General features: G+C 38.5%; 101 protein-coding genes, 1 other RNA gene and 2 pseudogenes (1 of these 104 running past the window's edge). 43 read left to right on the forward strand and 61 right to left on the reverse strand.

Annotation, left to right across the window (positions count from 1 at the left end; translation table 11 throughout):
- The first annotated feature begins 71 nt into the window (after positions 1-71).
- Positions 72-1,162 (forward strand): IS4 family transposase gene (locus MKL35_RS18370; protein WP_208728222.1). Its coding sequence is split into 2 segments (ribosomal slippage): positions 72-612 and positions 612-1,162, totalling 1,092 coding nucleotides; the frame shifts between segments, so codons are not numbered across the junction.
- Between the two features lie 19 nt (positions 1,163-1,181).
- On the opposite strand, the pseudogene MKL35_RS18375 reads toward MKL35_RS18370, so the two are convergent.
- From MKL35_RS18375 to MKL35_RS18400, 6 genes and pseudogenes are all read right to left on the reverse strand, one after another.
- Positions 1,182-1,838, reverse strand: a pseudogene (locus MKL35_RS18375) (oxidoreductase); the annotation flags it as partial.
- A gap of 185 nt (positions 1,839-2,023) precedes the next feature.
- The gene (locus MKL35_RS18380; protein WP_032011441.1) at positions 2,024-3,613 is read right to left on the reverse strand and encodes an ABC transporter ATP-binding protein; all 1,590 of its coding nucleotides are present in this window, start codon (positions 3,611-3,613) and stop codon (positions 2,024-2,026) included.
- Positions 3,591-4,601 carry an ABC transporter permease gene (locus MKL35_RS18385; RefSeq protein ID WP_032011440.1) on the reverse strand — a complete coding sequence of 337 codons (1,011 nt, stop codon included), beginning with the start codon at positions 4,599-4,601 and terminating at the stop codon, positions 3,591-3,593. The genes MKL35_RS18380 and MKL35_RS18385 overlap by 23 nt, the downstream gene beginning before the upstream one ends.
- Positions 4,601-5,653: an ABC transporter permease subunit gene (locus MKL35_RS18390; RefSeq protein WP_032011439.1), complete on the reverse strand. Its 1,053-nt coding sequence runs from the start codon at positions 5,651-5,653 to the stop codon at positions 4,601-4,603. Before MKL35_RS18390 ends, MKL35_RS18385 begins: the two co-directional genes overlap by 1 nt.
- Positions 5,654-5,682: 29 nt before the next feature.
- Positions 5,683-7,518, reverse strand: a complete 1,836-nt coding sequence (locus MKL35_RS18395) for an extracellular solute-binding protein (RefSeq protein WP_032011437.1) — start codon at positions 7,516-7,518, stop codon at positions 5,683-5,685.
- A gap of 15 nt (positions 7,519-7,533) precedes the next feature.
- Positions 7,534-10,758 (reverse strand): lytic transglycosylase, encoded by a 3,225-nt coding sequence (locus MKL35_RS18400; RefSeq protein WP_032011436.1) that lies wholly within the window; start codon positions 10,756-10,758, stop codon positions 7,534-7,536.
- A gap of 232 nt (positions 10,759-10,990) precedes the next feature.
- On the opposite strand from MKL35_RS18400, the gene dnaQ reads away from it, so the two are divergent.
- From dnaQ to nudC, 3 genes are all read left to right on the forward strand, one after another.
- Positions 10,991-12,370 (forward strand): DNA polymerase III subunit epsilon, encoded by a 1,380-nt coding sequence (gene dnaQ / locus MKL35_RS18405; RefSeq protein ID WP_032011434.1) that lies wholly within the window; start codon positions 10,991-10,993, stop codon positions 12,368-12,370.
- A gap of 132 nt (positions 12,371-12,502) precedes the next feature.
- Positions 12,503-14,146 carry a hypothetical protein gene (locus tag MKL35_RS18410; RefSeq protein ID WP_032011433.1) on the forward strand — a complete coding sequence of 548 codons (1,644 nt, stop codon included), beginning with the start codon at positions 12,503-12,505 and terminating at the stop codon, positions 14,144-14,146.
- Positions 14,146-14,889 carry an NAD(+) diphosphatase gene (gene nudC / locus MKL35_RS18415; RefSeq protein WP_017392671.1) on the forward strand — a complete coding sequence of 248 codons (744 nt, stop codon included), beginning with the start codon at positions 14,146-14,148 and terminating at the stop codon, positions 14,887-14,889. The genes MKL35_RS18410 and nudC overlap by 1 nt, the downstream gene beginning before the upstream one ends.
- Positions 14,890-14,913: 24 nt before the next feature.
- Here nudC and MKL35_RS18420 read toward each other — a convergent pair whose 3' ends face one another.
- The 3 genes from MKL35_RS18420 to MKL35_RS18430 form a co-directional block, all read right to left on the reverse strand.
- Positions 14,914-15,777: an alpha/beta hydrolase gene (locus MKL35_RS18420; protein ID WP_032011431.1), complete on the reverse strand. Its 864-nt coding sequence runs from the start codon at positions 15,775-15,777 to the stop codon at positions 14,914-14,916.
- A 3-nt stretch (positions 15,778-15,780) separates the two neighbouring features.
- Complete coding sequence (locus MKL35_RS18425) at positions 15,781-16,491, reverse strand: BON domain-containing protein (protein ID WP_106479734.1); 711 nt, start codon at positions 16,489-16,491, stop codon at positions 15,781-15,783.
- Between the two features lie 78 nt (positions 16,492-16,569).
- The gene (locus MKL35_RS18430) at positions 16,570-16,971 is read right to left on the reverse strand and encodes a YraN family protein (protein ID WP_000959396.1); all 402 of its coding nucleotides are present in this window, start codon (positions 16,969-16,971) and stop codon (positions 16,570-16,572) included.
- Between the two features lie 192 nt (positions 16,972-17,163).
- Here MKL35_RS18430 and rsmI point away from each other — a divergent pair, with 192 nt between their 5' ends.
- The gene (gene rsmI, locus MKL35_RS18435; RefSeq protein ID WP_032011428.1) at positions 17,164-18,000 is read left to right on the forward strand and encodes a 16S rRNA (cytidine(1402)-2'-O)-methyltransferase; all 837 of its coding nucleotides are present in this window, start codon (positions 17,164-17,166) and stop codon (positions 17,998-18,000) included.
- A 2-nt stretch (positions 18,001-18,002) separates the two neighbouring features.
- Here rsmI and MKL35_RS18440 read toward each other — a convergent pair whose 3' ends face one another.
- Complete coding sequence (locus MKL35_RS18440) at positions 18,003-18,893, reverse strand: LysR family transcriptional regulator ArgP (RefSeq protein WP_119689173.1); 891 nt, start codon at positions 18,891-18,893, stop codon at positions 18,003-18,005.
- A gap of 106 nt (positions 18,894-18,999) precedes the next feature.
- Here MKL35_RS18440 and MKL35_RS18445 point away from each other — a divergent pair, with 106 nt between their 5' ends.
- Positions 19,000-19,602, forward strand: a complete 603-nt coding sequence (locus MKL35_RS18445; RefSeq protein ID WP_004709994.1) for a LysE/ArgO family amino acid transporter — start codon at positions 19,000-19,002, stop codon at positions 19,600-19,602.
- Positions 19,603-19,663: 61 nt separating this feature from the next.
- On the opposite strand, the gene MKL35_RS18450 is transcribed toward MKL35_RS18445, so the two are convergent.
- On the reverse strand, positions 19,664-20,305 hold the full coding sequence (locus MKL35_RS18450) for a cation transporter (RefSeq protein ID WP_016804702.1): 642 nt from the start codon (positions 20,303-20,305) through the stop codon (positions 19,664-19,666).
- A gap of 65 nt (positions 20,306-20,370) precedes the next feature.
- On the opposite strand from MKL35_RS18450, the gene MKL35_RS18455 reads away from it, so the two are divergent.
- Positions 20,371-20,772, forward strand: coding sequence for a MerR family transcriptional regulator (locus MKL35_RS18455; RefSeq protein ID WP_004888171.1), 402 nt, complete (start codon positions 20,371-20,373; stop codon positions 20,770-20,772).
- A 52-nt stretch (positions 20,773-20,824) separates the two neighbouring features.
- Here the strand turns inward: MKL35_RS18455 and MKL35_RS18460 are convergent, their stop codons facing one another.
- The 5 genes from MKL35_RS18460 to MKL35_RS18480 form a co-directional block, all read right to left on the reverse strand.
- The gene (locus tag MKL35_RS18460) at positions 20,825-21,076 is read right to left on the reverse strand and encodes a hypothetical protein (protein ID WP_002049530.1); all 252 of its coding nucleotides are present in this window, start codon (positions 21,074-21,076) and stop codon (positions 20,825-20,827) included.
- 209 nt (positions 21,077-21,285) lie between these two features.
- Positions 21,286-22,518, reverse strand: coding sequence for an FAD-dependent monooxygenase (locus MKL35_RS18465; RefSeq protein ID WP_032011424.1), 1,233 nt, complete (start codon positions 22,516-22,518; stop codon positions 21,286-21,288).
- Positions 22,515-23,723, reverse strand: coding sequence for a 2-octaprenyl-6-methoxyphenyl hydroxylase (gene ubiH, locus MKL35_RS18470; protein WP_016804704.1), 1,209 nt, complete (start codon positions 23,721-23,723; stop codon positions 22,515-22,517). The genes MKL35_RS18465 and ubiH overlap by 4 nt, the downstream gene beginning before the upstream one ends.
- A 31-nt stretch (positions 23,724-23,754) precedes the next feature.
- On the reverse strand, positions 23,755-25,077 hold the full coding sequence (gene pepP, locus MKL35_RS18475; RefSeq protein WP_032011421.1) for a Xaa-Pro aminopeptidase: 1,323 nt from the start codon (positions 25,075-25,077) through the stop codon (positions 23,755-23,757).
- Between the two features lie 67 nt (positions 25,078-25,144).
- Positions 25,145-25,777, reverse strand: a complete 633-nt coding sequence (locus MKL35_RS18480; RefSeq protein WP_002049531.1) for a UPF0149 family protein — start codon at positions 25,775-25,777, stop codon at positions 25,145-25,147.
- Between the two features lie 64 nt (positions 25,778-25,841).
- On the opposite strand from MKL35_RS18480, the gene MKL35_RS18485 reads away from it, so the two are divergent.
- From MKL35_RS18485 to ssrS, 3 genes are all read left to right on the forward strand, one after another.
- Positions 25,842-26,402 carry a hypothetical protein gene (locus MKL35_RS18485; RefSeq protein WP_032011420.1) on the forward strand — a complete coding sequence of 187 codons (561 nt, stop codon included), beginning with the start codon at positions 25,842-25,844 and terminating at the stop codon, positions 26,400-26,402.
- The gene (locus MKL35_RS18490; RefSeq protein WP_002049540.1) at positions 26,399-26,683 is read left to right on the forward strand and encodes a cell division protein ZapA; all 285 of its coding nucleotides are present in this window, start codon (positions 26,399-26,401) and stop codon (positions 26,681-26,683) included. Before MKL35_RS18485 ends, MKL35_RS18490 begins: the two co-directional genes overlap by 4 nt.
- A 191-nt stretch (positions 26,684-26,874) precedes the next feature.
- A non-coding RNA gene (gene ssrS / locus MKL35_RS18495) (6S RNA) lies at positions 26,875-27,059 on the forward strand.
- A 110-nt stretch (positions 27,060-27,169) separates the two neighbouring features.
- Here ssrS and MKL35_RS18500 read toward each other — a convergent pair.
- From MKL35_RS18500 to MKL35_RS18510, 3 genes are all read right to left on the reverse strand, one after another.
- A complete protein-coding gene (locus tag MKL35_RS18500; RefSeq protein WP_004710010.1) occupies positions 27,170-27,490 on the reverse strand; it encodes a hypothetical protein in 321 nt (106 codons plus the stop codon).
- Positions 27,491-27,522: 32 nt separating this feature from the next.
- Entirely contained in the window at positions 27,523-27,636 is a 114-nt protein-coding gene (locus MKL35_RS18505) for a hypothetical protein (RefSeq protein ID WP_099143572.1), read from the reverse strand.
- A gap of 107 nt (positions 27,637-27,743) precedes the next feature.
- A complete protein-coding gene (locus tag MKL35_RS18510) occupies positions 27,744-28,085 on the reverse strand; it encodes a hypothetical protein (protein WP_032011419.1) in 342 nt (113 codons plus the stop codon).
- Between the two features lie 233 nt (positions 28,086-28,318).
- On the opposite strand from MKL35_RS18510, the gene MKL35_RS18515 reads away from it, so the two are divergent.
- Positions 28,319-28,903 carry a 5-formyltetrahydrofolate cyclo-ligase gene (locus MKL35_RS18515; RefSeq protein ID WP_031997065.1) on the forward strand — a complete coding sequence of 195 codons (585 nt, stop codon included), beginning with the start codon at positions 28,319-28,321 and terminating at the stop codon, positions 28,901-28,903.
- 98 nt (positions 28,904-29,001) lie between these two features.
- On the opposite strand, the pseudogene MKL35_RS18520 reads toward MKL35_RS18515, so the two are convergent.
- The 3 genes and pseudogenes from MKL35_RS18520 to ata all read right to left on the reverse strand — a co-directional run.
- Positions 29,002-29,433 (reverse strand): annotated as a pseudogene (locus MKL35_RS18520) (OmpA family protein); the annotation flags it as partial.
- Positions 29,434-30,020: 587 nt separating this feature from the next.
- Positions 30,021-30,800 carry a trimeric autotransporter adhesin/peptidogylcan-associated protein TpgA gene (gene tpgA, locus MKL35_RS18525; protein ID WP_032011417.1) on the reverse strand — a complete coding sequence of 260 codons (780 nt, stop codon included), beginning with the start codon at positions 30,798-30,800 and terminating at the stop codon, positions 30,021-30,023.
- A 60-nt stretch (positions 30,801-30,860) separates the two neighbouring features.
- Positions 30,861-37,112, reverse strand: coding sequence for a trimeric autotransporter adhesin Ata (gene ata, locus MKL35_RS18530; RefSeq protein ID WP_032011415.1), 6,252 nt, complete (start codon positions 37,110-37,112; stop codon positions 30,861-30,863).
- Between the two features lie 786 nt (positions 37,113-37,898).
- Here ata and lon point away from each other — a divergent pair.
- The 4 genes from lon to MKL35_RS18550 all read left to right on the forward strand — a co-directional run bounded on the left by lon (position 37,899) and on the right by MKL35_RS18550 (position 43,277).
- Positions 37,899-40,328, forward strand: a complete 2,430-nt coding sequence (gene lon / locus MKL35_RS18535; RefSeq protein WP_004710036.1) for an endopeptidase La — start codon at positions 37,899-37,901, stop codon at positions 40,326-40,328.
- Between the two features lie 300 nt (positions 40,329-40,628).
- The gene (gene rlmH / locus MKL35_RS18540) at positions 40,629-41,108 is read left to right on the forward strand and encodes a 23S rRNA (pseudouridine(1915)-N(3))-methyltransferase RlmH (protein WP_002054393.1); all 480 of its coding nucleotides are present in this window, start codon (positions 40,629-40,631) and stop codon (positions 41,106-41,108) included.
- Positions 41,109-41,220: 112 nt separating this feature from the next.
- A complete protein-coding gene (locus tag MKL35_RS18545) occupies positions 41,221-41,997 on the forward strand; it encodes a dioxygenase family protein (RefSeq protein ID WP_032011414.1) in 777 nt (258 codons plus the stop codon).
- A 170-nt stretch (positions 41,998-42,167) separates the two neighbouring features.
- A complete protein-coding gene (locus tag MKL35_RS18550) occupies positions 42,168-43,277 on the forward strand; it encodes an META and DUF4377 domain-containing protein (RefSeq protein WP_002054437.1) in 1,110 nt (369 codons plus the stop codon).
- Between the two features lie 54 nt (positions 43,278-43,331).
- On the opposite strand, the gene gdhA is transcribed toward MKL35_RS18550, so the two are convergent.
- Positions 43,332-44,735 (reverse strand): NADP-specific glutamate dehydrogenase, encoded by a 1,404-nt coding sequence (gene gdhA, locus MKL35_RS18555; protein ID WP_004710040.1) that lies wholly within the window; start codon positions 44,733-44,735, stop codon positions 43,332-43,334.
- Positions 44,736-45,006: 271 nt separating this feature from the next.
- On the opposite strand from gdhA, the gene MKL35_RS18560 reads away from it, so the two are divergent.
- Entirely contained in the window at positions 45,007-45,798 is a 792-nt protein-coding gene (locus MKL35_RS18560) for an RnfABCDGE type electron transport complex subunit B (protein ID WP_032011412.1), read from the forward strand.
- A complete protein-coding gene (gene nth / locus MKL35_RS18565; RefSeq protein WP_032011410.1) occupies positions 45,799-46,485 on the forward strand; it encodes an endonuclease III in 687 nt (228 codons plus the stop codon).
- Here nth and MKL35_RS18570 read toward each other — a convergent pair.
- The 4 genes from MKL35_RS18570 to MKL35_RS18585 all read right to left on the reverse strand — a co-directional run bounded on the left by MKL35_RS18570 (position 46,482) and on the right by MKL35_RS18585 (position 49,365).
- A complete protein-coding gene (locus tag MKL35_RS18570; RefSeq protein WP_002054380.1) occupies positions 46,482-46,661 on the reverse strand; it encodes a hypothetical protein in 180 nt (59 codons plus the stop codon). The genes nth and MKL35_RS18570 overlap by 4 nt on opposite strands.
- Before the next feature lie 71 nt (positions 46,662-46,732).
- Complete coding sequence (adk, locus tag MKL35_RS18575; protein ID WP_002054405.1) at positions 46,733-47,386, reverse strand: adenylate kinase; 654 nt, start codon at positions 47,384-47,386, stop codon at positions 46,733-46,735.
- Positions 47,387-47,471: 85 nt separating this feature from the next.
- Positions 47,472-48,785 (reverse strand): membrane protein, encoded by a 1,314-nt coding sequence (locus MKL35_RS18580; RefSeq protein ID WP_004710044.1) that lies wholly within the window; start codon positions 48,783-48,785, stop codon positions 47,472-47,474.
- A gap of 61 nt (positions 48,786-48,846) precedes the next feature.
- Positions 48,847-49,365 (reverse strand): hypothetical protein, encoded by a 519-nt coding sequence (locus MKL35_RS18585; protein ID WP_002054381.1) that lies wholly within the window; start codon positions 49,363-49,365, stop codon positions 48,847-48,849.
- Positions 49,366-49,601: 236 nt separating this feature from the next.
- On the opposite strand from MKL35_RS18585, the gene mrdA reads away from it, so the two are divergent.
- Together mrdA and rsmD are read left to right on the forward strand one after the other, a co-directional pair.
- Entirely contained in the window at positions 49,602-51,620 is a 2,019-nt protein-coding gene (gene mrdA, locus MKL35_RS18590; protein ID WP_002054406.1) for a penicillin-binding protein 2, read from the forward strand.
- Positions 51,620-52,165 carry a 16S rRNA (guanine(966)-N(2))-methyltransferase RsmD gene (gene rsmD, locus MKL35_RS18595; RefSeq protein ID WP_017392687.1) on the forward strand — a complete coding sequence of 182 codons (546 nt, stop codon included), beginning with the start codon at positions 51,620-51,622 and terminating at the stop codon, positions 52,163-52,165. The genes mrdA and rsmD overlap by 1 nt, the downstream gene beginning before the upstream one ends.
- Before the next feature lie 73 nt (positions 52,166-52,238).
- Here rsmD and MKL35_RS18600 read toward each other — a convergent pair whose 3' ends face one another.
- From MKL35_RS18600 to MKL35_RS18645, 10 genes are all read right to left on the reverse strand, one after another.
- On the reverse strand, positions 52,239-52,697 hold the full coding sequence (locus tag MKL35_RS18600) for a hypothetical protein (protein WP_016804901.1): 459 nt from the start codon (positions 52,695-52,697) through the stop codon (positions 52,239-52,241).
- A 57-nt stretch (positions 52,698-52,754) separates the two neighbouring features.
- Complete coding sequence (locus tag MKL35_RS18605) at positions 52,755-53,324, reverse strand: HupE/UreJ family protein (protein WP_004710050.1); 570 nt, start codon at positions 53,322-53,324, stop codon at positions 52,755-52,757.
- 9 nt (positions 53,325-53,333) lie between these two features.
- The gene (ureG, locus tag MKL35_RS18610) at positions 53,334-53,948 is read right to left on the reverse strand and encodes an urease accessory protein UreG (RefSeq protein ID WP_000140200.1); all 615 of its coding nucleotides are present in this window, start codon (positions 53,946-53,948) and stop codon (positions 53,334-53,336) included.
- 26 nt (positions 53,949-53,974) lie between these two features.
- On the reverse strand, positions 53,975-54,640 hold the full coding sequence (locus tag MKL35_RS18615; protein ID WP_002060172.1) for an urease accessory protein UreF: 666 nt from the start codon (positions 54,638-54,640) through the stop codon (positions 53,975-53,977).
- Positions 54,627-55,109 carry an urease accessory protein UreE gene (ureE, locus tag MKL35_RS18620; RefSeq protein ID WP_002054404.1) on the reverse strand — a complete coding sequence of 161 codons (483 nt, stop codon included), beginning with the start codon at positions 55,107-55,109 and terminating at the stop codon, positions 54,627-54,629. Before ureE ends, MKL35_RS18615 begins: the two co-directional genes overlap by 14 nt.
- Before the next feature lie 69 nt (positions 55,110-55,178).
- Positions 55,179-56,879: an urease subunit alpha gene (gene ureC, locus MKL35_RS18625; protein WP_032011406.1), complete on the reverse strand. Its 1,701-nt coding sequence runs from the start codon at positions 56,877-56,879 to the stop codon at positions 55,179-55,181.
- Between the two features lie 12 nt (positions 56,880-56,891).
- Positions 56,892-57,350 carry a GNAT family N-acetyltransferase gene (locus tag MKL35_RS18630; RefSeq protein WP_033846682.1) on the reverse strand — a complete coding sequence of 153 codons (459 nt, stop codon included), beginning with the start codon at positions 57,348-57,350 and terminating at the stop codon, positions 56,892-56,894.
- A complete protein-coding gene (locus MKL35_RS18635) occupies positions 57,340-57,660 on the reverse strand; it encodes an urease subunit beta (protein WP_032011402.1) in 321 nt (106 codons plus the stop codon). The genes MKL35_RS18630 and MKL35_RS18635 overlap by 11 nt, the downstream gene beginning before the upstream one ends.
- 11 nt (positions 57,661-57,671) lie before the next feature.
- Entirely contained in the window at positions 57,672-57,974 is a 303-nt protein-coding gene (gene ureA, locus MKL35_RS18640) for an urease subunit gamma (protein WP_002054385.1), read from the reverse strand.
- Between the two features lie 100 nt (positions 57,975-58,074).
- Positions 58,075-58,950, reverse strand: a complete 876-nt coding sequence (locus MKL35_RS18645; RefSeq protein WP_032011401.1) for an urease accessory protein UreD — start codon at positions 58,948-58,950, stop codon at positions 58,075-58,077.
- A 194-nt stretch (positions 58,951-59,144) separates the two neighbouring features.
- Here MKL35_RS18645 and MKL35_RS18650 point away from each other — a divergent pair, with 194 nt between their 5' ends.
- The gene (locus tag MKL35_RS18650) at positions 59,145-59,468 is read left to right on the forward strand and encodes a hypothetical protein (protein WP_032011400.1); all 324 of its coding nucleotides are present in this window, start codon (positions 59,145-59,147) and stop codon (positions 59,466-59,468) included.
- Between the two features lie 196 nt (positions 59,469-59,664).
- Entirely contained in the window at positions 59,665-60,144 is a 480-nt protein-coding gene (locus MKL35_RS18655) for a copper resistance protein NlpE (RefSeq protein WP_022575036.1), read from the forward strand.
- 63 nt (positions 60,145-60,207) lie between these two features.
- On the opposite strand, the gene MKL35_RS18660 is transcribed toward MKL35_RS18655, so the two are convergent.
- Entirely contained in the window at positions 60,208-61,812 is a 1,605-nt protein-coding gene (locus MKL35_RS18660) for an isocitrate lyase (RefSeq protein WP_002054455.1), read from the reverse strand.
- A gap of 588 nt (positions 61,813-62,400) precedes the next feature.
- Between MKL35_RS18660 and MKL35_RS18665 the strand changes: the two genes are divergently transcribed.
- The 3 genes from MKL35_RS18665 to MKL35_RS18675 all read left to right on the forward strand — a co-directional run bounded on the left by MKL35_RS18665 (position 62,401) and on the right by MKL35_RS18675 (position 66,727).
- Positions 62,401-63,390, forward strand: a complete 990-nt coding sequence (locus MKL35_RS18665) for a LysR family transcriptional regulator (protein WP_001047619.1) — start codon at positions 62,401-62,403, stop codon at positions 63,388-63,390.
- 122 nt (positions 63,391-63,512) lie between these two features.
- Positions 63,513-64,838 carry a hemolysin family protein gene (locus MKL35_RS18670; protein WP_002054376.1) on the forward strand — a complete coding sequence of 442 codons (1,326 nt, stop codon included), beginning with the start codon at positions 63,513-63,515 and terminating at the stop codon, positions 64,836-64,838.
- A 551-nt stretch (positions 64,839-65,389) separates the two neighbouring features.
- Positions 65,390-66,727, forward strand: coding sequence for a CitMHS family transporter (locus MKL35_RS18675; protein ID WP_002054475.1), 1,338 nt, complete (start codon positions 65,390-65,392; stop codon positions 66,725-66,727).
- A 46-nt stretch (positions 66,728-66,773) separates the two neighbouring features.
- On the opposite strand, the gene MKL35_RS18680 is transcribed toward MKL35_RS18675, so the two are convergent.
- Positions 66,774-67,286 (reverse strand): hypothetical protein, encoded by a 513-nt coding sequence (locus tag MKL35_RS18680; RefSeq protein ID WP_002054476.1) that lies wholly within the window; start codon positions 67,284-67,286, stop codon positions 66,774-66,776.
- 222 nt (positions 67,287-67,508) lie between these two features.
- On the opposite strand from MKL35_RS18680, the gene MKL35_RS18685 reads away from it, so the two are divergent.
- The gene (locus MKL35_RS18685; protein WP_004710056.1) at positions 67,509-68,057 is read left to right on the forward strand and encodes a DUF2239 family protein; all 549 of its coding nucleotides are present in this window, start codon (positions 67,509-67,511) and stop codon (positions 68,055-68,057) included.
- A gap of 53 nt (positions 68,058-68,110) precedes the next feature.
- Here the strand turns inward: MKL35_RS18685 and cysN are convergent, their stop codons facing one another.
- From cysN to lysS, 5 genes are all read right to left on the reverse strand, one after another.
- Complete coding sequence (gene cysN / locus MKL35_RS18690) at positions 68,111-69,724, reverse strand: sulfate adenylyltransferase subunit CysN (RefSeq protein ID WP_002054420.1); 1,614 nt, start codon at positions 69,722-69,724, stop codon at positions 68,111-68,113.
- Between the two features lie 30 nt (positions 69,725-69,754).
- Positions 69,755-70,663: a sulfate adenylyltransferase subunit CysD gene (gene cysD, locus MKL35_RS18695; protein ID WP_000140408.1), complete on the reverse strand. Its 909-nt coding sequence runs from the start codon at positions 70,661-70,663 to the stop codon at positions 69,755-69,757.
- On the reverse strand, positions 70,656-70,787 hold the full coding sequence (locus tag MKL35_RS18700; RefSeq protein ID WP_002054314.1) for a hypothetical protein: 132 nt from the start codon (positions 70,785-70,787) through the stop codon (positions 70,656-70,658). Before MKL35_RS18700 ends, cysD begins: the two co-directional genes overlap by 8 nt.
- A gap of 257 nt (positions 70,788-71,044) precedes the next feature.
- Complete coding sequence (locus MKL35_RS18705; protein ID WP_032011397.1) at positions 71,045-72,502, reverse strand: capsule assembly Wzi family protein; 1,458 nt, start codon at positions 72,500-72,502, stop codon at positions 71,045-71,047.
- 186 nt (positions 72,503-72,688) lie between these two features.
- A complete protein-coding gene (lysS, locus tag MKL35_RS18710; protein WP_002054306.1) occupies positions 72,689-74,218 on the reverse strand; it encodes a lysine--tRNA ligase in 1,530 nt (509 codons plus the stop codon).
- Between the two features lie 257 nt (positions 74,219-74,475).
- Here lysS and MKL35_RS18715 point away from each other — a divergent pair, with 257 nt between their 5' ends.
- Complete coding sequence (locus MKL35_RS18715; RefSeq protein ID WP_004710061.1) at positions 74,476-74,964, forward strand: YqiA/YcfP family alpha/beta fold hydrolase; 489 nt, start codon at positions 74,476-74,478, stop codon at positions 74,962-74,964.
- 22 nt (positions 74,965-74,986) lie between these two features.
- On the opposite strand, the gene MKL35_RS18720 is transcribed toward MKL35_RS18715, so the two are convergent.
- Complete coding sequence (locus MKL35_RS18720) at positions 74,987-75,427, reverse strand: SRPBCC family protein (RefSeq protein WP_032011395.1); 441 nt, start codon at positions 75,425-75,427, stop codon at positions 74,987-74,989.
- A 441-nt stretch (positions 75,428-75,868) separates the two neighbouring features.
- On the opposite strand from MKL35_RS18720, the gene rubA reads away from it, so the two are divergent.
- The 4 genes from rubA to oxyR all read left to right on the forward strand — a co-directional run bounded on the left by rubA (position 75,869) and on the right by oxyR (position 79,220).
- The gene (rubA, locus tag MKL35_RS18725; RefSeq protein ID WP_000760495.1) at positions 75,869-76,033 is read left to right on the forward strand and encodes a rubredoxin RubA; all 165 of its coding nucleotides are present in this window, start codon (positions 75,869-75,871) and stop codon (positions 76,031-76,033) included.
- Between the two features lie 92 nt (positions 76,034-76,125).
- Positions 76,126-77,307, forward strand: a complete 1,182-nt coding sequence (gene rubB, locus MKL35_RS18730; RefSeq protein WP_002054427.1) for a rubredoxin reductase RubB — start codon at positions 76,126-76,128, stop codon at positions 77,305-77,307.
- Positions 77,308-77,360: 53 nt separating this feature from the next.
- Positions 77,361-78,305: an esterase EstB gene (gene estB, locus MKL35_RS18735; protein ID WP_004710065.1), complete on the forward strand. Its 945-nt coding sequence runs from the start codon at positions 77,361-77,363 to the stop codon at positions 78,303-78,305.
- Positions 78,306-78,311: 6 nt separating this feature from the next.
- The gene (gene oxyR, locus MKL35_RS18740; protein ID WP_002054474.1) at positions 78,312-79,220 is read left to right on the forward strand and encodes a LysR family transcriptional regulator OxyR; all 909 of its coding nucleotides are present in this window, start codon (positions 78,312-78,314) and stop codon (positions 79,218-79,220) included.
- A 29-nt stretch (positions 79,221-79,249) separates the two neighbouring features.
- On the opposite strand, the gene MKL35_RS18745 is transcribed toward oxyR, so the two are convergent.
- The 3 genes from MKL35_RS18745 to mtgA form a co-directional block, all read right to left on the reverse strand.
- Positions 79,250-79,840: an SPOR domain-containing protein gene (locus MKL35_RS18745; RefSeq protein ID WP_017398386.1), complete on the reverse strand. Its 591-nt coding sequence runs from the start codon at positions 79,838-79,840 to the stop codon at positions 79,250-79,252.
- 237 nt (positions 79,841-80,077) lie between these two features.
- Positions 80,078-82,156 carry a polyphosphate kinase 1 gene (ppk1, locus tag MKL35_RS18750; protein ID WP_004710068.1) on the reverse strand — a complete coding sequence of 693 codons (2,079 nt, stop codon included), beginning with the start codon at positions 82,154-82,156 and terminating at the stop codon, positions 80,078-80,080.
- A 104-nt stretch (positions 82,157-82,260) separates the two neighbouring features.
- Positions 82,261-82,938 carry a monofunctional biosynthetic peptidoglycan transglycosylase gene (mtgA, locus tag MKL35_RS18755; RefSeq protein ID WP_004710069.1) on the reverse strand — a complete coding sequence of 226 codons (678 nt, stop codon included), beginning with the start codon at positions 82,936-82,938 and terminating at the stop codon, positions 82,261-82,263.
- Between the two features lie 76 nt (positions 82,939-83,014).
- Between mtgA and MKL35_RS18760 the strand changes: the two genes are divergently transcribed.
- Positions 83,015-83,824 carry a rhomboid family intramembrane serine protease gene (locus tag MKL35_RS18760; RefSeq protein WP_032011394.1) on the forward strand — a complete coding sequence of 270 codons (810 nt, stop codon included), beginning with the start codon at positions 83,015-83,017 and terminating at the stop codon, positions 83,822-83,824.
- A gap of 1 nt (position 83,825) precedes the next feature.
- Here MKL35_RS18760 and MKL35_RS18765 read toward each other — a convergent pair whose 3' ends face one another.
- Positions 83,826-86,285 (reverse strand): ABC transporter permease, encoded by a 2,460-nt coding sequence (locus MKL35_RS18765; RefSeq protein WP_270914400.1) that lies wholly within the window; start codon positions 86,283-86,285, stop codon positions 83,826-83,828.
- 3 nt (positions 86,286-86,288) lie between these two features.
- Positions 86,289-86,981 carry an ABC transporter ATP-binding protein gene (locus MKL35_RS18770; protein ID WP_032011391.1) on the reverse strand — a complete coding sequence of 231 codons (693 nt, stop codon included), beginning with the start codon at positions 86,979-86,981 and terminating at the stop codon, positions 86,289-86,291.
- Between the two features lie 44 nt (positions 86,982-87,025).
- Between MKL35_RS18770 and MKL35_RS18775 the strand changes: the two genes are divergently transcribed.
- Positions 87,026-87,649 carry an arylesterase gene (locus tag MKL35_RS18775; RefSeq protein WP_002017670.1) on the forward strand — a complete coding sequence of 208 codons (624 nt, stop codon included), beginning with the start codon at positions 87,026-87,028 and terminating at the stop codon, positions 87,647-87,649.
- Positions 87,650-87,681: 32 nt separating this feature from the next.
- On the opposite strand, the gene MKL35_RS18780 is transcribed toward MKL35_RS18775, so the two are convergent.
- Positions 87,682-88,296: a carbonic anhydrase gene (locus MKL35_RS18780; protein ID WP_001141692.1), complete on the reverse strand. Its 615-nt coding sequence runs from the start codon at positions 88,294-88,296 to the stop codon at positions 87,682-87,684.
- Positions 88,297-88,581: 285 nt separating this feature from the next.
- Here MKL35_RS18780 and MKL35_RS18785 point away from each other — a divergent pair, with 285 nt between their 5' ends.
- On the forward strand, positions 88,582-89,607 hold the full coding sequence (locus MKL35_RS18785) for an alpha/beta fold hydrolase (RefSeq protein WP_032011387.1): 1,026 nt from the start codon (positions 88,582-88,584) through the stop codon (positions 89,605-89,607).
- 26 nt (positions 89,608-89,633) lie between these two features.
- Complete coding sequence (locus MKL35_RS18790) at positions 89,634-90,641, forward strand: hypothetical protein (RefSeq protein ID WP_032011384.1); 1,008 nt, start codon at positions 89,634-89,636, stop codon at positions 90,639-90,641.
- 23 nt (positions 90,642-90,664) lie between these two features.
- Here MKL35_RS18790 and MKL35_RS18795 read toward each other — a convergent pair whose 3' ends face one another.
- Together MKL35_RS18795 and nfuA are read right to left on the reverse strand one after the other, a co-directional pair.
- Positions 90,665-92,929: a TonB-dependent siderophore receptor gene (locus tag MKL35_RS18795; protein WP_032011382.1), complete on the reverse strand. Its 2,265-nt coding sequence runs from the start codon at positions 92,927-92,929 to the stop codon at positions 90,665-90,667.
- A 169-nt stretch (positions 92,930-93,098) separates the two neighbouring features.
- Positions 93,099-93,737, reverse strand: coding sequence for a Fe-S biogenesis protein NfuA (gene nfuA / locus MKL35_RS18800; RefSeq protein ID WP_002054458.1), 639 nt, complete (start codon positions 93,735-93,737; stop codon positions 93,099-93,101).
- Between the two features lie 158 nt (positions 93,738-93,895).
- On the opposite strand from nfuA, the gene MKL35_RS18805 reads away from it, so the two are divergent.
- From MKL35_RS18805 to MKL35_RS18825, 5 genes are all read left to right on the forward strand, one after another.
- Positions 93,896-94,513 (forward strand): rhomboid family intramembrane serine protease, encoded by a 618-nt coding sequence (locus MKL35_RS18805; protein WP_004710083.1) that lies wholly within the window; start codon positions 93,896-93,898, stop codon positions 94,511-94,513.
- A 168-nt stretch (positions 94,514-94,681) separates the two neighbouring features.
- Entirely contained in the window at positions 94,682-96,358 is a 1,677-nt protein-coding gene (locus MKL35_RS18810) for an arylsulfatase (protein ID WP_016804068.1), read from the forward strand.
- Positions 96,355-97,362, forward strand: coding sequence for a formylglycine-generating enzyme family protein (locus tag MKL35_RS18815; RefSeq protein WP_004710086.1), 1,008 nt, complete (start codon positions 96,355-96,357; stop codon positions 97,360-97,362). The genes MKL35_RS18810 and MKL35_RS18815 overlap by 4 nt, the downstream gene beginning before the upstream one ends.
- Before the next feature lie 120 nt (positions 97,363-97,482).
- Entirely contained in the window at positions 97,483-97,647 is a 165-nt protein-coding gene (locus MKL35_RS18820) for a hypothetical protein (RefSeq protein WP_004710089.1), read from the forward strand.
- A gap of 541 nt (positions 97,648-98,188) precedes the next feature.
- The gene (locus MKL35_RS18825; RefSeq protein WP_270914409.1) at positions 98,189-99,736 is read left to right on the forward strand and encodes a hypothetical protein; all 1,548 of its coding nucleotides are present in this window, start codon (positions 98,189-98,191) and stop codon (positions 99,734-99,736) included.
- Between the two features lie 43 nt (positions 99,737-99,779).
- On the opposite strand, the gene MKL35_RS18830 is transcribed toward MKL35_RS18825, so the two are convergent.
- The 3 genes from MKL35_RS18830 to MKL35_RS18840 all read right to left on the reverse strand — a co-directional run bounded on the left by MKL35_RS18830 (position 99,780) and on the right by MKL35_RS18840 (position 103,305).
- Positions 99,780-101,114 carry a D-serine ammonia-lyase gene (locus MKL35_RS18830; protein WP_004710093.1) on the reverse strand — a complete coding sequence of 445 codons (1,335 nt, stop codon included), beginning with the start codon at positions 101,112-101,114 and terminating at the stop codon, positions 99,780-99,782.
- Positions 101,115-101,275: 161 nt separating this feature from the next.
- Positions 101,276-102,907, reverse strand: a complete 1,632-nt coding sequence (locus MKL35_RS18835; RefSeq protein ID WP_004710095.1) for an inorganic phosphate transporter — start codon at positions 102,905-102,907, stop codon at positions 101,276-101,278.
- Between the two features lie 167 nt (positions 102,908-103,074).
- Positions 103,075-103,305: a hypothetical protein gene (locus tag MKL35_RS18840; RefSeq protein ID WP_033845555.1), complete on the reverse strand. Its 231-nt coding sequence runs from the start codon at positions 103,303-103,305 to the stop codon at positions 103,075-103,077.
- 65 nt (positions 103,306-103,370) lie between these two features.
- Between MKL35_RS18840 and metH the strand changes: the two genes are divergently transcribed.
- Complete coding sequence (gene metH, locus MKL35_RS18845) at positions 103,371-107,057, forward strand: methionine synthase (protein ID WP_270914412.1); 3,687 nt, start codon at positions 103,371-103,373, stop codon at positions 107,055-107,057.
- 67 nt (positions 107,058-107,124) lie between these two features.
- Here the strand turns inward: metH and MKL35_RS18850 are convergent, their stop codons facing one another.
- On the reverse strand, positions 107,125-107,571 hold the full coding sequence (locus tag MKL35_RS18850; protein WP_270914413.1) for a hypothetical protein: 447 nt from the start codon (positions 107,569-107,571) through the stop codon (positions 107,125-107,127).
- A gap of 171 nt (positions 107,572-107,742) precedes the next feature.
- Here MKL35_RS18850 and MKL35_RS18855 point away from each other — a divergent pair, with 171 nt between their 5' ends.
- Positions 107,743-108,888, forward strand: coding sequence for an aldose epimerase family protein (locus MKL35_RS18855; RefSeq protein ID WP_032011376.1), 1,146 nt, complete (start codon positions 107,743-107,745; stop codon positions 108,886-108,888).
- A 67-nt stretch (positions 108,889-108,955) separates the two neighbouring features.
- Here the strand turns inward: MKL35_RS18855 and MKL35_RS18860 are convergent, their stop codons facing one another.
- Positions 108,956-110,176 (reverse strand): MFS transporter, encoded by a 1,221-nt coding sequence (locus tag MKL35_RS18860; protein ID WP_016804076.1) that lies wholly within the window; start codon positions 110,174-110,176, stop codon positions 108,956-108,958.
- A gap of 106 nt (positions 110,177-110,282) precedes the next feature.
- On the opposite strand from MKL35_RS18860, the gene MKL35_RS18865 reads away from it, so the two are divergent.
- Positions 110,283-111,071, forward strand: coding sequence for an AraC family transcriptional regulator (locus MKL35_RS18865; protein WP_022575057.1), 789 nt, complete (start codon positions 110,283-110,285; stop codon positions 111,069-111,071).
- Here MKL35_RS18865 and MKL35_RS18870 read toward each other — a convergent pair.
- A complete protein-coding gene (locus tag MKL35_RS18870; RefSeq protein ID WP_002054468.1) occupies positions 111,038-112,360 on the reverse strand; it encodes a glutaminase in 1,323 nt (440 codons plus the stop codon). The two genes, MKL35_RS18865 and MKL35_RS18870, sit on opposite strands and share 34 nt — an antisense overlap.
- A 178-nt stretch (positions 112,361-112,538) precedes the next feature.
- Positions 112,539-113,021 carry a peptide deformylase gene (gene def / locus MKL35_RS18875; protein ID WP_004710118.1) on the reverse strand — a complete coding sequence of 161 codons (483 nt, stop codon included), beginning with the start codon at positions 113,019-113,021 and terminating at the stop codon, positions 112,539-112,541.
- 234 nt (positions 113,022-113,255) lie between these two features.
- On the opposite strand from def, the gene MKL35_RS18880 reads away from it, so the two are divergent.
- Entirely contained in the window at positions 113,256-114,554 is a 1,299-nt protein-coding gene (locus MKL35_RS18880; protein ID WP_209796346.1) for an MFS transporter, read from the forward strand.
- Between the two features lie 62 nt (positions 114,555-114,616).
- Here MKL35_RS18880 and MKL35_RS18885 read toward each other — a convergent pair whose 3' ends face one another.
- Positions 114,617-115,343, reverse strand: partial view of a hypothetical protein gene (locus tag MKL35_RS18885; RefSeq protein ID WP_002054411.1) — the 3' portion only. The gene runs 470 nt beyond the window's last position; only the last 727 of its 1,197 coding nucleotides appear in the window; its start codon lies off the right edge, out of view — the gene reads right to left on this strand; its stop codon occupies positions 114,617-114,619.

Here is a 115,343-nt window from a genome sequence, read left to right on the forward strand (position 1 = left end):
CTTTGTACACGACAAAAAAAGACAACTCATTGAAATAATGGCATAATACTTGTTTTCTGACGATGAATATGATGACACATTTCAATGAGTTACATCTCATCTTAAACAAATATCTAAAGTGGAACAAGTCACGTGTAAAATGTTTTACACTGATTATGCTTGCATTAATTGTAAAACAGACATGTAATCTTTCTTCTGCATCTAAAGCCTTACCCATCAAGTGCTTACCACAATCATTTTATCGACGTATACAACGCTTCTTTGCAGATCAGTATTTCGATTATCGTCAAATTTCTCAGTTAATTTTCAATATATTTTCATTCGATAAAGTCCAATTAACTTTGGATAGAACCAATTGGAAATGGGGAAAACGAGATATCAATATCTTGATGTTAGCCATCGTCTATCGTGGAATAGCGATACCTATTGTTTGGACATTGCTCAATAAACGTGGAAATTCAGATACAAAAGAGCGTATTGCTTTGATTCAACGCTTTATCTCCATTTTTGGTAAAGATCGTATTGTGAATGTGTTTGCAGACAGAGAATTTATCGGTGAGAAATGGTTTATATGGTTAATTGAAAATGACATTAACTTCTGTATACGTGTTAAAAAAACTTTATTGTGACCAATCACTTAGCCAAGAGTCATAAAATTAGTGATTTATTTCGTCATCTTCAAGTTGGTCAAACTGAATGTCGTAAACGACGTATTTGGGTTGGTCGAGTGAAACTGTATATTAGTGCGTTACGATTAGAAGATGGAGAACTTTTACTTGTTGTTTCTCCTATGTTTAATGCTTCTGCTATTGGTGATTATGCATTACGCTGGGAAATCGAAACCTTATTTAGTTGTCTCAAAGGACGTGGATTCAATCTTGAAAATACTCGTTTAACAGACCCTAGACGAGTCAAGAAATTGATAGCAGTGCTAGCGATCGGTTTCTGTTGGTGCTATTTAACAGGTGAATGGCAACATGATCGAAAAAAAGCGATAAAAATAAAGAAGCATGGACGACTTTCAGTAAGTTTATTTCGCTACGGTTTGGACTATGTTCAAATGGCTATTCTACGTTTGATTGGTTTTGGAAAAAAAGAAGAATTTAAGAAAGTGCTCGCAATTTTAAGAAAGAAAAAGCCTGATAGGACAAGGGCTCTATGAAATTTGTCGTGTACAGAGCTGAAATAATAAAATTCTCTGAGGTTGCTTCACGTACAGCCTTATAAACTTCTAGTAAAAAGCGAGTACGGTTTTCAACTGAGCCACCCCATTGGTCTGTACGCTTATTGGTTAATGGTGATAAAAACTGGCTAATTAAATATCCATGTGCACCATGTAACTGCACCCCTTCAAAACCTGCTTTCTCACAAATGCGGGCAGCTGTTGCAAAGCGTTTAATAATATCTAGAATTTCTTCATGTGTAAGCGCACGTGGCGTACCAAACATAGTCGCTAAAGCTGGGCTAAAAGGAACTGCCGAAGGTGCAACTGTTTCTTTATTTAAGCCTTTAGGGCACTGACGGCCTGGATGAGACAATTGAATGAGCTGTACCATTCCATATTGTTTACCAACCGCTGCCCATTCTTTTAAACGCTCTAGGTCACGCTCGGTTTCAATCACCACCACGCCTGGTTCGTTTTTGGCCTCTACATTGACCATAACATTTCCAGTAATCGCACAGCCCAAACCACCTTTGGCCCATGCACCATACAAACCTAAATGTAAGTCATTTGGCTGCCCCTCATAGTTTGCGAGTGCCTCACTCATTGCACCTTTAATAATTCGGTTTTTAAATGTGGTATTTCGAATTGTGATTGGTTGTGCAATCTGGCTCATGGTTAACCTCTTTTAATATTTTAGAGCAATTACTCTAATTTAGATGAGTTATAGGTCATGTCAAGGGGGTAATCGATAACTGACAATATCACATGTCAAATTTAAAAAACATAAAAAAATGCAACTTTTTGCATTAAAAACAAAAATATTATTTATTTTTATAAAACAATATCTTACAAAAATATTTAAAGGCTTGCTGTAATTAATTGCTTGGTATATTCAGTTTTTGGGGTGTTAAATAACTGTTCAGTTAGCTGATATTCAACAACTTTTGCATGTCGTAATACCATCACTTTATGACACAGTGCTTTGACCACATTTAAATCATGACTAATAAAAATATAGCTTAGGTGCTCTGTTTGTTGTAAACGTCGCAATAATTGAATCATGGCTTTTTGAGTCGTTCGATCTAAGGCGGACGTTGGCTCATCTAAAATTAAAAGTTTAGGTTGAACCACTAAAGCTCGTGCTAGAGCAACGCGTTGACGTTGTCCACCCGAAAGCTCGTGCGGATAGCGGTGTTGAAAGTCTTCAGCCAACTCAACTTTTACTAAAGCAGATTTAACTTGCTGTTTGATCTCGTGATCAGCTACAGCTTTCACTTTTAAGCCTTCAGCAATAATCTGCCCTACCGTCATACGCGGGTTTAAACTACCAAATGGGTCTTGGAAAACAATTTGTAAGTCTGACCTAATCTTACGCAAAGCTTTTTGTTCTAAGTGGTTTATGTCTTGCCCTAAAAAGATAATTTGCCCCTCACTTTTAATTAATCGAACCAGAGCCAAAGCCAATGAGGTTTTACCCGAACCACTCTCCCCCACAACGCCTAATGCTTCGCCTTGGGCAAGCTCAAAGCTTACATTTTCAATAGCAGTGGTATAACCCTGAATACGGTTAAAAAAACCATGTCGTATTGGATATTTAACATTGAGTTGTTGAACAGATAAAATGTTATGACTGATTGAAGGCTGCTCAGCAAAACCAAGATCATGATCTAATAATTGCTGGGTATAAGTTGAAGTTGGTTGTTCAAAAATCTGTTGAAGCTGACCTTGCTCTACAACTTGTCCTTCGTGTAATACAATCAGCTCATTGGCATAACGGCGTACCAAATTTAAATCATGGCTAATCAAAATTAGCGCCATGCCATATTTACTTTGCAAAGACCTCAGTAACTCTAAAATTTGCGTTTGTAAAATCACATCAAGCGCGGTAGTTGGTTCATCTGCAATTAAAATTTTAGGTTGAAGCGCTAGCGCAGCCGCAATCATTATCCGCTGTTTTTGTCCACCCGAAAGCTCATGCGAATAGCGTTTTAAAATATGCTTTGGATTAGTAATTCCTACGTCTTTTAATAATTGAATTACCTGCTGCTGAGCTTTTGCTTTTGTCCAACCTTGGAAAATGAAATGTTCACCGACAATTTTTTCAACACGATGCAATGGGTTTAAAGCCGTAGAAGGCTCCTGAAAAATCATGGCAATTTGGCGGCCACGTATATGTGTTTTTGTCTTTTCATCTGTTTCTAAAATATTTTTTGAATCAATAATAATACGACCAGATGTTTTTAATTTTTCTGGTAATAATCCCATCATTGCCAAACAGCTTATTGTCTTACCTGAACCACTTTCCCCTACAATTGCAAGCGTATCTCCAGCTTGCAAATTTAAATTGAGGCCCTCCAATAAAGGCTGATCTTGTGTAGAGATTGAAAGGTTTTCTATATTTAGCAATGTAGCATCTACATTTAAGTTATTTTCTTGGGTCAAATGCATCGCGTGCCGCCTCCCCAATATAAATTAATAATGACAACACAAAAGCCAAGCTAAAAAAGCCCGATAAAGCCAACCACGGTGCATCTAAGTTATTTTTACCTTGCAACAACAACTCACCTAAAGAGGCAGCATCTGGCGGTAAACCATAGCCCAAGAAATCGAGTGCGGTTAAAGCAATAATATTAGTAGTCAAAATAAAAGGTAATTGCGACAGGCTAGAACTTATGGCATTTGGCAAAATGTGCTTAAAGATAATTGCTCTATCAGTTACCCCTAATGCCTGAGCCGCACGCACATAGTCAAGTTGACGCGCTTTTAAAAATTCGGCACGGACAATTCCTACCAGTACAGTCCAGCTAAAGAACAGCATAATAAAAAATAGCCAATATACATTTGGGGTAAACATGCTGACCAAAATCATGACCATAAAGAGCATGGGTAAACCATTCCAGACTTCTACCAGTCGTTGCCCCAACAAATCAACCCAGCCACCATAGTAACCTTGTATAGCACCCACAAAAATACCAAGTAGTGCTGCACAAGCTGTTAAAGCCAAGCCGAAAAGTAATGAGACTCTAAGCCCATAGAGAATACGTGCAAGCACGTCTCGCCCTTGGTCATCTGTCCCTAACCAGTTCTGCTTAGAAGGTGGCGATGGCACAGGTACAGCCAAGTCTAAATTAGGAGTCTGGTAAGAAAATCTTATGAGGGGCCAAATTGCCCATCCATTATGATTGATAAGCTCTTGTACAGCGGGGTCTTTATAATCTGCTTCTGTTTCAAACACGCCACCAAAAGTAGTTTCGGGATATGATTTAAATACAGGCAAATAATAAGCGTCCTCATATTTCACCAACAATGGTTTATCGTTAGCAATGAGCTCAGCAGCTAAGGACATCGCCAAAATGAGGCTAAACAAAACAAAGCTTGCCCAACCTAATTTATGTTGCCTAAACTTTTGCAGCCGTGACTGCACAATTAAAGACATTATTTGCCTCCTTGTGCGTCAAAGTGAATACGCGGATCAATCCATTGATACAGCACATCGCAAATAAGTCGTAAAAGTAGACTAAACAGCGTAAAGAAAAACAATACGCCGAAAATAACCGGATAGTCTCGTTGAACAATCGCTTCAAAGCCCAACAACCCCACACCATCTAGGTGAAAAATAATTTCAATAAAAAGGTTTCCGACAAAGAAAATACCAGCTAAAGCCTCCGGCAATCCGGCGAGTACCACTAAAATGGCATTGCGAAATACATGTTTATATAAAACTTGCTGGCTATTTAGACCTTTTGCGTAAGCTCCCAAAACATAAGGTTTATTAAGTTCTTCTAAAAATGAATACTTAGTTAAATAAGTTAGGCTCGCAAAACCACCTAAGACCATCGTAATAAGTGGCAAAGTCATATGCCATAAATAGTCCGTAATTTTTCCAAAAAAACTCAATTGATGAAAGTTATCTGATACCAGGCTTTGCAATGGAAACCAGTGAAAATATGACCCACCCGCAAAAAAAACAATAAGCAGTATGCCAAAGACAAAGCTGGGTACCGCATAACCCACCACGAGTAATAAAGAAGTGGAACGATCAAACCAAGAACCTTGTTGTTTCGCTTTTTTAATTCCAAGTGGAATTGAAATAAGATAAATCAGCAAAGTGCTCCATAGCCCAATCGAGATCGACACAGGCATTTTTTCCCAAAGCAACTCAACTACTGGTTTATCTTTAAAAAAGCTTTGTCCAAAGTCTAAAGTCAAATAGCCCTTTAACATCAGTAAAAAACGTTCTACTGGAGGATGGTCAAAACCGTATTGTGCTTTAATTTGCTCTACCATTTCGGGGCTTAATCCTTTAGCACCCTGATAGTACATTTCAGTACCTAATATCCGCCCTACTCCTACGCCACTTTCTACCTCATGGATTGCTTGTTCTACAGGTCCACCCGGTGCAATTTGCACGACCACAAAGTTGATCAATAAAATAATGAACAACGTTGGAATCATTAAAAGAAGTCGCTTAAGAATATATGAACCCATATAACAGGATTTCCTTTAGATACGTGCTTTTATTGTTGATGTAAATATTGGGCAACTTTCTTAGCTTGGTTTGCATTACTCCACCAATACTCTATACCAGCCGAGAGTACGGGTTTCACTTTAGGTTGCTGATACATATTCCAATACGCATACCAATAATCCCCTTTCCCATAAGTCGGGATCTGGTAATATCCTGCGCGAAGCAATCGGTCAAGAACATGAGTATAAGTGATTTGCTGATCACGGTCTTTGGCAGTCACCAGTTTTGAAATGACTTCATCAATAACCGGATTACGAATACCAGCGTAGTTATAGTTGCCATCTTGAACTGCTGCGGCACTTCCCCAGAACTGAGCCTGTTCATTGCCCGGATTTAAAGATTGCGGCAAATTCATCGTAGTCATGTCAAAGTCATAACGGCGTGTACGCTCTAAATATTGCGGCGCATCAACCTGCCGTAAATTAATATTAATTCCTAATTTTTTTAAATTTCTTACAAATGGCATCAGTGTTCTTTGTTTGCCATCTTGCTGAATGAGGAACTCAATTTTTACAGGCTGGCCTTCAGGAGTATATAACTGCCCTTCTTTGATTTTATAGCCTGCTTGAATGAGTAATTGTCCTGCGATTAATAAGTTTTGACGGTTAAAACCACTGGCATCCGAGACCGGATATTTCCAGTCTGTCAAAACAGCTTTTTGCATGACTGGAGAAAGCTTTGGCAAAAGAGGCTTTAATATAGTGAGCTCACTCTTTGAAGGACGACCTGTTGCTGCCAACTCACTATTTTCAAAATAACTTTGTAGTCTTTGATATTGTCCATAAAACAAAGCTTTATTTTGCCATTCAAAGTCATAGGCATAGGTTAAGGCTTGTCTAAAGCGAATATCGTTTAAAGGTTTTCGTCGTGTGTTAAACACATAACTTTCAGTTGCAATCGGATTATGGTGTCTAAATTTATATAGAGTGACTAAACCTGCTTTTACCGCTGGAAACTTGTAGTCAGTGACCCATTTTTTAGGGTTAGTTTCTTCATGCAAGGTATATTGCCCAGATTTAAAACCTTCGAATGCAATATCCCAATTTCGGTAATAAACATATTTTAAATGGTCGAAGTTATAGCGCCCTTTATTAATAGGCAAATCTTTTGCCCAATAATTTGGGTTTCGTTTATAGCTAATACTACGTCCGGCATCAATCTTCTCAACCACATACGGCCCTGAACCTATAATCGGTTGCAAAGTAATACGAGTAAAGTCACGGCTCTGCCAGTCTGCTTTTGAGTAAATCGGTAAGCTCGCCACAACAAATGGCATTTTTGGATTATGGCTAGACTTAAAAGTGAATTTAACTTGATGAGGATTTATAACTTCTGTTTTTGCCAAGTCTGCAAGATACATTTGTAGGCCAAAATTAGATTTGGTTTGATAGGTATCAAAGCTAAATTTCACATCCGTTGCTGTTAAAGGCTGTCCATTACTAAAGCGTGCTTTTGGATTTAAATAGAAGGTAATCGATCGTGTTCTTTCTGGATCATAGGAAACTCTCTCGGCTAAAAGTGGGTATAAAACTCCAACTTCATCGAGTGACTGAGTCATTAAAGTATCAAAAAGATAATTTACTCCTTCTGTCGCGTTCCCCTTACCGTTCATGCTGTTTAAATTATCAAAAGTCCCTTGCGCAGCCCGACTCAATACTCCACCTTTTGGTGCATTCGGATTGGCATAAGGCATTGCAGCCATTGTTAAATATTTAGGCTTAGAATGAATTGCGATATAAGGCGTGATTTGCTGTGCAGAGAATACAACTTGTGAAAAGACACTGAGCCCGACTAGCAGGCTCAGTTGAGGATATAACTTTTGCATAAAGTTCTAATTATTCTATAAATTAGGCACTTTAATAATATCGCCAATACGTAATTGAGTCGACGGTGTTAAGTTATTGAGTTCCGCCAGTAAAGTAGTTTCTAGACCATATTTACTTGCAAGACCAATTAAAGTATCACCACGTTTAACTTTGTATTCCACTACAGTTTTTGGAATTACAATATTTTGTCCGCGCTGTAAGTTTGCATTTGCTTTTAATGCATTCATTTCAGCAAGTTCACGAACTGAAATACCTGCACGGCTTGCAATCGTATGTAACGACTCGCCAGCTTTAACCGTATACTTTTCAGTATTTTTTCCTGGTGCAACAGGTTTAGCTGCTGATTTCGCCGTATCAACTTTTGCTGTTTCTACTGGTGGTACATCACCTGTTAATTTTAAACGTTGACCAACACGAACATTACTATTACGAGATAAACCATTCAATGAGGCAAGATAATCTAACTGCAAATGATAGCGGTTGGCGATATTTCCTAAGCTATCACCAGATTTGACCGTATAAGTCTCTGGCGTTTCTTCTTTGGTATTTTTAGTCGTAGCCTTGCTCGGCGTTTCAACCTCACCTGTCAATTTTAAACGCTGACCAGCACGAACACCTGCTGTGCGAGACAAACCATTTAAATCAGCTAAATAACTGGTTTGTAAGTTATATTTAGCCGCAATCGCATGCAAGCTATCGCCAGATTGAACAACATAGTGATCTGGAACACTTACACCAGCAGGTACTTTTAAGTTTTGACCAAGCTGTACATGGCTATTGGCTTTTAAGTTATTCAGTTCAGCAAGTTCAGCTAGGCTAATTTTAGACTTGGTCGCGATACTTGATAATGTATCACCACGCTGCACTTTATAGCTTTCAGTCTTATACGACGGTCCTGCTGCAAGTTTTTCATATTTACCAGAAGCTTTGTTATCATCAACTTCATCGACAGTAACTTCTTTTGCAGGTACATTGATTTTCTGACCAACCATTAAGTTACTACCAGCCGACAATCCTGGTGTTAGCTCTGCTAATTCTTGGTTAGATAATGCGTAACGATCTGCAATTAACTTCAAATATTCGCCGCGTTTAACTGTATAGCTTTTTGTTGCAATACGACGTGTACTTGCCTGAACTGCTTTAGGTTGTTCTGCTTTAGCAGAAGTACGGTTGCCTTTAGGCTCTTTTAAATGCAGCTTTTGGCCAACAAATAGACCATCGCTTACCGATAAATCGTTGTATTCAGCAAGCTGTTTCACAGACAAATTAAATTGATTTGCCACGCCTGTTAAACTGTCATTTGCTTGAACAACATATACATCAGGTTTAGCTGCTGCTTTTGCAGTAGATTCAACCTCTTGCGGTTTAGCATCATACAAATACAGGCTAGTTCCTACAAATAATGTCTTTTCAGGATCAATCTGGTTCCACTTAGCGACATCGCGCCAGTTCACACCATTTTTCATTGCAATAATTGCTAATGTATCACCCGGTTGTACGGTATAGGTACTACGCTTACCTTTAGGCTGTACAACAACAACATCAGTATCCGTTTTAATGTAAGGCTTATCTTTATTACGCTGACCATCTTCAGAGTTCGCAACACTTGCATCTTCAGCTAAAGTTTTCGGGTAAGCAAAGCCTTTACTTAATTCTTTACCTTGCTGTTCAGCAACTGACAAACTCGTTTGAATCGCAGTTAGCTTAATTTTACCGTCATAAGGATCAACAATTTCGGTACCTTGCGGTGCAATTGCTTTTAGCTCGGCAACCACTTGGTCTTTTTCAGCTTGTGTAGCTTGCGGCTGTAAAGCTTGCTCAACTGTTTCTTTCTCACCTTCAGCACGAACTGCCGCTAAAATTTTCTCACGCTCAACTGCTGAAATTGGCGGTTCTGTTCTTACAGGTTTTACATTGGTCGCAGGTGTGACTGCAACTGGAATACGCGGTGCACTCGGTACATCAGCTGAGGCAGCAAAAGCCGCTAAAGCATCAGATCCACGAGGTGTAGAAGTTTTTACCGTTACAGAGCTACTGGTTGTTTTGCTAGGTGTGGTTGGTCTTACAGGCTGAACCTGCGTCGCCGGTGTAGTTTTAACAGTAACTGAAGTTGAGGTAGTTGTAGTTGGTTTAGATGGAGATGTGACATTTGCCCACCAACCTGAACTGCTACCGCCAGCTTTCATGGCTTTTAATTTGTTATCAACTGACGGGCTTACATCAGCTGGAATTAAAATACGCATTGGGCTTGCAGGGTCTACTGTTTCACCACGATAGCCTGGGTTTAATGCATATAGCTCAGCACGGCTAAGACCAGTTACTGATGCAATTTCATTTAAAGACAATGGTGCAGATAACGTGACTTCACGGAAATGGGGTCTGTTTGCAATCGGCGGTAATGAAACCCCATAAGCGCGCGGATTTTTAATAATTTGAGCAACCGCCAAGAAACGTGGAACATAGTTCATGGTTTCTTGTGGAAGTTTTAGTGACCAGTAGTCCGTTGGTAGACCTGCAGCCTGATTTCGGTTAATCGCTTGTTGAATACGTCCCGGACCAGCGTTATAAGCTGCTAAAGCCAACTCCCATGAACCAAACTGGTTATATAAGCTTCCTAAAAACTCATACGCAGCACGTGTAGATTCAACAACATCACGACGACCATCGTACATACCCGTTTGTTGTAAACCATAAATACGACCAGTACTTGGAATAAACTGCCATAAGCCTGCTGCTGCTGCACTACTTGTTGCAGCAGGGTCATATGAACTTTCAATCACGGGTAATAATGCAAGTTCGGTTGGAAGACCACGGCGTTCTGCTTCTTTAACAGTATGATATAAATAACGACTTGCGCGAGCACTTAAGCGGTCAAGGTAGGGCTGACGTGAGATAAACCAACTACGCTGCGCTTCAATGCGTGGATCCCAATGATTGAGGTCCATTTTGAAGCCTACAGCCATACGCTTCCAGACGTCACCGTGTTTTAAAATAAGTAAACGGTCGCCTTCTACAGCACGCATATCCGTTGCTGAAAGTAAATCTTCTAACGAGTCCAGACTGCTTGCATCAAGATAGCCTGCTCCACTGACCTGTTTTGTTTTCGAGGTTTTTGCAGATTGCGGAGTCGAAGAACAGCCTGTTGTAATACCCAACGCAGCTAAAGCAGAGCTAAGTACTGTAATTTTGAATAATGATGCTGCAGATGGCTGCCACACAAATGTGGTTGGTTTATACATAAAAACTTCCAAACAACTCGCGTAATATTTCTTGGGGTCTACCCACAAACCCTAGGTCTTCGATGCCATTGTAGTAAAGCATGCAAGATAGACAAGGCAATAATTTAATGTCATTTGCATGGAAATGTTACAAGAAATTAAAAAAAGCTTGCTTTGTAACGATGGAACCGAACTTTTTGCGTATACAATACACCATATTCAGTTCTTTTTCTTTCAGTTTAGGTTTCGATTTATGTCTCAAACAATCACACTGTATGTTGATGGTGCATGTCGTGGCAATCCCGGTTTAGGTGGTTGGGGTGCATATGTCATTACCGAACAGGGTGAACATAAATTATTTGGCGGCGAACCCGACACAACCAATAACCGTATGGAACTTACTGCGGCTATTGAAGGAATTTCTTTTTGCCCTCCTGATGCACAATTAATTGTCTGGACAGACTCGAATTATGTAAAACAAGGCATTACAGAATGGATTCATGGCTGGAAAAAGAAAAATTGGAAAGATGTTAAAAATCCTGACCTATGGCAAAAACTTGATGCTGTTTGCGCAGGTAGAAATATTGAGTGGAATTGGATTAAAGGCCATGCAGGACATCCTGGCAATGAAATGGCAGACCAACTTGCAAATTTAGGTGCAGATAAAACAGCTCAAGAACTCAAGCAACCACAATCTGTCGCTGCACCGCAAGATATAAAAAAGCCTGAACAGGACTGGTTGCTAGATGACCCTTTCGGGTTTGATCTGGTTGAAACAAGCGAAGATGAAGATATGGCTCTTGAACCATCACAAGAAGTTGAGATGAATACTTTAGACGAAGAAGTAAATGAGATCGAAGCTGTAGAGCAAGAAACAAAGCAACAAAGTAGCAATATTCATCCTCAAATTGTTGTTACCGAAGCAAAGCTTAAATTACAAGGCCCTCGTCAGCTCATTCTCGATACTGAAACGACTGGTTTCTATTTCCAAGATGGCGACCGTATTATTGAAGTCGGCGCAATCGAAATGATTAACCGTAAGCTTACAGGCAGTTCGATTCATATTTATATTAACCCTGAAAAACCAGTGGGTGAGTCAGAAAACATTCACGGTATCAGTGATGACTTCTTAAAAGATAAACCTGTCTATGCGGACATTGCAAATACTTTATTTGAGTATCTAAAAGGCGCAGAAATTATCGCTCATAACGCAACCTTCGATATGAACTTCCTCGATATGGAGTTTAGACGTGTTGGGTTACCTGCTCTTTCAGAAGTTTGTGAAGTTACCGATACCTTAGCTTTAGCCAAAAATAAGCATCCTGGACAGAAAAACTCACTTGATGCCTTAGTTAGACGTTATGAAATTCCAGCGCGTGATCGTACCTTCCATGGTGCGTTACTCGATGCTGAAATTCTTTCTGATGTTTACTTGGCAATGACTGGTGGTCAAGTTTCCTTTGATATGGATGCGCTCTCTCAAAGTGAAAGTGATCAACAAAAAACAACCAAAGCTAGAATTCAAATTGATTTACCCGTTATTTACCCTTCAGATGAAGAGTTGAATATACATGAGACTTGGGTCAAAGAATTTGAGAAAAAACATGGAGAACCTTGCCTTTTTGCAAAATAAATTTTTGATTCTCTAATGTTTTTTTAGTTTCCCCTTTTGCAAGTTAAGTTATATTAGTCGTATAGATTTTTAGCTCAAAATATTGAGCCATGACGAATATAACAATTGATTTTTTTGCAAAGGGGAATTTTTATGTCTGAGCATAATTCGATTCAATTTGATCCAACAGCGTTACTTATTATCAAGAATGAAATTGATAACTCAATAAAACTGGTGGAAGGTGCTGTAAGTACATTAATTGAAGAGCAGGCTCTCCCTTTTGGTATTGATGATGCATTAGAACAATTTAAACAATGCACTCAAGTATTACGCCTCATTGATATCCCCTATTTAGCAAAAATCACTCAATATTCAACCGAGTTGATGCAAAAAATTATGGCTAAGCCCGAACACATCAACACCGATGAGGTTGTTGCTCTAAGTGAAGGCACGACTATGGTGAAACGCTATATTGAGTTTATTTGTTTACGTGAAGTTGAAGTCCCTCAGTTTCTTTTGGACACTCTAAACAATTTAGAAAAAGCCTTAAACAAGCCATTAACCTCATCTGGCCAGCAGATTGCTTCAAATCTTACAACAACTTCACTTGAGTTACCGTTACCAGAAGTGTTCATTAATGAAAAAACTCAATTTATCCATCAGCTTTATAAATTATCTTTGCATCAGTTTTTAAATAAAACTGAAAGTGCTCGAGACTTTCAGGCATTCAAACTTGTTGGTAGCTATTTAATCAGTATGGCTCATGGTCAACCAAGCCAACAATATTGGCAATTAGTGAACTCCGCCTTTAATCATATTGATGAACTTGTTTTAAATGATGCTCGCTTACGTGTATTGATTAATCTTGAAAATGCTATAGGCCTATTTTTAGCATCGCCAGAAAGCTTTGAAGCAAAATTAACTGCTCTGGCAGATATTATTAGTATTGTAATTGGACAAGAAGATCAACTCGCAAAGCAAATTCGTGGGCAGCTAAACATTGGTCATGAGTTTCTCACCGACACTCAACTTAAAGCACTGAGCCAACATTTGTATGGTCCAGACTTTGATACCATGCAAACGGTCAGTCAATTAATCTTAAGCGAAATGAATAAAGTTCGTAATGATATTGAATATAACTACCAAAACATGTCGCCAGAAAAGGCTCAGCAACTTCAAAGCAGCCTTATGCAGCTTGCTCATACTTTTAAATTACTTAACTTAAATGAAGCTGCTTCAGAGCTTTCCCAACAAGCCAGCAGTTTAAGTCAAATCAATATATTGAGTAATGAAAACTATGCTCAGCAGCTCATGAAGAGCATTTTATCTGCTATGAACGCTATTGGTATTTTAGTACGCAATTATTCATCGAACCGTCTACAAATTCGTGTGAACAACACTAATATTTCTTTAGATCGTTTAGATGAAGCACATGAAATGTTATTAAATGAGACAAAAAATTTAATCGATTTTGTATGCCAAAGTTTGACTTTATATGCCAACGATCAAACTCAAAATATTGAAGCGATTGCAGGCTCATTAAAAGAATTGGCTGGCGCGGCTGAATTTTTAGGAAGTACGGTTCAACAAAATGCTTTGCTTGAAACTGCTAAATTTGTACAGCAGCAAATCGAACAGAACCAACCTTTTAGTCACGACCAGATTCACTGTATTTTTAACGTATTAGCTGGACTAGATATGTTAGTTGACAATTTAAAAAATAAACAGCCTGTTCTACAATCCATGTTTGATGTAGCATTGCTAAGTAGTCAACAACTTCAAAAAAAGGCAGCTTAATGTCTGAATTATCACTTGCTTATATTTTTCATCACCAACAATTATTGGTTGACCAAAACTTCCAATTACCCAAAGTCGAAAAGTTAGCAAGTGATCTGCTTTTCACTCATGACGAACAGGTCATTGCACGTGACCTGCTGAGTGAAGAAGCTATACCAGAAGGTCTGCAACTCGTTCCAATTCGTCAACTTATTTCCAACTGGTCAAAAGAGCAATTTTTACAGGCAAGTCGTGCTGTACAGTTGCTCGAATGGCGACGTAATCACAAATTTTGTAGCCACTGTGGACACGCTACCGAAGTCCACTCAACCGAATATGCAATGGTATGCCCTGCTTGTGGTTATCATCAGTACCCTCGCGTAAACCCATGCATCATTACTATCATTACTAAAGGTGATGATGAAATCTTATTAGCAAAATCAATTCACAATAAAACTAACATGTATGGTTTGATTGCAGGTTTTGTCGAAGTTGGCGAAACTCTTGAAGAAGCTGTTCAACGCGAAGCTTTAGAAGAAGTGGGCCTTAAACTTAAAAATATTCAATATATGTCAAGCCAGCCTTGGCCATTTCCAAGTAATCTTATGATTGCATTTAAAGCTGAATATGAGTCAGGCGAGATTTCTTTGCAGGAAGATGAAATTGCCGATGCGCAGTTCTTTAAATTTGATCAGCTTCCTGAAATTCCATTTAAAGGCAGTATTGCACACGCAATGATTACGCAGATTACTCAAGCAAAGTAATCTGCGCGCTCTCAAACAGATGTTTTAGAATACTTCATCAAGAAAGTGCAAAATGGTTCGTTTTGTTCTGAAGTAGTGACTTACAAAACTCGATAGACTGGCCAAAATCGTTATATGGCCAGTTTTAGGGATAATAGCAATATGACTATGATTTCCCTTCTCTCTAAGGGCTTGATCCATATCCAAAGTATTATGCTGCTTTACGAGCTGATCATTTTCAGCCATGAGTAGATAATGCTTAATATTATTTTGTTTTACAAAATAATAAGGCATCACCTCTTTATAAGAAACACCTTGATCAAAAGCATCTTCAGCAAGCGGATCACCCTTATAATCAAAATGATATGGTCCAGCTAATCCGACTATTGCCTTAATTTTCCCTAAACATTCAATCTTAGTTGAGTCAGGGTGATAAACAGCCGACATTACATTAAATGCACCAGCCGAATGTCCCATAAGCACAATATTCTCAGTCGAGATTTCGTGTTTTTCCTGATTTTGATGCAAATAATTTAACGCTTGCGTTAAGTCATCTACATAACTTGGAAAAATATTTTTTGGCGCAAGTTGATAGTTAATGACAGCAACGTCATAGCCTTCTTTTGTAAATGCTTCGCCAATAAATAAATAGTCCCGTTTGTTACCATGTTGCCAAGCACCACCGTGTACAAAAACAATGAGTGGTCGATGAGCTAAGCGTTTAGTAGAACGATAAATATCTAAACGATGGCGAGGCTTTAAGCCATAACGCACATTTAAAACCTGCTCAAAACCATCTTTTGGTGTAAAACGGTTTAAAGCAAAGCTCCCCAAATCATACAGGCGGAACTCTTTATAAAGAGTTCTCGCCTGCTCAATTTTACTTTGTAATTGTTCAATCAGGTTCATATTTTATTGTGCAGTAGATGATGCTGGATCTGTTTGGTCCGGATCAATTGCAACAGGAGTTTGAACTGTTGGTTGAGCAAGAACATTATTAATTACCGGCGTAGCTGTTGTGTTGCCAGTCGATGCTGCCGGAGCAGGCGCTAAATCAATGTTATCAATAAGCGTTACAATCTTAATCACGTTACCGACATTTTGCAGCACATTGTTTAAGTCATTAATTTCAGCTGTGTTTAAACGACCCATTACATATAAAACACCATCCTCAGTATGGACAAGTACTTTACTGTCCGATACAACTGGCGCTTTCATTAATAAAGCACGTGTATTTGCGGTTACCCCAGCATCTTGCATGATTGTGTTATAGCTTACTTTGTTACCCACTGTAATATAGTTATGTACAGCTTTCACATCACTCATGGCTTTAACGTTATCTTCTGCCAACTGTTTCAAGTATGGGTCTGGCACCTGACCAGTTAACAATACTGTGCTATGGAAGCTTTCGATGTTAATACGAGATTGTTTAAAACGCTGATCAAGCTTATAGAGGTTAATATTCGCTGTACGCTTAATTGAAGAATCAATAAATACTTGGCCTAAGCTACGTACACCACTATCTGTTCCAACTGGAGCTGTACCTGTTCCACCAGAAATAAAACTTGCGCAACCTGACAAACTTGCGACACAAAGCGCTGTTACAGCAATACGTTTCAACACTCCACCAGACTCCTATAAATCTCTTCTTGGCTTGATCATAAACATCGGTTTTAATTTGCTCAAAAGAGTAATGAACTCTTAATCCAAAGTAAATGCATTTTCGATCCATTGCAGATCATAATGGAATTTCGAAAAGTCTTGCTGTACTGTTTTTGCAATTTTCTGTGGAAAATCAAAACAAATCACATCAAAACGACAATAAAAATCCTGATAAGATGGGTAGCGCTGTAAAAACCTCATCGCCGTCTTAATTATTTTTTTCTGTTTACTTAAAGTCACCATTTCACAAGCTTGACCATAATTTCCCTGCCCTCGTGCTTTTACCTCAACAAAAATCAATTCGTTACCGCGTTTTACAATCAGATCGACCTCTCCACGGCGTGAATGATAATTACTGGCGACCCATTCATAATTTTGTTCTTTTAAAAGTTTTAGTGCTGTTTGTTCAGCCCATTGGCCCAACTGCTGTGCAACTAACATGATTTTTTTGTTTCCCCTTTTTTAAATGTAAATGCTCTTAATACCGATTCTGCGTTTTTATATTTTGAATTGAGTAAATCAAAAGCGAATGTTTTGAAAAATAAAAAGCCTACTGACATTGTTCACGCCAAAAACAGAATTTCGGGTACACTAACCGATTAAAATTGTTTATCTGTACGGAGTAAAAACCAAATGAGTGCTCAGTTATTTGTTGTAGCCACCCCAATCGGGCACTTAGATGATATGACTTTCCGTGCAATTGATATCTTAAAATCAGTTTCTGTTGTGGCTGCCGAAGATACACGCCAGTCAGCTCAATTATTCAAACACTATAATATATCTACCCCACTTACCGCATGCCACGACCATAATGAAAGCAACAAAATTGAGCAGTTAGTTCAAAAGCTACTTGCTGGTGAAAATATTGCTTTGATTAGTGATGCAGGCACACCACTTATTAGTGACCCAGGTTTCAAACTGGTTCGTGCTGCTCAAGAAAATGGTATTAGGGTTGTACCTGTACCGGGTGCATGTGCTGCAATTGCTGCGTTAAGTGCTGTGGGCTTACCAAGTGACCGTTTTAGTTTTGAAGGCTTTTTGCCATCAAAAGCTTCTCAACGTATTTCGCAACTCGAAAAGCTTAAAAATGAAACTCAGACCTTAATTTTCTATGAAGCACCACACCGTATTTTAGAATGCGTAAAAAATATGGCTGAAGTATTTGGTGAAAATCGTCCTGTCGGTTTCGCACGTGAAATTACCAAAACTTTTGAAACGATCAAAAAAATGACTTTAAAAGATCTGGTTAATTTTATTGAAAATGACCATAACCAAGAAAAAGGTGAAATTGTTCTTGTAGTTGGCGGTGCAGCAGAAAAAACCGATCTGGAACAAGAAAAACTAGATGAGCTTTTAAAGCGCTTACTTCAAGATTTATCGGTTAAAGCAGCATCTCAACTGGCTGCTGATTTAACGGGTATTAAGAAAAAAGTCGCTTATCAACGTGCGCTTGAGTTAACCCAATCTTAAACTTATCTCAATATCTCTTTTGCTGAGTGAACAATCGTTTCAGTCAGTGCATCAAGTTGCTTAGACTGTCTTTTCCAGTGATGCCAATATAAAGGAATATCAAGTTGAGCCTCAGGCATAATATCAACAAGAGTCCCATTTTCGAGCAAGGGTTGAACCTGAAGCTCAGGCACCATTCCATAACCTAAACCTAGTTGAATTGCTTTAACGAAAGCATCTGTTGCCGGAATAAAACTATAAGGATAACTCTGCATCGGTAAACCGTAACCTTTTAATAAAACTTCCGAATGCATTAAATCTTTATGGTTAAAAATAACTGCCGGCGTTTTTCTTAAAACTTCTCGGTTAACTCCACCACGAAACCACCGATTTACAAAGTCAGCCGAGGCGAGCATTTTATAGCGCATTTTACCAAGAGGCTGAGCTAAGCAACCCGCCATCACCTGCTCTTCTGCTGTAATACATGCATTGACCTGCCCTGTTTCTAGCAAAGTATGTGTGTGAGATTGATCATCAATTTTTAGTTCTAACACTATTTTTTCTTTGAACAATGTTTGCTGAATAGTGGATAAAAGCCAAGTTGCTAATGAGTCTGCATTTGAAGCCAACGCAATTTTATAAAATTCCGATTCAGAGGACTTCCCCATTAAACCTTGTAATAAATTTTGCTCCATTAGCCTTGTATGACGTAAATGCTGGAGTAAGGTTTGCCCTGCTTGTGTAAGCACACATGGACGGCCACGTATTATTAAAATCTGCCCTAAATATTTTTCTAGTGCTTGTACACGTAGTGATACAGCAGACGGAGTGATACATAAATGTTCTCCTGCTGCATCGAAACTTCCGACTTCTGCAACCGCAAGAAAAGCTTCACACTGCTTACTATCCAACATATAAAACCTAAATTATTTTTAGCCAAACCTAAATATTCTTAATTTTACTTATTTCTTTATAAAAAGACAGATAATTCCCGCATCTGATTTTTTCTACTTAATGGTTATGCTTTCTCTGAGTGTATTTTTTAAAGGTTTAGGTATTGGTAGCGGCCTAATTGTAGCGATTGGTGCTCAAAATGCTTTTGTTCTAAAACAAGGGCTCAAACAGCAATATGTATTTTGGTTATGTTTAATCTGCGCACTGTCCGATTCGATTTTAATTGCTTGCGGTGTATTAGGTTTTGCCGAAATTATGACAGCTTCACCTATCTTAATTACAGTCGCGAAATATTTAGGAGCAACGTTTTTATTTGTCTATGGTGCAAAAGCCTTCTATGCCGCGTTTAAAACGAATCAAGGCATGGAACTTGATAGCAGCCAAAAGCAGACTTTAACCCAAGCACTTGTGACTTGTCTGGCATTTACTTGGCTCAATCCACATGTTTATTTAGATACTATTGTGCTGATTGGTTCGGTTGCAACACAGCTAGAAGATAAAATTAGTTTTGCTTTAGGCAGCATACTTGCTTCTTGGATTTTCTTTTTCAGTTTGGGTTATGGTGCAAGATTCCTAAAACCTTTATTTATCAATCCCAAAGCTTGGAAAATTTTAGATTTTATTATTGGTTGCGTTATGTGGAGTATTGCAATATCAATTCTCATCTAATGCATTCAAAAACAAAAAAGTACCATGCTTAAATGGTACTTTTTTGTTTATACGATCAAAATTAAGCTTCTGAGCTCAACATTATCTTTGATTGTTTTCTTTCTTGTAATGACTGCTTAATCACAGCATAACCCGAAGAAACACCTAAATATGCGATCACAAAGGCTACTAATAAATCCGGAAATACAGTGCCTGTTCCAAATACGCCAACCGCCGCTAAAATTACAGCAATATTGGCAATAGAGTCATTTCGACTGCATAACCAGACAGAGCGCATATTCGCATCGCCATCCCGGAATGCATAAAGCATTAAAGCAACTGAAACGTTAGCAATTAAAGCAATTACCCCAATTGCCCCCATAACCATCGGTTCAGGTGAAACACCATGAAAAAATGACCATACCACTTTTGCAATGACGAAGAAACCAAAAGCGGCCATCGTAATACCCTTAACAAGAGCTGCGGTTGCGCGCCAATAAAGGCTCATCGAGAGTACAACTAAAGACAAAGCATAATTTGCTGCATCTCCTGCAAAATCTAATGCATCTGCCCATAATGAAACAGATTGAGCTTTGTAGCCACCTACAATTTCAACTACAAACATGAGTGCATTAATCACAAGTGCAATCCATAGCGCTTTTTTAAAGCGTGGGCTGACTTTCTTTGTAGGTGAACATGTTGAAGCACATCCACATCCGGCCATTTTATTTCCTCAAGAACTCTTTTATAGTCATTAAAAACCCTTGAGTAGCTCCAGAGTCAAGTCTTATGAGTCTTTCTATTGGCCAATTATCAAAAAAAGCAGATGTTCCAATCGACACTATTCGTTATTACGAAAAAGTAGGTGTACTCGACCGTATTCAACGCTCAGAAAATAATTATCGTGTTTACACAGATCAAACACTTGCGGACCTATTATTTATTAAACATTGCCGCGAATTAGATATTTCTCTTAGTGATATTAAAACGTTAAAAGAAATGAAAGCTCAGCCAAAGCAGGCATGTACGGAAATTGATAATTTGGTGAATAAATATTTGATTGAAGTATCGGAAAAAATTGAACGACTTTTGCTTTTAAAAGAAACACTCATCGATTTAAAACAACATTGCTCGACCGACCGTACAGTAGACGAATGCGGCATTTTAAAAGAGCTGCAAAACAACCTTTAACTCAACCTAAAAGCCAATAAAAAAGCATCACTCATGTGATGCTTTTTTAGTATTAAAGGTCGCTATGTTCATCTGGCGGAACTTCAGTAATTCTCCCACCACGAGCTAAAAATGCAGCAACTTCATCTTCCAATGCTTGGCGCTGTTTTTGTTTCGCAGTTACGGTAAGCGTTTCTGCCTCAGCAAGATCAGCATCAGTTAAGTTGCCTGCTTCTTCGTCAGCCGCGCCACTCTCAGCCGCTTTGGCTTCATCTTCATCTACAGCAGAATCTTCTGCATCTTCATAATCATTGATATCTGTCATATTTACACTCCCCACAATGATTTGTATTGCATCATCGCTATGGTCTTTGAGACCTCAGAAATTTAGCAATCTCTTTGCATTTAGCAAAGAGCCAAATTGGTCAAATCCGTATCTTTTCTGACCGATTTGGTAATGATATATAAATGATTGTTTAAAAAATATCTACTGATATTTATTTAGACCAGTAGAGCATAAACTTCGTAATTATTTTAACGACTATACTGGGTGTTTTGTAAAGCCCCTAAACCATTCGCTTGTTGCATAAAACGCTCTTTTAAGGGTGAAATTTGTTCAACCTGCTTAAGTCCCGCATTTCTGGCCCAAATCAATGGAAATAGCTCAGAACTTTCCAACCAACCGATAGCCGACATACTATGCATCATCGCATCGTTTTGTCCTTTACGGCGGTGTTCATAACGCATTAAGGTTTGTTCATGCGCCCATACGCCACGGCCTAAATCATGCAATAGTGCATCACAGAGTACCGCTGCATCTAAACAACCAATATTCACCCCTTGTCCAGCAAGTGGATGAATCACATGAGCTGCATCACCGATTAGGGCTAGGCCAGCTTTAACGTATTGTTTTGCAGCGCGCGCTTTCAATGGAAATTGTGCTCTTGAACGAACATCTAACACTTCACCCAACATATGTTGGCTTTCTCGAGTTAAAAGCTGCATAAACTCGCTATCACTTAAAGCCGAATATTCATCAGCATAATCATCTGGCAGTGTCCAGACAATGGACTGCCAATAGCCGTTTTCACTTTTTTCAAGGCTCGCCATCGGCAAATATGCCAAAGGCCCTGTAGGTAAAAAGATTTGACGAGCAACATAGTGATGAGGCTTAGAAGTCTTAATTGCACAGCTAATCGCTGCTTGCTTGTAATCTAGTACGTCTAGATCAATAAAGGCTTGTTCACGTACAAATGAATTGGCGCCATCTGCGCCAATAAGCAGTTTAGTTTTAAGTGTTGTGCCATCTGCCAATTGAATATGCCAACACCCAACACCTTGCTCAATACGTGTCACGCGGACTTGAGTACGATAATCTGTTAGCTGCTCAAGCATTTTTTGTTGAATAGCAACATTCAATACACTTGGCTCAACCATAGAGCCCAAAGCTTGCTCTGGCATTGGTCTTTGTACAGACTCATGGCCAAAATTAATTTCACCATAGCCATTTAGGTTCCACACTTGCATGCCGGTATAAGGCATTTGGCGTGCCAGATCATCCCAAACATTCACTGTTTTAAGTAAATGAATCGTCGCTTGGCTGAGCGCTAAAACACGCGGATTCATCACCCTCAATGTCTTTTCAACATCAAGTACAGGGGCAGCATCAAGCACGGTAGCCTGTACTCCACCTTGTGCAAGTAATAAAGCAGTTAAGCCACCAACCAGTCCACCACCAACAATGACGACATCTAACACTTCACTCATGCTTTTAACCCCATTGCATAGTTCGCTACCAATGGCTTAACACCCGGAATGACATCAAATGCAATTAATCCCGTATTACGGATTAATTTTAATAATGGGTTTTGGTTACTAAAGCCCCGAACGACCGTATCGCAGAACTTAATCACGCGCTGTTGGTCTGATAAACGTGCTTGTTCATAGGCAAGCAAATTATCTGGGTTACCAATATCATCAGATGCGCTTAACTGATTCACTAAATAACGCAGTAATACATCTGCATCACGCAGACATAAATTAAAGCCTTGCCCTGCAACCGGATGGATTGTATGCGCTGCATTACCCATTAAAATAACGCGTCCAACCGCTTGTTTATGCGCAAGTACTTGTGAAAGCGGATAGCTAAAGCGTTTACCCGTTTTTTCAAATTTACCCGCTCTGTCACCATAAGTTTTTTGCAAGGCATCTAAAAAGTGTTGGTCATTTTTTTCGCCTAACCACTCATCTTCAGTGCCTTTTTTAACAGGCCATACCACTGAGCGACGATATTCACCCGGTAACGGCAATAAAGCTAAAGGTCCTAATGCACTAAAACGTTCAAACCCTACCTGCTCATGCGGTTTTGAAGTCTGAACAGTCGTAACGATCGCAACCTGATCATAGTCGTGGACATCAACACCCACACCAACTGCTTGACGACAGAAAGAGTCGCGTCCATCTGCTGCAATTAATAATTTTGACTCAAGCTTTAAGACTTCATCACCACGCTGAGCTTCGATGTGTACCTGTTCAGCGTCTTGAGTTAAAGCGGTTACTTGTACGCCATCAATCAGTTCAATCAAAGGTTGTTGGCGTACTTGTGTTAACAAAACTCGACCAAGCCACGCATTCTCAATGACTTGTCCAAAGCTTTCGACTTTTTCTTGTTCTGCAACTAAACGTGCTTTACCAAAACTGCCTTGCTCAGTAATGTGAACTTGCAAAATTGGAGTAGCATGTTGTTGTAATGCATCCCATAACCCTAGCTTCTGATAGATCTGTACGCTACGACGTGATAAAGCCGTATTCCGCGCATCAAAACTGGAATGGTAAGGGGCAACATTTTGATCATCATAGTTTGGGTATTTCACAGCTTCTAATAGCTTGACTGCGATATTAGCCTTCGCCAGCATGAGGGAAAGGCTTAAACCCACCATACCCCCACCTACAATAATCACTTGTTGTTGCATCGAGTTTTGCTCCTTTGGCGAATACGTTTAATTATGCTTTAGCTTGCGCCATTAAATGTTCAATATCTGCAATATCTTTAACCACGTCGGCCGTTAATACTCGTGGGCCTTTTGACGTTGCGACTACATCATCTTCAATACGAATACCAATACCACGCCATTTTTTATCTACTGTTTCATCGTCTGGCGCAATATATAAACCAGGTTCAACAGTAACAACCATACCCTCTTCATATTGGCGCCAGTCGTCATCTTTTTTATAAGAACCAACATCATGTACATCCATACCTAACCAATGGCCTGTACCATGCATATAAAATTGACGATAAGCTTCAGTTTCAATCAGCTCACTCACATCACCTTTGAGCAAACCTAAATCAACTAAGCCTTCCGTTAAAATTTTGACCGCAACCTCATGAGGCTCACGGTACGAATTACCAATACGTACTGCATCAATCGCTGCATATTGAGAGGCCAATACCACCTCATATAATGCTTGTTGTTCAGCACTAAATTTTCCATTTACAGGAAAGGTACGGGTAATGTCCGATGCATAGAACTCATATTCACAAGCAGCATCAATTAAAACTAAATCACCATCTTTGAGTGGCTGATTATTTTCAACATAGTGCAAAATACAGGCATTAGCCCCACCACCAACAATACTGTTATATGAAGGCACACAGCCGTTTTGCCCAAATATATAATTGAGTTCGGCTTCTAGTGCATATTCCATCATGCCAGGGCGAACCGTTTGCATCGCACGGGTATGTGCTTTAGCACTAATTTTTGAGGCAATTTGCATCAGCTCAATTTCTTGCGGTGATTTAATTAACCGCATTTCATCAATAATGCGATCAAGTTGAACTAACTGGGCTGGAGCGGCTTCATGACGATGCTCGGCATTCGCTTTTTTGATCCATTGGCTTACTCTGGCATCAAATGCAGCATTGTGTCCGATTCGATAATAAAGACGCTCTTTATTTAATAATTTTTCAATAATTTCTTCATCAAGCAAATCAATTGCATAAGCTTCATCTGCTTCGTACTCTTCAATTGCGCCATCAATTCCCGCACGATAACCATTCCAGATTTCCATCTCGCGATTACGTTCACGGCAAAAAAGACTATAGCTATAGTCTGTAACGTCATCAAAGGTTTCAATGACAGCAACTGCCTCAGGCTCTGCAAAACCCGTCAAATAGAAAAAACTACTATCGGCACGGAATTTATAATCCGCATCACGATTACGGTACATTTCCTCACGCGTCGCAATAATCGCAATGCTGTTTGGACCCATTTTTTCTGCTAGACGGTTTCTGCGATGTTGAAAATCAGCTTGAGGCAATTTCATAATGATCTACTTGATTTAGAATTTTAAAGTCAAAAAATTAAACACAGCCAATAACACATCGCCTCAATTAACTTGGGCGATGTGGTGTAAACATTTCTACAATATTTTGATCTAGAGTGCCTACAGTAGAAGTTTTACTTTTTGCATAAAAGTTTTTCAACAATGAACTTTCAGCCACTGTTACTTTCTTTCTACCAATAGATAAGCTCACCGGAATAAGGCGTACAAACTCATACAATTCTTCGTAACTGCTTTCGCCTTCTTCGTCGTTATCAGAGTCTTCAAACTCTACTGCTGCCACATCTTGCAAATGTTCAATTAATTCGCGCTCATCAGCACGAACATGGCCTGATGCCAAACCAAAGCCAAGAACAACACCAGCACACCAGTCTGATAATGCTTGCACACGATCTTGAAGCGTATGTTCATCGTCTGGAAGCATTGGCAAATAATCCAATTCATCTTCCGACAACGCATGTGCTACATCTTCTGTTTCATCGGTTAAAAGCGCTAAAGCTTCTTCATTTAAATCAGGAACATTAAGAGTTGTTAAAATTTGTGTCCATTCTTCACGCGTAGGCGCTTCTGTCACACAAACAATACCTGTTAGTAAACCATGTAACTCACTAGGGCTTGAAATTTCTTCAATTCCTTCAAAATGAGCGTTCCATTCTGTCCAGCCTGAAATATCGTCTTGCATTCGTTTATCCAATCTCTATACTTCGTATATATTACCTTTGATTGCAATTCTGTGCGACCTCGTTATGTTAGAACAATTACAGCGGCTACAAACGCATATTGGCGTTTTAAAAACACGCTTACATCATCTAGAGAGTGAAAATTCTACTCTCTTGGAAGCTAAAGAACTGGCTGAAACAGAGCACCACGCACAAGTTGTGCAAAAAAATAGCATCATCACTAAAAAACAAGAGGAAATTGAGACACTAACTGAGCAACTCACTCAGCTACAAGGTCAATTTCAACAATTGAATCAAGATGCTAACACACTTGCCGAGCGTTACAGCCGCCTAGAAAAAAGTACGACCGATTTAAAAAATCGTTTTCAAGAAATTTTGGCTGAGCGTAATGAGTTACGCGTTACCAAAGAAAAACTTCAGTCACACCAACGTCAAACTCAACAAGAGTTACACGACTTGCAGCAAGACCGTGACCGTTTGTTACAAAAAAATGAACTTGCCAAAGCAAAGGTTGAAGCAATTATTCAACGTTTAGCAATTTTAGGTACAGCTCAAGATCAACACGCGCAAGAAATTCAGCAACTTGCTCACCCAAATGCTGAAGCTGGTGAGGAGACCCAATCATGAGTGAACAAGTCATGGTAGAGCTTCGTCTGATTGAGCAAACATTTAGACTTGCAACAACATCAGATAAAAAAGATGAGCTTGAACGTGCAGCTGAACTTCTTAATGAGAGATTCAACGATATGCGCCGTAGTGCCCCTCGTGTTGAGCACAATAAGCTTGTTATTATGGTTGCCTTACAGCTTACCCAAGAAGTGTTAAGTTTAAATAAATCTTTGCAAGAATATACACACTGTGAACGCCTATTACAGGCTATTTTGGAAGATGTTGAACAAACTGTTTAATCGACTTGTATCAATAAAAATGCCTTGCTCTATTCATTTATAGTGCAGGGCATTTTTGTATTGACCTATCTTATGTACCACATGATTGTTATATGTACTTTTAGTGTACAAAGCTTCATCAAATGAAGCCTAACTTTACAGTTCAATAAACTCAGATGATTGCCAACGGAACCAGATCGGTTATACTTAAGCTATCTCTGGGATGTTCGCCAGCGGGTCTATTCCCCTGCCGATACTTAAACTTATGGATTGCGTTCTGTATATTTAGAGTGTATGCCTACCTTCGAGTAGGAAACCCAGCAAGTATACGTCGCGTCCACCTTGAACTCGTCGGGTTCAGGGTAACGACACATGCAGCGGCATCTTCGGAGCACTAATTTTATTATATAATTATAATTTAAAGACAGACCTGTCAGTCTATTTTTAGTATTTTGTCTTTCTAGCTTATTAGCTAAACTTAAAAGTTAAATATATTCCTGCTGCTACTTATTGCTCATTTCGATGCAAGCATTCTTGATACCACCCTGTCTGAAAATCTTCGATGGCTTTACGTTTAAAGAAGCTTGTTTTGAATACTTTAGCAGCATAAGCTGAGTTGATTAAATCTTGATAAAGCTGCTTTGCTTTTTCTTCTGTAAGGCCATCAGCAATTTGTTGTAAATCTTGTGCAGGTACTTTTTTTTGCCTTGCTTCCATTACGTTATAAGCGACTTTTTTTACGATATTACAAATATCAGGATCATTTATATTATCGTTAGCATAACAACCTGTGGCAATAAAACTGAGTAATAATATTTTAAATTTCATATCTCTACCTTGCATTAATTATTAAATTTCACTTAGTTAAAAAACGATTTCCCTTCGTAATTCTGCATGTTTGCTAGCAAGATAGAGGCAAGTGTTAAATAGCTACCGACCGTATTAAAACTCTGCAAAAATTTTAATATTTGCATCTTAAGTCCAGCGAAAAATTTAAATAAGGAGCAGAAAGAAATTTAGCACAACTAAATAATGTCAATCAATTCACAATTATTAATTTTTACGTGATAAACAACAAACTTTAATTATCACATTTTATTCCTAAACTTCCCTTATAGTAATCTGTTGCGCTTTTCAGATCTGATAGTAATTTTTCTTCGGTATAAGGCTTAGGCGAAATTTTTATTAATGCAGGCATGTATTGCTTTTTGTAGAGATCAGGATAATCATGGCACAAAATTTTAACTTTAACTTCTTGCGGTGTCTTTGGACTATCTAATTGATCTAAAAACTCGCCAATTTTTCGGTCAGACTCTTCGAATTGAGTCTTGTAATCAACTTGAGGAGTCTCAGATTCTGCCTGTTTCGTGCACGCACTGAGCAAAGCAGCACATAGCATCACCAATAAAATTTTTAACTTCATAGACTTTAAAGTTTCATATTCATCTTTAAATATACTTATCCTGATTAAATGTAAATAAATACTGTAAATACGTAAAAAAACTAAAAAATATTATATAGAGGCTTTTTAGGAACACAGTTATTTTTATTTTCGATTCAACTAGACTGTTTTTATAACGTTTAAAGTTCGGTGAAGCTAAAGAAAAATGGGTATAATTTTGCACGAATCATCTCAAATCTTTGTTAGATTTATCCATGAATGAACTCAGCGTTATTAGAAAAAATTTAAGATCTAAAAGACGTTCTTTAACCCAATTTGAGCAAAAAAAGGCTCAGCTTAATGTTTTACACTACCTAAATTACCTTCCTATTTTTCATTCATCAAAAAAAATTGGTTTATATCTGCACGCTTTCGGTGAAATTCATACTGATCTTCTTATCAAATTCTGTTTTAAAAAGAATAAACAAGTTTATTTACCAATGATTTGCTCGATGAACCAACGTTTAGTGTGGATAAAGATAAATAAAAACCAGTACTTAAGTCGTCGCTTTTCTCACCATCCCTTAGGTATGAAAGAGCCTATGGCAACGCGAGGAAGACATGTGTCACAGCTTGATTTGCTACTTATGCCGCTTTTAGCTTGTGATCACTACGGAACACGTATTGGTATGGGTGGTGGTTATTATGATCGTACATTGGCAAGTGCAAAGCATAAACCTTACCGTTTAGGATTGGCTCATCAATTTCAATTTATTGAACATACTTTAGAACGTCAAAGCTGGGATCAACCATTAGATGGTTTACTCACACCACAGCACTTTTATAATTTTAAGAGATGATTTTTATATAAAAATTTAAATATATTCTTTTGTTTTTTTAGCCTCTTAAAACGAAAAAGTAACCACCTTATGGATGGTTACTCTTACGTGACAGGCTGTTACCAACTTATATTAACACGTCTGTTTGGTGCTAAACATTGAATAAGTTGTGAATTATGTCCACCCGAACATTGCTGATATAAATCAGTCTGGCTATTCGCATAGATTTGAATACGGTTTGGATCTACACCTTGTTTGACAAGTAGTTTTGCCACCGTATTCGCTCGTTTAGATGATAACTCTTGGTTATAACTAAATTTACCTAATGGATCTGCAAATCCAGAAACAATAATAGGTGCTGTTGATGGGCTTTGCTTAATTTGATCGACAACATTGTCTATATTGTTTAAACCTTGCTGAATTGCACTTGCATCAGAGCGATCAAAAGCAAATAAAACGCTCGCTGTACGTCCATTAACCGCAGTACTATTTGCAGGAGGCTGATTATTTTCGCCCCAAGCCACCAACCCTTCACATGCCTCACCTTTGAAGCATTCCAAATTACTTTGTATATCTTATTCATATACTTACTCGCATTTTACAAAAAACAGACAATACTTACCCAAAGCTACACAAAGTTTCAAAAAACTAAAGGTATGAAAAATTTCGCGAAATATATCAAAGAAAAAATGAGAGGTAAATCACAGAAATTTACTGTAATGCGATGAAAAACAAGAAAAAAGAACAATATATAATCAAATAAATATAAAAAATATATTATGATTTTTTACTACAAATTTAACTTTGTAATTAAGTTCTGTGTTTTTTAGGGTAGAAAGATAATAAAAATAAAATATTGAGTTTAAATTTATATTTAAAAACTATCGTTTTACTTCATTAAAAAAATTTTAATTATTTCGATAAATAATTTTTTTAATAACTCATTGGTAAAGATATTCTTTGAAACATGAAAGGTAGATTCAAAAATTAAATGACTTACTAACCTCACCACACTTTTATAATTTTGAAAGATGATTTTTATATAAAAATTTAAGTATATCCTTTTTTGGTTTTTTAGCCTCTTAAAAACGAAAAAGTAACCACCCTATGGATGATTACTTTGCCGTGACAGACCGTTTTACCAACTTATATTAACACGTCTATTTGGTGCTAAACATTGAATAAGTTGTGAACTATTGTTACCGCTACATTGCTTGTATAAATCGGTCTGGCTATTTGCCTGTATTTGTATTCGGCTTGCTTCAATACCTTGTTGTACCAATAATTTAGCAACCGTATTAGCACGTTGTGATGACAATTGCTGATTGTAACTAAATTTGCCTAACCGATCTGTAAAGCCTGAAACAATAATAGGATTTGTTGTTTGGCTTTTCTTAATCTGCTCAGCAATTTTGATAATGCTATCATCACCCTCTTCAATAGCATTAACATCAAATCGATCAAAAGCGAATAATACGCTTGATGTACGATCTGCAATTACAGTGCTATATGCTGATGCCTGATTATTTTCACCCCAAGCAACTAAACCTTCACATGCTTCACCTTTCCAAGATAAGCGGTCTGCTAAGTATTGCTTATTAAAATCAACACGTAACTGGCAACGTTGGTACTGATTTGTGTTAGGAACACGGATATCTAGCACATAGTTCCAAACTTTTACTGCAAAAAGCCCTTCACTAAATTGCGGATTTCCCAATAAAGCTCGAATTTGGTCTTTATTTAGTCCTTGGTCTAAACGAGCAACATCTTGGTATTCATAGCGTTTTACTTGTTTCAAATAACTTTTTTCAATCGCTGGAAAATGAATTTCCTGTGGCTGAGCTGGTTCATTTGCATAAGTTGTTACCGCGAAACCAGCAAAAGCTGCTACGACCAAGCTTTGGATTGTTTTATTCATTTCTATAATCTCTTTAATCTGTCGAGCAAGGAGAGCATTGCTACTCTCCTAACCAGTTTCTTAGTTAATAACACCACTAATACCAATACGAACACTTGGCTCACCTTGAGATGCAGCTGCTACACCACCGGTGATTGACCAACGACCATTGTCAGATGTTTTACGTAAGGTCACACCGACCGCATTTTCACCGCCATGATATGCAGCGCCTACAGCATAGGTATATTTACCTGCTACAAATGGTGCATTTTCCAAGGCCATCGCAGCAGCAATACCCGCATTGGCTTTTTTCTCAACATCATCAATACGTTTATTGGTGTCATAGAACACTTGTTGTAACTGATCACCCAGATTGGTAATTTTATTACCCAATTCTTGGTTCGACTGATTTAAGGTACCAATGGCATCGTTAATATTGTCTTTGCCCGTTCCACCAATGTTTTTAGTCGTAATTGAACCATCACTATTAACAGTTGTATTTCCACCAATACTGTTTTTGATACTGTTTGAAATATTGTGAATCTGACCACCATTTACGGCTTGGTTTGAACCAGCTTTAATCTCGCCATCTTTGACACCTTGAACAACTCGATCACCATCTTTACCAGCCATATTTACGCTAGTACCACCTGTGTCTTTACCGACCGTGATTTCACCATTTGGTTTTTGCTGTTGAACTAAACCGGCTTTACCATTAGAAATGTTGTCGATGTTGTTTTGAATGTTCTTAATATCATTCGAGTTCTTATCGACTTGATTTTGAACATTCCATAATTGTCCGCCATTTACGGCGTCTTTAGAGCCTTCAGCAACTTTACCATCAGCTACATTTTTCAGATTGGTACCTTTATCTCCACCACCTAAAGTGACTGAGTTTTTGTCAACATTGCCATTTTTATCTTTGTCATACTGCACCGCATGATCAGAAAGTTTGCCAATATCTTTACCAATTTGATCTTTAACTTCATTAATTTGCTTATCTAACTGGCCTTTATTCACTGCATCTTTTGCATTAACACCATCTGCAACATTGGTAATTTGCTTACTTCCCGCATCAATACCATTAATTGTAATACTTGGACCACCTTTAATGATAAGACCTTGTTGATTCAAGACATGACCACCAACATTTACACTGTCGAACTTCACATCTTTTAGCATCTCGATTTTGATGCCATCTTGTGTAGTACGAGTAATAATGTTTTCACCGCTGGTTCTATCTTCAGCAGTTTCTGGATTAGCCCCACCCACAATATTAATGGTGTCACCAAGCTTACGATGGACAGCTTTACCCTGAGTTGCTTTCTGGTCATTTGCACCAAAATTCAGCCCTTTTTGGGTCAAGTCATTTACACCATTTGTGACTTTGTCATCTACAGACTTGATTGCATCATTGATATTATTTTTACCCGTGCCACCAATGTTGCTAGTGGTCAGACTACCGTCTGGGTTTACAACTGTATTTCCACCAATACTATTTTTAATACTTGTTGAGATGTTATGAACCTGACCGCCATTTACAGCATCTTTAGAGTTTTGTGCAATTACACCGTTCGCGACATCAGTAATTTTCTTACCGCCGGCATTAATGCCATCTTTAGTCATGCTTGGACCATCTTTAATGGTTAAGCCATTATTAGTAAGTATGCTATCGCCTGTAGTAACGCTATCTAAAGTTAGATCTTTCTTGGTCGCTACCTCGTAGTTAGTACTACCATCTTTATTAACAGATTGTTTTACAACAATGTTATCGCCTTCAGTTACAGTCGTTTTTGCTTTAGTCGCAGTATTTTTTACTTCACTAATTGCATCATTAATATTGTTTTTACCTGTTCCACCAATGTTATTGGTCGTCAGGCTGCCGTCTGGGTTTACAACTGTATTTCCACCAATGCTGTTTTTAATACTGTTTGAAATATTATGAATCTGACTACCATTTACCGCTTCTTTTGAAGTCGCTGAAATGTTGCCAGCTTTCACGTTATCTAAGACCGTACCGTCCTTACCTTTTAAGGTAACTTTATCTTTGGTTTTGGCATCATCGTATTTCACTGCAGCATCATCAGTTGCATTTTGCTTGGCAGCAAGATCATCTAACTGACCTTTATTGACTGCATCTTTAGCATTTACACCATCAGCTACATTGGTAATTTGTTTACCACCCGCATTAATACCTTCTTTAGTAATGCTTGGGCCTTCTTTAATAGTTAAACCATTGTTGTTCAAAGTGGTATTGCCAGTAGTCACACTGTCAAACTTCGAGTCTTTCAACAGTTCAATCTGAATGCCATCTTGGGTAGTACGGGTAATAACGTTCTCACCGCTTGTTTTTGAAGCTGGCGTTGAAGCATCCGCACCGCCTACGATATTAAGCTTGTCACCAAGTTTACGGTGGACATCTGCTCCACTGTTGGCAGCAAAGTTCAGGCCTTTGTTTTCAACATCTTTAATACCATTTGTGACTTTGTCATCTACAGACTTGATTGCATCATTAATGTTGTTTTTACCTGTTCCTCCAATATTATTGGTCGTCAGGCTGCCGTCTGGATTTACAACTGTATTTCCACCAATACTGTTTTTAATACTGTTTGAAATATTATGAATCTGGCTACCATTTACCGCTTCTTTTGAAGTCGCTGAAATGTTGCCTGCTTTCACGTTATCTAAAACCGTACCATCCTTACCTTTTAAGGTAACTTTATCTTTGGTTTTGGCATCATCGTATTTCACTGCAGCATCATCAGTTGCATTTTGCTTGGCAGCAAGATCATCTAACTGACCTTTATTCACTGCATCTTTAGCATTTACACCATCGGCAACATTGGTAATTTGTTTACCGCCAGCATTAATACCTTCTTTAGTAATGCTTGGGCCTTCTTTAATAGTTAAACCATTAGTGTTTAAAGTGGTATTGCCAGTAGTCACACTGTCAAACTTCGAATCTTTTAACAGTTCAATCTGAATACCATCTTGGGTAGTACGGGTAATAACGTTCTCACCGCTGGTTTTAGCTGCTGGAGTTGAGGCATCCATACCACCTACGATATTAAGCTTCTCACCAAGTTTACGGTGTACATCCGCACCGCTATTACCGGCAAAGTTCAAGCCTTTGTTTTCAAGTTCAACCTTGGTATTGTCAATTTTGCTATTTAGCTCAGTTTTCGTGTTACCAATCGTGTTGTTTAACTCGGTCTTGGTATCGTTAATCTGAGTCGTTAACTGATCTTTGGTGTTATTTAACTTGGTGTTTGTATCAGTAATCTGGTCACCAAGGTCTTTCTTGGCATCATTCAGATTCTTGTTAGTATCTGCGATCTGATTACCTAAATCTTTTTTCGTATCATTTAACTGATTATTGGTATCAGTGATTTTGCCATTTAAGTTATCTTTCACTTTGGTGAGCTGATCAACATTCACTGCATCTTTGGCATTCACGCCATCGGCAACATTGCTAATCTGTTTACCACCAGCATTAATACCTTCTTTAGTAATGCTTGGACCGTCTTTAATAGTCAAACCATTATTGTTCAAAGTAGTATTGCCAGTAGTCACACTGTCAAACTTCGAGTCTTTTAACAGTTCAATCTGAATACCATCTTGAGTGGTACGGGTAATGACATTTTCACCGCTCGTTTTTGAAGCTGGCGTTGAAGCGTCCGCGCCACCTACAATATTAAGCTTCTCGCCAAGTTTACGGTGGACATCTGCTCCACTGTTGCCAGCAAAGTTCAAACCTCTGTTTTCAAGCTCGGTCTTGGTGCTGTCAATTTTGGTATTTAATTCAGTTTTCGTATTACCAATCGTGTTGTTTAACTCGGTCTTGGTATCGTTAATCTGAGTCGTTAACTGATCTTTGGTGTTATTTAACTTGGTGTTTGTATCCGTAATCTGGTTACCTAAGTCAGTTTTTGTATCATCTAACTTTTGATTAAGATTAGTAATATTCTGCGCATTCTTACTAATATTGCTCGCGTTTTGACTCACACGTCCATCAACATTTTTAAGTTGACGTACTGTTACCGCGTCTGAGTCGGCTGAGCCATCTTCAACATTGGTAATACGGCGTTCTTTTCCAGCCGCCCCAACAGAAATAACACCATTAGATTTAGAAGCATCGCGATTGGTCAGGAAAGAACTTCCTGTCGCTTCAGTTGCTACAGCATCTTGGCCTAAAGCAACACTATTTTTAGCTTCTACTATACTGCGTGCACCTAAAGCTACACCACCTTCAACCAAAGACTGGGCACCTTGACCAACTGCAACTGCATTTTCTTGGTCAGCAATTGCGCCACCACCGATGGCTGCAGCATTTTTACCCGCTGCCTTTGCACCGCCACCTACAGCAGCAGCATTTTCATTTGTAGCCTCAGCCCCTTTACCAATTGCAGCCGAGTTATCGCCTGTTGCTTGGGCACCACTACCAATTGCTGCAGCACTGTTCCCAGTCGCTTTTGCACCTTCACCTGGTTTATTACCAGAACCAATTGCTGTTGAATTTGTACCTGATGCCAATGAGTTAATACCCATAGCCGATGCGCCATCACCTGTTGCTTGTGCAACAGCACCGAATGCAGCAGCACCTTTACCTGAAGCATTAGACATGACGCCAAAAGCAGATGAAGCATCACCAGTTGCTTTAGATGTCATACCAAAAGCCGAAGAAAAGGCGCCTGTACCTACTGCTTGAACACCAACAGCCGTTGAGCCGTGATTTGCTTCAGTTGTTGGATAGCTGCCTGCTTTAAGCACACCACCAGTAATTTCTGTATAGGTTTTACTCAGCTCAGCATCTTGGGCAATTTTATCAACATCATCCCCACCAATTGCGACAGAAGAGTTTCCTTTTGCAATAACATCTGCACCAATCGCAATCGACTGATCTCCAATTGCTTTAGTTTGATCACCAATCGCAATTGACTGATTGCTATAGCCAGATGGCGTTCCTTCTGCCCCTTTAGTCGATGCATTACGTCCAATAGCAACGTCACCACGACCAATTGTTTGACTGCTACTTCCCATTGAAATTGCGCCAGAACCTGCTGCTTGTGCATATGCACCAATCGCCATTGCCTCACGAGCAGTAGCCGAAGTATTCACCCCAACAGCAATTGCATTACGTCCAGTTGCTCCATCATTTTCAAAGTTACCACCTTGCTGGCCATTATCATTGATACTGACATAGTGAGTACGAGCTGCTTTTAACTGACGTATAGTGGCAGCATCAGAATCTGCTGCACCATCTGCTACATTTTGAATACGGCGCTCACTTCCCACATCGCCAATTGATAAAACGCCAGTTGGAGCGGATTGTTTAGTTAAGAAACTTTCACCAGTAGCTTGGACTGCTTTTGAATCTTTACCTAATGCAATACTATTTTCTGCTTCTGAACGGGCACCTTTACCAATTGCTACACCACCATCAAAAATAGCCTCAGCTTGGTCTCCAATTACAACCGCATTATCTTTTTGTGCTTTTGCGCCTGTACCAATTGCAACAGATTTTTTACCTTTAGACTCTGAAAATGCACCAATCGCTAAAGCATTTTCTTCCGTTGCTACTGCACCACCACCAAAAGCAATCGAGTCTTTACCTGTTGCTTTTGTTGCCATTTTAGGTTGGTAAGCAGCACCTGCTTGCCCCGCAACTGGGTCAGCATTTTCAATATCTGGCGAACCAATTGCAATTGAACGGTAACCTTCTGCAGTTGCCGAGTGACCAATTGCTAAAGAGCCTTTACCGGTAGCAGCTGCAACATTACCAATGGCTTGAGAAAAATCAGCAGTCGCGGCAGATTGACGTCCAAGTGCAAGAGCAGTATTTCCAGAAGACAAAGCTCCAGTCCCAATTGCTACGCCTGAAATACCTTGAGTTGTCGCATAAGAACCAATTGCGGTACCTAAACCTTTCTCAACTACAGCGCCAGTACCCACACTGATCGCACCGCCTTGTTTCATTGCACCAGCATAAGCACCAGTAGAATTATTATAAGGATTATTACGGTTTGCGATGTTAGAGCCCATTCTATCTTGTGTTTGAGCTCCACAACCAATAGCAACATCTTTTTCATTGGCTGTACTCGCATTCCCCTCACGACATGAAGTTGTACCTGAAATAGAGGTCCCTTGACCTACTCCCCCTTCGGTATTTGTCCCTGCGAAAGCATTTGGAGCAAAACTAATTACACTTGTTAAAACTACCGCTGATACATTTAAAGTTTTTGATTTAGTCTTTGTTTTACCTTTTGCAATTTCAGATGTTGCAACCCATGCTCCAATTGAAGCATTCCAAATGACCTTATAAACTTTATTCATAAAACTTCTCAGACAAATACCAAAATTAAAGGTCAATAAAAATGTAGAAATACATTTTTAAAAAAATTTGACCAAAAAAAAGAGGCGGCATCCTAATTGAATAAATTTAATGGGTAAACATTAGATCCTTTAAATTTATGAAAAAGTGAGACAAAATTCACAAAACAAAAATATTGATTAATTTTTAATTATTTGAATTTATTGATATATTTTAAAAGCAAATCATATTATCTCTATTGTGTTAATAATTTGTAAATTTATTTTAAAATAGAATAATAACTCTAAATATATGGTTATTTTTTATAAAATTAATAAATAAATAAACTCTTTAAAATACACTTGTACTCCATTAAAAATAGAATATTAACTCTAAAATAAATACCACTATTAATATAATTATTATGTAATAACCACCTATTAAAAATACATCTGTATATTATAAATAATAGTGCTTTTATACTGTTAATAATAAATTATAAAATAAATAAAAATTTAAATATACTTAATAAAAACACCTATTATAAAATAAAACTAAATAAAGCATTTTTTGAAAGCTGGCCTCCTTACTTGTACGGCAAAGAATAATTATTAAGTAAAAATGCTCAGCTTCACTACAAAATTTCATTCTTCTTAAGAATTAATCTATTGATTCATAACATTTTTAAAAAAAAGTTGACTAAATTAGTCCTTTTTTCAACATTTTCTATTGTCATGCCCTTGTAATTTTTAAAATACACATCACTATAAAAAACATGGCAACCTCGTTGTCACTCATTAGGAGTGCCCATGTCTGAACTTATTATGAATGAAAAAACTGACTTAGAGCCTCAGGTTCCAAGTGTATTACCACTATTAGCCTTACGTGATGTGGTGGTTTATCCACACATGCAAATTGCGCTATTCGTGGGTCGTGAAAAATCGATCAATGCAGTTGATGTGGCTCGTAACAGTGACAATTTAGTATTTGTAGTTGCGCAAAAAGATTCGCTTACAGAAGAAATTGATCACGACAATTTATACCAGTACGGTACAGTCGCTAAGATTGTACAAGTAGTTAATCATGAAAATGATGAAAACTGCATTAAAGTACTTATTGAAGGCTTACATCGTTCTAAGCTCACAAAAATTATCGATGAAGATAGTTATTTGACTGCTGAACACGATTTAAGCCCAATGACTATTAATGTAGATAAGGCAACTCAAGAAACTCGTTTACAAGAGTTACGTAACCTATTTGCTCAATATGCAGAAGCAAAATTACGTAATGCACGTGAACTGGTAGCTGCTGCCAATAAAATCGAAGACTTATTGCAATTGATGTTCTTCGTAGCAACTCGTGTACCTCTAAATATTGAGATTAAACAAAAATTTTTAGAGTACGATGAGTTTGAAGCTCATTTGCAAGAGTTGATGAACTACTTGATGAATCAATCTGCTGAACAGCAAATTGAGCAAACTTTACATGACAGCGTAAAACGCCAAATGGAAAAGAACCAACGTGAATACTTTCTAAATGAAAAAATGAAAGTCATTCAACGTGAGCTTTCCGATATGAATGGCGGTGCTGAAGATGACGTTGCTGAAATTGAGAAACGTCTTGCTGAAGCTGATTTACCTGAACACGTACGTAAAAAAGCCGAAGCTGAGTTCCGCAAACTTAAAGCAATGCAGCCTGCATCTAGTGAAGCTGCTGTGGTACGTAACTATCTAGAAGTGATTTTAGATACGCCGTGGAACAAAGCAAGTAAAGTCAGTATTAACTTAAATAAAGCTCAAGAAATTCTTGATGCTGACCACTATGGTCTTGATGATGTTAAAGACCGTATTGTTGAATACTTAGCTGTTCAATCACGTGTGAAAAAACTCAAAGGTCCTATCCTTTGTTTAGTAGGTCCTCCTGGGGTTGGTAAAACTTCACTCGGTGAATCAGTAGCTAAAGCAACAGGTCGTGAATTTGTTCGCATGGCGCTTGGTGGCGTACGTGACGAAGCAGAAATTCGCGGACACCGTCGTACTTATATTGGTGCGATGCCAGGTAAAATTGTGCAGTCTTTAACAAAAGTTGGCGTGAAGAACCCATTGTTCTTACTCGACGAAATTGACAAGATGGCACAAGATTACCGTGGTGATCCAGCTTCTGCATTGCTTGAAGTACTTGATCCATCACAAAACAGTAAGTTCAACGATCATTATTTAGATCTTGATCTTGACCTTTCTGAAGTAATGTTTATTTGTACTGCGAACAGTATGAATATTCCAGAAGCCTTACTTGACCGTATGGAAGTCATTCGTCTACCGGGTTATACCGAAGATGAAAAAGTAAACATTGCTGAACGTTACCTTGTTCCTAAAGCAATTAAGAACAACGGATTACGTCCAAAAGAGTTAACAATTCATGAAGAAGCGATTCGTGACATTGTTCAACGTTATACACGTGAAGCTGGTGTTCGTAGTTTAGAACGTGAAGTTTCTAAAATTGCGCGTAAAGTGGTAAAAGAAGCCGTAAGTAAAAAGTCTAAAAACTTACAGCTTGATGTTACCTCTGCCAATCTTCCTGAATACCTAGGTCCACATAAATTTGACTTTGGTATTGCTGAAGATGAAGCACAAGTAGGCCGTGTAAATGGTTTGGCATGGACTTCTGTAGGCGGCGAGTTACTTACTATTGAAGTTGCAGCTGTTAAAGGTAAAGGTAAATTTATTACAACCGGTTCACTCGGTGACGTAATGAAAGAATCAATTACCGCAGCAATGACTGTAGTACGTACACGTGCTGATGAACTTGGTATTGAAGCATCTCGTTTTGAAGAAACTGATGTACACGTTCACTTACCTGAAGGTGCAACTCCAAAAGATGGACCATCTGCTGGTTTGGCATTAACAACTGCACTTGTATCAGCATTTACTGGTATTGCGATTCGTCCAGACATCGCGATGACAGGTGAAACAAGTCTTGGTGGTCGTGCGATGCGTATCGGTGGCTTGAAAGAGAAACTTCTTGCTGCACATCGTGGTGGAATTAAGCTTGTCTTTATTCCTCAAGATAACGTTCGTGATTTGGCAGAAATCCCTGACAATGTGAAAGAAGGATTAGAAATCAAAGCTGTGAAAAGTATTGATGAGATCTTGCCTTTAGCATTAACTTCAATGCCAAAGCCTTTACCCAAAACACCGATTGTAAAACCGGTGGAAGGCTCAAAAGCAGCACGTCACTAATTAAAAAATAAAAAAGAGAGCTTCGGCTCTCTTTTTTTTGTTACATAATTTGATTGAAAAATATCCAACCATCCTCATAATAAGAAGTAAGAGTGATTAATTTTATTATTTACTCTTATCTATCTTATGTTACAGATAGCCTTGTTTTTATTCTCTATGATCATCTGAACTCCAGACAGATGATCATTTGATCGCAGTCCAACACTGTTTTTTGGACTGCGTTTTTTATGCTCACTTACTCCCCCGCAGTTATTGTCTCCTCAGGTATAATACGTCAGCTGTTTTGACTGAATAGACCACATGAAAATTCGTATTCTGACCATTGGTCAAAAAATGCCTGCTTGGGTACTTACTGGTTTTGAAGATTATTTCAAACGCATCCAACCTTTTGTTCAGACTCAAGTGATTGAACTTCCAATGGCAAAACGCGGCAAAAATGACTCAGAAGCAGATATTTTAAAATACTGCCAAATTGAAGGTGAAAGTATTTTAAATGCTTTAAAACCCAACGAGACACTTATTGCTTTAGAAGTTGGCGGACGCGAACTCAGTACAGAAAAACTAGCTGACACCATGAAACAATGGATGCTTGAAGGTAATGATGTTGCACTGGCTATTGGTGGCCCAGATGGCTTGTCTGATCAGGTACGTAAAGCTGCTGCCTGGCATTGGTCACTCTCAAAACTTACCATGCCCCATCCTTTAGTTCGAGTTTTATTAATTGAACAACTTTACCGAGCGATGTCTATTAATCATAATCATCCTTATCACCGTGCATAAAAAGAACAAACGTTTCATTTTAAGAACAATCCGTTGAAATCAGGATACTTTTAACATGTCCTGATTTTGGCATAATGACTATTATTCTGCTTTTCAACTCAGGTGTAATGAAATGGAACTACAAACCCTTCCCGGACTGTTTATTTCACATGGTTCACCCATGCTTGCACTTGATCCAGAACAAGTGGGTCCTGCCTTACATCGTCTTAGTGTGAATCTACCTACCCCAAAGGCAATCATCGTGATGTCTGCTCACTGGGAAAGTAAAGCACTTGAAGTAAGTAGTTCAACACGTCCAGAAACATGGCATGACTTCCGTGGTTTCCCACCAGAGTTGTATGAGATTCGCTATAGCGCACCAGGTCAACCAGAACTTGCCGAAGAAATCTTAAAGTTGTTGGCAGACGCTCATTTTGTTGCACATGCCAATAGTGCCCGCCCTCGCGACCACGGTGTATGGATGCCTCTTTTACATATGTATCCAGATGCAGACATTCCTGTTGTTGAGATTTCTTTACCAATGAGCTTAAGCGCACAAGAAATTTATAGAATTGGGCAAACACTTGGGCCTTTACGTGAAAAGCAAATTTTACTGATTGGTTCTGGAAGTATTACCCATAATCTTGCTGAATTGTCATGGCAAGGTGATAGTTCAAAAGTTCCTGAATGGGCTTCAACGTTTAGAAATACTGTTGTTAATAAACTTTCACATCAAGATTACGATGGTGTGTTGGAATGGCAATCATTGCCTTATATAAAACGTAATCATCCAACTCTTGAACATTTTGCGCCGTTGTTTTTCGCTATGGGAACTGGCCATCGTTTTACGATTGTTCATAGCAGCTTCACAATGGGCTCTTTAGGTATGGATATATACCGTTTTGATTAATTTTTAGGAAATACCCCGTTTTTGCGGGGTATACCACTATTTTTATTAAAAATTCGAATAATTTACAAACTTATACATTTTAAAAACCGAAACAATCATATGTTTACATTTTATTTTTTTAAGAATGTTTTAAGCTTAGTGCTGTTGTTTTTTTACTTGAAGTTTTTTAAATGAAAATTAAATATTTAATTCTTGCGTTGTTACCTTTTTCTTTGATGGCGTGTCAAACAGTTTCAAATACTCAAGCTCCAATTGTATCTGAGCAACAACAAAATCTTGCAGCAACTTTAAGTGAATATGCTTGGACTTATCAAAATGTAAAAGCTTCTAAGCCACTTGTTCTTAATTTTAATGCAGATGGTAAATTAGCAATTAACACAGGTTGTAATGGTCAAGGTGGTACTTGGAAAGTTGAAGGCAACCAACTTGTAACCTCTCCTCTGGCATCGACAATGATGGCTTGCCAAGACGATTTAATGAAACAAGAACAATTGTCTAATAGCATCTTTAGTGAAGCAAAATTGCCAATCGAAATTAGTAATAGCAATGGTCAGGTAATCTTAAGCGTGACAGATAAAGCAGGTCAAAAGCATATTTTCCAAGGCGTAAAAGCAACTAATACTCAAGCTTTAACTGATTATTCATGGTCATATCAACCTGAAAATACTAAAAAGCCGATCGTTCTTAACTTCACAAACGACCGTTTGTCTATCGCAACAGGTTGTAACCGCCAAGGTACAACTTGGAAAGTTGAAAACAATACTATCGTAACTGCTGATGTCATGTCGACAATGATGGCGTGTGAACCTGCGTTAATGAAACAGGAACAATTCTCTAGTAGCCTGTTCCAAAAACGTGCGATTCCATTTGAACTTAATACGACAAATGCTGATCAACCAACATTAACAATCCTTGATGCTCAAGGTCAGAAATATACTTTCACAGGTAAAATGACACCTGAAGCAAAATACCAGTCTGAAGGTAAAACTGTTTTCCTTGAAGTAGCACCAGAAACTAAATCTTGTACGGGTGTTGCGCCACAAACTTGCTTGCAAGTTCGTGAAGTTAAATATGATGACAAAGGCGTAAAAACTTATGCCGACAAAAACTGGTCATTATATTATGGTCAAATCGAAGGTTTTGAACACAATCCAAACCAACGCGTAATCTTACGTGTAAAACGTTTTGAAGTGAAAAACCCAGCAGCTGATCAATCTAGCCAAGCAGATGTGTTAGATATGATTGTAGAGCAAGAAATGGTTAAAAAGCCTAAAAAATAATTTTTAGACTAAAAAAATCCGATGCAAAAGCATCGGATTTTTTATTTCTATATTTTAATAAATACCTTGTGCAAGCATGGCATCAGCAACTTTTACAAAGCCCGCAATATTGGCACCATCTACATAGTTCACAGTACCGTCTTCTTTTGTACCGTATCTTACACAATTGGCATGAATGTCTTTCATGATTGCATGTAAACGTTCATCGACTTCAGCATGTGTCCAACCCAAACGAATTGCATTTTGGGACATTTCTAAGCCAGAAGTTGCCACACCACCTGCATTAGATGCTTTACCAGGGGCATATAAAATCTTAGCTTCAATAAATTGTTCAACAGCTTCAAGTGTAGATGGCATGTTAGCGCCTTCAGCTACACAAATGACACCATTAGCAATAAGTGTTTTAGCATCTTCGCCTGTTAATTCATTTTGTGTAGCACATGGTAAAGCAATATCTACAGGAATATGCCAAGGGGTTTTACCTTCAAAATATTCAAAACCATGCTTAGAAGCAAACTCCGAAATACGCCCACGCTTAACGTTTTTCAGCTCCATGACCTCAGCAAGCAACTCATCTGTAAAGCCATTTTTTAGATAAACAGTACCGTTCGAGTCTGACAAGGTAACCACTTTCGCACCTAAGAACATTGCCTTCTCTGCCGCATATTGCGCAACGTTACCAGAACCAGATACTGAAACAGTTTTACCAGCAAAAGATAGCCCACGTGTTTTTAGCATTTCTTCTGCAAAATAAACCGTACCATAACCTGTTGCTTCCGGACGCATTAAGCTACCGCCAAATGAAATTCCTTTACCAGTAAATACACATGCCGTGTCATTACTGAGCTTTTTCATCATGCCAGCCATGTAGCCTACTTCACGCGCACCCACGCCAATATCTCCAGCTGGAATATCGGTATTGGGACCTAAATGACGGTAAAGCTCAATCATGAGTGCCTGACAGAACCTCATAATTTCAGCATCAGATTTACCTTTAGGGTCAAAATCTGAACCTCCTTTTCCTCCACCCATCGGCAAAGTAGTCAGTGAGTTTTTAAAAGTTTGCTCAAATCCTAAAAATTTTAAAATAGATAGGTTGACCGACGGATGGAAACGCATACCGCCCTTGAATGGACCAATTGCTGAATTGTATTGAACACGGAAAGCACGGTTTACTTGAGTCTGCCCTTGATCATCCATCCATGAAACACGAAATTGAATCACACGCTCAGGTTCAACCAAACGCTCTAACAATCCCTGCTCTGCATATTCCGGATTTTTTTCAATGAATGGCCACAAACTTGTCATGACTTCTTCGACAGCTTGTAAAAACTCAGGTTGATGCGGATCACGCGCTTGCACGTAATTCAGGAATTCATTCAGATTGTTATATTTCAATGCACGGTCCTCAGCATAGTAATGAATTAAATTGGTGCAATACATTTTAAAATGCATCATTTAGCAGCAAAATATTAAATCCCTTTCCATCAATTTTAACAATAGTTATTTTAAATTATTTTATTTTACTTAATTATCATAAACTTAATTTTAGAAAAACTATCTAAAAATCAAAAATAGTCATTTATCTTTTCAGTTTTATTGATCTATTATTGTGCAATATTAGCTACATTTTAGGTCAATCAAAAAGCCAATAAATTCGTTAAAATCCATTGACCTTACTTAGGTTTTTCTTCATTATCGCATCGTTTTAAGCAAGCTATTTTCCTCTATGAATCCATCTATTTCTCTCATACGCGAGATTGATGCGTTATTACCACAAACGCAATGTGGTTTATGTGGACACCGTGACGGCTGTCTACCTTACGCAAAGTCCATTGCTGAAGGTGAAGAAGCAAATAAATGTGTTCCTGGTGGACAGCCAGTGGCAGATGCGCTCGCAAAATTATTAAATCGCTCATCGTTACCTGCTGAAACAAGTGTCTGGCCTGTACAAGCCGATGGACGCCCGCAACGCATGAAAGCGATTATTCGCGAAGACGAATGTATCGGATGTACAAAATGTATTAATGCTTGTCCTGTAGATGCAATTATTGGTAGTGGTAAGCTCATGCATACCATCTTGACTGATTTGTGTACAGGTTGTGAGTTATGTATTCCACCCTGCCCAGTTGACTGTATTGATCTGGTCGAAGACACTCAAGCTTTACCAAACGAACAACAGCGCATTGCAGAGCAAGATGATTTAAGACAACGTTACTACGCGCATATTCAACGCGAAGAAAAACGTCGTATACATCGTAAAGGGCCTGTTGTACGCGCTGAAATTGATACACACCTTTTTGCACAGTTTTCCCAAGCACTTGATGATTTACCTTCAATTCAAATCATTGAGAAGCCAAAAGAAGCGGTTGTAAATGATGCAAAAACTACGATTGAATTAGCTAAAATTCGCACACAAATTAAAAAGTTGGAAAAGCAGCTCAGTGTTCGAGAAGATGCAAAAAAACGTCTTCAACTTGATGAACTACAACAGCAACTCATTCAATTACAGGAGGTCTGAATGGCCGTCAAAAACATGAAGAAAAAGCAGATTCAAATTTTCTTTGAACGCCTTCGTGAACAAAGACCTTCTCCAGAAACCGAATTAAAATATTCATCACCTTTTGAATTATTAATTGCCGTCATGTTATCGGCACAAGCAACCGATGTTAGCGTAAACAAAGCAACAGATAAGCTTTATCCTGTCGCCAATACTGCTGAAAAAATCTATAACTTAGGTGTAGACGGCTTAAAAGAATATATAAAGACCATCGGCCTTTATAACGCGAAAGCTGAAAATGTTATTAAAACCTGTAAGATTCTAATGGAGCAATTTAACGGCGAAGTTCCAAGTAATCGAAAAGACTTGGAAGCTTTACCAGGTGTAGGTCGTAAAACAGCCAATGTGGTTTTAAATACAGCATTCGGGCAACCAACTATGGCTGTCGACACACACATTTTCCGTGTGGGAAATCGTACTGGCTTAGCAGTAGGTAAAAATGTTCTTGAAGTTGAACATCGTTTAGTTAAGGTAATTCCAAAAGAATTTATTATAGATGCACACCACTGGCTGATATTACATGGCCGTTATTGCTGTATCGCCCGTAAACCGAAATGTTTCGAGTGTGTTGTTGCTGATGTATGTAACTGGCCAGACCGCTTTGAATTTGGCGCCACAAAAGCAATTCCAACAAAAAACCTCAGTTAATCCTGAGGTTTTTTAAGCTGCTGCAATTTGGGATGTAGTTGACGTTCTCGTCCGTTCTTTTTATTTTCCAAAGCCTGTTGTTTCTGCACATGACGCAACATTTTTTGACTTTGATATAGTAAAAATAACAATAGTGCCAGACTCAGCAATACCACTAAAATCAAAATGATTTTCATATCGTTCTCCCGCACTCAATGAAAGAAAAGAGCCCTCATAAAGAGGGCTCTTTATCACAAATAATATTAAATTATTTGTCTAAGATGTTGAACAAATCTTTTTGTACATCTTCAATAGTGCGCAAGCCATCAAGCTTGTCATAAGTTGGCGCATTTTCACCAGAAGCAGCACGGCCTTGATAGAAACCAACTAATTGCTCTGTTTCAGTATGATAAGACGCTAGACGCTTACGGATGGTTTCTTCTTGGTCATCTGGACGTTGAACAAGATCTTCACCAGTTTCGTCATCTTTACCTTCCACTTTAGGTGGATTGTATACAGTGTGGTAAACACGGCCAGAAGCTGGGTGCTGACGGCGACCAGAGAGACGTTTTACGATTTCTTCGTCAGGTACATCAATTTCAATCACGTGATCGATGCTGATGCCTTCTTTTTCCAATGCTTCTGCTTGAGGAATCGTGCGTGGGAAGCCGTCAAAAATACAACCATTCACGCAGTCCGGTTGAGCAATACGTTCTTTTACTAAACCAATAATGAGTTCATCTGAAACTAAACCGCCAGATTCCATTACACTTTTAGCTTTTAAACCTAATTCAGTACCTTCACGAATTGCAGCACGGAGCATATCACCGGTTGAAATTTGTGGGATATTGTAGCGCTTACAGATCAACTGAGCCTGAGTACCTTTGCCTGCCCCAGGTGGTCCGAGTAAGATAATGCGCATAAAAAACATCCTCATTTAAAACAATGAATGTGAGGTCTGGCAGATTTAATTTCGTTGATCCTGATAGATCCTGCCCGACTTCGAATTATAAGAAAGCCACAAACAAATGTATTGTACCAGCAATAAATCCGGTTACCCCACCTAGTACAATAAGAATCCACTCGTCCTCTTGGAATGCTGGACGTAACAAATTCTGAAACTCTTTTGGTGTCAGTTCACGAATACGCTCTTTAAACATTTGAAAAATCTTCTGTGCCCGGCTTGCATTCAGTGCAGGGTCACATACGGGTCCCATCGTAATTTCAATTGAACGATCAATCAAGTCCGTCTTTAATCTTGCGTACTCTCTTGGGCCCAAAGAAAGCTGTAAAGATGTACGAACAAGTGGTGTTTCCATAATTTCGTTAATATGACGTTTAACAATACGACGTGTTTTGTCCTTGCGTGAACCGTACATCATTTCTGTCATAATCGATTTTAACGTAATTAGGTCTTCTGTCACTACACTAGAAAAGACTTCAGAGACTTCTTCTTGACGCTTCATGAAAGCACCTTGGAAATTATAGGTACCGATTCGTAAAACAGGCACAATCCAAGGGAACTTGCGATCTTTGGTTAATCTAAATATTTGCGGATAACGAACGTAATGTGGCTCAATTGGGTTAAATACCATCCAGATTGCAATCCAGTTGGTTAAAAAGCCCCAAATAGATGCCCAAAATGGTACCGTCCAATGCCAAGGTACAACAAACCAGACAACCATCTGGAAAATACCGAAGAACATCCCGATTAGAGCACTAATATGCCAAATAAAGTTGATTTCTTTTTGCCCAACTTTTAAAAACATACGTACCATTAAACGGCGGTCACCTTCCATTTGGCTCACCACCATTTCACGCATATCAACCAGTGACTCGACATTCATGGTCAGTTCAGTTACTAATTCTCTTAGCACACCTGGTAACTGCTTATGTGCTTGAGCATAAATACGGCGTTTAATCGAATAAGGTAAATTTTCCCAAAGCACTGCATTACGATCGATCATCACTTCATCAATCAAATGCTCAAGTTCAAATCCGACTTGCTCACCAATAATACGTGCCATGTCTTCAGGGTCCATTGCCTCTAAAAACTCACGTAAAGAGCCTAACTTAGATAGAGTATTATCGGTAATAATTCCTGAGATACGCCCTGCTTTACGTGGCACAATACCTTGCCAGCCGACTGGTAAAGGACCTAAATGGAATCCCCAAAACTTGATTGGGTAAAACACCATTTTTAAAGCCATCCACACATGTGCCCATGTGACAAAGGCAGTGACCGGAATGATACTCAAAACGGCCCAAAAATCAGGTCTGTGTAAAAAGGTCTGCCACAATCCGCTGACGTACTCTAACATGTAAGACTCTCGTATTTATTTGTGCTCTGCTTATGGCGAGTTAACGATAAGCTGCTTTGTTTTATAAACCAAAACTTAGAGAATAAGAAAATTGTATTTGCGGTTTTGTATTGGCAGCAACGGCTCCATTTTGATCAGTTAATTTTTCAGCTGCTCCAATACCCACACTAAAGGTACTAATCCTTTCTGAATTCAACAATACATATGCCAAATCGACACCAGCACCTAAGCGAGATTTATAATCTCCGTCTACAGATTTGCTATCAAGATGTCCAGCATAAAAGCCAATATAGTAACCATTCTTATCAGTTCCGGTAAGGTAGTAAGGATAGCGAAATCCGACTTGTCCACCGGCAGTTTTATCACCATTTAAAAATGCACCAACTTTTGCATAAGCAATCCCATAAGGATTTACCCACTCACCATTGAGATGTAACAATTTTTGAGTAAAACCTGCGCCTACATTCCAAGTCGCTGCTTTATGATCTGCTAATTTTGCTTCTGGAAGAAATGAATAATCTTGAGCATGAGCCCAACTACTTACTGTCAAAACTGCAAGTAAGGGATAAATTTTTCTCATTATTTTCTCCATTTTCCCTAATCGTATGGTGAGAACAACCCTATTCTATTGAATGAGAGACTTTAACAGAATTATTTTGCTTCTTATATACAAGACTCTACAATTTTGTTGTCTACAAAGTCAAAAAAGCCAATTTGTTTCTTCACTGAAACTTTGAAAATTATGCAATATTTTAACTGCGCTTGCGTTAGAATAAGCAGCTATTTTTCTCATCCTATGTCATTAAGTCGATCCGTATGAAACAGCACTTTCCTTTAAAAGATATCCAGCAAGAAAAGCGCATTTATCGAGGTCGTATATTTTTTGCCGTAGGTCTTGTGATTATTTGTCTATTAGTATTAGCAAGCCGATACGCCTATCTACAAATTTTTCATTACGATGAGTTCTCGACCGCATCGGATAAAAACCGTATTCGCTTACAACCTCTCCCCCCTGCTCGTGGTTATATTTATGACCGTAATGGGGTTTTACTTGCCGATAATTACCCGGTTTTTACCGCAACATTAAGTAAAGCAGACGTTGAAGATCCTGATGCAGTTATTGAACAATTACAACCCATTTTAGAGCTGACTCAAGAAGATGTAGACCGCTTTAAAAGTCGTATTAAAACGGCGCGTAAAACTGAACGCGTAGCAATTAAGCTAAACTTAACCGAGACAAATATTGCCAAGTTTAGTGAAGTTAAATACAAATTCCCTGGGGTTAGAATTGAAACCCAAATGACGCGCTATTATCCGCATGGTGAGTTGTTTGCTCATGTGATTGGATATGTGGGCCGTATTAACGATAAAGAATTAAAAAGTATTGATAAAGATTTATACGCTGGAACAAACCTGATTGGTAAAATCGGCGTAGAGAAAAGTTACGAAGATTTACTTCATGGAACACCGGGTTATGAATCTGTAGAAGCAGATGCTCATAGTAATGTATTGCGCCATTTAGGACGTAAAGACCCAACTCGCGGTAATGACCTGTACTTATCATTAGATTATGGTTTACAAGTCGTAGCATCACAGCAACTTGCTGGACGCCGTGGTGCAATTGTTGCGATAGACCCACGTACAGGTGAAATTCTTGCGTTGGTTTCAAGTCCAAGCTTTAACCCAAACTTATTTGTGACGGGTATTAATCATAAAGATTATAGCTCGCTACGTGACAACATTGATCAACCTCTTTATAACCGTGCTGTTCAAGGGGCATACCCTCCTGGTTCGACCATTAAACCAATGGAAGCGATGGGCGGTTTACATTATGGTATTGTGGACTGGTCTACTGCTATTTCCGATCCGGGCTACTTCCATTTACCTGGAGACTCTCATAAATTCCGTGACTGGAAAAAAACTGGTCATGGCATCGTGAACATGCACAAAGCCATTATCATGTCTTGCGATACCTATTTTTATATTTTGGCAAATCAAATGGGCATCGACCAGATGAACCAATGGATGCGCCAATTTGGCTTTGGTCAAAAAACAGGTGTCGACTTACCAAGTGAAAGTGAAGGTTTATACCCAAGTCCAGAATGGAAAATGCGTACACGCAAAACTAAATGGATGAAAGGTGAAACAATTTCCGTCAGTATTGGTCAAGGTGCATTTACTGCAACTCCATTACAACTTGCAATGGCAACTGCTATTACAGCGAATCACGGCTCTCATGTAGTTCCACATGTTTTACGTGCATCGCATGGTGCAAAACCTTTTACAGTCCGTAATGCGCCTGATGGAAAAATTAATTTCAACGGTACAGACGAAGACTGGGTAAAAATGCGAGAAGCCATGATTGATGTAATTCAATCAGGTACTGGACGTGGTATCCGTACATCGCTCTATCAAATTGCCGGAAAAACAGGTACGGCACAGGTTAAGAGTATCGCGCAAGGTAAACGCTACAACGAAGCTGCGCTTAGTGAACGCCAACTTGACCATGGTCTTTTTGTTGGGTTTGCACCTGCCGATAAACCTGAAATCGCAATCGCAGTCATTTGGGAAAATGGTCGTCATGGTGGTTCCGCAGCTCAACTTGCTAAGCCAATATTTGATTACTGGTTATTAACCCGCAATAAAAATCCAATTCGTCCAGCCAACCATCAAGTTAATGGTGGCCTTATGACAGCCGGAATTAAACCGGGCGAGCTTCCAAGTGGCGGCGAAACAGCTAGCTCTACTCCAGCAGCTGCTACAACTACCGCAGCAGCAACATCTGCTCCACAAGCTGCTCCTGCTCGCCCTGCTACAAATGAGATCGATGAATAATGAAAAATCAGTTGCGCATTATTGGGGGCGAATGGAAAAGACGAGTTTTGCCATTTGCCAGTATTGAGGGTTTAAGACCAACCCCAGATCGTGTCCGTGAAACGTTATTTAATTGGCTCATGTGGGACATTCAAAATGCTCAGGTTCTCGACATCTGTACAGGTTCTGGTGCATTAGGCTTTGAAGCACTTTCGCGCGGTGCCGCATTTGTTTATATGATTGAACCTGATAAGACTCAAGCACGATTTTTAAAAGAGAATATCCAGCTTTTAAAAGCGCAAAATTGTCATTTAGTTACTGCAACTGCCCAACAAGCGTTGCCGCGCTTAAAAGAACAGTTTGATGTAGTTTTTTTAGATCCGCCTTATAGCCTCGATTTATGGCAAGAGCTCGCTCACTTGGCAGATTCACATATTAAAAAGAATGGATACATTTATGTTGAAGCTGACCGAGATTTATCTCAGCTTCAACTTCCTGCAACATGGCAACAAGTTAAAACCACTAAAGCTGGTACAGTCCACGCAGGTCTTTATCAGAAAATTTAATCATGTAGAATTTTTATAACGAATTACTTTAACTGATCTATTTGTCTGAATTAGATTATTTTAATTTTGCATTTCAGAATAAATAGATCGTAAAAAATCGTATGAGTTGACCTCGGTCGTAAGGAAAACTCGAAATATATTCATAACCAATTTTTAGTCTTGGATTAACACTATAGTTAACTCCATACCCAAATGAAATGGATAAATCCTGAATATTAATATGATTCGTTAAACCAGCGATGTTTTTGCTGTGAAGTTGCCCCGTATCATAGGCTGTATAATTATAAATCACCCAACGCTCATTTGAATAAAATTCGTTTTTAAGCACATTATAGTTATTAATTTCATCATCATGCTCAATTGCCAACCGCCTTTGTTCCAAGTTTAAATCTGATTCATCTAACAACTGATCTGTATTTAATAAAGCAGAATCATCGCTTTCTGGTTGAAAAAAATCATAAGCCTGAACATATCCACTATAAAGCATAGTGATCACTGTAAAAACAGTATAAAAAATTTTCTCTACACACATTTTATTTTGCAAATTCAAAAAGGTAGCTTAAAGCTACCTTTTTTTGCAAGGTTTTAATTAACTTAAACCAATGACTGCTACAATTGCTGCGCAGGTACCCATAATTTTTTTTCCATAAGGTACATATCGTGTAAATACTGCGCCTAATGCAAGTCCAGCACAATAGATAAGTGCCATACTGGTAACCATACCAGTTACTAATGCAACAATATGCCCTGCATGTGCTAACTCAACACCATGAGCTACTCCATGAAAACTTGCGAGTAAAGCAGCAGCCATAGGCCATATCCGATTTGATTTTGTCCATAATGCAATCGCTGTAACAATCAAAGAAGCAATAATCCCATATTCAGCGATACTCTCCGGTATTAGACCTTGGGCACCTACTAAAAAGCCTACAATCAAAGCAATACTTAGAGTAATGATACCGGCAATTTTCCATTGTTTAGCTGCTGACCATAATAAGATCCCAAAACCTAAAGCCATCACTAAATGATCGAGACCAGTAAAAGGGTGAATAAAACCTGCTACAAATCCAGAATGCGCATGATCATGACCCGGGTGTGCCATAGCTAACACAGGTAACATGCTAAGGAGCCCGACACTACATTTTTTAATGAAATTCATAGTTACTCCTTAAGCTTTAAACAGCCCTTGCTTCTCAATAAATTGAATAATTTCTTCAAGCCCATCTTGTGTTTTCATGTTTGAAAATAAAAATGGTTTTTCACCACGCATACGTTTCGCATCTTGGTCCATCACATCAAGATTTGCACCAACCATAGGTGCGAGGTCAGTTTTATTAATAATCAGTAAATCTGACTTAGTAATACCCGGACCTCCTTTACGAGGAATTTTTTCACCACCTGCCACGTCAATAACATACAAGGTTAAATCAGAAAGCTCAGGGCTAAATGTTGCGGCCAAATTATCGCCACCGCTTTCAATAATAATGAGTTCTAAGCCATCAAATTTCTCACACAAATCATCAATCGCGGCCAAGTTAATTGAGGCATCTTCACGAATTGCTGTATGAGGGCAACCACCTGTTTCCACACCCACAATACGATCTGGTGACATCGCTTCATTACGGGTTAAAAAGTTTGAGTCTTCTTTGGTATAAATATCATTTGTCACTACAGCCATATTGTATTTATCACGTAAGGCGCGGCATAAGTTAAGCGTAAGTGCTGTTTTACCTGAACCGACTGGTCCGCCAATTCCAACTCGTAATGGACTACGTTCTGTCATGATTTTTATCCTTTTATTTCCTAATTTTAAGATCTGAATAACCGTGAATATTGTGTTTCGTGTTTCATACTCAGCATGGCATAGCGAGGTAAAGCACTACTCAGTTGCTCATCTTTAAGTTTTAAAGCCTTCTCTACAGCGTGTGGTACTCGCCCATGCAAATGCCACAAAATTCTTTGTCCTGCCATTTGTCCCAATGGGACTGTTTTTACGGCCGCTAAAACCTGATTTTCTAAAACAGTAAAGGTATACGCCGTGAGTACATCAATATCTTTAAGCTCTAAACGCCCACAAAGCTGTGCATAGACAGGTACAAAACCAAACTGCTTTTTAACCTCAACTGGCTTTTTCAAAACATCTTTAATCCATGCATTTAAAGAAAATGCGAGTTGCTGAGATTCAGCAAGTAGCTCTTTACTTTCTCGGCTTGCCTTATACAAATGTGCCCAAGTCAAGAACTCGTCTGAGTCATCATAATGTTGCATAAGACGCTTAAGTACAGGTAACTCAAAGCGTACCAGCAACATTTCAAGCACTTCTTCAAAGTAAGCAATGGCAGAGCTTTCATCGTGTATTAAGCCAATATCAATGGCTGTTTCTACACCTTGTGAATAACAATACGCTCCAACTGGCAATGCCGTCGAAGACAGTGTCAGCAGTTGAAGTAATTGCGCTGCGTTATGAATGGACATGGTGCAAAGCTTTGATTGGGCTTAAGCGATGGTCATGACTATGCTGTGCATAGGCACCGCTTTCAGGTTCAAACGGATGATCAGTTTCTGTTACTGTAAGCCCCAAACCTTCTACCATTTCAGCAAGTACATGATCAGGCTCAAAATATAAAGCTGTTGGTGTCAGCATTAATGGCACATGTCGGTTACCTAAATGATAGGCCGCTTTAAGCAAATCAAATTCAGTCTGAGCAGTAACTCGCATTAACCGTTCAGGTTTTGCATCAACTCGCAATACATCGCCCTCTTGCGTTGCAATATATGAACCACTACGCAAAATACCAGTACGAGGCAAATCCGCACCGATATCTACGCCACTCGCTAAAGCCGCTCGAAAACGTGATTTCTGACGGGTATCAAACGTTAGCTCAACCGTTTCAAATGTCTGATCAGGAGAAATATCTTCAAGACGTTGGGTGTAAATTTTCATTTAGCTTTTCTCTCCTTACTTATTTCTTTCACATATAAGGTAGTGAGGCAAATCACCTCTATAAATTCATTAAAACAAGAAATAACGCTGTGCCATTGGTAACACGTCAGCAGGCTCACACGTTAGTAATTCACCATCTGCTCGTACCTCGTAAGTTTCGGGATGCACATGCATAACTGGACAATATGTATTGTGTTTCATATCGGCTTTGGTAATTGAACGCGTATTTTTACATGGGCTAATTAACTTTTTCAGATTTAGTTTCTCAGCAACTTTTTCATCAATTGCTGCTTGAGATAAAAAGGTAATACAAGTGTTATGCACACCACGCGGATAAGCCCCAAACATTGGACGGTAATGCACAGGTTGAGGGGTTGGAATGGAAGCATTAATGTCACCCATCGGTGCAGCTGCAATCATGCCACCTTTAATAATCATGGAAGGTTTCACGCCAAAAAACGCAGGCTTCCATAACACTAAATCAGCAAGTTTTCCGACTTCAACCGAACCGATTTCATGGCTTAAACCATGGGTAATTGCTGGGTTAATTGTATATTTGGCAATGTAGCGTTTAACCCGATTATTATCATGAAGCTCATTGTCACCCTCTAATGGGCCACGTTGTACTTTCATTTTGTGGGCAGTTTGCCAAGTACGTAAAATGACTTCACCCACGCGCCCCATCGCCTGCGAGTCTGATGACATCATGGCAATTGCACCTAAGTCTTGCAGAATATCTTCGGCAGCAATGGTTTCACGGCGAATACGACTTTCCGCAAAAGCAATATCTTCAGCAATTGCAGGGTCTAAATGATGACAAACCATGAGCATATCTAAATGCTCGTCAATGGTATTAATGGTATAAGGTCGCGTTGGGTTGGTCGAAGATGGCAAGACATTACTTTGCCCAATTGCTTTTAAAATGTCGGGAGCATGCCCGCCGCCCGCACCTTCGGTATGGTACGTATGAATGGTACGATCTTTAAAAGCCGCTAGTGTTTCTTCTAAAAAACCACCTTCATTTAAAGTGTCCGTGTGAATTGCGACCTGAACATCATACTCGTCTGCCACACTCAAGCAGTTATCAATTGCTGCTGGTGTTGAGCCCCAATCTTCATGTAATTTTAATCCAATTACCCCAGCCTTAATTTGCTCACGAATTGGATCTGGCAAACTCAGATTACCTTTGCCTAGCAGGCCAATATTCATAGGTAAATCATCAATCGCCTGCAACATGGTAGCAATATGCCAAGGCCCTGGAGTCACTGTGGTTGCCGAAGTTCCGGCTGCTGGTCCTGTACCCCCACCTACCATTGTCGTTGTCCCAGACATCAGAGCGGTTTCAACCTGCTGCGGGCAGATCCAGTGAATGTGGGTATCAATACCACCTGCCGTTAAAATTTGCCCTTCACCCGCAATCACTTCTGTTGCAGCACCTAAAGGAATAGTAATGTCAGGTTGAATATCGGGGTTTCCAGCTTTTCCTATTTTCCAGATTCGGCCATTTTTTAAGCCAACATCAGCTTTTACGATTCCCCACCAATCCACAATTAAAGCATTGGTTATGACTGTATCGACAACTTCATCAGCTAAAAGTTGCGATTGTCCCATCCCGTCACGAATAACTTTACCACCGCCAAACTTAACTTCTTCACCGTAAGTCGTTAAATCTTGTTCAACCTCAATAAAAAGCTCTGTATCAGCTAGGCGAATACGATCTCCAACCGTTGGACCAAACATCTCAGCATATGCACGACGTGACATTTTCATACGATTAGTTCCTTATTTTTCTGATAGCAAAGCATAATATTTTGTCATCGGGATAAACCGGATTCCCCATTTTTCAGCAGCATCACCACTTACAATAAAACCAAATTTTTCATAGATATCTTGAGCATAAAAACTTGAATTCACCGTAATTTTTTCAACGTCTATATTTTCATTTTTAATTTTTTCTTCTATGAAATCCCAAAGTTGTCGCCCTAGACCTAGTTTCAAATGTGTTTTTTTAATAAAAAAATGCATTAAATGTGAGGGTTCCATATAAGCGACTATACCCACGACCTGTTGATCAATCTCTCCAACAAAATAATGAATATCTTCTCGATCAAAAATTGTTTGTATGACTTCTGGTTTAAAGCGTGAGCGCCCTTCATCATTTGCAATCACTTGATCTACATATGGAGCAATTATGGCAACAATATTATCCGTGTCGTCTTTCGTTGCTTTTCTAATCAACATTTTCATCCAAACGCCCCATTACCCGACCAGCAAAACCATATACTTCTCGCTTACCAGCTAAAGCAACAAGTTCCACTTCTCGGCTTTGCCCTGGTTCAAAACGTATCGCAGTACCCGCCGCAATATTTAAGCGAAAACCCTTTGCTATCTCACGATCAAACTGTAAGGCATCGTTTGCTTCATAAAAATGAAAATGTGAACCCACCTGAATAGGCCTGTCGCCAAGATTAGCCACTACAACTTTTAAAGTTTCTCGTCCGACATTCAGTTCAATATCAGTGTCTGGAGTAATAATCTCACCGGGGATCATAAGCGTTCCTTTTATACTATTGGCTGATGAACAGTGACTAATTTCGAACCGTCAGGAAAAGTTGCTTCGACCTGAACCTCAGCAATCATTTCCGCTACGCCATCCATAACATCTTCACGCTTTAACAAAGTCGTTCCAAAGTGCATAAGTTCACTCACCGTCATGCCATCTCGAGCACCTTCAAGTAAGGCTGCCGAAATAAACGCAACAGCTTCCGGATAATTCAGCTTTAAACCTCGTGCTTTACGGCGCTCAGCCACCAAACCTGCGGTAAAAATGAGTAACTTATCTTTTTCTGTTGGATTGAGTTCCATATCTCTTTCCTAATAGCATCTAGTTTTCTTTAAGCAAAATGCGTGCTCAAAAGCAGCATACTTGTTTTAATCGTTTTTAAAATACGCAATTTAACGTAAATTAGGTTTTCCAAATTCTTGGGAATTCCTCATCTAAATCAAACCAATACCGTCTTAATCTTGCTCTTATAGCCGCGAAAGCATCATGGCAATCTCGCACATCATTTCCTAAAAACCGCGCACACAGCACATCTTCTAGTAACGTCAAAGTCACAGGCACATCCATACGCATAATCAGTTCACGAATGAGTTCAATATATTGCTCTAAATAAAATGAAGAACGGAATTTTGCTGGCGGTACAGCCCAAAAACTTGCCATTACAGCCAGATTATTCATTCCTAAACATGAGCTTAACCAGCGATCTCCCCCTTCAAAATATAAAGTATCGGCAACTAATAATTTATTCTCACGCCATAACTTAAATTGATTGTGATAACTTCCCTGAACAAAATTCTCAGCTCGAGCCTGTCGGCCTAAAACCAGCATATCCCATCCAATAAAACTTGCTGTTTGTTCAAGGTGAATATGTGTTTCCGAATGTGCTACAGCACCATCAAATAACATCGTTTCTTGTGGCATCCACTCTAAAATAGAGTCATTTTTTACAGTCAGATAAATATGCTGAAAAGCCTGTTTACCATTGGTTCTATACCATTTCCCAGCTCCAGGTGTGGTAATAACTGCATGTGCCTGCTCTGCTGTTTCAATTTGGAAAGTAAGATGATCTCCTCCTGCAATTCCTGCTGGTGGATGAACAATAATAGCGTGGCAAACTCCAGTTTTTTCGGGCCAGAGCATTTTTTGCACCCGAACAGGGCCATGATGTTTTCTATGACTCATTATGGTGCGAAAATTTTTAAAACTAAAACCAAGCTCTAATTGTGCATACCAAAATGGTGCTAAAGAAGTTTGAGAAAATTGCTGAATCCGATTCATTTTGGCTCATTTTTAATAATGGCTTTTTTAATAAGCAAAATATGCACCAAATACAAAAAGAGGTCATTACAAACTTAGAAACAATTTTTTTATTTTAATGAGTTAAAAAATAGTCAATGTCTAACATAAAACCACAGTAAAGCATGGAATTATTTATACAATAGCGCCCATCCTCACTCTTATAAATTTTTTCCATGAAAATCTTTTTCGTGTTAGTACCTTTTGTATTTTTAACTGGGTGTATTTTTGGCCAATCTAGTGAGCTCAAACGTGCAGAAAAACTATTAAATAATTTTCAATGTAAAAATGTTGAAACCAGTGAAATGCCTACAAGCTCTATCAATTCTTATTACCAACAAACTTTAGCCGTGAGTAAAGATAAAGCGACCTCTTATGTACAAAGTTATAAAGAGGGTGAAGAATTATTCGCTATGCCTTTAGATGAAGTGGTAAAGAAGCAATATGAACTTTATAAAGCAGCATGCGACTCTCTAGGTGGAGTTTCTGCACAGCCATAATTAAAAACAGGTATCCATTAAATCGCCCGAATGGATACCTCTACCCCACCAACTTAATTTAAAAAACTACTATTAAAAGATTCCCAATAAGCATTCACTTTACCTTTTGATAAAATTAAGCAACATAGTAACGCTTTTATTTTATTTTCTTTTTTTCTAGGCTTTAAATACTTTTTATTTTGAGGTTTTGGTCATTATGAAAAAATCATTATTAGCAATTGCACTTATGAGTACTCTCCTTGTCGCATGTAATAAACACGAAAATAAAACAGAGACAACTTCTGATGCATCTACCCCTGTACAAACTACTGAAGCAAGTAATGCTGTTGCCGTAGATACTGAACATACAGCAGAGAACTCTCTCGACTGGAATGGTAAATACAAAGGAACACTTCCTTGCGCAGACTGTGAAGGCATCAAAACTGAATTAAAATTAAAAGATGATAAAACTTATGAGTTGACTGAAACTTATTTAGGTAAAGGTGATACAAACCCATTTGAAACACACGGTAAGTTTGCTTTCGATAAAGACAATACTTCTGTTATTACCTTAGATGATAAAGCTCAAAACCGTAAATTCTTTATTGGTGAGAATACTGCTACTGCATTAGACATGGAAGGTAAAAAAGTTGAAGGTTCTTTGGCTGAACATTATGTGTTGAAAAAAGAAGACTAATAAATTTTTTCAATATAAATAAAAAAAACCGCTCATTTGAGCGGTTTTTTATGAAGTCAATTCTTAGTGAGCTGAGAATTGGTTCATTGTGTTTTTAGAGTCATCACCAGCTTTAAGTGCGTTTTCACCAGCGAAGATTTCTTTGTGATCATCACCGATGTCTGAACCAGCCATTGCTTGGTGTTTCACACATGCGATACCGCCACGGATTTCTTTACGTTGTACGCCAGCAACATAAGCTAACATACCTTGATCACCGAAGTAACCTTGTGCCAATTCGTGAGTAGAAAGAGCAGCAGTGTGGTATGTAGGAAGTGTGATCAAGTGATGGAACACACCAGCTTCACGCGCAGCGTCTGCTTGGAAAGTACGGATTTTTTCATCAGCATCAGCAGCTAATTCAGTGTTGTCGTACTCAGCGCTCATTAATTTAGCACGGTCGTAAGCAGACACATCTTTACCTTCAGCAACCCAACGGTCATACGCTTGTTGACGGAAGTTTAAAGTCCAGTTGAATGATGGGCTGTTGTTGTAAACAAGCTTCGCATTTGGAACTACTTCTTTAACACGGTTAACCATGTGAGCAATTTCTTTTACGTTTGGAGTCGGAGTTTCGATCCAAAGTAAGTCAGCACCATTTTGAAGGCTAGTGATACAGTCAAGTACAACACGGTCAATCTGAGTGCCTTCACGGAATTGATATAAACCAGAAGCTAAACGAGTTGGGCGGTGTAACTTGCCATCACGTTTAATTAAGATTTCATCATCAGTTGCTTCAGAGATATCAATTTCTTGAGTGTCTAAGTAGCTAATATATTTAGATGCGATATCACCTGGTTCTTTAACTACTGGGATGCTTTGAGTAAGGTCAGCACCTTCAGAGTCAGTACGAGCAACAATAACGCCTTCTTCTACACCTAATTCTAAGAATGCATAACGAAGAGCATGGATCTTAGCGATGAAGTCAGCATGTGGAACAGTTACTTTACCAGCTTGGTGACCACATTGTTTTGCATCAGATACTTGGTTTTCGATTTGAAGCGCACAAGCACCAGCTTCAATCATTTTCTTAGCAAGTAAGTAAGTTGCTTCTTCATTACCGAAACCAGCATCGATGTCCGCAATAATTGGCACAACGTGAGTTTCGAAGTTGTCAATTTGAGCTGTGATTTCAGCTACTTTCGCAGAGTCACCCGCTTCTTTTGCTTTGTTTAAAGCACGGAACAAGTCATTTAATTCTTTTGCATCAGCTTGACGTAAGAAAGTGTAGATTTCTTCGATTAAAGCAGGTACTGAAGTTTTTTCGTGCATAGATTGGTCAGGAAGTGGACCGAATTCTGAACGAAGTGCAGCAACCATCCAACCAGAAAGGTAGATATAACGTTTGCTAGTAGTACCGAAGTATTTTTTGTTAGCAATCATTTTTTGTTGAGCGATGAAACCATGCCAGCAACCTAATGATTGAGTATATTTGCTTGAATCAGCATCGTATTCAGCCATATCACGACGCATAATCGCAGCTGTATACTTAGCAATATCTAAACCTGTTTTAAAACGGTTTTGAAGTTGCATACGAGCAGCATCTTCTGGGCTGATGTCTGCCCAAGTGTTGCCGAATTTTGATTTTAATTCACGTACTGCATCAATCGCTGTTTGATATGTAGTCATGATATTGTCCTGTATTCATTTTAGGATTTCATCGATCGAAGCCTAGAGTCATGTTACTTAAATTTCTTATGACACCAGCTGCTTTTTCATGTACACAGCTTAGACTTAGCCAATCAATTAATCCAATATCCTTCGTTAATCTTCAGTATTTATTTAAAAAATATACTAATAAATCGATATTATAAGTAAAACTAAAAAACATAACACTTTGTTTATAAAAACAAAATAATCCTAAAGGAGTATAGTATTTTGATCAAAAACCTCTCCAAGTTTTATTTTTATACAGTTTTTAAGATTTTTCCATTCATTTTTAGTGTTAAAAGTCAATTGTAAATTAGGTGGCTTTTGCCAATGAAAAAAGTCAATCAACATGCTAGAACAATACTAAATATTAATTAAAAATATTTCTTCCATAACTACAAATATAAAAACATATCAAAGATAACAAAATCGAGCATTTGAGGTACTTTTCAGGCATACTTAATTTCAACAAAAAATGTCGTTTTTCTCATCATTTTTTCACACAATGTTCTTTAAATATGGCATAATTTGAAACAATTTTAGGGTTTTATTTTCGGTATTTTTTTTATGAATCTGGAGCGGGTAGATCTTAATCTATTAATATATCTTGATGTTCTTCTTCGTGAAAAAAATGTTACTCGCGCAGCCGAACAACTTGGTGTTACTCAACCTGCCATGAGTAATATTTTACGCCGTTTGCGTAATTTATTTAATGACCCTCTCCTGATCCGTTCATCTGAAGGGATGACGCCGACAGAACGTGCGCTTGAATTACAACCACGTATTCGTGATGCCCTTTCTGATCTTTCCATGATTTTGGAACCGCGTACCGAATTTCGCCCTTATACCAGTAATCGCGTTTTCCGTATTATGACTTCTGACTATGCAGAAGCAACCCTAGTTCCTCGTCTTGTTAAAGCTCTACGCTCTGAAGCACCCAACGTTGTACTCGATTTTCTCACTCCAAGTGACGTGTCATATAGAGACATGGAGCAAGGTAAAGTTGATCTAGCAATTAATCGCTTCAATGAAATTCCACAAAGCTTCCACCAAGTTTTAGTTTGGCGTGATAGCTTTAGCTGTATTTTAAATGACAAACACCCTGCTGTTACTCATTTAAACTTAAAAAGCTATTTAGATGCTCAACATATTTGGGTATCTAAAACTGGTATGGGTGTAGGTTTTGGGGTAAACCCTGACAAACAAGGTGGCCTAGGCTGGATTGATCAGGCATTAGAACGTATTGGTCAACGCCGTAAAATTTCTGTGTTTACGCGCCACTATCAAATGCCAGCATTACTTGCTCAAAATGTTGATTTGATCGCGACGCTTCCAACTCGAATGGCTCGTTTGCAAGCACAAAATCCAAAATTAGTCATTAAGGATCCACCGTTTTATATTCCTGAGTTCGAACTCAAGATGGCATGGTGTCCATTATTACATCATCATCCAGCTCATCGCTGGTTACGCCAACTTATCTTATTCGTTGCTCGCCAAATGATCGAAGAGGAAAATCGTGAATTCCTAACCAATAATTCACAATTTTCCCACTATTAAATAAATTTTAATTTAATTGTCTCTTTCAAACATTATCTTAAGCGCTGAGCAATCAATCTGATTACCTCAGCGCTTTTTTGTGTTAAAACATAGTCATAATAATGATGATCCTCGGGTGATTTGTGAGTCTCTTTCAAAATATCATTATCATCGTACTGCTCATCATCGCAGCAGGCTTTTTATCTTTAACTGAAATTGCTCTAGCTGGTGCCAGAAAAGTAAAGTTAAAAATTTTGGCCGAAGCTGGCGAAGAACGTGCTCAACAGGTACTTGATTTACAAGAACAATCTGCAGACTTTTTTGCAGCATCCCAAATTGGCCTAAATGCTGTCGCAATCTTAGGCGGTATCTTGGGTGAAGCTGCATTTCGTCCTTTCTTTGTCAACTTAGTTGACCGCTTTTACCAAGGTCCGTGGACGCAAACAATTGGTTTCGCCCTATCTTTCACCTTGGTAACTTCTTTATTTATTTTATTTGCCGATCTCATGCCAAAACGATTGGCAATGATTGCACCTGAAAAAATCGCAATTAGCGTGATTAACCCTATTCAGATTTTTATTAAAATCTGTAAGCCCTTAGCATGGGGCATCAACGCGATCGCAAATTTGTTATTTCGCTTATTTAAAGTAAATACAACACGTGAAGACAATATAACTTTTGACGATATTTCAGCAGTTATGGATGCTGGTGCTCAAGCAGGTGTACTGCAAAAACAAGAACATCATTTTATTGAAAATGTATTTGAGCTTGAAGAACGCACAGTGCCGTCAAGTATGACAACGCGTGAAAATGTTGTGTATTTTACTTTAAATGAACATGAAGACAGCATTCGACAAAAACTAGCAGAATATCCTTATTCTAAATTTTTAGTTTGTAATGAAAATATTGATCAGGTTATTGGTTATGTAGATGCCAAAGATTTTTTAGTTCGTATTTTAAATAATCAATCGCCTACACAGTTAAATGAATCTACTATACGTAATGTTCTCATTATTCCTGACACTTTAACACTTTCTGAATTACTTGATCGCTTCCGCTCAACAAAAGAAAAATTTGCCGTTGTAATTAACGAATACGCGCTTGTGGTCGGTGTTATTACCTTAAGCGATATTATGATTACCGTTATGGGCGATTGGGTTACCCCAATTGAAGAAGAGCAGCAAATTATTAAACGTGATAATAATTCTTGGTTAATTGATGGAAGTACACCAATTGATGACTTAAGACATGCTCTAGAAATTGATGAAATGCCTGATGAAGAAAATTATGAAACATTAGCCGGATTTATGATGTACCGTTTACGCAAAATTCCTCGCCCCGCAGATTTTGTTGAATTCGGTGGTTATAAATTCGAAGTTGTCGATGTGGACCATTTTAAAATTGATCAGTTACTGGTAACACGTGTATTAGAAAAATCTGACCTCCCCTCAACACCAGATGAAAATTGATTTATTTTGGTGCAAAATATCCTGCTAATTAAAGCGGGATATTTTTTTAATAAAATAATTTTTAAACTCATACTTATTTTAAGATATTGTTATTTTAAAAGTTTAATTTATTATCTTAATCATATTTTTAAATATATAAATTAACTCTTTAATTAAAATAAAAATTTTTAATTAAATAGAAATAAAAATTTGCACATAAAGCATTTACAGCTTCCTCTTACTTATGTAACGTAGCTATAGCAAGCAATGTAAATGGGTATACTTCTCATTTCAGCATTCAAAAACAAATATAATTGTTAAAAATATATGATAATTCCAAATATGATAAAGGTTTTATATGCTCTAATAATAACTACTATATATTATAAATAGACTATACCAATAATATATATATTCAGTATTTTCCTAGAATATACCTTTCCAAGTGAATATATATTAACCAAATAAACTAAATATATTATTTGTCTTTTTAATAAAAATTCATAAGAATAATCAAAGTCAGAGTTTTGAATAAACTTGTTCAGTAAAACTAAAGGCAAAGGATTGATTGTATGCTGACATTACTTGGTGTTGGCATGATTTTATGCTTCATGTATTTAATCATGTCCAAACGTTTAAGCCCTATTATTGCTTTAATTCTTATCCCATTTATTTTTTCTCTTATCGCCTGGGGCCTTGGTCATTATTTTGAAAGCTTAAGTCATATTGAGCTCAAGGGTCTTAGCGAAATGATGCTAGAAGGCATCAAAAAACTTGCGCCTACTGGCGTAATGCTATTATTCGCGATTTTATATTTTGCCTTAATGATCGATGCAGGTCTTTTCGATCCTCCGGTTAAATGGATTTTGAAAAAAGTTAAAGGTGACCCTCTAAAAATTACATTAGGGACCGTTTTTTTAACTACATTGGTTTCTCTTGATGGTGATGGCTCGACCACATATATGATTTGTGTTGCAGCAATGCTTCCTCTCTATCAACGCTTAGGTATGAATACACTTATCATGACAGCACTTATGTTGTTATGTAGTGGTGTCATGAATTTAACACCATGGGGAGGCCCTACTGCTCGTGCAGCGAGTGCGCTTCAAGTCGACCCAAGCCATATTTTTGTACCAATGATCATTCCAATGGTGATTAGTATTGGCTGGTTATTCTTCTTGGCATATTTATATGGTCGTTATGAGCAAAAACGTCTAGGCGTAATTGAGCTTGAAAGTCACCATGGTGACAACATTACCGTTTCAAAAGATCCGGAAGCGACTCGTCCGCATTTACGTAAAGTAAATATGGTACTCACCATTATTCTTATGATTGCGTTGATCAAAGGTATTTTACCAATGTCAGTGCTATTCATGCTGGCGTTCTGTATTGCGATGCTTATTAATTATCCAGATGTTGATATGCAGAAGAAACGTATCGCTATGCATGCAGATAGTATCTTGGCTGTTGTCGGTTTAATTTTTGCGGCAGGTATTTTTACAGGTATTTTATCTGGCACAGGCATGGTTGAAGCGATGTCTAAAGAATTTGTCGCAATGATTCCTGCAAGCATGGGACCTTATCTGGCTCCAATTACAGCGTTGGTAAGCATGCCTTTGACGTTCTTTATGTCAAATGATGCATTCTTCTATGGTGTATTGCCTATTCTTGCCGAAGCTGCTTCACATTATGGTATTAGTCCAGAAGCGATTGCTCGTGCTTCAATTGTAGGTCAACCTGTACACTTATTATCACCTCTTGTTCCATCAACTTACTTGTTATGTGGTCTTGCTAAAGTCGATTTTGCAGATCATCAAAAGTTCACTTTTAAATGGGCATTTATTACTTGTATGGTGTTAATGGGTACAGCTTTAGTGATTGGTGTTTTCCCACTTTTTAGTGCAATCTAAGCATATTCTGCTATAAAAAAATAAAAGCCCCAATTGGGGCTTTTTTTTATTTATTCACATACTCAATCATGGCATCTAAGAAGGCATGAAAGTGCAAGGTAATATCTTCTTCTAAAATTTTATAGGCATTATCAAATTGCACCATTGGCCAACCTTCTTTCCAAAATGGGAAGATATCATGTAAGTCATGGGTAACTATGCCATCTTCACGAACAATTGCTTGTGAAATTTGTGCCAAAACTTGCGCTGTTTCTGCCCCATCAATAGCTAAATAATCAATACCACGTGCTTTTAAAATACGAATTCGATCTTTTTTATAGCGAATTTTTTTAGCTTGAGCTGCATTTAAACCTAGTGCAAGAGTAACTGCCTCTACAAATTTCTCTTCAAAATTTGTATTTAGTGCTACCAAAGCCTGTTTATGCGCTTCCTGACGTCCTGCTTTCCCCCCGCTACGGATGATCTCATGTGCTTCCGTATCTAGCTTATCTTTTTTCATCGACTGTAAAATGTCTAAAATTTCGATATCGCTTAAAGATTCAGGAGATTGCTCAAACATAGGAGTCCTTATACATACAACTAAAGACACATTCTCTCATAAAAGCAATATTAAAGCAGAACAAAATTTTAAATGGTCGATTATCTTGACTATTTTTATAGTCCTAATCTCAGAGACTACATTCATAAAACCTGATAATTCTTTGGTTATGAATTTTACTATTTGCTAAACTAGTTTTACCCTGATAATATTATTTTACCCTGATAAAAATATGCGGCTAAAATGAATACTAAAATCACCTATACTGCTTTCACTGGAAGCACGCTTATTGCGAGTGACTCCCTTATTGAACTTGCAAAGAAACTCAAAGAACTTCCGAAAACAACGGAAAATATTCTGATTTTTAATGATCAAACAGGTCAACAAATTGATCTTGACCTTTCTGGTTCGGAACAAGAATTTCAACAACGTTATGCTGAGCCGGAAGAAATTAAAAAAGTTGGACGACCTAAACTTGGCGTAATTTCGCGTGAAATCACTTTACAGAAAAAACATTGGGATTGGTTAGACCAACAAAGTGCGAGTGCATCAGCAGTGATTCGCAAGTTAATTGATAAAGAGTTAAGTAACCCAAATTCTGAAGGCAATATTATGCTCGCCAAACAAGCCATCGATCGTTTTATGTCGGCCATGTTAGGTAATATGCCAAATTATGAGGAAGCAACACGTGCCTTATATCAAGGTGATCGAAATACATTTTTAAAGATGATTCAGAACTATCCTAAAGATTTAAGAGAATATTTAACTTTAAAAGCCCAAAATATTTTCTAAACTCAATAAAAAAACCCGCTTACGCGGGTTTTTTAGAACTCATTTTCAATCTATTAAAGACGAACCAATTCCACGATTTTTTCTACTGCTTCTTCCACAGTTTCAGCAGTTATCTCTGTATCTATACCTTCCACAGAAGTTGTGATAATTACAACACCCGTCTCACGTAATAGAACCAATTGCTCAGCTGTTAAGCTTGCTTTTGCAATTGCAACTACACCTTGCTGAATCAGTAAACTTTCTAAAGCTTGAGCTTTTTCAATTAATTGTGCAGAAACACCAATAGCGGCAGGTTTTTGACCTAAACGAGCAGCACGGTCTTCGGCAGTAACAGCATTGCTATGAGCAGTCCATTCTACAGCCGCCTCTACCATGCCCGCACCAACAGTCACGTTACTTAAACGGTCAATAAATATAAATGAACCTGTGTAACGCGAATCTTGATAACGGTCAAACACGACTGGAGCATCGAACTCAACCACAACATCCGCAATTGCATTTAACTCAAGCTCTTCGACCTGAGTATGCTCAAGTGTATTCACATTTACACGATAGTGAATGTTCGTCACTTTTGCTGGAACGGTTTGTGTACCAATCTTAATATTGTACAACTTACCTTTTACAAGTGGATGCTCATTCATCCATACCACAGAAGCACGAACGCTACGTGAAATTAATGGTTGCTCACCTGCACGTACCAACACGTTTCCGCGGCTAATATCAATTTCATCGTTCAACGTTAATGTAACTGCTTGGCCTGCAACTGCTTGCTCAAGGTTACCATCAAAAGTAACAATTTCTTTAACTGTAGAACGCTTACCAGAAGGTAACGCTACAATTTCATCACCAACTTTAATTTCACCTAATGCAACTGTACCCGCAAAGCCACGGAAATCGAGGTTTGGACGGTTCACATATTGAACAGGGAAACGGAATTCGTGTTTATTTGACTCACGGCTAATTTCCACAGACTCAAGAATACTCATCAAAGTCTGACCTTTATACCAAGGAGTATGAGCCGATGGATTTACAACGTTATCGCCATTCAAAGCAGAAATTGGAACAAATAAAATATTAGCTGGGCGACGGTCACCTAACTGGCTCACGAACGCATCATATTCAATCTGAATTTCATTAAAGCGCTCAGGTGAATATTCAACCAAGTCCATTTTATTAATGGCAACTACAATATTCTTAATACCAAGCAAACTTGCAATAAATGTATGGCGACGAGTCTGAGTTTGCACACCATAACGTGCATCAATCAAAATGATTGCAAGATCAGCAGTCGATGCACCAGTTGCCATGTTACGGGTATATTGTTCATGTCCCGGTGTATCAGCAATAATAAATTTACGCTTTTCAGTCGAGAAATAGCGATAAGCTACATCAATGGTAATACCCTGCTCACGCTCGGCCTGCAAACCATCTACAAGTAATGCCAAGTCCGGTGCATCACCTGTTGTACCCACTTTCTTACTGTCACGTGTTACAGCTTGCAATTGATCTTCATAAATCAATTTTGAATCGTAAAGTAAACGGCCAATTAAAGTACTTTTACCATCATCTACGTTACCGCAAGTCAAAAAGCGTAACAGGTCTTTTTGTTCATGCTGTTTTAAATAAGCCAGAATGTCTTGGCTGATTAAGTCTGATTGATGAGACATTGCTCAAACTCCACAAATTTAGAAACTGTCTTAGAAATAGCCTTCTTGCTTTTTCTTTTCCATTGAGCCTGCTTCATCATGGTCAATCATACGACCTTGACGCTCAGAACTTGTTGCCAATAACATTTCCTGAATAATTTCTGGCAATGTATCAGCTTCAGACTCGACTGCACCTGTTAATGGATAACAACCTAGTGTACGGAAACGTACAGACTTCATTTGCGGAACTTCACCCTCTTTTAAACGCATGCGTTCATCATCCACCATAATGAGCGTACCACTACGCTCAACCACAGGACGAACAGCAGAGAAATAAAGAGGAACAATTTGAATATTTTCTAAATAGATATATTGCCAAATATCTAACTCAGTCCAGTTTGATAATGGGAATACACGAATACTTTCGCCTTTGTTCACTTTACCATTGTAAAGATTCCAAAGTTCAGGACGTTGGTTTTTAGGATCCCAACGATGTTTACTATCACGGAATGAATACACACGCTCTTTCGCACGTGATTTTTCTTCATCACGGCGCGCACCACCAAAAGCAGCATCAAATTGATATTTGTCCAGAGCCTGTTTTAAAGCTTGGGTTTTCATAATATCTGTATATTTTGAGCTACCATGATCAAATGGATTGATTCCTGCTTCACGGCCTTCTTTGTTCTGATGAACAATTAAATCAAAGCCATGGGTTTTTGCCATGTTATCGCGAAACGCGATCATGTCTTTAAACTTCCAACCAGTATCTACATGTAATAAAGGAAAAGGAAGCTTCGCAGGATAAAATGCTTTTAATGCAAGATGGAGCATTACAGCCGAGTCTTTACCAATTGAGTAAAGCATGACTGGGTTTTCAAATTCTGCCGCAACTTCACGAATAATATGAATACTTTCAGCTTCAAGTTGCTTGAGATGTGTAAGTCTTGATTCAGTCATGAACACGTCCTTCTCTATCCATTTTGCCCATAAAATCTAGAAGTGGTATTAAACCACCACTTAGAAGACCATGTGGAGGAACGAGTGCCATAACAACTCCAATTTTTTGTGATAAATAATCCAACCACAAGCCTTTATGAGGCTTATAGCATTAGTTATGCATTATAGTGATTTAAAACTGTTTTCTTTTGCTTGTTTTTTCATATTGATATTCAAATTCATCATATAAATGTAAAATACTGATTCGCATAGATAACATGTCCATCCTAGCTCGCATCGTTAACCGAAGCAAATCACGATCTCATCTTTAGATTTCTTTAAATACAGTAAAAAAAAGAGAAGCCATTTTAGCTTCTCTCTTTCTATAGCATTATTTAATTCTTAGAAACCAAACATTTTACGTTCTAACGGAATTTCAATACCAATAGATGCACCTGAATCATTACCCTCTAAATCAGAGTCACTAATCCAACCATTAATTTTTAATGGAAGATCTGGTTTGATGTAATGCGTCCAAGTTAAATCAAGCGCTTTAATTTTATCTTCTTTAGGGAAAGCTTTATTGATTGCCAAGTTAGATTCATTCACTTTAACAACCATTGCACGACCACTTAAGCGATTCATCGTGTCAAATCGAATATCGCCACCAACAGAATACATTTGACCATCACCACCAATTGCATGCCCTAGAGGGAAACCATGCTGGTAATAACCATCAGTATATTGATGATGACTATATGAAATGCCTTTTACATCGCCATTAGTACGTGTATCTGCCCACTCAGCATAAAGTTGATAAGGCATGTTTTTAACTATTGAAGAATAATCTGCACCAGCTAAATACATTTTTTTCGATGGTAAGTAACCTGCTTCATCTTCACCAATATATTGTCCATACACGCTGACTGGAATATTGAACAAAGGTTGTAAGTGTAAACGAGCATCAAAACCAGCTAACTGGTTAGATGGATTATCTACACCAATACAGTCCGTATTTGTACATCCATTGTCTTTACCAATAATTGCATTCCAATACGCCTTAAAGCTATTTGGTTGCCCATCACCACCAATCTGTAGTGTTCGTGAAGCACCTATTTCTAAAGCTGGAACAGGACGTGCGGTTACACGCATACCCAATAATTTAGCATGTGGAACAGCTTTATAATCATCTAGCTGACCTGCAAATAATTGATATTGCCAAGGTCCAATCCAAGACAACCATTTATTTTCAAAAGCGTCTTGTACAGCACGCTGCATGGTTACCCCATAAACGGGACGGCTCGCATCGCCTCGGATTAAACTACCATCATGCCCAGGCCCCCACCATGTTGGAATTTGACCAGCAACAACCCATTGGTTCCAGAGCTTACCAGCTACATAAGAACCTTCTACATTAACATCGTGTCCACTATCAATTTGCGGATCTTTTTCTGCGTTCACACGGATTTTTGCATCCCAGTTTTCACCACCTGCATTAAACTCTACAGAACCTTGATACTGTGATTTTTGGTTATCGCCAAATGCTTGTGGAAGATTTTTAATATCAGTTTCAGCGAAAGCACCCACTTTAACCGTATCATTATCTGCTTTTAATGCATTGAGAACTGAGTTAATAACTTTTTGTTGAGCTGGATGCGTTACTTTAGCCTGTGAGAGTGCACGTTGAATTTCATCCCCACTTAAAGGCCAAGTAGAAGTGCTGATGTTAATAACACCTTGTTGATTCAACCAATTTAAATCTGTACGTAAATCATCATTATTAAGCACCAAACCTTGGGCAAAAACAGCTGATGAGGCAGTAGCTAATAATGCAATTGAAAGTGTTTTTCTTAAAAACATGTCAGCACAATTCTCAAAGTTATTTATGAGCAACACATTAATTTTTTTATCGCAAATTTGCAATTGTTAAACTGTGCAATTACATTTTTTAACGAGGTCTTAAGTTTTCTATAATTTAAGTATTTTTTATATATAAATAGTTATTAAAAAAGGCAGTTTACACTGCCTTTTTTATTGAAGATTAAATTAACCTTCTTTACGACGCATATGCGGGAATAAAATTACATCACGAATACTTGGCGCATCTGCAAAAAGCATAACCAAACGGTCAATACCAATACCTTCACCCGCTGTTGGAGGTAAACCATATTCAAGCGCTTCAACAAACTCTGCATCGTAATGCATTGCTTCATCATCACCTGCATCTTTTTCCGCAACCTGAGCTTGGAAACGTTCAGCCTGATCAATCGGATCATTTAACTCGCTAAAGCCATTTGCCAATTCACGTCCGCCGATGAAAAATTCAAAACGATCGGTAATGTGTGGATTGTCATCATTACGGCGAGCGAGTGGAGAAGTTTCCGCTGGATATTCAGTAATAAAAGTAGGTTGACGAAGTTTAGTCTCAACTGTTTCTTCAAATACAATCGTTTGAAGTTTGCCTAAACCAAAACCAGGTTTAACTTCTTCTTTCAGCTCTTCACGTACAAATTTTGCAAGGAACTCACGATCACCTACATTTTCAGGTGTGAACTGAGGGTTATTCTCTAAAATCGCATCGAACATAGAGATTTTCTTGAATGGCCCTTTAAAGCTAAACACTTCACCTTGGTAAGGCACATCAGTCGTACCTAAAATATCAAGAGCTAGCTTTTCAAGCATGTTTTCAGTTAAAGCCATCAAGTCTTTATAATCAGCATAAGCTTGATAAAACTCGATCATTGTAAATTCAGGGTTGTGACGCGTTGACACCCCTTCATTACGGAAGTTACGGTTAATTTCAAACACGCGCTCAAAACCACCAACAACCAAACGCTTTAAGTAAAGCTCAGGTGCAATACGTAAGAATAATGGCATATCTAGAGCATTGTGATGCGTTTCAAACGGACGTGCAGACGCACCACCTGGAATCACATGCATCATTGGCGTTTCAACTTCCATGAAACGTTCATTTGTTAAAAATGCGCGAATACCTGCAACGACTTTGGCACGAATTTCAAAAGTCTTACGAGTTTCTTCATTCACGATTAAGTCGAGGTAACGTTTACGGTATTTAACTTCTGTATCGTTCAAACCATGAAATTTATCTGGTAACGGACGAAGTGATTTTGTAAGAAGTTCAAAACCTTCAAGGTGTACATACAAGTCACCTTTGCCTGAACGACCAATATAACCTTCAGCAGCAATAATGTCGCCTAGGTCTAAACCTTTAATAGTTTCAAGCGTATCTTTTGGTAAACCTTTACGGTCAACATATAACTGAATGCGACCAGTCATATCTTGAATCACCATAAAAGAACCACGGTTTAACATGACACGGCCAGCGACTTTTACATATACATGTTCAGCGCTTTCAATTTGTTCTTTCGACTGATCTTTAAATTGTTCTTGTAAATCAGCAGCGTAATGTTCACGTTTGAATGTATTTGGCCAAGGACTCTTTCCAGTATCCTTTGCAACATCTTGGATTTGCTTTAATTTGGCATGACGCTGTGCAATTAAATCGTTTTCGGAAATAGTTGGTTCAGAAGTCGATTGAGCGTTTTGTTGCGTCATCTCTGCCTCGATTAAGTAAAAATGAAGTGGCATAGCTTAACAGATTGCTGAGGTTTTTCGAATGATTTCAATCAAACAAAAATGAAAAAAGTCAAAGCCATCAAATTAAAGGCGGTTTGAATGATGAAAATTAGTTAGACCAATCGCTAAGATCATTTTTTTTAGCTTTAAGTAAAATATAAAAAAATCCAAATAACCTCGATTTTTAAAAGGCCTATTTTGCCTTTTATTTTATCTATGAGATTGTGTAGCAAATAATGAAAATTCTATTTTTACATGGCTTGGATTCTTCTCGTGAATCAACAAAATTCCATGCCATCTTGCATCCTGAAAAATTTTGTATTGATGTTGACTATCGTAACTTGAGTTATGCCTCAGTGAAGGACTTTTATCATCAAGCAATTGAAACGATTAAACCAGATTTATTAGTCGGCCATAGTCTTGGTGGCTATTGGGCTTTAAAAACAGCTGCTCAACATAAATTAGCTGTTGTTGTTGCCAACCCAAGTCTTAACCCTAGTTTTCGTAACGATTATCCTCATCTTTGTGATGAAGATCTTGATCACTCCAATCCTAAAATGGCTTATTTAGAGTTAGGAGACGAACAACTTGATATGTATCAAGTACAGGAAAAGCTTTCACCTTATATGACAGTAGAAACATATGACGGAGGCCATCATCGTCTTGCTTATCCTTCTCGTCTCAATGATCTTATTTCTAAAATTCATAAAAAATACTTTGCCTAAACAATTAACTGAATAAGATAAATTAACTTCCTTCAGCAATATGTTTTACAACTTCAAAACCTTGAACAAAGCCACTTTTTAACATACCGATATATTCAGGTAAGGTGGCCAATTCAACTTTTAAAGTTGTAGTATTCCCATTTTGGCTTAAAAAATATTTTTCTAACGAACCACTCCAGCTTTTCACCTCTTCACTTTCTAAGTCTTCTTTTCCTTCTTTAATCATTCCTAAATGTTTAAAAATTAATACTTCAGGCTTTTTCATTTCTTCAATGGTTGAAACCATTCCATTTCCTTCTCCGTCTAGAAAATATGTATTGCCGCCAATTTTCCAGTCCGTCTTCATTGAAGAATCCGGTGCAAAGAATTTTGTCCATGCATTATATGTTTCACTATTCCAGAGTATGTCCCATACTTTTTCTATAGGCGCATTAATTTCTACTTCATATACTAGAATTTCCATATTCGACTTCCTTATCTCTGTTACTAAGTGTTCAATAAACTTTCTCGTTTTATATAAACATCATTTTATTTGTCCATTTATTAACCAGATTACGTTTTTAAGAAATTTATTTATATAAATGCTTTGCTCTTTTTGTAACCCTTCATATCACGTAAGGTCTTATTACATTAGTGAGTGAATAAAAACATATGATTTATTATGCGTTTAAGTGGAAGTTTTGCCTAAATAACCACTTATTTGTCTCGATATGCCATTCATCTTTGCTTACGAATGATTAAACTCCCTTATGTGCTTTACTTTAAATGTAGAACTGCGTAAAAATTTGATACCCGATCAAAGCTACATTAGTTATTATTGAACGGATCGTAGTTACATTATTAATAGATGGAATAGTTTTACTGAAAGGCAGCTTTGAGCAAACTTATCAGTGCGGAGAGTCTCATGAAAAAATATCAATGTATCGTTTGTGGATGGATTTACGATGAAGCAGAAGGTTGGCCACAAGACGGCATTGCAGCTGGAACAAAATGGGAAGATATCCCTGATGATTGGACTTGCCCTGATTGTGGCGTTTCAAAAGCTGACTTTGAAATGATCGAGATCTAATGTCTTAAATTAAAAGGCCATGATTTACATGGTCTTTTTTATATATCACCAATCACCGTATTAAATGAACAATTCTAATTCTGGAGAAAAAAATGCATCCAATCGTCATTATCGGATCAGGCATGGCGGGTTATACCTTAGCACGTGAGTTCCGTAAGCTTAACCCAGAGCAAGAACTTGTGATGATTTGTGCGGATGATGCAGTGAACTATGCAAAACCAACGTTATCTAACGCTTTTGCAGGTAAAAAGGCTCCGGAACAGATTCCTTTAGGTGATGCCGCAAAAATGAGTGCGCAGCTCAATATGCGTATTGAACCTTTTACATGGGTAAAAGAAATTTTAGCTGAGCGTCATGAGCTTGTTTTGGAAAAAGATGGGGTAACTTCAAATCAACCGTATTCAAAACTGATTTTAGCCGTTGGTGCCAACCCGATTCGTCTTGCAATTGCAGGTGATGGCAGTGATGACATTCATGTGGTGAACTCTCTTATTGATTATCGTTCTTTCCGTGAAAATCTAGCTCAGCGCAAAGATAAACGTGTTGTGATTTTGGGTGCTGGTTTGATTGGTTGTGAATTTGCCAATGACTTACTTCATAGCGAATATGATGTAACGGTAATTGATTTAGCGCCTCAACCATTAGGCCGTTTATTACCTTCACACATTGCTTCAGCTTTCCAAGAAAATCTTGAAGAAGCTGGGGTTAAATTTGCTTTAGGCACAACTGTTGAAAAAGTAAATAAAATTAATAACGGTGAAGATTACGCGGTTACATTGGCAAATGGTCAGACTTTGGTCGCTGATATTGTGCTTTCAGCCATTGGCTTACAACCGAATATTTCTCTTGCTCAAAGCGCAAATATTCAAACTAGCCGTGGTGTAATTACCAATAGCTTGCTTGAAACCAATCAAGCCGATATTTATGCAATTGGTGACTGTGCAGAAGTGAACGGTACCCTGCTTCCTTATGTAATGCCAATTATGCAACAAGCGCGTGCTCTAGCAAAAACATTAAGCGGTCAACAGACAAATGTACATTACCCTGCTATGCCAGTTGCGGTAAAAACTCCGGCTGCACCACTTACAGTTTTACCAGCTCCGGTTGATGTGGATGTAAATTGGGAAACTGAAGAATTCGACGATGGTATGCTTGCCAAAGCAATTGACAATGAAGGAACATTGCGTGGTTTCGTATTGTTAGGTGCAACAGCAGGCAAGCAACGTTTAACGTTAACTAAGCTTGTTCCAGATCTTATTCCTGCCCAAGCATAAGGTTTAAATTGGGAATGCTCGCTCGAGAGTATTCCCTTCAAGGAATGCATAACATGAATAGCGCCTTACAATTTAGTATTTCACCCTACACTCCTTTTATGCAAGAAACCAAAGTCAACTTAGGCAATGGTATTGAATTGCATGTAGAAGTAGGAGGAAAAGCAGAACATCCCACCATTTTGCTGATTATGGGTCTAGGTGCCCAAATGCTATTTTGGCCGGACTTTTTCTGTAAATCGCTCATTGATCAAGGTTTTCGTGTTATTCGTTTTGATAACCGTGATATTGGCCTTTCTTCGAAAGTACGTCATCAGGGTAAACGTTTAAATACCATGAAATTGATGGGACGCTTTGCTTTAGGGTTAAGTAATCAAGGTGCACCTTATACGCTCTATGATATGGCAGATGATGTATCGATGCTTCTCGACCGTTTAGGCGTAAGTAAAGCGCATGTGATCGGTGCCTCAATGGGCGGCATGATTGCTCAGATACTTGCTGCAAAATATCCGGAAAAAGTAGAAAAATTAGGTTTGATGTTTACAAGTAACAACCAACCGTTTTTACCACCACCTTTTCCTAAACAACTTTTAAGCTTAATTGGCAAGCCAGAATCACGTGATGAAGAAGGGATTGTTAACCACAGCTTAAAATTATTCCAATTGATTGGTTCTCCTGGTTATATTAACCATATTGAAGCCGTACAAACTGCACGAAAACTTTATCAACGTAGCTATTATCCTGCTGGTGTACTTCAACAGTTTTTAGCAATATTATGTACAGGTTCCTTACTGCAACTGGACCGTGAAATTAAGCAACCCACTATAGTCTTACATGGCTCGCGTGACCGCTTACTTCCACCAAGCCACGGTAAGGCTGTAGCAAAAGCAATTTCCGGTGCTAAGTTTGAATTAATTGATGGAATGGGGCATGATATCCCTGCCCATTTTATTCCACAGCTTAGCGGTTTATTTGCGCATCATTTTAAATCATCATACTAGGACACTATGGCTGCATTACCCTCACTAAGACAGCTATCATATTTAGTTACGTTGTCGGAAACTTTGCATTTTACTGAAGCAGCACGACGCTCTTTTGTTACCCAATCGACTTTATCGGGCGGTATCATGGAGCTGGAAAGGCTATTAGGTGGCGTTCTGGTTGAGCGTGACCGTCAAAATGTGCGTTTAACGCCATTAGGTGAACAAGTCGTTGCTCGAGCCCGTGTATTGCTAGCAGATGCTCAGGATTTAATGCGTTTAAGCCGTGAAATGAGTGAACCATTAACTGGTGATCTTCATTTAGGTGTTATTCCAACCATTGCACCTTTTATCCTGACACGGTTACTTGATGAAGTGCATCAACAATTACCGAAGATTCAGTTGCATTTACATGAAGCTCAAAGTGAGAAGATTGTAGAACGCTTAGAACACGGTAATTTGGACATGATCGTCCTTGCCCTACCTTTTGACACAAGAAGTCTAAAAGTAGCTGAAATTTCAAAAGAAAATTTATATCTTGTTTGTAGTAAGCAAGATACAAATGCACTTCAAGCAAACTCTCTCGATGACCTAGATTTGTCACGCCTTATTTTGCTTGAAGAAGGCCACTGTTTACGTGACCATGTGTTAAGTGCTTGTCCAATTGGTGAACGTAAAAACGATAACCGTTTAAAAGCAAGTTCATTACCAACATTAGTCGAAATGGTTTCTTCTAATTTAGGTTTTACGCTTTTACCAGAAATCGCAATTGAAAATAGTATGATCAAGTTTAATGATCAGATTACTGCAAAACCAATTGAAGATGCACCAAGTCGTACTCTAGCACTCGTTACGCGTAAAAGTACGCCATTGCAAAGCGAGTTTGACGTACTACTGCAAATCATGCAGAAGATCACAACAAATTTACATGAATAAAAAAAGGAGTCTTCAGACTCCTTTTTCTTTTACTGTGCTGTTAAAGAAGCCCATTTAAAAACCCAAGCCGATTTTAAATCTAAACTCTCATCTGAAATTATTTTTTCTCGAATAATTTGTGCAATCGCAAAATCATTAGCGGGGTCTACCATAACCCGTATTCCTTTTGTGGTTGGGCTAGTCACAATCTTATATCCTTTCGCCTGCAATTGTGACTGGATCATATTTGCTTTATTTTGATTAGGTGCCAACGCTACCTGTACCATCCATTTTTTTTCGCCATTTTCTAAAATTTCTTTAGCGACTGCTGCATCAAGCTGTTTTTTATTCTCAAGATTTTTCTTTTCATCTATTTTTTTTAATTGAGTATCTTCAACTTTCTTTTGTGCTACCAGTTCATCTTGAGTAGGTTTTCTTTTCTGGACCGTTATTACCTTAGTTTGTGTTTCATTTTTCTTATTTTTTTCCTTAGAGGGTTGTATAAAGTAGGGATATATCATTTGATCATCATATTTATGAAAAACAATAATATCTCCATAGCACTTTTGATCTGCATATGCAGTCACTGGCATTACCCCTAAAAATATTCTAATAAATAAACTTTTAATAAAGCCTTGCATATTATTCACTTACCAAAGTTAAGTATATTTAATGCCGCGTATTAAAGTAGATTTCACGTAATTTGTATATTTTTAAAATTCAATGTTTTATGTAAAGAATCACATATTTTTAAAACATATTGCGGTGTTTCAAATTATTATCGTATATCCTGCAACCATTTAAGAAATCATATTAAATTACTATGAATTTCAAATAATTAAAAAGCCGACACGAAGTCGGCTTTTTAATATTAAGTTTTATTTAAATGTTTCTAATAATTCTCTTTGAGCATTATGTAATTTTTCACCTTCAGCAGGCTGCGCACGTACCCAAGTACCATCCCCTTGTAATAACCAAGCTTGCTGGTTATCTTGCAAATAATTAAGAAGACCTTGCTGATAAATACGTTTTTTCAACGCAGGATCTTCAATTGGGAAGCATGCTTCAACACGATTAAATAAGTTACGGTCCATCCAGTCAGCACTTGAACAATAAATGCGGGCATCACCATTATTACTAAAGTAATAAACACGTGTATGTTCAAGGAAACGTCCTACAATCGAACGTACACGAATATTTTCCGATAAATTTGGTAAACCTGGACGTAAGCAACAAATCGAACGAATAATGAGATCTACCTGCACGCCAGCTTGAGAAGCTTCGTATAATTTATTAATGAGTTGAACTTCAGTTAATGCATTTACTTTCACAATAATTTGGGCTTTACGACCAGCCTTTGCATTGGCAATCTCTTCATCAATGAAATTGATGAGCTGAGCATGCAAAGTAAAAGGAGCATGGAGTAACTTTTTCAGTTTTGCCATTTTGCCCATACCAGTCAGCTCTTGGAAAATGCGGTGTACATCTTCACACAAGTCTTTATCGGTCGTCATGAGACCATAATCGGTATAGATACGGGCATTCATAGCATGGTAGTTACCTGTTCCTAAATGAACATAACGTACCAGTTTATTGTTTTCACGGCGTACCACCATAATCATTTTGGCATGTGTTTTATAACCCACAATACCGTAAACAACTACCGCCCCTGCTTCTTGAAGTACATTTGCCACTTCAATATTTGATTCCTCATCAAAACGGGCACGTAATTCAATGACTGCTGTTACTTCTTTTCCATTACGTGCAGCTTCGGCCAAGACTTGAACAATTTCAGAGTCCGCTCCACTGCGGTAAAGCGTTTGTTTAATTGCGAGCACCTGTGGGTCACGTGCTGCTTCACGGAGTAACTGAATAACAGGAGCAAATGATTCAAAAGGATGATGCAGTAAAATATCCTGCTTTTGCATAGCCGAGAAAATACTCTCGGTCTTTTTAAACACTTTCGGTACGACTGGCGTGTGTGAGTCGTAACGTAAATGAGGACGTTTAAAGTTTGAAACCAGACGAGCTAGATTTACAGGGCCATCAACTTTGTATAGTTGTTCTTCGTTTAAGTCGAATTCTTCAAGCAAATATTCATAAATATGTTGTGGACAGTTGTGAGTTACTTCCAAACGAACTGCACGACCAAATCGACGTGAACTTAATTCACCTTTTAAAGCTTTAGCTAAATCTTCAACGTCTTCATTAAGCGCCAAGTCCGCATTACGAGTTACGCGGAATTGATAGCATCCAGTTGCAGTCATGCCAGGGAACAAGTCTGATACGTGTTCATGAATAATTGCGGACAACATAACATGATGCTCTTTGCCACCCGTTAGTTCGTCTGGTAGTCGTACAACACGTGGCAATGAACGTGGGGCTGGTACAACAGCCAAATCAATTTGTCGCCCGAACGCATCTTTACCTTCTAAGGTCACAATAAAGTTTAAGCTTTTATTGACTAAGCGTGGAAATGGATGGGCTGGATCTAAGCTAATTGGTGTCAAAACAGGTGCGACCTGTTCCTGAAAATACTTTTTCACCCACGCCGATTGAGCTGGTGTTAACTCCCCACGACGCAAGAAGCAAATATCTTCCTCACGAAGTTTAGGTAAAATTTCTTCGTTTAAAATACGATATTGACGTTCAATTGCAGCATGAGCAGTTTCAGAGATTTTTTGTAAGACTTGTCTTGGTGTTAAGCCATCTGGACTTCGACTTTCATTACCTAGAGCATATTGCTCCATGACTCCCGCCACACGAATTTCAAAAAACTCATCTAAATTACGCGAAAAAATCAGTAAGAAATTCATTCGCTCTAATAGAGGATGTAAAGGGTCGACTGCCTGTTCCAATACACGCAAATGAAAGTCAAGAATAGACAACTCACGATTAATATAACGGTCGTTATAACTATATTCTGTTGGGGTCGTTGCTGTAATCGCTGTATTCATGTCTAAATCTATCTCTTTCCAACCAAAATCTCTGCAAAACAGTATGCTGCAAAATTATGTCAATTTTATAAAAATTAAAAAAATAACACATCTTTAAGACAGTGTTATTCAGGAATTGGGGTGCTATTCATATAACGTAAAATTACGCGTTTTCGATATTGTAGTTTACGATCATTGCGGTGATCTTGATAATATTTCGGATCAGGCAATAAGGCTGCTAAAAAAGCTGCTTGTTCGCGTGTTAAGCTTTTAGCACTTTTACCATAATAATATTGAGCAGCTGCTTCAACCCCATATAAATGTTTACCAAATTCAACCGAGTTCATATACACCTCAAGAATTCGGCGTTTTGACCACATGCGCTCCATCATCCACGTTGCTATCGTTTCTTGGCCTTTACGAATAAATGAGCGCTGATTATATAAGAACAAGTTCTTTGCAAGTTGTTGAGACACGGTAGAACCACCTGCGACAACTTCACCTTCTTCATTATTACGCTCTAGAGCAAAACGGATACCATCCCAGTCAAAGCCATGATGATGAATAAATTTTGCATCTTCGCCTGCCAAAATCGCATGTTTGAAATTGTCGCTAATATCATCATAGTCGAGCCATTCATGAACAATCGGCCGAGATGTATCTGACCAATAATCAATTCGCATAAACATGGTGGTATCAACTTCATGTGTACGCCACCAAACCAAACTTGAAAAGATCCAAAGCTGAATAAGGAGAATTGCCCCAATAAAAATTAACAACACGCGAACAATAAAAGCTTTCATGTTCGTCTTGATCTCCTGTATTCAACTTTTTTCATGTTAAGCTGTAAAGCATGTTCATATATAACAAAAGCATAGCATGACTCAAACTCAGCCTCCGCACATTAATCGTAAACTCAATGTACAAGCTTGGTGGCTGACCGCCCTACTGATCTCGATCAATGTAGGTTTGTTCATCTGGCAAATTGTATCTGGGGTGGACATAAGTGACCCAGCTATAAAAGATTCACTTCGCTGGGGAGCAGATTTTACACCACTTACTTTCTCTGGACAGCCAGAACGTTTATTTACCAGTATGTTTTTTCACTTTGGTATTATTCACCTTATGCTCAACATGTGGGCCCTATATATTTTTGGTAATGTCGCTGAAGCTTTATTTGGTCGCTTATATTTTATTGGTCTATATTTACTTGCAGGTTTGTTTGGTAGTCTTTTGAGTAGTTATATCAATATTCAAAATGGACATGAATTACTACAACATTTTGATCAAAGCTTACTTCCTCACGTAAGTGCAGGTGCATCGGGCGCTGTGATGGGATTAGGTGCAGCGTTAACCGTTCTTTCTTTATTTCCACCCTTGCCACATCGAGCCTACATACTTGATAAAAAAGCATTATTAATGATTATGGCCATTAACCTTATATTTGGTCTGGTTGCCACAGGTATTAATAATGCTGCACATGTCGGCGGTATGATTATGGGTGCCTTACTCGCACTCATTTGGTATTTAAGCTACCGCACTCAATTTAAAAGCCTCCTAAAATTCTTAGGATTAGTGGGAGGACTTTTCATGACTGTCGGTTTCTATATTTACTGTAATCAGCTTAACTCACCATTACTTCCACTTTGGCATGAAGTTTTAATTCAGAACCCAGAAATACTGCCCTAACTTAAATCTGGTTCAACTCTCGTAAACTTTGTAGTGGCGGTAAATTACAAAGATAACCGAGTCTATATCGACCAATAAGAGCACAAAGTAACATCATGGCAAGCGGTAAAATTAACCATATTTCAATATGCCACTGTAAAGCCATCTTCATTTTATAACTTGCAATTGCACTAATTACCTCGGCAAAACAGCAGGCAACAATGCCTGCTAACAGCCCTAAAAATCCGATTTCTAAACTGAGCATTTGCTTCATTTTATTTTTCGACAAACCAAATGAACGTAACAAAGCCACTTCCCGACGGCGTTCATCCATTAATAGATTTAAACAAGCAATTAAAACGAGTATCCCAGAAAAGCCAACTAAAGCTGCAAGCACAGTCACAATTTTAACCAAGACATTCATTAAGCGCTTTACTTCATCCAAAATACGGTCAACATCAATAAAAACCGTATTTGAAAATTGCTGAATCATATGGATCATTTTAGGTTGATCTTGTTTTGGCACATAAAAACTGCCCAAGTAACTACCAGCATTTTCATCTAAAGTTTTAGGTGAAAATATAAAGAAGAAGTTTGGGCTAAAACTTTCCCATTCAACATTTCTAAAATTCACAACTTTAGCCTGTAAAGTACCGTCTGGCAGGCTAAAAGTAAGCTTATCGCCAAGCTGGATACCTAGACTTTCAGCAGTTTTTGCCTCGACCGAAACTTGCCCTACAGCATTAAAAGTGGCCTGCCCCTTTGTAATGACATTGTCATTTGGTAATGTACTTGACTGAGTTAAATTTAATTCACGTCTTAAAGAATTATTTTGCTTGATCGCATCTTCAGAAAAAGGAATATCATTCTTTGCGAGTAATCGCCCCCGAACATTGGGATATAACGGTGTGCTTTGCCAACCATTTTGTTTTAATTGTTGCTCAAAAGCTTTTAAATCAAATGGAGGCAACCCGTATACAAACTGGTTTGGTGTACCCTCAGGTAACTGCTGTTGCCAGCGTTCTAGTAAATCTGTTCTGAGCACGCTTAACACTGTAATAAGACTTAACCCTAAAGCCAAAGCAGTAATTTGTAAGGCACTTTGCGATGGTGAACGAATATAAAAAGACAAACGAGTTTTCATCTTTTTTAAACTACGAAGCACACCCCAAACAACGGTGTATAGCAAAATACAAAGAACGATAATGGTAGCCAAAACTATAATGCTGAGCATTAAGTTTTCACTTAAAACTAAGCTAAAAATAACAAGACTGGTGATGCCTGCAAAAAACATAAAGAATAATGATTTTCGGGATTTTGCCTGTTCGCGAATAACTCGAATAGGTGGCGTATTTAACAATTCCCAAATGCTTGGCAAAATAAACCCAAGTAGCACAATTACACTGGTAAAAATGGCAATTGGTAAGGGACCAAGTAAAAATCCAACCACAGAAAAACTTAATTCCAGTTGTGGAATCAGTTGTAACATGAGCTCAAGTAAACCATAGCCCATCATTATTCCTAATAGACTACCAATCACAATTGAAATTACGCTGACTACGCAAAGTAGCCCAATATAGATCCATAAAATTTGAAACTTGCTAGCACCAAAGCAACGTATTACAGCAATATGATCTTGGTTTTGCTGAACATAACGTTGGCTTGTTAAAGCAATAGCAATACCACACAATAAAATTGTTAAAATATTGGCAAGTTGTAAGAAAGTATCAAGGTTTTCTAGTGGGCGTAATAATCTACTATTTGACTCACTGGCATCGCGTAAACGTAAACCTGCGGTTTCTTCCTGATCATTTACAGTTTTATGTTGTTGTTTAAATTGCTTGCTAAAGTTTTGTACTTGATTAGGTTGACCAGACATTAACAGTCTATAATCGATTCTACTGCCTGTTTGAATTGCATGGGTTTTAGCAATATCGGCTTGATGAATAATAACTGTGGGCGAAAAACCTGAAAAACCGAGTTCTTGATTTGAATCCCGAATAATTACGCCGCTAAAGCGAAATTGGGCATCTGCAATAGATACCGTATCGCCAAGTTTAACTTTAAGTAAATCAGCTGCTCTTTGACTTAGCCACACTTGACCAGGTTGAATACTCTGTGCACTAGGCTCAATCTCAAGTTTTCCTCTTAATGGGAACGCAGGTTCTATAGCTTTCACATTGACCATGACAAACTGATCTTGAGTATGTGCCATTGAACTAAACATAGTCACATGAGTCTGCTTTAATCCAATCTGTTTCGCCTTTTTTTGCCATTTAGTGTCTAGAGGTTCATTATTCGACAGAACCAAATCAGCTGCTAACATTTGCGAGGCTTGTAGGCTAACCGCATTTTTAACTTGGTCATTACTAAACTTAAGAGCCGTGGTTGCACTAATCGCAAGTAAAAGCGCAATAATGAGTAAATATAACCCTCCAGTGCGAAAGCTTTGTAGCAAAAGTGGCTTAAGTAGATTACGCATAGTCTAACCACCCTGTACTGTCTTTAGTCGGCCATCATTTAATTCAACATGACGTTGGCAAAGTCCAGCCAAATTACGGTCATGTGTGACCAAAATAAGCGTTGTACCGAGCTCTTTATTTAAATCAAAAAGTAGCCGTTCAATTTCTTGGGCTGTTTGACCATCTAGGTTTCCAGTAGGTTCATCTGCAAAAATAATTTGTGGTTCTGCAATAAGTGCCCGTGCAATTGCCACACGTTGCTGCTCACCACCAGATAAGACTTTAGGCGTTTGTTCCGCTTGACGACTTAAACCTACCCGATGCAACCAGTCTAAGGCCTTCTGCTCAGCAATTTTATAATCAAAATTTTTACGTAACCGAAGCGGTAACATCACATTTTCAAGTGCACTTAACTGCGGCAAAAGCTGGAAAGACTGAAATACAAAACCAATATGCTGCATTCTGATCTGAGCACGTTGCTCTTCTGTCAACTCATGAACCGCCTGACCACATAACCATACCTCACCTTCAGAGGGTTGGTCTAAAGTCGCTAAAATACCCAGTAAAGTCGATTTTCCTGAACCGGAACGTCCCGTAATTGCTACCTGCTCCCCTTCATAAATCTCTAAATCAATATTTTTTAAAATCGTAAATTGATTTTGGTTAATCTGAATAGTTTGTGTAACTTGATGGGCAGCAATGATAGGTTGTGGCATGATGTGAACAGTCCTATATATTGAGTATTCGGGTCGAAACACAAATGTATAAATCTTATTTGTCTGGTTCTAAAAGTCTCTTGCTCATCGCATTGAGCATGTTGCCTATGTTGGTCTCGGCCAAAACTATTTTAATTTTAGGAGATAGTATTAGTGCCGGTTACGGAATAGACCCTAAACAAGGTTGGGTACAATTACTACAAAAACGTCTAGACCAACAGTATCCCAAACAACATAAAGTGGTCAATGCAAGTATGAGTGGTGAAACCACAAGTGGCGCTTTGGCCAGATTACCTAAGCTTTTACAAACGTATAAACCCGAAGTCGTAGTTATTGAATTAGGTGGGAATGATGGTTTACGAGGTCAACCACCACAAATGATTCAACAAAATCTGTCGCAGCTCGTCCATTTAAGCCAACAACAAAAGGCGCAGGTTATTCTTTTTGGTATGAAGATTCCGCCTAATTATGGCACAGCTTATAGCAAAGCATTTGAAACCAATTATAAAACTGTAAGCCAAAAATATCAGGTGAAACTGCTACCGTTTTTCCTTGATGGCGTCGCTGGACAAAAACAACTAATGCAAAATGACTTGATTCATCCAAATGCCCAAGCGCAGTCAAAATTACTTAATTTAGCTTATCCATACATAAAAGGTGCCCTATAGGCACCTTTTAGTTTTAAATCTTTATAGACTGATTAGAAGTCAAAAAAAGTAACTTCACCAGTTTCTAGTGAATACTCAGCACCAACAACAATCAACTCGCCTTTTGCAATCAGGTTCTCTAACACAGCCGAACCATGACGTAATTGATTGACCGAAGCAAAAACGTTTGAACGTACTGCATGACATGAAAGTTTTTTCAAATCATTTTTCAGATCAGTTTGCATTAAAATTTCAACTGATGGACGAACACGGTTCACAATCGACATTAAGTTAGATGATGGCGGATGATCAGGGTTCATCAACGTATCAATAGTCGCTTGAATCGCACCGCAATGACTATGTCCTAATACAACTACAACCGGACAATCATAACGTTCTGCCGCAAACTCAACACTACCAACTTGTGAAGGCGCAACAACATTACCAGCAACACGGATTACGAATAAGTCACCAAGACCTTGATCAAATACCATTTCTGCTGGTACACGAGAATCTGAACAGCCTAATACAATTGCAAACGGATTTTGATCCTTTGCCATTTCAGCGCGTTCATGATGCGATAAGGTTTTTGCAAGGGAAGTATTTCCATTTACAAATCGTTGATTACCTGCTTTCAAACGATCTAAAACTTCTTGCGCAGTAGGCATTTTATATTTCCATTGTTTTTTCAAGGTTAGAAATCATTTTAATGTGTCAAAATTTGAATGTCACTGACAAAAAATGAATCCTTTTCTAAGAAAATATTTTTAAAGCTTTAATGAGTTTTATAAGAAGAATAACCGCACAATTCCCTACTGTTTAGTGAAAAAATAGACATACTTTAGTTTATAGATTGACTATAATTTTCTTCATTCCAAACGTTTGGCAAATGACTCATTGGCAAAGTTTTTCAATAATTTTTCAAACTCGTTTAAGCTTCAAGGATGAAATGTATGATAAGGCTGTCCGCTCCAATTAAAGCCTCTATGAAAAAAACTGCTACTGCATTGACTCTAGCTTGTAGTTTGTTGTCAGTAACTAGTGTTTCTCAAACGCAGGCAGCCGATAATATTGATGTCAGTTTTCAAACAATATTACAGCAAGAACGTAGCTGGGCCGGACTGCAAAGTAAAAAATTAAAAGTAGGTGATATTACTTGGTCATATAGTGAAGGTGGTTCAACCACAAAACCGACCTTGTTACTTATTCATGGTTTAGGTGGCAGCCGCGACAATTGGAATCGCATGGCGCATTACTTAACTACGAATTACCACGTGATTATTCCGGACTTACCAGGTAGTGGCGAAACTATCGTTACGCAAGACTTCGATTATTCGGTTCCGAACCTTGCTGAAAAATTACGCCGCTTTGTTGAAGCTGCAAATTTGAAGGGGCCTATTCATATTGCGGGGCACTCACTTGGCGGCTCAATTGCCCTACTTTATGCGGGACAATATCCATTTGAAACTAAAAGTCTATTTTTAGTTGATAGCGGTGGTATTTTCCGTTCTGCCAACACAATTTATCTCAAAGATCCTACCTATCTAAAACAACTTTTAGTCTCTAAAAAAGGTGACTTTAACTATTTGTTAAAACAAACCATGTTTAATCCTCCGTTTATTCCTAAAGAGTTCTTACAAGCTCAAGAAAAATTGATGATTAATCAGGCACCTCAAACACAAAAACTAGTCGACCAACTAATTGCACTTAATAAAGTCTATACTCCAGATTCATTTGCTGTACTTACCAAAACGATCGATGCGCCTACACTTATTTTATGGGGCAAACAAGATAAGATTATTAATGTAGAAGTAGCAAACGAGCTAAAACGGCTTTTAAAAAATGCACAACCGCCAGTTATTTTAGAAAATGTAGGTCATATGCCGATTTTGGAAGCTGAACAACTGGTTATTCAACAATACGTACCATTTTTACTTAAAGTAGAATCGAATCAGTCAGTAAAGACGGCAACACCTTAAATAAAACTCCGGACTTGTGAGACCTTATGTCTACCCAACCAATTATTGAAAAACTTATTGAAGCTCATCTAGATTTTTTAGATGAGCAATTTGTTCAGGCTCAGGTGATTCAACAAGAGTTTGAACAGTTTTACCATTGGTTGGGGAGTCGGCAATTACAACACCTTTGGACTTTTGAACAGATTCAACATCTCATTCAAAAGCAGATTTTAGATACCCCTGCTTCTGATTTTCTGATCGAACAAATTGCAGACCATATTCGCTTCGCCCTGATTCATCCTGCAAATGAGACGGCAACAGTTGAAGATGTTATTCCTGTTTTAACGATTGACCGCATTGCACAGTACGTTGCAAGTAAAGAAGAGCATCGTAAAAAACTGATTAAAACAATTGTAAATAATCCAGCTTTTTCAGCTCTTTTGACTCAGGTGATTCAACAAACAATGCATGATTATTTAGATGAATCAATGTCAAAACGCGTGCCAGGTGTAGGACGCTTCATGAAAATGGGTAAATCAGTATTAGAAACAGTGACCGATTCTAATCTGGACGATACCATTAACCATTATTTGCAAAAGAATATTTTAAAACTTAGCCAAATGAGTGAGCGTGTTTTAAACCAACATTTTGACAATGATAAGCTCTACCATTTTCAGGCAAATGTTTGGCACAAAGTTAAAACTATGCCACTTTCTGTTTTAAAAAATTATGTAGAAGTTCAAGATTTAACAAAAACTGTAGGTCTAGGGCATGAAATCTGGGACCACATTCGTCAAACCGATTATCTAAAACAGCAAGTCCACGATGGTATCTATACTTGGTATGTCCGTAATCAGGAACGTAGTTTTGACTTATTACTCCGTGACCTCAATATTGATGAAAGTTTGGTGAAGCATGAACTCACCGACTTGCTTGTACCCGTATTACAACAACTCGTTACAACAGGACATTTAAGACGCCGTGCCCGTGTGTATTTAGAGAAGTTTTATTATTCTGAAAAAGCTTTAGATATTTTAAATAACCAAGGCGCTTGAAGCGCCTTGGTTACTTTTATTGATTAGAAAGAATATTTTAAAGAAGCGTAATAAGCTCGACCTGGCTCATTATAAGTTTGGCTAATAGAATTACTGTCTCTTAAAATTTGTTTATCAAACAAATTACTCACACCAACTCGTGTACTTATATTGTCTGAAAATTTATAACCGACATTAATTCCAGCAATACTATAGCTTTTTACAGTACTTGGCTTAAGTGCAGAATTTGCTCCACCTGAACCAATACCCGATTCGAGTCTATTCTCGGCAAACTGGCGTGATTTTTGACGACCATATTGAGTGAACACAAAATTCACATCTAACTGATCTGTAATGTCATAATCAAAAATTGAGTTAATCGTATAGTTTGGTACTAAAGATAATGGGTTCCCTGTTTGTTTATCTTTCGAGTCCATCATATAAGTAAAGTTATTAGTCCAGCGGATATCACCAAAGTCTAATCCTAAGCTTCCCTCAAAACCTTGAATTAGAGCTTTAGGCGTATTTTCCCAACGCAGAATATTCCACTTCGTATTCGTCACAGCTCCTGTATTTGCATTAGTACTTGAACCATCAACTGTTCCGACAACATTTGTACCAGCTACAATTTTATCTTTATAGTCATTACGGAACCAAGTTAAGCTCGCATTCACGATATCTTTTTGAAACTGAATACCGAGCTCTTTGTTTACCGATGTTTCAGGTTTTAAGTCGCCATTACCTTGTAACAAACAACGTGACTCAATATTGGCTGGACAACCATTACCATTTGTACTTAATAAATACCCTTCGGCATTTTGATACATATTTGGTGCTTTATAAGCTTTTGCTACCCCACCTTTTAAAGTGAAATAATCGTTAAGTCTTTGGGTAATATTTAAGCTTGGACTCCAGTTAGAACCAGATTTACTATGGTCATCAAAACGTAAGCCTAATACAACATCTGTGCTGTCTGTAACTTTCAGGTTATCTTCAATATATGCAGAAGCAATACGTGATTCCATTTTACTACGATCACCTTTCACCAATTGATCGCCATAACCTGAACCACTGCTGTCTTTACCTTGATTTGTCGAGACATTATCTTTAAATCTGTCTTCAACCCATTCCGTACCTACAGTTAATACTTGGGGTATATAGTATTCAAAAGGAATATTAGCCTCACCGTTAAAGCGAAGAGTTTCTAAACGTGAGGTGGCTTTATCATCAAGGTTATTAATTTTTCCTTCTACACTTCCCGCTAAACCTTCAGGTAGACGTTTGTTATGCGTTTTATCATATTGAGCAACGAGTTTACTCTTACCCCAAGACCAATCGCCCTCGTGCGTTACCGCATAGCTATCACGATACATGGTATTGGTTTCTTTACCGATGAGCTGCGAAAGAATCGCATCTGCTTCTGCGTTTGCATTTAACTGAGAGTCCCCAGAATAAATATTACCTTGTTTGCTAGAAGAAACATCGAACAAGACAGTTTGCTGGTCTGTTGCCTGCCAAGCTAAACGGCCTGAAATATCTTTATTTTTAACACCTTCACGGCCAGCTGCTGTACTGCCAATAGATTTATTAATATCAACATCGTCAGCTTCCGTTTTATTGTAATTACCATATAAACGATAAGACAAAACGTCTTTAATTAATGGCCCACTTACATTAAAACCAACACGATTTGATGAACCTTCTTTGGAGTCTTCAGGCTGTGAAGTATAGAACTCTACTGAACCATGAGTTTCATTAGTTACTTTTTTAGTAATGATGTTAACCACACCACCAGCAGCCCCTGAGCCATAACGAGCTGCTGCTGGTCCACGTAAAACTTCGATCGACTCGATTGCTTCTGCTGGTACCCAGTTTGAGTCGCCTCGTGTATCACGCTCTCCTTTCCAGCCATAACGGACTGAGTTACGAGAGTTAATTGGTTTACCGTCCACTAAAATAAGTGTGTTTTCAGGACCCATTCCACGAATATCAATTTGTCTATTATTACCACGCTGCCCTGTTGCGCTATTGCCTGTCAAGTTGACACCTGGCATACGACGTACATAGTCAGAAATATCATTACGAACTGGTAGTTTTTCTAAATCTTCTTTGGTAATAACCGATACACCGAGCGATTGCTTCACTTGCTCTTCAGCTGTTACGAAAATTGTTTCCAATTTCACGGGTTCAGCAGGCTTTTCTAATGTTTGTTCAGCTTGTTCTTGCTCACTTTGCGCAGCAAAAGCCAAAGACATCATACTTGCCAGTACTGAAACAGAAAGCACTGACTGGATAATACGCTTCGACATAAGTATTCCCAATATATTGATTTATTAAACATCTCTCATTTTCTGTTTCGCATTGTAACAAAGATAAATAAAATTACAAATAATATTGATAATAATTATCATTATTTATATTAAGTAATAAAAAAACCTCATTGCGAAGCTTTTTTATTTCACTTTTCAAATAATTTAATTATTTGAAATAAGCACCTTCTGCTTGTGTATGGTCTGTTTGGTCAACCACACGTTGTAGTTCAGGAATGTGTTCTCTTAATGTTGTTTCTACACCTTGTTTCAAGGTTACATCAATTGCAGAACAACCTTGGCAACCACCACCGAACTTCAATACAGCAGTTAAGCCATGTTCAGGATCATCTTGCACTTCAACTAAGCTACAGTTACCGCCGTGTCCTGCAAGACCTGGATTAATTTCCGCTTGAAGTACATAAGTAATACGCTCTTCAATTGATGCATCTGGCCCTACACGCGGCACTTTAGAGTTTGGTGCACGGAAAGTTAGCTGACCACCGAAACGATCTTTGTTGTAGTCAATAACAGCGTCTAAAAGATATGGAATAGACGGCGCATCAATGTATGCAGGGAAATCAGGATAGTCCTGTTTATAGTCCGTTGGCACCACTTCTTCTGGTGCACTATATGCCATACAGCACTCTGCACGTGGTGTACCCGGATGTTCAACAAAAATTCGAACGCCAATTCCCGGAGTATTTTGCTTCGCCAATAATTCGTGCAAATACTCTTGTGCAGATGGTGTAATCAAAAGGTTCGGAATTTCTTCTGCAACAGCAGTGTTGGTGTTCTCAGTCGACATAACAATATTCCTCAAGCTGATGCCTTTATATTAACCGAAGATGAGGTGGATTTAAAAAAAATCAACTAAATTTGTCGGATTTATACACAACGGGGTTTCAAGTTGTATTTTTAATGGCATTATTGACCTCAGTATCGATCATTTTTTAAATATTTCTTATGTTGCATTTGCCGTTTAACCATACCATTACCCTTATTATTATTACGGTCATTATCTCTTTACTTGCTTTTAGCAATCAAAACGTTATGAACCGCCTAATCTTTTGGCCGCCTGCGATGCAACGTGGACAATTTGATCGCTTCATCACACATGGCTTTATTCACGCAGATGGTACTCATTTACTCTTTAATATGATTACCCTGTTTTTCTTTGGCAGCATCATTGAAAGTTTTTATCGCCAATATTTCTACGACATGGGCTTTGTCTTGTTCTATTTGGGCGGGTTAATTTTTGCGATTTTACCAAGCTATCTACAACATAAAAATGATGCAAACTGGGCAAGTCTTGGAGCTTCAGGGGCAGTATCTGCTGTTCTATTTGCCTATATCCTGTTTCAGCCATGGAAACTGATTTTTGTATTTTTTATTCCAGTACCCGCTATTATTTTTGCAGTTCTTTATGTTGCTTATAGTATTTGGGCAGGTAAACGTGGCAATACGCATATTAATCATAGTGCCCATTTATGGGGTGCAGCTTACGGCGTAATTGTAACTATTTTGATTGAACCGCGAGTGATTCCACATTTCTTAGATCAACTTACCCGCTTACCGTTTTAAACTTAATATTTTTGAAAAGCCCGATATGGGCTTTTCTTTTTTTCTCATTTATTTATCACGATAAATTCTCAGATATTTTTCTGATTTTCTTTGATCAATTCCTTGTTTTGATTGCAAAAACCATCTGATTAAACTCAAGCCAATTCTTTTAATAATTCAGATGATACAATGAAGTACAAAGCTCTTTTATCTAGTCTTTCAATTGCATTATTTAGCTTATCTTTAGCTGGCTGTAACGATAATGATTCACAAGAAACCACGGTAAGTACTCCAAAGCAGCCCAATATTTTATTTATTATGGCTGATGACTTAGGCTATTCAGATTTAGGAGCATTTGGTGGTGAAATACATACGCCTAATATTGATAGTTTGGCGCAAGAAGGTCGACTTTTAACGGACTATCATACTGCACCCACTTGTTCCCCTACTCGCTCGCAGCTTATTTCAGGAACTGATCATCACCTAGCAGGCATAGGTGCTATGGCAGAGCTTACACCAGACCATTTAAAAGGCCAACCAGGTTACGAAGGCTATTTAAATGAACGCTCTTTATCAATTGCGCAGGTGCTCAAAGACAATGGTTATCGGACATATATTAGTGGTAAATGGCATTTGGGGCTAACCCCTGAAACCAATGCACATGCCAAAGGTTTTGATCATTCATTTACCTTATTACAAGGTTTAGACCATCACTTTAAACAAGCTCCAAGCGCGTTTAAACGAAATTCAACCTATACCGAAGATGGGCAAATTATTCCAATTTCAGCATTACCTGATGACTTTTTCTCGACCAATTATTTTACCGATAAATTGCTGAGCTATTTAGAGTCAGGTAAAAATAGCGGTAAGCCATTCTTTGCTTATGCTGCCTATACAGCACCTCACTGGCCTATACAGGCTCCAGCAGAATACCGTGAAAAATATCGTGGCGTTTACGATGTCGGTTATGACGCCATTAGAAAAGCACGTATAGCACGTCAAAAACAGCTTGGAATTATTCCAGCAAATTTTGAAGCAGCAGAACCAATCGCCACTCAAAATGCACCACAAAAATATGGAAAATGGGAGGAGTTAACAGCTGAGCAGAAAGCACTTGAAGCCCGTAAAATGGAAATCTACGCAGGTATGGTAGAAAATCTTGATGCAAATGTAGGCCGAATTATCCAATACCTAAAACAAAATAATCTTTATGAAAATACTTTAATTTTCTTTGTTTCTGACAATGGTGCAGAAGGTTTCATTCGTGGTGGGTATGGCAGTGAATCTGGTTTTGATAACTCTGTAGCAAACGTAGGCACCCCTACTTCTTACCACTATATTGGACCACGTTGGGCTGAAGTCAGCGCGGCACCTTTCCATTTATGGAAAGATACAGCTGGCGAAGGTGCAACTACAGCTCCTGCTATTGTGAAATTACCAAATCAGAAAAAAGCTGAAGAAACCAATCATAGCTTCGCATCTGTACTCGATGTTTTTCCAACATTATTAGATTATGCCCATATTCCGGTACCTCAAGGACAATATAAAGGCCGAACCATTAATACACCAAGTGGTTACTCTTGGAAGTCTGTACTTGAAAATAAATCACAAACTATCCGTCCAGCTAATTTCAGCTTTGCCGATGAATTACACGGTAGTAAATATGCTAAACAAGGTGAATGGAAAATTGCACTTCAAGGACGCCCTGAATTAGGATCAGGTTCTTGGGAACTCTATAACATTGCTACTGATCGTGGTGAAAATCATAATGTTGCGCAGCTTTACCCTGCAAAAGTTCAAGAGCTATTAGCGGTTTATCAGAAATATACTGAGCAAAATGGCGTACAGGAATATAACGCCAAATGAAATTAAAACTGTTTTTGAGTACTACACTCAGCCTGTTATTCATCACAGGCTGTAGTAAGTCTGAACATAAAGCTGACCTGAAAACAGTTTTACCAAAGCAAGCCATCTCATCGGCTGCTTTGGGTTCTATCGAACAGTGTAAAAGCTATACAGGGCTTCCTACAAACTGGCTTAAAAATACAACCGCAGGTATGGTATTCATACCAGATGGACAATTTAATTTTGGTTCTGAAAAAGCTTATCCAGATGAACTTAACTTTGGGAAAAAACAACGGGAAGTTAAAGGTTTCTGGATTGATCAAACTGAAGTCACTGTTGCTCAATTCGCCAGTTTTGTGAAGGCAACTGGTTATATTACCGATGCTGAAAAACAAAAACAGGCTGCTGTTTTTACTCCAGATCCACGTCATCCCCAACAATGGTGGCAACTCAAATCAGGATATACATGGAAAACTCCAAATGGCAAAAATGGAGCTCTCCCTCCCCCTCACGAACCTGTAAGGTACGTGACGAAAAATGATGCTGAACATTATGCAGTTTGGCTAGGACGTGATTTACCAACAGAATTAGAATGGGAATACGCCGCTAAAGCAAACTCAAAAACTGACACACCTTTACACCAAGCACCTACCGATGAACATCAGCATCCACAAGCAAATTACTGGCAAGGCACATTCCCTTTTGAAAATTTGAATCACGACCATTTTACTGGTGTTGCTCCTGTCGGCTGTTTTAAATCCAACGGCTTTAAGCTATTCGATATGATTGGAAATGTTTGGGAATGGACATCCTCTCCCTATCAAGGTGCGCATGATCAACATATGGGTAATTATTCTGATTTAAGACAAAAAGAAATGAGCAGCACTCAATATGTGATTAAAGGGGGCTCATTTTTGTGTGCTGAAAATTACTGTTCACGTTACCGTAATAGTAGTCGCTACCCACAAGATTTTGATTTAGCCGCTACTCATGTAGGTTTTCGTACAATTTTACGTACGCCTTAATCGCTAAAAAAACTAGTTTAGAGTGTTGATATTTCTTAACCAAAAATAGATCGAAAAACAATCTAATAATTTCTATAGTAAATAGTAAAAGGGAGAATGATAAAAAGAGAGAACAATATGATGAAAAAATTTCTAGTTTGTGCAGCAGCAATTTTCACACTATCACTATCGGCTTGTGCAGTTTATACCCCTGCTGGCAGTGTAGTAGTTGATCCGGATTCGCCTTATCACAATCATCCAGGAGATTTTTGTCCACCAGGTCAGGCCAAGAAAGGTCGTTGTTAAAAGTTTAGATAGACTATAAGCAAATTAATCTGACTGTTTAGAAAGATGATTTACAGCTTATGTATAGGGCTTCACCCAAAATTAGATGGGGCGAAACTAGAAAATTATGGTGTAAAAAAATCACCATATCCCCAAGATTTTTAAAAGACAATCTTACGTTGTCTTCCATCTAGTTTCACCCCAATTCTTTCTTATTCCGTTTGACTTTTCTTATCGTTTAATAAAAAAGTCTAGTTTTTTACTCATCATCGTATCTTTTTTATTGATACATTTTGAACATTTTATCTTCAGCTTAGATCTGATGAATTCGCTCTATACAAAATAATCATTTATGTAACGTAAGTCTATAAAAATGTTCTAGAAATGTGAAAAAAAATGAAGTTAAAATGAGATCAAATTATCATAAAAATTCACTCAAACCACCTTCATCACAAAAATAATTTAATTTTCATTTTGTCAGTTATTGCCACTCGTTTCTTTTAATTGGCATAGATAATGTATACACCTGTATATTAATACTACCGTCCAAGTGAGATATTTTATGTCCAGCCAGAGTCCAGACGAAGGTCTACAATTTCCGATACACGCTTCAACAAAAAAACAAAGTACTTCTCGCACAGGCCAAGAGATTTTGTCAGAAGCTTTATCTATTGTAGATAATAAAACTGCTCAACAGATTTTGACTGAAAAAAACTGGCGGAAAAACTATCCAAGATACTTTAAATCACTTGTTCAACATGGGCTTTCTAATAGCAATAACCCGATTACCATCGCCAAACAGGGCTTACATAAGGCTCATCATCTTTTTGACTATTTCCGCGATGGTAAACACTATCTTTTAAAAGATGCTCTGCACATCCCTACCACTAAGCCTTTAAATACAGTTAAATTTAAAGGTGAAAGTGAAGCTGCACCAGAATGGTATGTTCCATATAAAGGCCAAAAACTTAGCGGGCAAAGCTTACTTGATCAAATTCAAAAATGGGAAAATGCAGGTATTATTGAACCAAGCCATGCCAAGGCTTTACGTGAAGCTGCCGCTCATCCAGAATGGTTTGATTTATCTGATCGAACCATGGTTCTGTTTGGTGCAGCTTCAGAAGCTGGCCCTTTACCTTGGTTAGCAAAGTGGAAAGCGAATATTGTTGCAATTGATTTACCGAACCCACGAGTTTGGGGGAAAATTTTAAATACAATTCAGCAAGGAAACGCAACGCTGATTGCACCTACAATTGAATCAGTTGACTCAACAGCAAAAGCTTCTGAATTAAGAGATAAATTAGGTGCCAATTTACTGACTCAAATACCAGATATTGCACAGTGGTTAGTTCAATTTCCTCAAAAATTAGATTTAGCTGCTATTGCTTATCTAGATGGTGAAAAACATGTCCGCGTCTCAATGGCTATGGATAGTATTATGCAATATGTGAGTGAACATAAAGCCGATACAAGCTTAATGTTTATGTGTACTCCAACCGATGTTTACGCAGTACCTAAAGAAGTTGCAGAGGCAGCTCAAGAGAAATTTAAATCTCGTTCACAACTACAAAAAATGGCTGCAAAAGGTGTCTCTACACTATCGCTCAAACGTTTTTTCCAAGCACCTTATCAAGACTTGATTACCAGCGAAAATGGCAAAACTTATGGTATTGCAGACTGCTTGGTAGTTGAACAAGGGCCAAACTACGCATTAGCTAAACGTATTCAACAATGGCGAGCAACACTTGCCCGTCATCAAGGCCAACGCGTGAGTATTAATATTGCTCCATCTACGACAACTCATTCAGTCACAAAAAATCCACTCCTTAAAGCCGCTTTTAACGGTGCGGAACTTTTTGATGTAGAAGCGTTTAGTCCAGAAACCACAAATGCCATTATGGCGGCACTCTGGATCCATGACTTAAGAAATGAATCTTCTGTCGCAAATCCTGAAACTGTGCTTGACCATCCTCTAGAGTTGATGATGGAAGGTGCCAACCATGGCGGTCTATGGCGTGTGGCTTATTTAGCCCGTACAGCCCTTCCTTTTGCTGCAATCTATGGTTTTGCGGCCGAAAAGCTTCCAGTTAAGAAATTTTCTAAAAAATAATGAAGTTAAAAGCCCAATTCTAAAATTGGGCTTTTTTGTGCAATTATTTGTTTTGACTATGTGTTAAATACTTTTGCATTTCATCAGGTGGAACCATACCACCACCAGTCGCCCATACCACATGTGCCGCATGCTGTAACTTTTCAGCTGACAATTGATGCAAGGCCAAATAATCACGAGTAGTTTGCACATAATATGGCCCCATCATGCCTGCCGCTGCTGAGGGCTCAACTTGAATATTCTCAGTTTGATTTAAAAGCGCAATCAGCTCATATAAACATTCATCATGAATGGTGTAGTAACCGTCAATTAACTGCTGCATAGCACGGCCGACAAAACCAGAAGCACGGCCAACAGCCAATCCATCTGCAGCAGTAATGTTATCTAAACCAATATCGTTTACTGAAATCTGATCATGCAGCCCTGTATAAACACCTAGTAACATACATGGAGAGTGAGTCGGTTCTGCAAATATACAATGTACATGCTCACCAAAAGCGAGTTTTAACCCAAAACTCACTCCACCAGGGCCACCACCGACACCACATGGCAAATAAACAAATAATGGGTGTTCTGCATCGACTTTAATCTGTTTTTGCTCACACTGTTGTTTTAAGCGTATTCCTGCTACTGCATAACCTAAAAATAAAGTCGTCGAATTCTCATCATCAATAAAAAAACAATTTGGATCTTGTTCTGCTGCTTTACGTCCCTGCTCTACAGCGACACCATAATCACTGGCGTATTCCACAACATTGACACCTAATGAACGTAGTTTATCTTTCTTCCACTGTCTTGCATCAGCAGACATATGCACGGTCACTCTAAAACCGAGCTTCGCGCTCATAATACCGATCGATAAACCAAGATTACCTGTAGAACCTACCGCAATTTGATAATTGGAAAAAAATGCTCGAAATGCATCTTGGTCAAGTTTACTGTAATCATCATCTAACTTGAGAAGCCCTGCCTTAATTGCTAACTTTTCAGCATGAGCCAAGACTTCATAAATTCCACCACGTGCCTTGATTGAACCCGAAATAGGTAAATGACTATCTTTTTTAAGCCAAAGCTTTCCAGTAAGCTTCTGTTGTTTTTCTACAGATAAGGCTTGTTGCATATCTGCAATTTCAACTAGTTCTGATTCAATTTTTCCATGTAGTGCTTGAGTTTCTGGAAATACTTTTGCTAAGTAAGGTGCAAAACGTTCTAGCCTTGCTTCGGCATCTTTTACATCTTGCTCTGTAAGTGCTACTTTCGCGAGAGCTTCTTTTAAAGGATAACGGCTCGGATTAAACCAAAATGTTTCTTGGTAATCTTGTAATGTTTGAATGAGTGGGAATTGTTGTTTGAGTTGATCGAGTTGATCCGTTTTCATTTTATATCCTTTCATCAATTTTTGAGCTAGTCACCTAGCAATAAGTATTTGCAGTAATCATTCATTCTTTACTGAGTTTATTTGAAAAAAGCGATCTTTTTTTTAATGTGACAATAAAAAAGCCACTAATAATAGTGGCTTTTTAGATTTAAGCAGACAACTTAAATGAACTTTAAGAACAACCAATATAAACCACCTGACAAACAGATGGTCGCAGGTAAAGTAAATATCCAAGCTGATAAAATTGTCTTAATGGTATTAAAGTTTAGACCTGATTTATTTGCAACCATGGTACCCGCAACAGCACTGTTTAAAACATGAGTAGTTGAAACTGGCATACCTAAACCATCTGCTGCTGCAATAGTACTCATTGCAATAAGCTCAGCAGACATACCTTGACCATAAGTCATATGGTTCTTACCAATACGCTCACCTACAGTCACCACAATACGTTTCCAACCAACCATAGTGCCAAGACCAAGCGCTAATGCAACCGCAACTTTCACCCAGTTTGGAATGTACTGTAAGAATGAATCCAAGCTACCGCGATAATCTTTCACAAGCTTTTTCTGTGAATCATCCATTTTTGGTAAAGCATCTGCTTTGTCCAAACGTTTAAACGTGGTTGTGCTTAAATACATATCATTACGAATTTCACTAATCGCAGCTTCAGGAATATCTTTTAAGTCGCTATAGCTAGAAACACGAGCACCTAAATGATCAGTCATACTTGCCAATGCAGGTACAACTTCAGGTGTCTGTTGCTTGGTTTGAATATATTTAGTTAAAACTTCACGCGCTTTTTCATCAGTCAATTCTTGCTGATTATGGTTTAACAAAACAGCAGTTTGAGAAGAAAGCTGATGGAATGATTGAACCTGTTGTGTATCTAGGTTTTTATTTATTGAATAAGCTAACGGTACTAAACCAACCAAAATGAGCATGATGAGACCCATACCTTTTTGGCCGTCATTTGAACCGTGTGCAAAACTTACACCTGTACAGGTAAAGATTAAAATTGCACGAATGATTGCTGGTGGTGGCTTATTACCTTCAGGTGGCTGGAATAATTCTAATTGGCGTTTGAAAATAGTTTTAACCAACAAGAATAAGATTGCTGCAAAAGCAAAACCAATTAAAGGTGAAAATAATAATGCCTTACCTACTTTAATCACCTGGTCCATATCTACACCACTGGTCGTTACGCCAGTCGATGCACTCAATAGATGGTTCATAATACCCACACCCAAGATTGAACCAATCAAGGTGTGAGAGCTAGAAGCTGGGATTCCTAAGAACCAAGTACCAAGGTTCCAAAGAATTGCAGCGATTAACAATGCAAAAACCATTGCAAAGCCAGCACCGCTACCCATGTTCATGATAAGTTCAACAGGAAGCAATGCAATAATGCCATAAGCAACAGCACCACTTGCGACCATTACCCCAAGAAAATTACAAAAACCAGCCCACATGACTGCAACTGGTGCAGGCAATGCATTTGTATAAATGACCGTTGCAACTGCATTAGCAGTATCATGGAAACCGTTTACAAATTCAAAGCCCAATGCAATGAAAAGTGCAGTAGATAAAAGAATAACCGAATAAAGGCTCAAAGGTGGAACATGCGCTAAATCAGCACTAACCTGAAACCCAATATAAATAAGTGTTGCAACAATAATCGTCAGAAACACCGGCATAAAAAATTTCGGTGTTGGGACGTGTACATTCGTCGATTTTGCTTGCAGGTTTGCCGCAAGTTTTGAATCCGAAACAGGGGGTAGATTAGAATTCATGCAGACGGTAAGAGGATAATAAAATCCTCTGTATTCTTAAATTAAATTATGACAATTATATGACAAAGAGCCGCCTGATGAAGTCAATTTTTTATATTTTGACCTCATTTGATGCACCTTTCCCCGATAATTTTTATTTTATTTTTAAAATACAATAACTTAATTCATTATTTATGAGCTCCTTTTGTGCTTATTTTTACAGCAAAAAAATAAATAAAATGACCTATATGTCTATTTTTCATACAGAACAACTGTAATATTTCGGCATATTGAGCATGAAATATTTCAATATCATGATCATTTGATGAATATTTCATGAAAATTCTTTCGTTTTTGTCATAAAACACCCTCTTTTTTATTTTTTTACTTATTGTCTCATGACCTTCGTAGGTCATCATTTGTGCTGCTATTCTGTTACAATAGCGCCGCATTTTTAAATTCATATAAAAGATCGGGGTTTTCTATGTCTACGCTTGCCACCCTAAAAGCGCTTCTTGCTAAACGCATTCTGATTATTGATGGTGCTATGGGAACTATGATCCAGCGCCATAAATTAGAAGAAGCCGACTACCGTGGTGAGCGTTTTGCCGATTGGGCACATGACTTAAAGGGTAATAATGACCTTTTAGTTTTGACACAACCTCAAATTATTCAAGGCATTCATGAAGCTTATCTTGATGCTGGTGCAGATATTATTGAAACCAACAGCTTTAATGGCACGCGTGTTTCAATGTCTGACTATCACATGGAAGATCTTGTTCCAGAGATTAACCGTGAAGCAGCACGTTTAGCAAAAGCAGCTTGCGAAAAGTATTCAACTCCAGAAAAACCACGTTTTGTTGCTGGTGTACTTGGACCGACATCGCGTACTTGTTCAATTTCACCGAATGTAAATGACCCTGCTTTTCGTAACATTACCTTTGATGAGTTAAAAGAAAACTACATTGAAGCGACTCATGCACTGATTGAAGGCGGTGTAGATATCATTTTGATTGAAACCGTATTCGATACATTAAACTGTAAAGCAGCGATTTTTGCAGTCAAAGAAGTCTTTAAACAAATTGGTCGTGAATTACCAATTATGATTTCAGGGACAATTACCGATGCATCAGGTCGTACTTTAACAGGTCAGACTGCGGAAGCTTTCTGGAATTCTGTGCGCCATGGTGATTTGCTTTCAATTGGTTTTAACTGTGCCCTTGGTGCAGATGCCATGCGTCCTCACGTAAAAACTATTTCTGATGTTGCAGATACTTTCGTTTCAGCACACCCCAATGCGGGCTTACCAAACGCATTTGGTGGATATGACGAAACACCTGAGCAAACTGCAGCTTTCTTAAAAGAATTTGCCGAAAGCGGTTTAATTAATATTACTGGTGGTTGCTGTGGTACTACACCAGATCATATCCGCGCTATTGCTAATGCAGTTAAAGACATTGCGCCTCGCCAAGTACCTGAAACCGTACCTGCTTGTCGCCTAAGTGGTTTAGAACCATTTAATATTTATGATGACTCTCTCTTTGTAAACGTTGGTGAACGTACTAACGTTACCGGTTCTAAGAAATTCTTACGTCTCATTCGCGAAGAAAACTTTGCAGAAGCTTTAGAGGTTGCACAGCAACAAGTGGAAGCTGGCGCGCAAATTATCGACATTAACATGGATGAAGGGATGCTCGATTCGCAAAATGCGATGGTGCATTTCTTAAATCTTGTAGCATCAGAACCTGATATTTCACGTGTGCCAATCATGATTGACTCATCAAAATGGGAAATCATTGAAGCTGGCTTAAAATGCGTACAAGGTAAACCCGTTGTTAACTCGATTTCTTTAAAAGAAGGTTATGACGAGTTTGTCGAAAAAGCCCGCCTCTGCCGTCAATATGGTGCCGCAATTATTGTAATGGCTTTTGATGAAGCTGGACAGGCTGACACTGCTGAACGTAAACGCGAAATCTGTAAGCGTTCATACGATATTTTAGTGAATGAAGTAGGCTTCCCTGCTGAAGATATTATTTTTGACCCGAACGTGTTCGCAGTAGCAACTGGTATTGAGGAACATAACAACTACGCGGTCGATTTTATCGAGGCGACAGGTTGGATTAAACAGAACTTACCTCACGCTATGATTTCTGGTGGTGTATCGAACGTTTCGTTCTCGTTCCGTGGTAACGAGCCTGTTCGTGAAGCCATTCACTCGGTGTTCTTGTACCATGCCATTAAGCAAGGCATGACCATGGGTATTGTGAACGCTGGGCAAATGGCAATTTATGATGATATTCCAGCCGAGCTAAAAGAAGCTGTTGAAGATGTCATATTAAACCAAAACCAAGGTGAATCTGGTCAAGCTGCGACTGAGAAACTGCTTGAAGTAGCAGAAAAATACCGCGGACAAGGCGGTGCTGCCAAAGAAGCCGAGAACCTTGAATGGCGTAATGAGTCGGTTGAAAAACGTCTTGAATATGCATTGGTTAAAGGTATTACCACTTATATTGACCAAGACACCGAAGAAGCTCGCTTAAAATCTAAACGTCCTTTAGATGTGATTGAAGGATCGCTGATGGACGGTATGAACGTGGTTGGTGACTTGTTTGGTTCAGGCAAAATGTTCTTACCACAGGTTGTGAAATCTGCCCGTGTAATGAAACAAGCTGTAGCATGGCTCAACCCATACATTGAGGCTGAGAAGTCTGAAGGACAATCTAAAGGTAAAGTCCTAATGGCAACGGTAAAAGGCGATGTACACGATATTGGTAAGAATATTGTAGGCGTGGTACTTGGCTGTAATGGTTATGACATTGTTGACCTTGGTGTAATGGTCCCTTGCGAGAAGATCTTACAAACTGCAATTGATGAAAAATGTGACATCATTGGCTTGTCTGGTCTGATCACTCCATCTTTAGATGAAATGGTATTTGTTGCGAAAGAAATGCAACGCAAAGGCTTTAACATTCCTTTATTGATTGGTGGTGCGACGACGTCTAAAGCCCACACGGCAGTAAAAATTGACCCTCAGTATCAGAATGATGCAGTAATTTATGTTGCCGATGCTTCACGTGCTGTAGGTGTTGCTACAACCTTGCTTTCTAAAGACATGCGAGGTGCATTTATTGAAGAGCACCGTGCTGAATATGCCAAAATTCGTGAACGTTTAGCCAACAAACAACCAAAAGCGGCCAAACTGACTTATAAAGAGTCGGTTGAAAATGGTTTTAAAATTGATGAAAGCTACGTGCCAACAAAACCAAATCTTTTAGGAACACAAGTTTTAAAGAATTATCCGCTTGCAACACTCGTGGATTATTTTGACTGGACACCATTCTTTATTTCTTGGAGCTTGGCAGGTAAATTCCCGAAAATTTTAGAAGATGAAGTGGTCGGCGAAGCTGCAACAGATTTGTACAACCAAGCTCAAGCAATGTTAAAAGATATTATCGACAACAATCGTTTTGATGCCCGTGCTGTATTCGGTATGTTCCCTGCACAGCGCACTGACGCTGACACCGTCAGCGTATTTGATGAAGCGGGTCAAAATGTTACGCATACTTTTGAGCACTTACGCCAGCAATCTGACAAAGTGACAGGTAAACCAAACTTGTCTTTGGCAGATTACATTCGTAATGACCGTGAGCAGCAGGACTACTTAGGCGGATTCACTGTATCGATTTTTGGTGCAGAAGAACTGGCAAATGAATACAAAGCCAAAGGTGATGATTACTCTGCAATTTTAGTTCAGTCACTAGCCGACCGTTTTGCAGAAGCTTTTGCCGAACACTTACATGAACGCATTCGTAAAGAGTTCTGGGGCTATAAAGCTGATGAACAGCTCAGCAATGAAGAACTGATTAAAGAGAAATATGTCGGTATTCGCCCTGCACCAGGTTACCCTGCTTGCCCTGAGCACTCTGAAAAGGCAGTGTTATTTGATTGGTTAGGCTCTACAGATAAAATTGGTACTAAACTGACTGAACACTTTGCAATGATGCCACCATCTTCGGTGAGTGGTTTCTATTATTCTCATCCACAAAGTGAATACTTTAACGTGGGCAAAATCTCTCAAGACCAACTTGAAGATTATGCAAAACGTAAAGGTTGGACACTAGATGAAGCGAAGCGTTGGTTAGCGCCTAATTTAGACGACTCGATTGTTTAAGTTTAAGTAATAATAAAAAAATCCCCTCTAGTGAGGGGATTTTTTTATTTATTGGAGTTACTGAAATTTATCGGATCTGAACTTCCTCAACCCTTAAGTGATGCATGATCTCTCGAACAAATACAAAGTAGGTAAAAACATAAAGATGATCTGAGGCTACTTGATTCGTGTAGTAACTCAAACGCTCAATAAAATCATTAAATCCATGCTCAAGCTCAATACGGCTGATTTGCTTTTTAGCACTAAAAAATAACTCACTGAGTTGTGTCATGGCGGTATCAGCCGTAACGGCTACACCATTTATATTGAGATTTCTGAGAAGCTGAGATTCTATGATTTCTTCAATAAAATAAATCATCTTTTCAATAGCAAGTTCATCAATCACACCATTATTGATACTTTTTGAATTAATAAAACCTAAGCCCTGCTCAAGGTGAATATGTTGGCTGTCTACATCAAACGAGAGACTTTTTAGACCAAGTGAAAATTTTAAAATTGAATTGGGATGATTCATAAAAATAGCTTATTGTTGAGTTTTACTAATAGGATTAGTGCTAGTTTGTTCAATACTTAACATTAAGTGATCGATTATTATTAACACTATATATAATAAAAACCTCTTTAAAAAGACGAAAAATCAATCTTATATTCATGCAATCTAACTATTAAAAAATAGAGTATAAGCATGAAAAAACTAGCAATTTTAGGTGTTACGATTTACAGCTTTGCACAACTGGCAAATGCAGCAACCTTAAATGTAAAGCCATATGGCACGACTCAAGACGGTCAAAAAGTTGAACTCTATACCATGAGCAATAACAACGGTGTCTCGGTATCTTTTATCAGTTTCGGTGGTGTAATTACCCAGATTTTGACTCCCGATGCACAAGGCAAACAAAATAATATTGTTTTGGGCTTTGATGACTTAAAAGGCTATGAAGTCACTGATACCAAGGAAGGCATTCATTTTGGTGGTTTGATTGGTCGTTATGCGAACCGGATTGGTAATGCTAAATTTAGCTTAGATGGAAAAACGTATAACCTCGAAAAAAATAATGGCCCGAACTCATTACATAGCGGGAATCCTGGTTTTGATAAACGTGTTTGGCAAGTTAAACCTCTCGTCTCTCAAGGTGAAACCGTTAAAGCTTCTCTGAAGTTAACCAGTCCAAATGGTGATCAAGGTTTTCCCGGAAAATTAGATGTAGAAGTAATCTACAGTCTTTCAGATCAAAATGAATTTAAGATTGAATATAAAGCCAAAACTGATCAACCGACAGTTGTTAATCTCACCAACCATAGTTATTTCAATTTATCAGGCGCTGGCAATAATCCTTATGGTGTGCTCGATCATATTGTCCAACTCAATGCAGACCGTATATTAGTAACCGATCAAAACTCTTTACCAACAGGTGAAATTGCTTCAGTTACAGGTACGCCTTTTGACTTTCGGAAGCCTAAAGCAATTGTGAAAGATATTCGAGCGAATAATCAGCAACTCGCCTATGGATATGGCTATGACCAAACTTGGGTAATTAATCAAAAGTCTCAAGGGAAACTCAATCTTGCAGCGATTGTGGTTGACCCAAAATCTAAACGGACCATGCAAGTCTTAACCACTGAACCAAGTGTCCAAATGTATACAGCCAATCATTTACTCGGAAATATTGTTGGTGCAAATGGCGTACTCTACCGACAAGCAGATGCGCTAGCATTAGAAACGCAGCACTTTCCAGACAGCCCAAATCAACCGGCTTTCCCGTCTACACGTTTAAACCCAAATCAAACTTATAACAGTGTCACCGTATTTAAGTTTGGTATTCAAAAATAGTTTTTTAATTGGAACTAACGTTATTTAAAAAAGACTCTCAGTTGAATATGGCTGAGAGTCTTTTCATTTATTTAACTTTTGTGTTTGGTAAAAGTGCTGTTGCAAAACCAAGTAATGGCAACAATGAACATAAACCAAATACCCATTCAATACCGTTAATATCCGCTAAATGCCCTAGCCCCGCTGCGGCAATACCACTTACCCCAAACATCAGACCAAACATTAAACCCGCAATCATACCCACACGGCCCGGAACAGCTTCTTGCGCATACACCACCATCGCTGCAAAAGCCGATGACAACACCAAACCAGCAATAATTGAGAAAACCGTTGTCCAAAACAAGTTTGCATACGGCATCATTAATGCAAAGGGTGCCATACCAACAAATGAAACCCAAATCACAGCTTTACGGCCAATCTTATCGCCAATTGGACCACCAGCAAATGTACCTACTGCCACAGCCGCCAAAAAGGCAAATAAGTGTAATTGAGCTGTTTGAATGCTGATATGGAACTTTTGAATTAAGTAAAAGGTAAAGTAGTTACTGATGCTCGCAATGTAGGTAAATTTGGCAAACATCAACAAACTAATTGTGCCCAAGGCGATAATGAGCTTACGGCCATGCAATTTAGTATGTGCTTGGGTAGCACGCGCAACTACCTGACTTTTAGCATGACTCACGGTCCAACGGCTTACGCCAAATAAAACCCAAATTGCTAAAAGTGCAAATATCACCAAACCCGCAACTGCATGCTGCCCAAATGGAACAATTAATAACGCTGCTAATAATGGGCCAATCGCAGTACCTGTGTTTCCGCCCACTTGGAAAGTCGACTGAGCTGTACCGAAGCGCCCGCCCGATGCCATTCGTGCTACCCGTGAAGCTTCTGGATGAAAGGTTGCAGACCCTACCCCAATAAGCGCAGATGCACATAACAACACGGCAAAACTTGGCGAAAAGGCTAACAAGATAATGCCGCAGAATGTGACTACCATTCCGAGTGGGAGAAGATACGGTTTTGGATGTTTATCGGTATAAAGTCCAATCCAAGGCTGTAGCAGCGAGCCTGTAATTTGATATACAAACGAGATCAGGCCAACCTCCGCAAAACTCAGCGAAAAGTTTGCTTTTAGCATTGGATAGATAGCTGGTAACACCGCCTGAATTAAATCATTCAGTAAATGTGCAACCGCCACGGCGCCTACAATTTTAATAATCATTCCTTGAGGCTGATCATTTGCAACGGTATTGGCAATACCATCTTTCAATTGTATTGAAGACGTCATACCTGAAAAACTCCAATATTTTTAAATGAGATGCTTATTGTAAATTGTCGCTTATAAAGTTATCTTCCAATAATCATCGTATAAATGACAATTTCTAGGATAATTTATGTCCGATTCTCTTATTCAGTCCGATTTGTCTGAACTGGTGATTGGGCTATCTTCCGAGCATTCTTACCGAGAAATCACCCCAACCCATACGCATACACGTGCGCAGTTTTTATATGCATCTACTGGAACTATTCAGGTTTTCACACCGAATAATGTGTGGATTGTGCCACCCATGTGTGCGTTATGGATTCCAGCACATGTAGAGCACAGTGTGATTTCACTGAGTCACGTGAAGTTAAATACGGCATTGGTTGAAGTAAATGCAGCCGCTCTAATGGGACAACATTGCTTTATTATTCGGGTGAGTAACCTGTTGCATGAACTTTTAATACGTTTAAATGAAATTGAACGAGAGGAAACTCCAAATACAGCAACCTCCCAAGAGCTTTCCCGTTCTTTACAAATTTTGATTTTTGAAGAAATACATCGGGCCAATTTATTGCCTATCCAGATACCGTGGCCGAAAGACAAAAGACTCTTAAAAATTTGCCAAGAGTTATTACATATACCTGACAGTTCAAAAGATTTAACAGATTGGGCTGATGATATTGGCACGAGTTCTAGAACTTTAATGCGTATGTTCCAGAAAGAAACCGGGCTATCTTATCGGGCATGGATACAACAAATGCATATTGCGCTTGCCTTGAGTAAAATCGCGAATGGTGAATCTATTTCTCAAATTTCAGAGTCACTGGGGTATACAAACCCCAGCGCGTTCAGTGCGATGTTTAAGCGACATCTAGGAAAAACACCTCAGCAATTTAGAAGTGCCGCGATGTCGCTATAAGTCTTTTTTTTTGCAGGTAGGTCATGCTTTTCGAGCAAATCATCGAAATCGTGATAAACATGAAGTTCTCTGTCTTTACCAGTTCTCGCATGATCTAGGCGCTGTTCTGGATCGACTAGAACAAGTGTATGTCCATCATCAATTAAACGATCTAAGCCTTCTAAAAACATACGTTTACCCACATCGTGGATAAGTGAAATCTGGGTTAAATCAATGACGATTGTGCTTTGATCAATTGTCTCGTCTTGTAAAATACGCAATAACATTTCAGCTTCAGTAAACTTCAACACACCACGCAGCACATACACACTCAATGATGCATCTTTTCCAGTGCGATAATGGCTTTGTACAATGGTTTGTGCAGAAGGTGTTCCTTCCATGAGGTGTAACCCCATGTCACGAGATAATCGCTCTAAAATATCGATTCCGCGAACACTATGACCATGTTCATCTAGTCGAGGTGAAAAAGCAGCCATACTGACCTGACCCGGTAGCACACCCAAGATACCCCCTGCTACACCACTTTTAGCAGGAATACCTACAGTTGAAAGCCAGTCACCCGCGGCATCATACATACCACAGCTCATCATGACACTAAGTACTTGTCTAACCACAGATCGATTTAGTAAGCGCTTTCCAGTTTTAGGGTCGACTCCACCATTGGCAAGCACACTGCCCATGCGTACCAAATCTTTCACTGTAACCATAATCGCACATTGGCGAATGTACCCATTCACAATATCGACGGGGTCAGTTTCTAAAATCCCCACCGTTCGCAACATATAACCGATCGAAAGATTACGGTAGGCTGTTTTGACTTCCGAATCATAAACAGACTCATCAAAACTTAATTCGCGGCCTGCAAGCTCACTCATAAAACGGCGTAGAATTTCTGCGCTATGCAAACCATGTTTGACCTGAATCAAGGAATGTACAGTAATTGCGCCAGAGTTGATCATCGGATTTTTTGGTCGGCCATCTTTACCCAATGAAATTTCATTAAAGGCTTCCCCTGACGGCTCCACCCCTACTTTCGCGAGTACTGCATCAATGCCAAGTTGTTGCAAAACGTAGGCATATACAAAAGGTTTAGAAATCGATTGTATGGTGAACTCAACATCATCATCGCCGACCGAATAAATTTCCCCATCTACCGTAGACATTGCTAAAGCTAATCGATTTGGGTTTGCATTTGCCAACTCAGGAATATAATCGGCGAGATGACCGCTGTTATCGACGTCACAGGCTTCTATAACATTTGCCAAATAATCTGGGAGAGGGGTTTTCATGGTCAGTAACCTTAAATGAGGAGATTTACAACATCGCGCAAAATTTCAGCACAACCTGCTGATAATATTAAAATTATATCTTTTGTAATGATTTAAATATCACGCTATAAGTATTGTAATTCCTATAACTTCTCCATTTCAAGCTCATTATAGGTTTTTCAAAACTTTAAAGAGATGGTTAGCTTATTCTTTCTACAAACAAGATCCCATTTAAATGATCAATTTCATGTTGAACAATACGAGCAGGAAAACCATGAAAAACGCTTTCAATCGTCTCACCCTGAAGTGTTAAGTATTTCACCTTAACCATTTCTGCGCGTTCAACTTGTCCACGTTCGTCTGGCACACTTAAGCAGCCTTCTTCACCTAAACAAACTTCGTTTGAGAACTCTAAAATTTCAGGATTTACCATAACCACAGCATCCATTTCAGGTGCATCCGGATAGCGTGGATTTGGTCGAGATGCCACAATAATGACGCGTTTAGAGATATACACTTGCGGTGCTGCAATCCCAACCCCATTACGTTCAAGCATTGTTGCATGCATAGCGTCAGCAAGTTGATAAAGCCAATTACTGTTTAGCTCATTTGCCGAAACAGGAGCTGCGATCAATTTCAAAATATCTTCACCACGCTTCGCGACAGGTAAAACTACGCTCATCCTTTGAATCTCTCATTAAACTGGCTATGACAAGTTTTATTGTGTCGCTGAACAGGCCAAAAGAAAAGTCATTCCGACATCTGTTTTTGTTTCATCTAAAGCATTTTTTGTTTTAAAGCTTTTTTAGCTTACTAAGTAAAATCCACATATCCCTATAGAACAAATTTCCTCCATTTACTTTTATTTCACTTTTCCATTAATATCCTAACTTCAATTACAACAATTAAGTAAAAAATGGATCAAGAATTAACTTTGCAGGACGCGAACTACCTCACTAAAGAAGATAAACGAACCCTCGCCCTTTCTTCACTCGGTGGCGCTTTAGAGTTTTACGATTTTGTGATTTATGTATTTTACGCAAAAATCATTTCCGACCTCTTTTTTCCAAGCACGCTTAGTCCGTTTTGGGCCATGCTCAACACTTACGGCATTTTTGCAGCAGGTTACTTTTTCCGCCCTTTAGGTGGGGTTGTCATGGCCCATTTTGGTGACTTGGTCGGGCGTAAGAAGCTCTTTTCACTTTCAATTTTGCTGATGGCACTGCCTACCCTATTTATCGGGATTTTGCCCACCTTTGAAAATATCGGATATTTGGCACCGCTACTTTTATTGCTTATGCGTGTGGTGCAAGGGATTGCGATTGGGGGGGAAATTCCAGCTGCATGGACCTTTATAACGGAACACGTCCCTGAAAGAAAAATCGGACTGGCAAATGGGTTACTCACAGCTGGGCTGTCTTTAGGAATTTTACTAGGTGCACTGATGTCTTTATGGATTTCACTGAATTTTAGTGAAGGACAAATCCATGATTGGGCTTGGCGTATACCTTTTATTACAGGTGGTATTTTTGGTCTCGTTGCACTTTATTTAAGAACGTATTTAAAAGAAACACCTGTATTTAAAGCCATGCAGGCACGTAAAGAAATTTCAAAAGAAATGCCTGTAAAACAAGTCTTAAAAACGCATAAAACAGCTGTTGCGATTGGCATGTTATTTACATGGTTTTTAACGGGCTGTGTAGTGGTAGTGATTTTAGCCATGCCAAATTTGTTGATTGGTTCATTTGGTTTTGATCGTGCGCAGACTTTTGAAATGCAGAGTGCAGCTATTATCATGCAAATGGTCGGCTGTATTTTGGCAGGTTATTTTGCTGACCGTTTTGGCTGTGGCAAAGTCATGATGGCCGGTGCGCTTGCTGTGGCACTGACAGCAGCAGTTTTTTATAACAGTTTAGGTCATGCCGCACATTCAACCATTTTTGGTTTATATATGTTGCTGGGCCTATGCTCAGGTACTGTCGGTATGGTGTCGAGCAGTATGGTTAAAATGTTCCCCGCGCCTGTTCGCTTCTCTGGCATTTCGTTTTCTTATAATTTGTCTTATGCAATTGTGGGTGGTATGACACTGCCTTTAGTGCATTGGCTCAGCCAATATAGTGATATTGGTGCGATGTATTATATTTTCGCGCTAACAATTTTGGCCTTTGTAACTGCCTTTGTGTTTTGGAATAAGTTTGAAAAAAACAGGTATTAAAAATTTTCACTTATTAAATAAAAAAACCACGCCGATTGCGTGGTTTTTTAATATTGCTTACTTTAGAAAGTAAACCCGATATTAAAGTTAATACGGTATAGCCATTTATCACTGTTAGGTGAAGTGGCAGAGGTATACCCTGTTGAGTTGGTCGACCCACCAATAATGTTGGAGTTTTTACCCCACGTATAGTCTGCCCAAACCATAAATGGCGAAGCAATAAACATCATGCCTGTAGTGTTCATTTGCGAGTCTGACCAATCATCACGTTTTTTATCGAGATAACTATAGTCATTATAAAACTTAATGGCTTTTAACTTGCCCATATTAGTGACAGGTAACGTATAAGCAAGGTTTAAACTGGCAATCGTACCTTCTGAAGCAATGAAATAAGCAGGTGTAAAGCCATTATTGCCCATTAAAGTCATGTCATTATTTACACCATCTGGGTTTTTAGCATCATATTGATAGTGAATGACAGAGCTTTGTAAATTAAAGCGATTGTAGTTGTTTTCGGTATGCAAACCGACTGCATAATACTTGCCGTCTTTATCGGTCACTTTGTTATGTAACTGTGCAATCGCGCCAGAAACACCAAACTCCTGTTTACCAAAATCGGTTTCTAACTTGCGAACAATGCGGGTATTGATCTGATTACGCTTTTCATTTTGATAGGCTTTTTGAGATGGAAAAGCATTTCCTGCCAAGTCATCATAAGTTGCACTCTCAGGTGAATAACGCAAGTTGGTCTCTAACATTTGCGGGTAATAACCGAGTTTTACATCCCAA

Origin of the sequence: Acinetobacter sp. AOR41_HL, from assembly GCF_027854645.1 — a bacterium.
In the GTDB taxonomy this organism is placed as follows: domain Bacteria; phylum Pseudomonadota; class Gammaproteobacteria; order Pseudomonadales; family Moraxellaceae; genus Acinetobacter; species Acinetobacter nosocomialis.

Excerpts from the sequence above, each read along its gene's own strand:
- MKL35_RS18380 (WP_032011441.1), bottom strand. The coding sequence starts at position 3,613 with ATGCATTTGACCCAAGAAAATAACTTAAATGTAGATGCTACATTGCTA.
- MKL35_RS18385 (WP_032011440.1), bottom strand. The coding sequence starts at position 4,601 with ATGTCTTTAATTGTGCAGTCACGGCTGCAAAAGTTTAGGCAACATAAA.
- MKL35_RS18390 (WP_032011439.1), bottom strand. The coding sequence starts at position 5,653 with ATGGGTTCATATATTCTTAAGCGACTTCTTTTAATGATTCCAACGTTG.
- MKL35_RS18395 (WP_032011437.1), bottom strand. The coding sequence starts at position 7,518 with ATGCAAAAGTTATATCCTCAACTGAGCCTGCTAGTCGGGCTCAGTGTC.
- MKL35_RS18400 (WP_032011436.1), bottom strand. The coding sequence starts at position 10,758 with ATGTATAAACCAACCACATTTGTGTGGCAGCCATCTGCAGCATCATTA.
- dnaQ (WP_032011434.1), top strand. The coding sequence starts at position 10,991 with ATGTCTCAAACAATCACACTGTATGTTGATGGTGCATGTCGTGGCAAT.
- MKL35_RS18410 (WP_032011433.1), top strand. The coding sequence starts at position 12,503 with ATGTCTGAGCATAATTCGATTCAATTTGATCCAACAGCGTTACTTATT.
- nudC (WP_017392671.1), top strand. The coding sequence starts at position 14,146 with ATGTCTGAATTATCACTTGCTTATATTTTTCATCACCAACAATTATTG.
- MKL35_RS18420 (WP_032011431.1), bottom strand. The coding sequence starts at position 15,777 with ATGAACCTGATTGAACAATTACAAAGTAAAATTGAGCAGGCGAGAACT.
- MKL35_RS18430 (WP_000959396.1), bottom strand. The coding sequence starts at position 16,971 with ATGTTAGTTGCACAGCAGTTGGGCCAATGGGCTGAACAAACAGCACTA.
- rsmI (WP_032011428.1), top strand. The coding sequence starts at position 17,164 with ATGAGTGCTCAGTTATTTGTTGTAGCCACCCCAATCGGGCACTTAGAT.
- MKL35_RS18440 (WP_119689173.1), bottom strand. The coding sequence starts at position 18,893 with ATGTTGGATAGTAAGCAGTGTGAAGCTTTTCTTGCGGTTGCAGAAGTC.
- MKL35_RS18445 (WP_004709994.1), top strand. The coding sequence starts at position 19,000 with ATGCTTTCTCTGAGTGTATTTTTTAAAGGTTTAGGTATTGGTAGCGGC.
- MKL35_RS18450 (WP_016804702.1), bottom strand. The coding sequence starts at position 20,305 with ATGGCCGGATGTGGATGTGCTTCAACATGTTCACCTACAAAGAAAGTC.
- MKL35_RS18455 (WP_004888171.1), top strand. The coding sequence starts at position 20,371 with ATGAGTCTTTCTATTGGCCAATTATCAAAAAAAGCAGATGTTCCAATC.
- MKL35_RS18460 (WP_002049530.1), bottom strand. The coding sequence starts at position 21,076 with ATGACAGATATCAATGATTATGAAGATGCAGAAGATTCTGCTGTAGAT.
- MKL35_RS18465 (WP_032011424.1), bottom strand. The coding sequence starts at position 22,518 with ATGAGTGAAGTGTTAGATGTCGTCATTGTTGGTGGTGGACTGGTTGGT.
- ubiH (WP_016804704.1), bottom strand. The coding sequence starts at position 23,723 with ATGCAACAACAAGTGATTATTGTAGGTGGGGGTATGGTGGGTTTAAGC.
- pepP (WP_032011421.1), bottom strand. The coding sequence starts at position 25,077 with ATGAAATTGCCTCAAGCTGATTTTCAACATCGCAGAAACCGTCTAGCA.
- MKL35_RS18480 (WP_002049531.1), bottom strand. The coding sequence starts at position 25,777 with ATGCAAGACGATATTTCAGGCTGGACAGAATGGAACGCTCATTTTGAA.
- MKL35_RS18485 (WP_032011420.1), top strand. The coding sequence starts at position 25,842 with ATGTTAGAACAATTACAGCGGCTACAAACGCATATTGGCGTTTTAAAA.
- MKL35_RS18490 (WP_002049540.1), top strand. The coding sequence starts at position 26,399 with ATGAGTGAACAAGTCATGGTAGAGCTTCGTCTGATTGAGCAAACATTT.
- MKL35_RS18500 (WP_004710010.1), bottom strand. The coding sequence starts at position 27,490 with ATGAAATTTAAAATATTATTACTCAGTTTTATTGCCACAGGTTGTTAT.
- MKL35_RS18505 (WP_099143572.1), bottom strand. The coding sequence starts at position 27,636 with ATGCAAATATTAAAATTTTTGCAGAGTTTTAATACGGTCGGTAGCTAT.
- MKL35_RS18510 (WP_032011419.1), bottom strand. The coding sequence starts at position 28,085 with ATGAAGTTAAAAATTTTATTGGTGATGCTATGTGCTGCTTTGCTCAGT.
- MKL35_RS18515 (WP_031997065.1), top strand. The coding sequence starts at position 28,319 with ATGAATGAACTCAGCGTTATTAGAAAAAATTTAAGATCTAAAAGACGT.
- tpgA (WP_032011417.1), bottom strand. The coding sequence starts at position 30,800 with ATGAATAAAACAATCCAAAGCTTGGTCGTAGCAGCTTTTGCTGGTTTC.
- ata (WP_032011415.1), bottom strand. The coding sequence starts at position 37,112 with ATGAATAAAGTTTATAAGGTCATTTGGAATGCTTCAATTGGAGCATGG.
- lon (WP_004710036.1), top strand. The coding sequence starts at position 37,899 with ATGTCTGAACTTATTATGAATGAAAAAACTGACTTAGAGCCTCAGGTT.
- rlmH (WP_002054393.1), top strand. The coding sequence starts at position 40,629 with ATGAAAATTCGTATTCTGACCATTGGTCAAAAAATGCCTGCTTGGGTA.
- MKL35_RS18545 (WP_032011414.1), top strand. The coding sequence starts at position 41,221 with ATGGAACTACAAACCCTTCCCGGACTGTTTATTTCACATGGTTCACCC.
- MKL35_RS18550 (WP_002054437.1), top strand. The coding sequence starts at position 42,168 with ATGAAAATTAAATATTTAATTCTTGCGTTGTTACCTTTTTCTTTGATG.
- gdhA (WP_004710040.1), bottom strand. The coding sequence starts at position 44,735 with ATGATGCATTTTAAAATGTATTGCACCAATTTAATTCATTACTATGCT.
- MKL35_RS18560 (WP_032011412.1), top strand. The coding sequence starts at position 45,007 with ATGAATCCATCTATTTCTCTCATACGCGAGATTGATGCGTTATTACCA.
- nth (WP_032011410.1), top strand. The coding sequence starts at position 45,799 with ATGGCCGTCAAAAACATGAAGAAAAAGCAGATTCAAATTTTCTTTGAA.
- MKL35_RS18570 (WP_002054380.1), bottom strand. The coding sequence starts at position 46,661 with ATGAAAATCATTTTGATTTTAGTGGTATTGCTGAGTCTGGCACTATTG.
- adk (WP_002054405.1), bottom strand. The coding sequence starts at position 47,386 with ATGCGCATTATCTTACTCGGACCACCTGGGGCAGGCAAAGGTACTCAG.
- MKL35_RS18580 (WP_004710044.1), bottom strand. The coding sequence starts at position 48,785 with ATGTTAGAGTACGTCAGCGGATTGTGGCAGACCTTTTTACACAGACCT.
- MKL35_RS18585 (WP_002054381.1), bottom strand. The coding sequence starts at position 49,365 with ATGAGAAAAATTTATCCCTTACTTGCAGTTTTGACAGTAAGTAGTTGG.
- mrdA (WP_002054406.1), top strand. The coding sequence starts at position 49,602 with ATGAAACAGCACTTTCCTTTAAAAGATATCCAGCAAGAAAAGCGCATT.
- rsmD (WP_017392687.1), top strand. The coding sequence starts at position 51,620 with ATGAAAAATCAGTTGCGCATTATTGGGGGCGAATGGAAAAGACGAGTT.
- MKL35_RS18600 (WP_016804901.1), bottom strand. The coding sequence starts at position 52,697 with ATGTGTGTAGAGAAAATTTTTTATACTGTTTTTACAGTGATCACTATG.
- MKL35_RS18605 (WP_004710050.1), bottom strand. The coding sequence starts at position 53,324 with ATGAATTTCATTAAAAAATGTAGTGTCGGGCTCCTTAGCATGTTACCT.
- ureG (WP_000140200.1), bottom strand. The coding sequence starts at position 53,948 with ATGACAGAACGTAGTCCATTACGAGTTGGAATTGGCGGACCAGTCGGT.
- MKL35_RS18615 (WP_002060172.1), bottom strand. The coding sequence starts at position 54,640 with ATGTCCATTCATAACGCAGCGCAATTACTTCAACTGCTGACACTGTCT.
- ureE (WP_002054404.1), bottom strand. The coding sequence starts at position 55,109 with ATGAAAATTTACACCCAACGTCTTGAAGATATTTCTCCTGATCAGACA.
- ureC (WP_032011406.1), bottom strand. The coding sequence starts at position 56,879 with ATGAAAATGTCACGTCGTGCATATGCTGAGATGTTTGGTCCAACGGTT.
- MKL35_RS18630 (WP_033846682.1), bottom strand. The coding sequence starts at position 57,350 with ATGTTGATTAGAAAAGCAACGAAAGACGACACGGATAATATTGTTGCC.
- MKL35_RS18635 (WP_032011402.1), bottom strand. The coding sequence starts at position 57,660 with ATGATCCCCGGTGAGATTATTACTCCAGACACTGATATTGAACTGAAT.
- ureA (WP_002054385.1), bottom strand. The coding sequence starts at position 57,974 with ATGGAACTCAATCCAACAGAAAAAGATAAGTTACTCATTTTTACCGCA.
- MKL35_RS18645 (WP_032011401.1), bottom strand. The coding sequence starts at position 58,950 with ATGAATCGGATTCAGCAATTTTCTCAAACTTCTTTAGCACCATTTTGG.
- MKL35_RS18650 (WP_032011400.1), top strand. The coding sequence starts at position 59,145 with ATGAAAATCTTTTTCGTGTTAGTACCTTTTGTATTTTTAACTGGGTGT.
- MKL35_RS18655 (WP_022575036.1), top strand. The coding sequence starts at position 59,665 with ATGAAAAAATCATTATTAGCAATTGCACTTATGAGTACTCTCCTTGTC.
- MKL35_RS18660 (WP_002054455.1), bottom strand. The coding sequence starts at position 61,812 with ATGACTACATATCAAACAGCGATTGATGCAGTACGTGAATTAAAATCA.
- MKL35_RS18665 (WP_001047619.1), top strand. The coding sequence starts at position 62,401 with ATGAATCTGGAGCGGGTAGATCTTAATCTATTAATATATCTTGATGTT.
- MKL35_RS18675 (WP_002054475.1), top strand. The coding sequence starts at position 65,390 with ATGCTGACATTACTTGGTGTTGGCATGATTTTATGCTTCATGTATTTA.
- MKL35_RS18680 (WP_002054476.1), bottom strand. The coding sequence starts at position 67,286 with ATGTTTGAGCAATCTCCTGAATCTTTAAGCGATATCGAAATTTTAGAC.
- MKL35_RS18685 (WP_004710056.1), top strand. The coding sequence starts at position 67,509 with ATGAATACTAAAATCACCTATACTGCTTTCACTGGAAGCACGCTTATT.
- cysN (WP_002054420.1), bottom strand. The coding sequence starts at position 69,724 with ATGTCTCATCAATCAGACTTAATCAGCCAAGACATTCTGGCTTATTTA.
- cysD (WP_000140408.1), bottom strand. The coding sequence starts at position 70,663 with ATGACTGAATCAAGACTTACACATCTCAAGCAACTTGAAGCTGAAAGT.
- MKL35_RS18705 (WP_032011397.1), bottom strand. The coding sequence starts at position 72,502 with ATGTTTTTAAGAAAAACACTTTCAATTGCATTATTAGCTACTGCCTCA.
- lysS (WP_002054306.1), bottom strand. The coding sequence starts at position 74,218 with ATGACGCAACAAAACGCTCAATCGACTTCTGAACCAACTATTTCCGAA.
- MKL35_RS18715 (WP_004710061.1), top strand. The coding sequence starts at position 74,476 with ATGAAAATTCTATTTTTACATGGCTTGGATTCTTCTCGTGAATCAACA.
- MKL35_RS18720 (WP_032011395.1), bottom strand. The coding sequence starts at position 75,427 with ATGGAAATTCTAGTATATGAAGTAGAAATTAATGCGCCTATAGAAAAA.
- rubA (WP_000760495.1), top strand. The coding sequence starts at position 75,869 with ATGAAAAAATATCAATGTATCGTTTGTGGATGGATTTACGATGAAGCA.
- rubB (WP_002054427.1), top strand. The coding sequence starts at position 76,126 with ATGCATCCAATCGTCATTATCGGATCAGGCATGGCGGGTTATACCTTA.
- estB (WP_004710065.1), top strand. The coding sequence starts at position 77,361 with ATGAATAGCGCCTTACAATTTAGTATTTCACCCTACACTCCTTTTATG.
- oxyR (WP_002054474.1), top strand. The coding sequence starts at position 78,312 with ATGGCTGCATTACCCTCACTAAGACAGCTATCATATTTAGTTACGTTG.
- MKL35_RS18745 (WP_017398386.1), bottom strand. The coding sequence starts at position 79,840 with ATGCAAGGCTTTATTAAAAGTTTATTTATTAGAATATTTTTAGGGGTA.
- ppk1 (WP_004710068.1), bottom strand. The coding sequence starts at position 82,156 with ATGAATACAGCGATTACAGCAACGACCCCAACAGAATATAGTTATAAC.
- mtgA (WP_004710069.1), bottom strand. The coding sequence starts at position 82,938 with ATGAAAGCTTTTATTGTTCGCGTGTTGTTAATTTTTATTGGGGCAATT.
- MKL35_RS18760 (WP_032011394.1), top strand. The coding sequence starts at position 83,015 with ATGACTCAAACTCAGCCTCCGCACATTAATCGTAAACTCAATGTACAA.
- MKL35_RS18765 (WP_270914400.1), bottom strand. The coding sequence starts at position 86,285 with ATGCGTAATCTACTTAAGCCACTTTTGCTACAAAGCTTTCGCACTGGA.
- MKL35_RS18770 (WP_032011391.1), bottom strand. The coding sequence starts at position 86,981 with ATGCCACAACCTATCATTGCTGCCCATCAAGTTACACAAACTATTCAG.
- MKL35_RS18775 (WP_002017670.1), top strand. The coding sequence starts at position 87,026 with ATGTATAAATCTTATTTGTCTGGTTCTAAAAGTCTCTTGCTCATCGCA.
- MKL35_RS18780 (WP_001141692.1), bottom strand. The coding sequence starts at position 88,296 with ATGCCTACTGCGCAAGAAGTTTTAGATCGTTTGAAAGCAGGTAATCAA.
- MKL35_RS18785 (WP_032011387.1), top strand. The coding sequence starts at position 88,582 with ATGATAAGGCTGTCCGCTCCAATTAAAGCCTCTATGAAAAAAACTGCT.
- MKL35_RS18790 (WP_032011384.1), top strand. The coding sequence starts at position 89,634 with ATGTCTACCCAACCAATTATTGAAAAACTTATTGAAGCTCATCTAGAT.
- MKL35_RS18795 (WP_032011382.1), bottom strand. The coding sequence starts at position 92,929 with ATGTCGAAGCGTATTATCCAGTCAGTGCTTTCTGTTTCAGTACTGGCA.
- nfuA (WP_002054458.1), bottom strand. The coding sequence starts at position 93,737 with ATGTCGACTGAGAACACCAACACTGCTGTTGCAGAAGAAATTCCGAAC.
- MKL35_RS18805 (WP_004710083.1), top strand. The coding sequence starts at position 93,896 with ATGTTGCATTTGCCGTTTAACCATACCATTACCCTTATTATTATTACG.
- MKL35_RS18810 (WP_016804068.1), top strand. The coding sequence starts at position 94,682 with ATGAAGTACAAAGCTCTTTTATCTAGTCTTTCAATTGCATTATTTAGC.
- MKL35_RS18815 (WP_004710086.1), top strand. The coding sequence starts at position 96,355 with ATGAAATTAAAACTGTTTTTGAGTACTACACTCAGCCTGTTATTCATC.
- MKL35_RS18820 (WP_004710089.1), top strand. The coding sequence starts at position 97,483 with ATGAAAAAATTTCTAGTTTGTGCAGCAGCAATTTTCACACTATCACTA.
- MKL35_RS18825 (WP_270914409.1), top strand. The coding sequence starts at position 98,189 with ATGTCCAGCCAGAGTCCAGACGAAGGTCTACAATTTCCGATACACGCT.
- MKL35_RS18830 (WP_004710093.1), bottom strand. The coding sequence starts at position 101,114 with ATGAAAACGGATCAACTCGATCAACTCAAACAACAATTCCCACTCATT.
- MKL35_RS18835 (WP_004710095.1), bottom strand. The coding sequence starts at position 102,907 with ATGAATTCTAATCTACCCCCTGTTTCGGATTCAAAACTTGCGGCAAAC.
- MKL35_RS18840 (WP_033845555.1), bottom strand. The coding sequence starts at position 103,305 with ATGATGACCTACGAAGGTCATGAGACAATAAGTAAAAAAATAAAAAAG.
- metH (WP_270914412.1), top strand. The coding sequence starts at position 103,371 with ATGTCTACGCTTGCCACCCTAAAAGCGCTTCTTGCTAAACGCATTCTG.
- MKL35_RS18850 (WP_270914413.1), bottom strand. The coding sequence starts at position 107,571 with ATGAATCATCCCAATTCAATTTTAAAATTTTCACTTGGTCTAAAAAGT.
- MKL35_RS18855 (WP_032011376.1), top strand. The coding sequence starts at position 107,743 with ATGAAAAAACTAGCAATTTTAGGTGTTACGATTTACAGCTTTGCACAA.
- MKL35_RS18860 (WP_016804076.1), bottom strand. The coding sequence starts at position 110,176 with ATGACGTCTTCAATACAATTGAAAGATGGTATTGCCAATACCGTTGCA.
- MKL35_RS18865 (WP_022575057.1), top strand. The coding sequence starts at position 110,283 with ATGTCCGATTCTCTTATTCAGTCCGATTTGTCTGAACTGGTGATTGGG.
- MKL35_RS18870 (WP_002054468.1), bottom strand. The coding sequence starts at position 112,360 with ATGAAAACCCCTCTCCCAGATTATTTGGCAAATGTTATAGAAGCCTGT.
- def (WP_004710118.1), bottom strand. The coding sequence starts at position 113,021 with ATGAGCGTAGTTTTACCTGTCGCGAAGCGTGGTGAAGATATTTTGAAA.
- MKL35_RS18880 (WP_209796346.1), top strand. The coding sequence starts at position 113,256 with ATGGATCAAGAATTAACTTTGCAGGACGCGAACTACCTCACTAAAGAA.